General features: G+C 46.8%; 63 protein-coding genes and 3 pseudogenes. 30 read left to right on the top strand and 36 right to left on the bottom strand.

The features are described 5' to 3' along the window. Nucleotides 1–188: 188 nt before the first annotated feature. The 3 genes from cobO to QT979_RS03970 form a co-directional block, all read right to left on the bottom strand. Entirely contained in the window at nt 189–824 is a 636-nt protein-coding gene (gene cobO / locus QT979_RS03980) for a cob(I)yrinic acid a,c-diamide adenosyltransferase (protein ID WP_333215718.1), read from the bottom strand. Nucleotides 825–882: 58 nt separating this feature from the next. Further along, entirely contained in the window at nt 883–1,461 is a 579-nt protein-coding gene (locus tag QT979_RS03975) for a Uma2 family endonuclease (protein WP_333308284.1), read from the bottom strand. Between the two features lie 165 nt (nt 1,462–1,626). After that, entirely contained in the window at nt 1,627–2,244 is a 618-nt protein-coding gene (locus QT979_RS03970; RefSeq protein WP_333308282.1) for a hypothetical protein, read from the bottom strand. Nucleotides 2,245–2,361: 117 nt separating this feature from the next. Between QT979_RS03970 and QT979_RS03965 the strand changes: the two genes are divergently transcribed. The 3 genes from QT979_RS03965 to rimM all read left to right on the top strand — a co-directional run bounded on the left by QT979_RS03965 (nt 2,362) and on the right by rimM (nt 5,241). Further along, nucleotides 2,362–3,636 (top strand): molybdopterin-binding protein, encoded by a 1,275-nt coding sequence (locus tag QT979_RS03965; protein ID WP_333308280.1) that lies wholly within the window; start codon nt 2,362–2,364, stop codon nt 3,634–3,636. Between the two features lie 130 nt (nt 3,637–3,766). Continuing rightward, a complete protein-coding gene (locus QT979_RS03960) occupies nt 3,767–4,399 on the top strand; it encodes a response regulator transcription factor (RefSeq protein ID WP_333308278.1) in 633 nt (210 codons plus the stop codon). Between the two features lie 200 nt (nt 4,400–4,599). Beyond that, nucleotides 4,600–5,241 (top strand): ribosome maturation factor RimM, encoded by a 642-nt coding sequence (gene rimM, locus QT979_RS03955; RefSeq protein ID WP_333056199.1) that lies wholly within the window; start codon nt 4,600–4,602, stop codon nt 5,239–5,241. A gap of 69 nt (nt 5,242–5,310) precedes the next feature. Here the strand turns inward: rimM and QT979_RS03950 are convergent, their stop codons facing one another. From QT979_RS03950 to QT979_RS03910, 9 genes and pseudogenes are all read right to left on the bottom strand, one after another. After that, a complete protein-coding gene (locus QT979_RS03950) occupies nt 5,311–5,769 on the bottom strand; it encodes a phosphate-starvation-inducible PsiE family protein (RefSeq protein ID WP_333308276.1) in 459 nt (152 codons plus the stop codon). A 365-nt stretch (nt 5,770–6,134) separates the two neighbouring features. Further along, nucleotides 6,135–6,449 carry an RNA-binding protein gene (locus QT979_RS03945; RefSeq protein WP_333143949.1) on the bottom strand — a complete coding sequence of 105 codons (315 nt, stop codon included), beginning with the start codon at nt 6,447–6,449 and terminating at the stop codon, nt 6,135–6,137. Nucleotides 6,450–7,052: 603 nt separating this feature from the next. Beyond that, nucleotides 7,053–9,224: a nitrate reductase gene (locus QT979_RS03940; protein WP_333308275.1), complete on the bottom strand. Its 2,172-nt coding sequence runs from the start codon at nt 9,222–9,224 to the stop codon at nt 7,053–7,055. A 375-nt stretch (nt 9,225–9,599) separates the two neighbouring features. Then, on the bottom strand, nt 9,600–11,252 hold the full coding sequence (locus QT979_RS03935) for a nitrate ABC transporter ATP-binding protein (protein ID WP_333308273.1): 1,653 nt from the start codon (nt 11,250–11,252) through the stop codon (nt 9,600–9,602). Nucleotides 11,253–11,356: 104 nt separating this feature from the next. Continuing rightward, nucleotides 11,357–13,381 carry a nitrate ABC transporter ATP-binding protein gene (locus tag QT979_RS03930; RefSeq protein WP_333215735.1) on the bottom strand — a complete coding sequence of 675 codons (2,025 nt, stop codon included), beginning with the start codon at nt 13,379–13,381 and terminating at the stop codon, nt 11,357–11,359. Between the two features lie 174 nt (nt 13,382–13,555). Next, complete coding sequence (gene ntrB, locus QT979_RS03925) at nt 13,556–14,425, bottom strand: nitrate ABC transporter permease (protein ID WP_333308271.1); 870 nt, start codon at nt 14,423–14,425, stop codon at nt 13,556–13,558. 149 nt (nt 14,426–14,574) lie between these two features. Beyond that, nucleotides 14,575–15,897: a CmpA/NrtA family ABC transporter substrate-binding protein gene (locus QT979_RS03920; protein ID WP_333308269.1), complete on the bottom strand. Its 1,323-nt coding sequence runs from the start codon at nt 15,895–15,897 to the stop codon at nt 14,575–14,577. Between the two features lie 91 nt (nt 15,898–15,988). Beyond that, nucleotides 15,989–16,294: a 2Fe-2S iron-sulfur cluster-binding protein gene (locus tag QT979_RS03915; protein WP_333308287.1), complete on the bottom strand. Its 306-nt coding sequence runs from the start codon at nt 16,292–16,294 to the stop codon at nt 15,989–15,991. A gap of 42 nt (nt 16,295–16,336) precedes the next feature. Continuing rightward, a pseudogene (locus tag QT979_RS03910) lies at nt 16,337–17,872 on the bottom strand (ferredoxin--nitrite reductase); the annotation flags it as partial. Between the two features lie 612 nt (nt 17,873–18,484). On the opposite strand from QT979_RS03910, the gene QT979_RS03905 reads away from it, so the two are divergent. Both QT979_RS03905 and QT979_RS03900 read left to right on the top strand, forming a co-directional pair. Continuing rightward, nucleotides 18,485–18,700, top strand: a complete 216-nt coding sequence (locus QT979_RS03905) for a hypothetical protein (protein WP_333215740.1) — start codon at nt 18,485–18,487, stop codon at nt 18,698–18,700. A 934-nt stretch (nt 18,701–19,634) separates the two neighbouring features. After that, nucleotides 19,635–20,537 carry a PEP-CTERM sorting domain-containing protein gene (locus tag QT979_RS03900; RefSeq protein WP_333308267.1) on the top strand — a complete coding sequence of 301 codons (903 nt, stop codon included), beginning with the start codon at nt 19,635–19,637 and terminating at the stop codon, nt 20,535–20,537. Nucleotides 20,538–20,624: 87 nt separating this feature from the next. Here the strand turns inward: QT979_RS03900 and QT979_RS03895 are convergent, their stop codons facing one another. From QT979_RS03895 to QT979_RS03880, 4 genes are all read right to left on the bottom strand, one after another. Continuing rightward, entirely contained in the window at nt 20,625–24,752 is a 4,128-nt protein-coding gene (locus QT979_RS03895) for a DUF4347 domain-containing protein (protein WP_333308266.1), read from the bottom strand. Nucleotides 24,753–25,326: 574 nt separating this feature from the next. Further along, nucleotides 25,327–27,981 carry a C39 family peptidase gene (locus QT979_RS03890; protein ID WP_333308264.1) on the bottom strand — a complete coding sequence of 885 codons (2,655 nt, stop codon included), beginning with the start codon at nt 27,979–27,981 and terminating at the stop codon, nt 25,327–25,329. A 544-nt stretch (nt 27,982–28,525) separates the two neighbouring features. Then, the gene (locus tag QT979_RS03885; protein ID WP_333213443.1) at nt 28,526–28,966 is read right to left on the bottom strand and encodes a peroxiredoxin; all 441 of its coding nucleotides are present in this window, start codon (nt 28,964–28,966) and stop codon (nt 28,526–28,528) included. Nucleotides 28,967–29,219: 253 nt separating this feature from the next. Further along, complete coding sequence (locus QT979_RS03880; protein WP_333308262.1) at nt 29,220–30,710, bottom strand: catalase; 1,491 nt, start codon at nt 30,708–30,710, stop codon at nt 29,220–29,222. Nucleotides 30,711–30,867: 157 nt separating this feature from the next. On the opposite strand from QT979_RS03880, the gene QT979_RS03875 reads away from it, so the two are divergent. Further along, a complete protein-coding gene (locus QT979_RS03875) occupies nt 30,868–31,134 on the top strand; it encodes a type II toxin-antitoxin system HicB family antitoxin (protein WP_333308260.1) in 267 nt (88 codons plus the stop codon). Beyond that, the gene (locus tag QT979_RS03870; RefSeq protein WP_333308258.1) at nt 31,127–31,366 is read left to right on the top strand and encodes a type II toxin-antitoxin system HicA family toxin; all 240 of its coding nucleotides are present in this window, start codon (nt 31,127–31,129) and stop codon (nt 31,364–31,366) included. The genes QT979_RS03875 and QT979_RS03870 overlap by 8 nt, the downstream gene beginning before the upstream one ends. Nucleotides 31,367–31,420: 54 nt before the next feature. On the opposite strand, the gene QT979_RS03865 is transcribed toward QT979_RS03870, so the two are convergent. Then, nucleotides 31,421–33,046 (bottom strand): tetratricopeptide repeat protein, encoded by a 1,626-nt coding sequence (locus QT979_RS03865; RefSeq protein WP_333308256.1) that lies wholly within the window; start codon nt 33,044–33,046, stop codon nt 31,421–31,423. A 242-nt stretch (nt 33,047–33,288) separates the two neighbouring features. On the opposite strand from QT979_RS03865, the gene QT979_RS03860 reads away from it, so the two are divergent. The 3 genes from QT979_RS03860 to ileS all read left to right on the top strand — a co-directional run bounded on the left by QT979_RS03860 (nt 33,289) and on the right by ileS (nt 38,326). Then, nucleotides 33,289–33,699 carry an Npun_F0494 family protein gene (locus QT979_RS03860; RefSeq protein WP_333213439.1) on the top strand — a complete coding sequence of 137 codons (411 nt, stop codon included), beginning with the start codon at nt 33,289–33,291 and terminating at the stop codon, nt 33,697–33,699. Between the two features lie 213 nt (nt 33,700–33,912). Continuing rightward, nucleotides 33,913–34,476 (top strand): Uma2 family endonuclease, encoded by a 564-nt coding sequence (locus QT979_RS03855; protein ID WP_333308254.1) that lies wholly within the window; start codon nt 33,913–33,915, stop codon nt 34,474–34,476. 262 nt (nt 34,477–34,738) lie between these two features. Further along, the gene (gene ileS, locus QT979_RS03850; RefSeq protein WP_333308252.1) at nt 34,739–38,326 is read left to right on the top strand and encodes an isoleucine--tRNA ligase; all 3,588 of its coding nucleotides are present in this window, start codon (nt 34,739–34,741) and stop codon (nt 38,324–38,326) included. Between the two features lie 83 nt (nt 38,327–38,409). Here ileS and QT979_RS03845 read toward each other — a convergent pair whose 3' ends face one another. The 5 genes from QT979_RS03845 to QT979_RS03825 form a co-directional block, all read right to left on the bottom strand. Next, nucleotides 38,410–38,706, bottom strand: coding sequence for a hypothetical protein (locus QT979_RS03845; RefSeq protein WP_333308250.1), 297 nt, complete (start codon nt 38,704–38,706; stop codon nt 38,410–38,412). A gap of 84 nt (nt 38,707–38,790) precedes the next feature. After that, nucleotides 38,791–39,303, bottom strand: a complete 513-nt coding sequence (locus tag QT979_RS03840; protein WP_333308248.1) for a dihydrofolate reductase family protein — start codon at nt 39,301–39,303, stop codon at nt 38,791–38,793. A gap of 66 nt (nt 39,304–39,369) precedes the next feature. Then, complete coding sequence (locus QT979_RS03835) at nt 39,370–42,099, bottom strand: leucine-rich repeat domain-containing protein (protein ID WP_333308246.1); 2,730 nt, start codon at nt 42,097–42,099, stop codon at nt 39,370–39,372. A gap of 335 nt (nt 42,100–42,434) precedes the next feature. Beyond that, nucleotides 42,435–42,797 carry a DUF5615 family PIN-like protein gene (locus tag QT979_RS03830; RefSeq protein WP_333308244.1) on the bottom strand — a complete coding sequence of 121 codons (363 nt, stop codon included), beginning with the start codon at nt 42,795–42,797 and terminating at the stop codon, nt 42,435–42,437. A gap of 3 nt (nt 42,798–42,800) precedes the next feature. Continuing rightward, the gene (locus QT979_RS03825) at nt 42,801–43,139 is read right to left on the bottom strand and encodes a DUF433 domain-containing protein (protein ID WP_333308242.1); all 339 of its coding nucleotides are present in this window, start codon (nt 43,137–43,139) and stop codon (nt 42,801–42,803) included. 269 nt (nt 43,140–43,408) lie between these two features. Between QT979_RS03825 and QT979_RS03820 the strand changes: the two genes are divergently transcribed. After that, a complete protein-coding gene (locus QT979_RS03820; protein WP_333213431.1) occupies nt 43,409–44,293 on the top strand; it encodes an aspartoacylase in 885 nt (294 codons plus the stop codon). Between the two features lie 11 nt (nt 44,294–44,304). Here the strand turns inward: QT979_RS03820 and QT979_RS03815 are convergent, their stop codons facing one another. Continuing rightward, on the bottom strand, nt 44,305–45,006 hold the full coding sequence (locus QT979_RS03815; protein WP_333213430.1) for a phosphatase PAP2 family protein: 702 nt from the start codon (nt 45,004–45,006) through the stop codon (nt 44,305–44,307). A 160-nt stretch (nt 45,007–45,166) separates the two neighbouring features. Between QT979_RS03815 and QT979_RS03810 the strand changes: the two genes are divergently transcribed. Then, a complete protein-coding gene (locus QT979_RS03810) occupies nt 45,167–46,246 on the top strand; it encodes a M23 family metallopeptidase (protein ID WP_333308240.1) in 1,080 nt (359 codons plus the stop codon). Here QT979_RS03810 and QT979_RS03805 read toward each other — a convergent pair. From QT979_RS03805 to QT979_RS03795, 3 genes and pseudogenes are all read right to left on the bottom strand, one after another. Further along, nucleotides 46,243–46,383 (bottom strand): hypothetical protein, encoded by a 141-nt coding sequence (locus QT979_RS03805; protein ID WP_333308238.1) that lies wholly within the window; start codon nt 46,381–46,383, stop codon nt 46,243–46,245. The two genes, QT979_RS03810 and QT979_RS03805, sit on opposite strands and share 4 nt — an antisense overlap. 167 nt (nt 46,384–46,550) lie before the next feature. Continuing rightward, nucleotides 46,551–47,113 (bottom strand): annotated as a pseudogene (locus QT979_RS03800) (Uma2 family endonuclease). 46 nt (nt 47,114–47,159) lie between these two features. Next, complete coding sequence (locus QT979_RS03795) at nt 47,160–47,393, bottom strand: hypothetical protein (RefSeq protein ID WP_333308236.1); 234 nt, start codon at nt 47,391–47,393, stop codon at nt 47,160–47,162. 193 nt (nt 47,394–47,586) lie between these two features. Here QT979_RS03795 and QT979_RS03790 point away from each other — a divergent pair, with 193 nt between their 5' ends. Next, entirely contained in the window at nt 47,587–49,764 is a 2,178-nt protein-coding gene (locus tag QT979_RS03790) for a flavin-dependent dehydrogenase (protein WP_333308234.1), read from the top strand. Nucleotides 49,765–49,958: 194 nt separating this feature from the next. Here the strand turns inward: QT979_RS03790 and QT979_RS03785 are convergent, their stop codons facing one another. From QT979_RS03785 to QT979_RS03775, 3 genes are all read right to left on the bottom strand, one after another. Further along, nucleotides 49,959–51,293 (bottom strand): hypothetical protein, encoded by a 1,335-nt coding sequence (locus QT979_RS03785; protein ID WP_333308232.1) that lies wholly within the window; start codon nt 51,291–51,293, stop codon nt 49,959–49,961. A gap of 256 nt (nt 51,294–51,549) precedes the next feature. Continuing rightward, nucleotides 51,550–52,212 carry a (2Fe-2S) ferredoxin domain-containing protein gene (locus QT979_RS03780; protein WP_333308230.1) on the bottom strand — a complete coding sequence of 221 codons (663 nt, stop codon included), beginning with the start codon at nt 52,210–52,212 and terminating at the stop codon, nt 51,550–51,552. Between the two features lie 73 nt (nt 52,213–52,285). Next, the gene (locus QT979_RS03775; protein ID WP_333156175.1) at nt 52,286–52,531 is read right to left on the bottom strand and encodes an Asr1405/Asl0597 family protein; all 246 of its coding nucleotides are present in this window, start codon (nt 52,529–52,531) and stop codon (nt 52,286–52,288) included. A gap of 355 nt (nt 52,532–52,886) precedes the next feature. Here QT979_RS03775 and QT979_RS03770 point away from each other — a divergent pair, with 355 nt between their 5' ends. Continuing rightward, a complete protein-coding gene (locus QT979_RS03770; protein WP_333268352.1) occupies nt 52,887–53,429 on the top strand; it encodes a Dps family protein in 543 nt (180 codons plus the stop codon). 129 nt (nt 53,430–53,558) lie between these two features. On the opposite strand, the gene chlP is transcribed toward QT979_RS03770, so the two are convergent. Then, a complete protein-coding gene (gene chlP, locus QT979_RS03765) occupies nt 53,559–54,779 on the bottom strand; it encodes a geranylgeranyl reductase (RefSeq protein WP_172186475.1) in 1,221 nt (406 codons plus the stop codon). A gap of 222 nt (nt 54,780–55,001) precedes the next feature. Between chlP and yidD the strand changes: the two are divergent. The 7 genes and pseudogenes from yidD to QT979_RS03730 all read left to right on the top strand — a co-directional run. Continuing rightward, nucleotides 55,002–55,223 (top strand): annotated as a pseudogene (gene yidD, locus QT979_RS03760) (membrane protein insertion efficiency factor YidD); the annotation flags it as partial. A gap of 157 nt (nt 55,224–55,380) precedes the next feature. After that, on the top strand, nt 55,381–55,593 hold the full coding sequence (locus tag QT979_RS03755) for a hypothetical protein (protein WP_333308292.1): 213 nt from the start codon (nt 55,381–55,383) through the stop codon (nt 55,591–55,593). A 124-nt stretch (nt 55,594–55,717) separates the two neighbouring features. Next, nucleotides 55,718–56,110: a hypothetical protein gene (locus QT979_RS03750; protein ID WP_333165791.1), complete on the top strand. Its 393-nt coding sequence runs from the start codon at nt 55,718–55,720 to the stop codon at nt 56,108–56,110. Between the two features lie 1,232 nt (nt 56,111–57,342). Then, nucleotides 57,343–62,721 carry an AAA family ATPase gene (locus tag QT979_RS03745; RefSeq protein ID WP_333308227.1) on the top strand — a complete coding sequence of 1,793 codons (5,379 nt, stop codon included), beginning with the start codon at nt 57,343–57,345 and terminating at the stop codon, nt 62,719–62,721. Nucleotides 62,722–62,940: 219 nt separating this feature from the next. After that, nucleotides 62,941–68,691 carry an AAA family ATPase gene (locus QT979_RS03740; protein ID WP_333308225.1) on the top strand — a complete coding sequence of 1,917 codons (5,751 nt, stop codon included), beginning with the start codon at nt 62,941–62,943 and terminating at the stop codon, nt 68,689–68,691. Between the two features lie 397 nt (nt 68,692–69,088). Further along, nucleotides 69,089–69,982, top strand: a complete 894-nt coding sequence (locus QT979_RS03735) for an isoaspartyl peptidase/L-asparaginase family protein (protein ID WP_333217071.1) — start codon at nt 69,089–69,091, stop codon at nt 69,980–69,982. A gap of 203 nt (nt 69,983–70,185) precedes the next feature. After that, on the top strand, nt 70,186–71,454 hold the full coding sequence (locus QT979_RS03730) for a carbamoylphosphate synthase large subunit (protein ID WP_333308223.1): 1,269 nt from the start codon (nt 70,186–70,188) through the stop codon (nt 71,452–71,454). A gap of 44 nt (nt 71,455–71,498) precedes the next feature. On the opposite strand, the gene QT979_RS03725 is transcribed toward QT979_RS03730, so the two are convergent. Together QT979_RS03725 and hisD are read right to left on the bottom strand one after the other, a co-directional pair. Further along, entirely contained in the window at nt 71,499–71,927 is a 429-nt protein-coding gene (locus QT979_RS03725; RefSeq protein ID WP_333308222.1) for a universal stress protein, read from the bottom strand. Nucleotides 71,928–72,251: 324 nt separating this feature from the next. Continuing rightward, nucleotides 72,252–73,565, bottom strand: a complete 1,314-nt coding sequence (gene hisD / locus QT979_RS03720) for a histidinol dehydrogenase (protein ID WP_333308220.1) — start codon at nt 73,563–73,565, stop codon at nt 72,252–72,254. Between the two features lie 894 nt (nt 73,566–74,459). On the opposite strand from hisD, the gene rpsT reads away from it, so the two are divergent. Next, nucleotides 74,460–74,759, top strand: a complete 300-nt coding sequence (gene rpsT, locus QT979_RS03715; protein WP_006632886.1) for a 30S ribosomal protein S20 — start codon at nt 74,460–74,462, stop codon at nt 74,757–74,759. A gap of 369 nt (nt 74,760–75,128) precedes the next feature. Continuing rightward, a complete protein-coding gene (locus tag QT979_RS03710; protein WP_333212961.1) occupies nt 75,129–75,908 on the top strand; it encodes a TatD family hydrolase in 780 nt (259 codons plus the stop codon). Between the two features lie 277 nt (nt 75,909–76,185). Here the strand turns inward: QT979_RS03710 and QT979_RS03705 are convergent, their stop codons facing one another. Further along, a complete protein-coding gene (locus tag QT979_RS03705) occupies nt 76,186–76,362 on the bottom strand; it encodes a hypothetical protein (RefSeq protein ID WP_333212960.1) in 177 nt (58 codons plus the stop codon). A gap of 134 nt (nt 76,363–76,496) precedes the next feature. On the opposite strand from QT979_RS03705, the gene rpoB reads away from it, so the two are divergent. From rpoB to QT979_RS03685, 4 genes are all read left to right on the top strand, one after another. Further along, nucleotides 76,497–79,883: a DNA-directed RNA polymerase subunit beta gene (gene rpoB / locus QT979_RS03700; protein WP_333054817.1), complete on the top strand. Its 3,387-nt coding sequence runs from the start codon at nt 76,497–76,499 to the stop codon at nt 79,881–79,883. Nucleotides 79,884–80,032: 149 nt separating this feature from the next. Continuing rightward, the gene (locus QT979_RS03695) at nt 80,033–81,121 is read left to right on the top strand and encodes an HNH endonuclease (RefSeq protein WP_333308218.1); all 1,089 of its coding nucleotides are present in this window, start codon (nt 80,033–80,035) and stop codon (nt 81,119–81,121) included. An 84-nt stretch (nt 81,122–81,205) separates the two neighbouring features. Continuing rightward, nucleotides 81,206–83,080, top strand: coding sequence for a DNA-directed RNA polymerase subunit gamma (locus QT979_RS03690; protein WP_333212958.1), 1,875 nt, complete (start codon nt 81,206–81,208; stop codon nt 83,078–83,080). A gap of 457 nt (nt 83,081–83,537) precedes the next feature. Continuing rightward, nucleotides 83,538–87,668 (top strand): DNA-directed RNA polymerase subunit beta'', encoded by a 4,131-nt coding sequence (locus QT979_RS03685; protein ID WP_333308216.1) that lies wholly within the window; start codon nt 83,538–83,540, stop codon nt 87,666–87,668. 299 nt (nt 87,669–87,967) lie between these two features. On the opposite strand, the gene QT979_RS03680 is transcribed toward QT979_RS03685, so the two are convergent. Next, nucleotides 87,968–88,363, bottom strand: a complete 396-nt coding sequence (locus QT979_RS03680; RefSeq protein ID WP_006632892.1) for a response regulator — start codon at nt 88,361–88,363, stop codon at nt 87,968–87,970. 1,505 nt (nt 88,364–89,868) lie between these two features. Between QT979_RS03680 and QT979_RS03675 the strand changes: the two genes are divergently transcribed. The 3 genes from QT979_RS03675 (at nt 89,869) to QT979_RS03665 (ending at nt 94,396) form a co-directional block, all read left to right on the top strand. Further along, nucleotides 89,869–92,421, top strand: a complete 2,553-nt coding sequence (locus QT979_RS03675; RefSeq protein WP_333308214.1) for a DNA topoisomerase (ATP-hydrolyzing) — start codon at nt 89,869–89,871, stop codon at nt 92,419–92,421. A gap of 239 nt (nt 92,422–92,660) precedes the next feature. Continuing rightward, nucleotides 92,661–94,118, top strand: coding sequence for an ATP-binding cassette domain-containing protein (locus tag QT979_RS03670; RefSeq protein WP_333308212.1), 1,458 nt, complete (start codon nt 92,661–92,663; stop codon nt 94,116–94,118). Nucleotides 94,119–94,243: 125 nt separating this feature from the next. Beyond that, complete coding sequence (locus tag QT979_RS03665) at nt 94,244–94,396, top strand: chlorophyll A-B binding protein (protein WP_333308210.1); 153 nt, start codon at nt 94,244–94,246, stop codon at nt 94,394–94,396. A gap of 214 nt (nt 94,397–94,610) precedes the next feature. On the opposite strand, the gene rpoD is transcribed toward QT979_RS03665, so the two are convergent. Together rpoD and QT979_RS03655 are read right to left on the bottom strand one after the other, a co-directional pair. Then, the gene (gene rpoD / locus QT979_RS03660; RefSeq protein ID WP_333212954.1) at nt 94,611–95,777 is read right to left on the bottom strand and encodes an RNA polymerase sigma factor RpoD; all 1,167 of its coding nucleotides are present in this window, start codon (nt 95,775–95,777) and stop codon (nt 94,611–94,613) included. Between the two features lie 1,850 nt (nt 95,778–97,627). Then, entirely contained in the window at nt 97,628–98,512 is an 885-nt protein-coding gene (locus QT979_RS03655) for an ABC transporter permease (RefSeq protein ID WP_333167603.1), read from the bottom strand. Nucleotides 98,513–98,636: the final 124 nt, after the last annotated feature.

Genomic DNA, 98,636 nt, shown 5'->3' with positions numbered 1-98,636 from the left:
TAGATTTTAGATTTTAGATTTTAGATTTTAGATTTTAGATTTTAGATTTTAGATTTTAGATTTTAGATTTTAGATTGGGTAAAAAGTCCTGACTATAAATAACATAAATACGGTTTGTAGTCAGGGCTTCAGTCCACTCCCATTCAGCTTTTAGGTAATTAGGACTAAACTATTGAATACCAACAACATTAATACTCAATACCTGGTTGAGCTTTAATGCCTTGTTCTCGGAATGGATGCTTAACTAAAGTCATTTCTGTCACCAAGTCTGCCCGTTCGATTAGCGCTGGCGGGGCGCCTCTGCCTGTTAAAATAATGTGGGTTTCTTCTGGCTTTTGGTCTAACCCGGAAAGCACTTGCTCAACTTGCAAATAACCTAGTTTTAATGCTATATTGACTTCATCTAGAAGAACTAATTGAAATTCGGGATTGCGGATAAAAGTTAGGGATTTTTCCCAGGCTTTTTGAGCTGTTTCGATATCTCGATCGCGGTCTTGCGTGTCCCAGGTAAAACCTTCTCCCATTGCATGAAATTCTAGCTGTTTTTCCCACAGTTGAAAAACGGCTTTCTCTGCCGGTTCCCAGGCGCCTTTGATAAATTGTACTATGGCGACGCAGTAGCCGTGACCGAGCGATCGCACAACCATTCCCAAAGCGGCTGTAGTTTTGCCTTTGCCGTTACCGGTATTGACTATAATTAAACCTTTTTCTTTTGAGGAGTTAGCGATTCGCTGCGCCTGTACTTCTTGGCGGCGCTGCATTTTCTGTTTGTGTTGTTCCGCTGTTAAGCCAGTGGTTGCAGTAGTTTCTGTATTGGTTTCCATTAGATTTTTTTAACCGCAGATGAACGCAAATAAACGCTGATAGATGCTAGATGTCTAGTTATTGCCACAGTGTTTTCAAGTTTAGCACGAAACCGGGCAAAACATCTTCTCCTGAAAGTTCTGTTGGACATTCCAAAACTTCTATTTCTTGTCCTTGGCGATAGATTTCGACTCGGCGGGTTTTGCGGTTGATTAACCAACCTAGTTTTACTTGGTTGTTCATGTATTCTTGCATTTTGTCTTGAGTATCTTTTAAACTGTCTGTCGGCGACATTAACTCTAAGACAAAATCCGGGGCAATGGGAGGAAATTTTTGTTTTTGTTCGGGAGTGAGTGCATCCCATCTTGATTTTTCAATCCAAGAGACATCGGGAGAACGGTTGGCACCGCTTGGCAGTTTGAAGCAAGTTGAAGAATCGAAACAAATTCCCAGTTTAGTTTGTCGGTTCCAAATTCCAAAATCAGTAGCTATTTCAAAATTGTAATTTCCGGTTTCTCCTCCTGTGGGTGGCATGACGATTATTTCTCCTTTGGCGTTTCGTTCAAATTTGACATCGGGGTTTTCGCGGCACAGTTGATAAAATTGGTCGTCGGTTATTTGGGCGATCGAGTTGAAGTTGATGGTAACTGCTATCATGGTATTTTATCAGGATGCGTTGGAACTTTTAAGCCAGATAATGTATATGAAGGCGGATAAATGCCGAGCGATGCAGATGCTGTAAATATTATTGATGGAGGACTGAGGATTTGAGTTGTAGGTTTGGGGAGGCACTTGTGATATGATTATATCATCTACTTATAACTAGCTCTCAATATTTTTATAAAAAACTTTGTTCAGGAAACACTTACAGACATACCAATAATAAAATGCAATGTTAATTTCGCTAAACAGTTTAGGTACTCCCTCTAGTAAACTGGATAATATTTTGTTTTTTAAATGCAGGGCATCTACGCCGATCGCAAAAAACAACAAGCCCAAACCCGCTAATAATATTTGGTAGGGAGTTAACTGTAGTTCTCGCCTAAAAAACCATCCGTAGGATAACAAAATAACGGCGTATAAAAGACTTACTCCTAGCTTAGGAATTCCTATAGCTATCATATATATATGAATTCGGTAAGTTTGATTCAGTAGAAATCCACCTGTTAAAAGAGCGGAAAATAAAATAAATCTATTTTCATTAGGACACGGTTGAATAGTTTTAGCTAATCCATAGGTGAAAGTACAAACAACGACTGGTACAGAACATAAAATTTGGAAAGTACGAGTTAACAAGGCGACATTAGGATGGGGAGAAAAATAAGGCTGAAAGAATAAGTCGCTGACTTTTAAGCCTGAAAATTGAGTAAAAAATATCAGTAGCGCGACCAATAATAAAGATAAACAATTTAGTTGGACAACAAAGCGCGAAAGAGTCATAAGCAATTAATACCAAAAATTAGGTCTACTGCCCAAATTAAAAAAAATTATATCACCAATATCTCTGGATATTTTGCTAAACTTAATCATGAGTGTTATCAAAACAAGGAGACAGTCATGCTGTCAGTGAAAGAAGCAGAATCGATCGTTGTAAATTTGGCGCAACCCCTCGACAGTCAGGGGGATGTAGAAACTGTAGACTTACTGGCAGCATCGGGGCGCATTTTGGCTGCAGCCGTCACTGGTTCTCTGGATTTTCCTTATTGGGACAATTCAGCAATGGATGGGTACGCGGTGCGGTTTGCGGATGTGGAAAACTGTAGCGCCGAAAAACCAGTGGTACTCGAAGTAGTAGAAGAGATTCCAGCCGGATATCAGCCTCAAAATACCATCCAATCGGGGCAAGCAGCGCGAATTTTTACGGGTGGCGTGATGCCTGCGGGTGCTGATACGGTGGTAATGCAGGAAGAAACGAGGCGTGAGGGCGATCGTATTTTTATCTTAGTTTCTCCTGAAAAACCGCAAGCATTTGTCAGGCACAAAGGCGCTTTTTATCAAGCAGGAACAACTTTGCTAACTCCCGGTACAGTTATCAATGCCCCAGAAATGGCAGTGTTAGCAACTGCCCAGTGCATTCAAGTTCCCGTTTATCGGCGGCTGCGGGTGGCAATTTTTTCTACTGGTGACGAATTGGTCTCGCCAGACGAACCCTTGGCACCGGGGAAACTGGTAGACTCGAATCAGTATGCTTTGACAGTTTTGTTGGCCCAAATGGGATTTGAACCGATTCGATTGGGCATTGTTCCTGATAATGAAGATGCGTTAAATAAGGCGATATCCCGGGCTGTTGCGACGGCGGATGTGGTGCTTTCTACGGGGGGCGTCTCGGTAGGAGACTACGATTATGTCGAGAAAATTTTGGCAGATTTGGGAGGAAAAGTTCACATTAGTTCTGTGGCGATTAAGCCGGGGAAACCTTTAACGGTTGCTGAGTTTAAACGAGGTAAAAAAAATCAGGATTCGCCGAGTTTGAGTTCGGATTGTCTCTATTTTGGTTTGCCGGGAAATCCGGTTTCGGCTTTAGTCTGCTGTTGGCGCTTTGTTGTGCCTGCTTTGAAAAAGATGTCTGGGCTTGCCCCGGATGCTTGGGGGCCAGAGTTTCTCAAAGCTAGGTGTCATGCTGAATTGCGATCGCCTGGGCAGCGCGAAACTTATGTTTGGGGTAAACTACATTTAGTTGCCGGAGTCTGGGAATTTGAACCTGCTAGCGGCAGCCAAAATTCAGCGAATTTAATTAACCTCGCCAATACGAGTGGTTTAGCAGTTTTGCCACCAGGGGATACCTGGATTGTACCGGGTGAATTCGTGGAGGTTTTAAAAGTTAGTCAGTAGTTAGTTGTTATTTGTTAGTTGTTATTGGTTCGGTGTAAGTTTATGTAAAATATTAATAACTAAGTAATCTTCCTTCTTCCTTCTTCCTTCTTCCTTCTTCCTTCTTCCTTCTTCCTTCTTCCTTCGTATTATGAGAATTTTAATTGTTGAAGATGACCCGATGATGCAACTGGGATTAGAGCAAGTTTTAGCCGATTCCCCAGAAATAGAAATAGTAGGACAAGCAGAAGACGGCTATTTAGGCGTAGCAGCCACACTGAAACTCAAACCTGATATTATTGTAATGGATATCGGTTTGCCACGGCTCGACGGCATAGCAGCGACGCAGCAAATTAAAGCACAACTGCCCGAAGTTCGAGTTGTAATGTTAACTTCTCACACGGCAGAAACTGAAATTATTGCTGCCCTTTCTAGTGGTGCTGATGCTTATTGTATTAAAGGTGCTTCTATAGACAGGCTGTTAGCAGCGATCGCAGCCGCAGCAGAGGGCGCTACCTATCTTGATCCTCAAATTGCCCGGACTGTCATCGAACACCTCAAACCCCCGACACCTGCCTCTACAACTACTTTTGGTCAGTTGTCGCAGCGGGAATTGGAGGTGTTAAGATTAATGGTGGAAGGTAACAGCAATCCCGAAATTGCAGCGGCGCTTTACTTGAGTCCAAATACTATTAAAACTCATGTTCGCGGTATTATGAATAAGTTGGCAGTGGATGACCGCGTGCAAGCAGCAGTTGTAGCGCTGAGAACTGGATTGGTGTAAAGAAGGAAGAAGGAAGAAGGAAGAAGGAAGAGGGAAGAAGGAAGAAAAATAATTCAATGTTTTTCAGTTACTAATTCGCAATTTCCAATCCGCAATGCCCGATGCCCGATGCCCGATGCCCCATGCCCAATGCCCAATGCCCAATGCCCCATGCCCCATGCGCCATGCCCAATTCCCAATTCCCAATTCCCAAAAAGTTTATGTCTGAATGGATAGAAATCGGTAAAATTGTAGCAGCTCAAGGTTTGGACGGGGAAGTGCGAGTCTATCCCGATTCGGATTTCCCGGAAAGGTTTATCGAACCGGGGAAGCGGTGGATTTTGCGCCCTAACAAAAGTGAACCGGAACCGATCGAGTTTTTGGGCGGTCGCTACATTCCGGGCAAAGGGCTGTATGCTGTAGAGGTAGAGGGTGTGGAAGACCGCGATAGTGCTGAGGCGCTGCGGGGCTGTAAGTTGTTTGTTGAAAAGACCGATCGACCTTACCTCGAATCTGATGAGTTTTACGTCCAAGATTTGATCGGTATGGAAGTTTTTAACCAGTTAACCGGGGAAATCCTAGGCAAGGTAAGTGATATTATTCCCGCAGGTAACGACCTTTTAGAAGTAGAAACGAATCTAACTGCGCCGGAAACTGTCGCTGCAGAATTGGAAAAGCCAAAACAGCCTGAAACTCCCCAAGCAAATGCTGACCCCAGAAATACCCGCAAACCACGGAAAATTCGCGTTAAAGAGCCTAAATCCACAAAAATATTGATTCCTTTTGTGGAAGAGATTGTGCCAGTTGTTGACTTAGAACAAGGCAGAATTGAAATTGTGCCTCCTCCTGGTTTATTGGAATAATATCATGTCCGGTCGAGCGATCGGATATGATATTAGTTATTAACAATTCGCAATCCCCAATTCCCAATATTAATCTTTTCCTTTATTTGTAGACCGCACTATCAAGTAACTGATGGAAAGCGCGAAAATTGCAGTCGCCAAACCAATCAAGTCGGCTGCGGTTTTTTTTTCCAGGTCAAGAATGATGATTTTTCGAGATACTGCTATCAAAGAAGTTACAATAACTAGCTCTACTTGAATTACGTGCTTTTTCAGATAAGCTGTAATATTTTCCAAGATTTCCAGAGCAATTAAAACATTTAAAAATAACCCAAATATGACAAACAACGTGTCTTTTAACAAATTATCAGTGTGGTTTACCAATTCTTTTGCTAAAAAAATCAGCAAATCGCAAACGCTGAGGAGAATTACCCAAATCATCGCCAGTGATAAAATTTTCGATATTATTACTTCTACGCTTTCTGTAAAATGCAGAAAATTTTCATCACTACTTGACTTGGAAATTTGCCTAAATATTTTTTTCAGCATACCAGTGATTTAGTCTTCATTCTTAATTAATGATTTTGTCATTGTTCGGTACACTTTGCAAGCGCAAAACTCTGTGATTGCCCGGTTTTACGGCATCACCCGGGTACTTGGGAAAAGGCGGCTCTCTTTGCCTGTTATATCTTATAGTTTTTCGTCTCAGCTAGGAATCGATCGCACGCGATGAACTCCTCATTAATAATTTTTGCCATAAAAAAGCCTCAAACTATTGTCTAGCAATAGTTTGAGGCTTTTAATGCGCGGTACGACCACTGAACTAACTATCTATTCTCAACAGAGAATGATTGTTGACTTCCAGCTTGCTCCGACGCAATATACAAGATAGCTAAAAATTTAGCTCGGGTGGTTTAGTAGCGACGAGAATTGCCACCGCGATCGTTGTTGCCCCAGTTACCACCACCAGAATTGGAACCACGTTCTTCACGGGGTTTTGCTTTGTTGACTTTGAGGTCGCGACCCATCCACTCAGCACCGTCAAGAGCCTCAATGGCTGCGGCTTCTTCGGCTTCTGTAGACATTTCTACAAAAGCGAAACCCCGCATCCGACCTGTTTCCCGGTCAGCAGGCAACTGAACGCGCTTTACTGTTCCGTACTCTCCAAAAGTTTGGTTGAGGTGCTCCTGCGTTACTTCGTAGGATAAATTGCCGACATAGATTGACATTGAACATTCTCCAGAATCAGAGTGTGTAGAGATTTAAATCCGGAGGAACGCCGATCGAACGAACTGCACTGCCGAAAATAAAGCCTTGTAAAACAATTATAGCACCTTGAGGTGCAAACTGCAATTGTCTGACTCTATCAATTAAAAAGAAGGCAGAAGGCATTCGCCATAAGGCATTCAGCCGAAGCAAAAACTCCCAATCAAGAAGGAAAAACTCAGAATAAATAAATTTAATTTTCCTTATTCCCGGGCTCTGCCGGGGAAACGCAGTTTTTAGGCTGCGTAATGGCATAAGGATTTTAGGTTTTAGATCGGGGATTTGAGATTTAAGATTTATGTGTAGGGTATGTCCGAGTTCAAAATTGCTCGATCGAGAGAGGTTGTCACCCCAAAAAACGGATACAAGCCCCGGACTCCTGTCGGGAAGAGTGCAAAATTTTCGACTCTTGTTCAAGATCCCAGATTCATCTGTGGAGTAAATCTCCAATAGTTCCACGCTCGCGCTCGCCGAACGTCAACCAAGTTCCTCTCGTTTCCCTGTCTATCCCCCCGGCTTCGCGCTCGTTCTTCGGTCATTTGTAACATCCTTAATTGGACGGCAGCTCAAGAAGTGACGGCGAGGGTGGATTTTGCCCAATTAAATTCCTCAACTTCTGCGGCAGTATCTGCCCCAACCAGCACCAACTGCACCGCACAAGCTTTTAACTCAGGCTGTTTGGAATCTGGACAGCTTGCAGCATGAGTCATGGCATTGGCTTCAGCACCTTCGGCCCACAGAGAACCCCAGTGCATGGGTACAAATAGCGTACCTGGGGCGATCGCCTTTGTGACTTTTGCCGGAAACTGCGCCTTGCCACGGCGCGATCGAACTTCCAGCAAATCTCCCTCCTTAATCTGCAATTGGGCAGCATCGCGGGGGTGAATTTCCAAAAACGGATCGGGGTGCAATTGATTAATTTTCTCTGTTCTACCCGTCCGCGTCATCGTGTGCCAGTGTCCGTAAACTCTCCCTGTCGTCAACACAAACGGATAATTGGGATCGGGAGGTTCTGCCAGTCCCCGCGAGTGATAGGCCGAAAATCTTGCCCGCGCGTCAGGAGTGTGAAAACGCCTGTCAGTATACAGCCGTTTCGCTTCGTTCGCTGGATGCACAGGCTCGTTTTCCCGGCAAGGCCACTGCTGTGGCCCTTCTTGGCGGATGTATTCGTGGCTCAGACCGGTCATGTCGCAAGGCTGACCCCGCGTCAACTGCGCGTACTCTTTAAAAACCTCCGCACTGTTCTCGAAAGCAAAGTGTTGGGCAAAACCCAACCGCCGTCCCACTTCAGCGAAAATGCTCCAGTCGTCGCGGGCTTCCCCGGAGGGAGTGTCGAAACCGGGACAAAAGGTAACGCGGCGTTCGGAATTCGTCATTACTCCGGTTTTTTCGCTCCACTGCGTTGCCGGCAGCAGGATGTGAGCGTAGGCAGAGGTTTCAGTGGGATAGTAAGCTTCTTGATAAATAGTAAAGGGCGATCGCAGCAAAGCGGCTTTAGTGCGTTCCAAATCCGGCATACTCACCACCGGATTAGTAGCTGCAATCCACAGCAACTCGACTTCGCCAGTTTCCAAACCGGTAATCATCTCCCAAGCTGTGCGGCCTGGATTCGGGGAAATGCTTCCCGGTGCGATTCCCCAAAACTCCTCGACTTGGGTTCTGTGTTCAGCATTTTTCACAAATCGGTAGCCTGGAAGCAAGTGAGACAGTCCTCCGGCTTCCCGCCCTCCCATCGCGTTTGGCTGGCCGGTGAGGGAAAACGGGCCGCATCCCGGTTTGCCGATTTGACCTGTCATTAAGTGCAAATTAATCAGCGATCGCACCTTTGCCGTGCCTTCCGACGACTGATTCATTCCCATCGACCACAGCGACAAAACCCGCTGCGACTGTTCCCAGTAGTTTGCGGCCGTTTCTAACTCGCTGACAGTAATGCCGCAGCGCGAGGCTACAAACTCCGGCGTGTAGCTGCTAATAACCTCAGCAAAAGCTGAAAAATTCGCCGTGCATTCTTCAATAAACTCAGCATCTATTGCTTGCCTGCGTAACAGCAAATATGCAATTCCATTAAGCAAATCTATATCCGTACCCGGTTTAATTGCTAAGTGCAAATCCGCCGCTTCCGCAGTCGGAGTCCGCCTTGGATCTACCACAATCATTTTGACATGGGGATGCTTTTTGTGGTATTTTGCTAATCGATTAAATACGATGGGATGGCATTCCGCTGTATTGCTACCAATAATAAAAGCGCAATCTGTTAATTCTAAATCGTCGTAACAGCAAGGCGGCCCGTCCGAACCAAAGCTTTGAACGTATCCAGAGACTGCTGAAGACATACACAAGCGAGAATTAGCATCAAAATTATTAGTACCCAGACAACCTTTCATTAGTTTCTGGGCAATATAATAATCTTCTGTTGCGAATTGACCCGAACCGTAAACGCACAAAGCATCGGGGCCGCTGGTGCTGCGAATTGTTTGGATGCGATTAACAATTGCATCGAGAGCTTCGTCCCAGCTAGCGCGACGGAACGGTTGGTCGAGAGTATCTCGCATCATCGGATACAGTAGCCGATCGCTCCGAATGGACTCTGCTACGGTTGCTCCCTTAATACAAACCATGCCCTGACTCGATGGGTGATTGCGATCGCCCCGCACTTTCCAACTTTGTTTTTTGTCGGGAACAACTTCTAGACCGCAACCTACACCGCAGTATGGGCAAAGAGTTTTTATAGTTTCCATCTGGTGATTTTAGATGCTAATTTTTGAAAGCTAATGGGTAATTCGTAATTCATCATTATAGTCGGAACTGAGGGCTCCTGCAAATAACGTTTTAATAATTACTAAATTACCGCAAAAATGCTTCACAGCAACGGACAATACCCTGAATTAAAATTAACCGCTCTCTTACTAAAACTCTCGAGCCATCTGGTTTGTAGTCAGTGGATAGCTGCTTCTAAATCCCTCTCAAACCGAGATACTCCAGCCCTAAATCTTGTCACCCCCACCTATGGGGAGCGAGGAAGATTTTTTGCATGACTCAAATAGCGCGCAGGTACTACTTTTGACCTGGTTGTTGATAGCAATCTGAGATTTAGTGCGGGAGTATTATGTCGCCTACTTCCCTGATTTTACTTCAAATACGCCACCGTTGGTGGGGCTAAAAGTTACTTGGAACTCAGCAGTTTTTTCAGCGCCTGCTGTGGCACCGGCAGAAGTTTGCAAAACAGGCAGAGGAGTTTCTTTGACGAAATCTTTAGCTGCTTTATTTGTGGGATCGAACTGTAGGATATCGCCGTTTTGTTTGACTTTGACCCGATAAGTCAAGCTTTCGGTAAATGTCGGAGTTGTTCTCCATTTTTGGTCGATTTGTGCATACAACTGCTTTCCGATCGCATCGAGTTCGGCTTGGTCAGAAATCACTGATGTGGCAGTGGTGGCAGCAATGGGCGTGGCGCTGTTAGGAGCAGCAATGGGTGCAGGACTTGCAGCAGCGATGGGCGCGGCGCTGTTAGCAGCAGCAATGGGTGCAGGACTTGCAGCAGCAGCAATGGGTGCAGGGCTAGCAGTCGGTGCGATCGAACTTGCTGCGATTTGCGGGCTGGGGGGAGAACTCACAATCGCCCCGGCAGTCGGCGCCGGAGGTGCAGTTTCTGCTAGTTTCGCTTGCTTTAGCTGGCTGGAAACAACAGACATATTGACCGCAGCTAAAGTAAACATTGCTACGAACCACGAGGCTGCCAGGATGCCGCGTTTGATCGACGAGGCTTCTGAGGGTTCGGCAGCGTGAGACACAAAAGGTGCAGGTGCAAGAGGCCTGTCAGCAACCGCAGGCTTTTTGCTAGCAGGTAATGGCATCGGTAGCGCGACGGCTTCTGTCTCCGAGTCAGTTTCTTCACCTTCTTCGTGGTGGGCGTAGCGAGAAAACAGGAACTCCAAAGCAAAGTTGCGAAGTTCGTAATATTTCGGGTCTTCCATAATCCGCGCCCGGTTGCGGGGACGGCTGAACGGAACGTGCATATCTTCGCCGATGGAAGCAGCAGGCCCGTTGGTCATCATCACGATGCGATCGGCCAAAAACAAAGCTTCATCAATATCGTGAGTAATCATAATGACGGTAATTTTTTCCTTCCGCCAAATTTTCAGCAATTCTTCCTGCAACTCTTCGCGGGTAATCGGGTCTAGAGCTCCGAAAGGTTCGTCCAAAATCAACAGTTTGGGACGAGTTGCCAGAGCTCTGGCGATCGCCACCCGCTGTTTCATCCCCCCGGACAATTGGCCCGGTCTTTTGTTACAAGCTTCGGTCAGCCCCACTAATTCCAAGTGTTCCTGGACGATCGTATTGTGTTCGTCTGCGGACTTTTCCGGGTAAACATTTTCAACGCCTAAGTGAATGTTTTCCGTAGCAGTCAGCCACGGTAGCAGCGAGTAATTTTGAAACACCACCATGCGATCGGGCCCTGGTTCAGTAATCTGCGAACCTTCCAGGGCTACTTCTCCGTTTGTCGGCCCGTTGAATCCCGCAATCATATTCAGCAAAGTTGATTTGCCGCAGCCAGAGTGACCGATCAAACAAATAAATTCGCCTTCATTAATAGTCAGGTTTACACCGTCGAGAACCACGTAAGGGCCTTTAGGAGTTTCGTAGACTTTCGATACGTCTTTAATCGTAAGAAAGTCTTGCTTGGGCGTTTGAAGTTTGGTTTTTTGGGGAGTTTTTAGAGTTTGCATATTTTCAGGATTGGGATTTTGGGTTGAGGAATTAGACATGACAACTTTGGATTGAGAATTTGAAATTAGGGACTTAGGAAGCGGGAAATGTGGAGTCTTGTTTCCTGATTTCTTGCTCCTCATTCCCTCTTCCTATTTGCTGGTTATGCTGGCAGTTTGATGGAACACTGACTGCCTATTTGTTCAATTAAGATTTCTTCAATGCGGACGGCACGTTTGATTTTGACATTGTGAAGATAGTCGATCGGGTCGTCGAGATTAAACACAGTGCCGTCAAATAGCTCGATCGTCCGGCGATCTCTAGCGATATCCGGCAAGCCCAATTCGCGCACTGCTTGACCGAAAACATCGGGTCGCAAAACTCGATCAACCACTTCCACCCAGTTTTTTGGGAACGGGATCAGTCCCCACCGAGCCATCTGCGCCATCACCCACACCATTTCTAGGCGGTCTGGAAAATTGGTTTTGTCAACAGAGAACTGGTTGAAATTGTAGAGCATTTCTGGTTCTGCCTCCGTACCGGAGTTGTACGGATCGATGAACCCTGGACGGATGTCTTTGGGATCGGCGCCGATGTATTGTTCTTGGCTAATCAATCCTAGGACTTCTTCGCGGTTGCGGCGATCGTCGCAGTATTCGCAGGCTTCCAAAAGCGCTTTGACGAGGGCGAGGTGGGTTTGAGGATATTTCTGAGCCCAATCTTCGCTAACACCGAGAACTTTTTCGATGTGTCCGGGCAGAATATCGAGGGAACGGGCCATAACAAAACCCGTACCACTGTTGACTGCGTGGGAGTTCCAGGGGTCGCCTGAGCAGTAGCCGTCAATGTTTCCTGCTTTTAAATTCGATACCATCTGCGGGGGCGGAATCACGGTCAAGCCCACGTCGAGATCCGGGTCGATGCCGCCGGCGGCCAGCCAGTAGCGGAACAGCAGATTGTGCATGGAGGCAGAGTGTACCGTGCCCAAGGTGTGAACTTTATCGGGAGTCTTGGCGATCGCAGCTTTGAAATCCTCTAATGTCCGAATGCCTTGTTTGTAGAGGTCTTTGTTGAAAACAATCGAATTGCCGTTGCGAGAAAGCGTCATGGCGCTACAGATGGGTACAGGGGCTTCACCGTCGAGCCCCAACAACATCCCGATCGGCATTCCGGCGACCATTTGCGCTGCGTCCAGCCGTCCTTCGGCGACTCCTTTGGCGATCGCTTTCCAGCTTGGTTCACGGCTGAGAGTAACTTCTTCCAAGCCGTGGGCTTTGAAAAATCCTTTTTCTTTAGCTACTACTAAGGGGGCGCAGTCGGTGAGGGGAATAAAGCCGATGTCCAGGTTGATTTTTTCCAGGCCGTTGCGGGCGATCACAGGCGGTTGTTGTTTGGCCCGGCGCTGTTTAACCCGCTTTTGCTGGTTGAGAAAGTAAACCATTTCGTTACGCAGTGCGTAGTAACTCGGATGGTTGACAACTTCCATCCGCTTGCGTGGGCGGGGAATGTTCACTTCGAGGATTTGCCCGATTTGCGCTTCCGGGCCGTTGGTGAGCATCACAATGCGATCGCTCAGTAATAAAGCCTCATCCACGTCGTGAGTTACCATCACGCTGGTGACTTTGCTTTCCTCGCAAATTTTCATCAACTGGTCTTGCAAACCGCCGCGAGTTAAAGCATCGAGGGCGCCGAAGGGTTCGTCTAGCAACAGCAATTTCGGGCGAATCGCCAGGGCGCGGGCGATCGCAACTCTTTGTTTCATCCCCCCAGAAATTTCGCCCGGACGTTTGTCGGCGGCGTGTCCGAGTCCGACCAATTTAATGTGGTGTTCGATCACCAACTCGCGATCTTCTTGAGAGTTACCGCTGTAAATTTCATTTACTGCTAGGGCGATATTTTCGCGCACCGTCAGCCAAGGTAGCAGCGAGTAATTTTGAAACACCACCATTCTGTCCGGGCCTGGATCGCGGACTTCGCGTCCTTCTAAAGTAATCCCCCCCTGACTTGCTTTGTCGAGACCGGCGATGATATTTAGCAGCGTAGATTTGCCGCAGCCAGAGTGCCCAATTAAGGTGATGAATTCTCCTTTTTTAATTTTCAGTTCGATATTTTTAAGAGCAATGTATTGCTCTCCATTGGGCAAGTTAAATACGCGGTCAACGTGGTCTACTTCAACAAATACTGACATGGTAATTTTAGGTTAGTTTGTAATTTGTATGATGCTGATTATTAATTGGGCATTGGGCATTGGGCATTGGGCATTAATTTACAACTCATTTCTACCAGTTTGTAGTTGGCAACCATTCCCCATTCGCTATGCCCGATGCCCGATGCCCGATGCCCGATGCCCGATGCCCAAATCCTATTTCTGTTCTTCTGGAACCACTTTGGACGCGATGAAACCAACGATTCTGTCTAAAATTAAACCGACAATTCCTACATAAAGCACTGCTAGAATCACTGCGCTGAGTCTAGAACTGTTGTAAGCGTCCCAGATGAAGAACCCGATGCCGACGCCGCCGACTAACATTTCCGCAGCTACGATCGCCAGCCAAGACAAACCGATGCCAATTCTCAAGCCAGTGAAGATGTAAGGAACAGAAGAGGGAAGCAGGATTTTCCAGAAGTATTTTTGGTTAGGGAGGCGCAAGACGCGGGCGACGTTTCTGTAGTCTTGGGGTATTTGTTGAACGCCTACTGTGGTGTTAATTAGAATCGGCCAAATTGCTGTAATTAAGATTACGAAAAGTGCTGATACTTCGTTAGCTTTTACCCCCATGCCTTCAAAGGGATTGAACTGTTGAAATACTGCCAGGGCGATCGGCAGCCAAGCCAGGGGCGGGATAGTTCTGAATACTTGAAACAGCGGGTCTAAAGCATCGAACATTAGGGAGTTTGTACCGATCAGGATGCCTAAACTGATGCCGAGAACTGCTGCCAAAGTAAAGCCGATAGCCACCCGCTGCAAGCTAGCCAAAATTTGCCAGAACAAGCCTTTGTCTGTACCGCCATTGTCGAAGAAAGGATTAATAATCAGATTCCAGCTTTCTTGGACAGCTTTGATGGGTCCCGGCAAGCTGGAGTCGGGACTATTGCAGAGGATTTGCCAGATTATCAGCAGAACTGTAATTGCTACCAGCGGGCGGATGATTTTTCGGCGGTTTTTTTGAAGCTGATCCAGAACGAAATTTACTGGATTTTTGCTTTTAGTAACAGCGAGGTTTGTTGCCATTTTTCTTTTTGCAGTATTGTGAATAATCGATTATTTGTAGATACTTTGAAGGGAGCACCATGTCTGGGGTGGGTTGAGTTACGAAACCCAACTCCACTCAATTTTAAAATTGGTCAACTGTCAACTGTCAACTGTCAACTGCTCACTAATTATGCTTTCTTGATTGCCAGACTCTTCAGATATTCTTCTGGTTTTTCTGGGTCAAACTTCACGCCGTCAAAGAAGGTTTCGACACCGCGAGAAGTGGTAGTAGGAATTTGGGCTGCGGGAACGCCAAGTGCTGTCGCTGCTGCTTTCCAAATATCTTCGCGGTTAACTTTATCAACGGTTGCTTTGATGTCGGTAGTTGCCGGGATATAACCCCAGCGAATATTTTCAGCTAAGAACCAAGCATCGTGACTCTTGTAGGGATAAGAAGCATTATCAGCCCAGAATTTCATCGCCACTGGACTAGCGGCTTCAATGCGGCCGGTACCGTAGTCAATTTGAGCTTTAGAGCGACCGATAATATCTGCTACTGGAACTTTTAACCACTTATCTTGAGAGATGATTTGGCACATCTCATCATGATTTTCTGCTTTATCGCACCATTGCTGCGCTTCCAGCACGGCCATTGTAATTGCTTTTGCAGCTTTGGGGTTTTTGTCAACCCAATCTCCTCTTAAACCTAAAGCTTTTTCAGGATGATCTTTCCACATTTCTCCAGTTATCAAGGCGGTGTATCCTACCTTTTGAGTAACTAGCTGAGCATTCCAAGGTTCTCCTACACAAAAGGCTTCCATACTGCCAGATTTCATGTTCGCTACCATTTGGGGCGGCGGTATGGGAATCACGGAAACATCTGTATCTGGATTAATACCGCCGGCTGCTAGCCAGTAGCGTATCCACAAGTCGTGGGTGCCGCCGGGAAAGGTCATAGCAATAGGAACGTTTTGATTGGCAAAAGCTGCTTTCAGCGGTGCGCTGTCTGTACCTACTTTTAAATCTAGGTATTTTTTGCTGAGCGAAATTGCCTGACCGTTAGTATTTAACCGGGCGACAATGTACATCGGCACTGGCTGATTGCCTTTGGTAATTGTGCCTAATGTCATGTGGTAAGGCATCGGGGATAAGATGTGGGCCCCGTCAATGCCGCCTTTGTCGGAACCGAGTTCTAAGTTGTCGCGAGTAACTGGCCAAGATGCTTGTTTGGTAACTTGTACGTCTTTCATGCCGTACTTGGCAAATAACCCTTTTTCTTGAGCAATGATTAAGGGTGCTGCGTCGGTGAGGGCGATGAATCCGAGTTTGGCTGCGGTAACTTCTGGGGCGTCGGCGGGGTTGATGTTGACTGCTGGGGTGGCGCTGGGCGATGCGCCGCTGGGAGTTGCGTTAGATGTGGTGGGACTGGAACTGCAACCGTGGGCTAGGAGGGTGCCGGCTGCTGTTGCTCCAGCGGTGATGATGAATTTTCTTCTAGAAAGGTTGCTCATTTGTCTTGAATTGTTGTTGTACTTGGAGATGGTGGAAATATGAGATGTGAGATTGATTCGGGACCTTCGCATCGCATCTCACATTATTAGATTAGGCGTCGATCGACACTTTGCCGATCGCCCGCGCGCTGCAAGTTAAAATGAACCCTGGTTCTAAGTCTGCCGCCGCGTCTGGTTTGCTATCGTAGACTGTTTGGCCTTCTAGGAGTTTCTGCTGGCAAGTGCCACAGCTTCCCGACCGGCAATTGCTGTCAAGTTCGACTCCGGCCCGTTCGGCAACATCGAGAATGAACTCATCTTCGCTGCAAGCAACTTCTTTGCCCGATCGAGCGAAAATAACAGTAGATGTCTGAGGTTTGGCTGCCGAGACTGCTGTTTCGCCCTCCTCAACCGTCAATTGCAGTTGCCGGTTCAGCAAAGCTACATCCCCTGTAGTCTGTTTGGGAACTGCCCCAAACTGCTCGACTAACAATTGATACAGCAGTGGTTTGAGGTCTTCGCAAGGGATGCCTTTTTGGACGCAAGCACCCAAATGAGCGTCTTTGCCAACAGTGCCTCCCATGTAAATGTCTACACCTTCGAGGGTTTTGCCGTTCTTGCGAACTTTTGTTCCCATCAAACCAATGTCTGCTACCTGGGGTTGACCGCAGGAATTGGGGCAGCCCGTCCAGTGAATTCTCACAGGTTTGGGAACTGAAAGTTCGGCTTCGAGTTCCTCAATCATTGCCACGGATCGGCTTTTGGTTTCGATGAGGGCGAAGTTGCAAAACTTGGCGCCGGTGCAGGAAACCAAGGCTCGTGTCAGCGGTGCGGGGTTGATGGAAAAACGCTGCAACAGCGGTTCTTTGACCAGCGATTCTATCCGCGAGTCGGGAACGTTGGGAATAATCACGTTTTCTTCGACAGTGAGCCTGAGCTCGCCGCTACCGTAAACCTCGGCGATTCTGGCCAAATCGAACAAATCCGATGCCTGCAGGCGTCCGACGGGAACGTGCAGCCCTACATAGTTGAGCCCTGATTGTTTTTGGGGGTAGATGCCGATGTGGTCGCGTTTGTCCCAGACGATTTCATCTTTGGGCGCGGCGGCGGGCAAAGTGCGCCCTAATTCTTGTTCGACTTCGGCTCGGAATTTTTCGATTCCGAGTTCGTCAATCAGCCACATCAGCCGCGATTTTTGGCGGTTTGCTCTTGGGCCTTGATCGCGAAACACAGTTAAAATTGCTTTGCACAAATCTACAACGTCGCTGGGACTTGCCCATGCGTTGAGAGGAATTGCAGCTTCGCAGCGTTTGGCGGAGAAGAAACCGCCGACTAAAACGTTAAAGCCGATGTTGCCGTCTTTGTAAGCCGGTACGAAGGCGATGTCGTTGATTTCGGCGTGGACTGAGTTGTCGCGGCAGCCTGCGATCGCAATATTAAACTTTCTCGGCAAATTTGAAAACGCGGGGTTGCCTTCGCCGCTGTTGGTAATCATGTCTTGGACTTGGTTCGCCAGTTCCCGCGTATCAATCAGTTCGTCGGCGTCGAGTCCGGCGACTGGGGAACCCGTGATGTTACGCACGTTGTCCATGCCAGACTGGATGCTGGTCATGCCCGCTTCTTTGAGGCGGCGGAAGATGTCGGGTACGTCTTCGATGCGAATTCCGCGCAATTGCAGGTTTTGTCTGGTGGTGATGTCGGCGCTGCCGTCGTCGCCGTAGCGTTGGACGATTTCTGCTAGGGTTCTGGTTTGATTGCTAGTAATGATGCCGTTGGGCAAGCGCAGCCGCATCATGAATTTGCCGGGAGTTACTGGCCGAAAGAAGATGCCGAGCCATTTGAGGCGGTGCTCGCGATCGATTTCGTCCATTGCTTCCCAGCCGATTGCGGCGAAGTGGTCGAGTTCGGCTGTTAATGTTAAGCCATCTTTTTCGGCTTTGAGTTTTTCAAACTTGTTCAGGCTCGCTTGGGCTTTGGGTTCTACTGTTTGGGTCATCGGTTTACCCTCGCTGCTGACTTGTGTGGGGAGGTATTGACTTGGAGCATAAAGTGTGTGTTTCCTGCTAACCTTAGTGACTGTATGGATTTAAAACTGTATATTTAGTTACTAGATGGAATTTCTTTTAAGCATGGTTGGTCTTCTGTAAACTTGAGCTTGACTGGGCGCTGGCTCGAAGGTCGCCAAACTATTTATGGTTATAGTTGCTACCGATGATTCGGTCGATCGCTGCGTTTCGATGCACCTTTGTTATGAGCTAATGTAAGGCCCACGATTGTAAATATTCGTAGCTATTTTTACAAAATATTGAGTTTTATGAATATTTCGCATAGGGCCGATGCGTTTTATACATGGGAAATGGGTAAAGACACCCCCAAAACGGAAAAATCTCTCTAAATCTTTAGATTTAGGAGGGGAGAGGGAGAAATTGGAATATCTAAGATTAATGTTGTGAGTGCGATCGCAGACTTAAAACGAGATTGTCACAACATTAGAGCGGTCGCTGTCACACAGTTTGCCTCAAAACATCACATTGTGTGCTATGCCAGCGTCACTCTTGATTTTCCAAGAAAGAGAGATGATATAAGCATCGAATTCAAGGAATGTCTCATGTTTTTAGTTCAACTTCTCCCCGGCGCTATTTCCGAAATGCTTGCTTCTGTTACGGATACGGGTTGTTTGACTTTAGCCGATCGCTACGGCTTGATGGCTGCTGTTTTGGATGACTCTCTCGACGATGAATACAGACATTCAATTAACCGCCTGCTGCGTTCTGTGATCAAGGGAAGAGTCAAGATAGTCAACGAACTGTCGGCGATATATTAACAGCATTTAAAAATTTGATTGATTTATGCAGCGCATAAGAGTGCAGAAACCACCGACGGAGTTAGAAGGAACCCACCATGCCTGCAGATGTATGGCAGAAAGTTAATTGGGTGTTCTAAAAACGTGCGATCGTTCTTGCCGTATGATTTTTTTTGATTATCCAATTCTCGCTTTGGGCGGCACTTACAGAAAAAGTGCTGATTCATGAGAGCCTGTTGGGTTGAACGCTGATGGTAAAATTAGTAAAACTGCTGTGCGCGATCGGGATTTTAGAAGTTTGAGGAATGAAGTCCTCCCAACCAACGTAATTATAATTATTGAACAGCGCTGGGGATGAAAGACTATTTATGAAAATTATTAATTAAACAATCGAATTATTAAGAGAATCCGGCATCTGCATCTACAACATCACGCCCCTATTGTCAAAATTAATTGGTAATTGATAAAAAATTAATTAAGTCGATCGGCCAGAAAAACAATAATATTTTGGAGAGGCGAGTACCGCCTATATGTGGACTAGCCGGCAGTTTATTGCTGTTCTCAACCGCCCAAAACCGGTAGTCGGTTTTGCACCTACAGCACTTATGCAGCCCCACTATAATACTGTGCCTGCGTCAGTCCTATATAGCAATCCTAAATGATTTGTGTAATTCTTGTAGGAGCTCTCCCCACGCCCGGTTGCCCCGATGCAGGCTGAGGTAGGCACTTGTAGCACTACCCCTACATATTTTTACAACTGATGCGAGGATTGCTGTATTTAGCTACTCGCATGAGTTCGTTGTTTTAACCAATCTAGTTGATAGGATTTAACCTGACCAAATATGTAGCAAAACTTTAAGGAATTCGGCCCGAATGTATGATTTACTAAATAAAAATTAAAAACTGTCGATCGATCAGACTGGACAATTTAACAATGATTCCCAGGGAGCATTTTATGAAATCCATTGCTAAAAACAGCATCCACTGGACTTACTCAGTGGCTATTTTCTGTGCCATTTTCGCACTACAGCAACAAAAAGCTACAGCAGCAACGCTATCTAACGGGTGGAATTATGCGATCGATTCCTTCAACGACGGCGTGACAGGGCCCCAAATCGGTGGCGGGGAATTTGAATTTTACGGCATCGCCATCAAAGAAACATCAGATACAGCTTTGATCGCCATCAATTCTAATCTAAGTTTAGCAGGATATGCCGACCCACTAGCTCAAAGAGGCAACATCAACTACGGCGATTTATTCTTCAATTTTTCCGGTCAAAACTTTAATACAGCTAATGCAAGCGGCAGCTTGTTTGGTATCCGCTTTGCCGAAGGAAATGACTCCGGCGTAGCGAGAACAGGCGTTTACAGTAACGTTACAGCGAAAAACGTCACCCAAACTAACTCTGGCTTTAGCAATTTAAACCAATTCAATACGGTAGTGGCATCTCAAGGCGGAACCCCATCAATGGGCGATTTAGCTGCCACAGACCCCTATTTTCTACAAACAGGAAACTCGACGATTCTCAACTCAATAGCTACGGGTACAAAAGTAGGAGAAATCATTTTTTTAACGCCAGCAACTTTGAGCGCCCTCGGTCTTGATTTCGCTCAGTTTAATGCAGTAGGTTCTCAAACAATTGGATTCAGTTTCAATAAATCCTCAATGCCTTCGGGGAACTATATTGCTAACTTTTTTGCCGAGTGCGCTAACGATGCGATCGCTATTAAAGGCTCTTTTGAACAAGGCTCTGCTGAACCAGTACCAGAACCTGCTACTATCTTCGGTACTTTAGCAGGATTGAGCTTTTTAGGTATTGGCGCAGCGAAACGCAAAATTCAGCGCAAAATTAGCTGAAATGGATTTTAGATCGATCCCCGTAGGGACACGGCATTGCCGTGTCCTGCACTTCATAAACTTCAATCTGCTGTATCTACTATTCCTCTAAGCTAGATTAAAATTGGCAGCATTAATCACGCTAGCAGACACCCCATTCAGAGAAGCTAAAATCTGACCACTTGCTGACAAACGGATGAAAGTTGCACTGTTTTCTTGAGTAATTGACAGTTGGGAGAAAGTGAGATTGTTGGCCAGTATTAGCAAATCTTTGCCCTCCTCAAAATCCAAGATAGTATCGATGCCAGAATTGGTGGAAAGCAAGAATCGATCGTTGCCAGCACCTCCTGACAAAATATCACTTCCCAAACCGCCAGTCAGCAAATCATCACCGTTACCACCCAGTAGAAGATCGGTGCCATCACCGCCATTCAAACTGTCATCACCGCGGCCCGCAAACAAAACATCATCACCGCTACCTCCCAGCAATGTATCGTTACCATTGCCACCATAAAGAGTGTCATTCCCAAGGCATCCGTCTAGCAGATCGTTATTTTGATTTCCGCTTAAGAAATCATTGCCATCACCTCCGCAGATACTATCATCTCCGAAGTTACCGTAAAGACTATCCTCACCTTCGTTGCCAAAGATAATATCATTTCCCTTACCCCCAAATCCGATATCATTTCCTTTATCGCCGTCGATAAAATCAGCACCTAAATTGCCAAAAAGTAAGTCGTTGTCTTCCTGACCATTTATCGAATCGTTGCCGCGATCGCCGAAAATGAGATCTTCACCTTCACCGCCCAAAATGATATCATTGTGTTTGCCACCAAACACGAGATCGTCTCCCCGATCGCCGCCAACAAAATCATTTTGTTTGTTGGCGTAAAAAGTATCGTTGTTTTCGCCCCCGTATAAGTTGTCATTGCCGAAACCCGCATCGAATATGTTCGGGTTTGAACTGCCGTAAAAAGCATCATTGTCTGGAGTACCAAACTGGATTTCACCGCTGCCATTGCTGGTGATAGTATTTTCAAATTCATTGGGTACATCCAAATTTGGATACTCAATAGTATTGCAAATGCAATCAGTTTCAGTTGAAGTTGGTGTCGGCGTTTCCAATGGCGTTGGCGTCGAAGTTGCCGATGGTGTGGGAGTTGGTGAAGTCGGAGTTGCCGATGGTGTGGGAGTTGGCGTCGGTGTCGGCGTCGGCGTCGGAGTTTCCGATGGCGTCGGTGTCGGCGTCGGCGCCGGAGTTTCCGATGGCGTCGGAGTTTCCGATGGCGTTGGCGCTGGCGTCGGGGGTGTTGGCGCTGGCGTCGGTGTTGGCGTTGGTGTTGGCGTTGGTGTTGGCGCTGGTGTCGGTGTCGGTGTCGGTGGTTCTGGTGTCGGCGTTGGTGGTTCTGGTGTCGGCGTTGGTGTCGGTGTTGGTGGTTCTGGTGTCGGCGTTGGTGTCGGTGTTGGTGGTTCTGGTGTCGGCGTTGGTGGTTCTGGTGTTGGTGTCGGTGTCGGTGTTGGTGGTTCTGGTGTCGGCGTTGGTGTCGGTGTTGGTGGTTCTGGTGTCGGCGTCGGCGTCGGTGTCGGTGTCGGTGCAGTGTAGTTAATAATAGTTGTGGTAGCGGTATCAGCGGTAATTATTGGTGTTACCGCTGCGATGCCTGTGGGTTCGGACAGGGTGACGGTAATAGTTTCATCGGGTTCAACCGTGGTGTCGCCCAACACATCCAGAGTGATGGTTTTTGATGTTTCACCCGTCACAAAATTAATCGTGCCAGTAGCAGTTTTTGCCCCTGAAGTGCCGCCGATATTGTTATAATCGCTGCTGTTGGTAGCTGTTCCTGCGATCGCATATTTGACGCTACTTGCCCCGTTAGTGACATTGCTGCGAGTCACAGTGAAAGTTAGAGGTTTTTTTCCGCTATTACCTTCGTCAATGCTGGCAGTATCGGTGGCAATGGTATAAGCAACAGAAACCTGGTCTGAAATAGTTAGTGTGGTTTTTTTTGTGAAGCCCGCAATGCCACCGGTAATTGTGCCAAGGTTGAAAATTACAGTTTCGGGGTTTTCCGAGAGATTGTCTTGTTTGATAGTAACTGCAATATTCTTGGTGAGTGCGTCACCTGTTGAACCTGCGGGGAATGTAATCGAAGTAGGGGAAAAGGTGTAGTCTGAATTTTCGGTGGCTGTGCTGCTAGAGTCCAGGAGAATTGGCACAACTACATCGTTTAAGGGAGTGCCGCCGGTGATCTTGACGGGAATATTAACTACTGTGTCTGTTGTTCCTTCCACGCCGCTGTAAGTGGCCGCACCGAAATTAACTGTATTCGATGTATTCAGCAAAACCGAGACATTTTGACCGGAAGCCGTAGCTATATCCAACTTGCCGTCAGCATTAAAATCTCTCGCAACCGCAAAAGCAATATAACCATCAGTGTTCGGGGCATACGGGAGCGTAAAGATGCTGAGAGTACCAAATTTACCCGTACCATCTCCTGGCAAGACTAAAAGTTCCCTAGTGGTGTGGCTAGGCGTGGCTAAATCGAGTTTGCCATCACCACTAAAATCCCCTGCAACCACAGATTCGGGGCCTCCAAATAGATAACGTCTGACACTAAAGTTGTTAGCAGTATCAAAATTACCCGTACCATCTCCCAAGAAGACTGAGACAGATTTATTGGAGTCGTTATTGGCCGCGATATCGAGTTTGCCGTCGCCATTAAAGTCGCCTGTGACGACAGTGCGAAACTCTGTCCCGGGGGAGGTAAGGTTAACGGGGGAGTTAAAGTTGCCCTTACCATCTCCTAAGAAAACGGAAATGTTATCAGTCTCTGAATAGTTCGACGTGACTAAATCAAGTTTGCCGTCGCCGTTAAAGTCGGCTGTATCAATAGTAAACTTGCGTGTTTGTGTATTAATCTTAACGGCAGTGCCAAAGCTACCAGTACCGTCTCCCAAAAGTATTGAAATGAAGTTATCGAGGTCAGGATTTGTGGCTAAATCTAACTTGCCATCTCCATTAAAGTCACCGACTGCGATCGACTTATGATCTATATTTTCACCAAAGTTGGTAGGATCGCCAAAAGTGCCAGTACCTGTCCCCAACCGGATGGAAACGAAATTGCCGTTACCTTGTGAATCCTGACGATTCGCTACAGCTAAATCGAGTTTGCTGTCTCCATTAAAGTCGCCCACTGCAACGCCAGTGGGATTCTCCTTACCTGCTGGCTTAAGTAAACTGATAGGAGTACCAAAGCTGCCTGTAGTGCCCGTCCCCAACAATATGGAAATATCTCTTGGGAAGAAGCGATCCTGCTTACCTGTCACTACTAAGTCGAGGAAACCGTCACCATTAAGGTCGCCCGTATCAATGTCTCCAGCATTTGGTAAAATATAGTTCCTAGCTTCACTGAAGGTTGCAAGGACGTGGCTGTATGCTGCTAGAACTTCGGGCCGAAATGCTAAAGGTGCTGCTATTTTTCCGGTTGTGACTTCTAGTTCCCAGTCGCCACCTTTTGCTGCACTGCCGGTGAGGTTTTTGGAGGCGGCAACGTTGGTATTTGTGAGTTGGGCGATGCGCTGGATGAAAGCGAAACCGTCTATTTTGTGTTTACGATTGATCGCATATTGATTATCGATCGCGCGTCGATCGTCTATGGCGTATTCTCGATCTATTATGGCGTTTTCACGATTGATCGCGTATTCATCATTGATCGCCCGTCGATCGTTTATCGCGTACTCATCGGTTCCGCCGGGGGTTGAAACCCCCGTCTCATAGCGAAAGTCCTCTGAAGAGGACTGTTTATTGAGGTTGTTTTCAGTCGGTTGAAACCGACTTTCGCTTTGAGACAGGGGTTTCAACCCCTGGCGGACTTTCGGACTAGCGTGAGAATCTGATGCGACATTACAACCGTAAATCAGAATATCCGCACCCAGAGTTAAGGCACTCCGCCATTGCTGCAATTTCTCGGAATAAGTTTCCAGATTGTCAGAACACAGTCTGGTTGTGCCCAGTTGCAAGCTGCCCGGAGCCCCGTGAGAAACTATGTGAATGCTGTCAATATTGGTACGAAGAGCTAAAATTTGAGTAATTTGGTCGATCGCATCCCTGTCCCCATCCAAAACCACTACTTCCGTACCCGGTGTTACCCCGGCAATCAAACTTTGATAATCTTCAACTTGAGAATCGATAAAGGCGATCGCACTTCCTGAAACTTGACAATTAAAATTTGGCATCACACCACCTATTCCTGGTTTAAAAAAGACTGAAAATTTGTATGCAATCATAACTGTTGATTGCATACAAATCTGTAAATTTTTGATAAAGATGTATTGATAAATAGTCCCTCGATCAACCTTGGGAGTGCCAAGAGTGCCTCCCCCCCGCCCACGAGGGCAACCACGGGGGGATTGCCCCTACAAAGAATGAGGGATATGCAAATCGGGTCGATCGCACTTTCTACCGTATTTTTATTAAATCAGGTGGCTATTTGAGAACTTGAGTGAGTTCTCATCGACTTCTCATCGACTTTTCATTAGATCGTGTAAAAGTTGTACCAACCCTAATATTTTTTCAGAAATCTATGTAAATTTTTACCCATGAAAATAGCTCAAATTATTAAGTAATATTGCGGGCGATCGAGACTGCGATACAAACGATATATCTAATAGAGGTAGGGACACGGCATTGCCGTGTCCCTACGGGGATATTGATAGTACCTATAAATCTGCAATCTGCTGTAAATTGACACAAATGCACTGCCAGCCCTAGCCGGATCGACTGTCGCAATCTCGATCGCACCTAAAAAGCTTATGGATAGATAAAATGCGCCCACACATTCCCATCTGGCCCAGCAACTTGATTGACGTAACTGTAGGAATACATCAACTTCCTCCCCTCAGTATCGCTGTAACCAGTGAGTGCATTTCCCCAAGGATCTTGCACGATATAACCCTGAGAATTGTAGCCAATTACAGTAAGAATGTGACCAGCCGCAGTAAAATCTCCGGCTAAAACTACTGGCCGCCGATTTAGCAATTCCGATCGCACCTCGGCCCATTTGCGAGTCGTACTAAAACTCGTCTTAAACCCGTAGGCCTGAATCAGCGCCGAAAGCACACTGTGATCCGTTTGAGAGCCCTGGCCGGCATAGTCGAAACACCACTGCAACAACTCATCCTCCAACTGTCCGCCCCACTGAGAACGAAGGCCATAATAATAAAGCACCATGGCGATCGAAGTTACGTTGCAAGTAGACCAGTCAAAACGCGGATTGTCCCGCTGCGAAAAATACGGCACGTTCAATTCCACATTGTTCGGAACCGGATCGAAAATTTTATCTCCCCGCTTGAACTGAACAAAACTAGGAAAAACATAACCTGTATTGCCAAAATTCGGCAGTTCTTCAGTCAGGGAAACTTTCAGGTGAGATCCTTCCGCACCGTAGCTGTTAACGCCGTAAACTCGACCTAAAGGCAGCGTAGTTTTCTCGGTACTGCTCAGGCTAGAAGAATCTACCGGCCGTTTTTTAAAGACAGTTGCTTGCAGGATTGTCATCGTCAAAGCATCGGGGTCAAAGGGAACTTCTTTGCCGTCTTTTTTAATTTTAACGTCCTGCCAATAAATAAATCCGATATTGCCAAAACCGGGAATAGATTCGGCTAGAGTTACTCGGAAATGCCCCAAAATGCAGGCATAACCAGTAATGGCATAGGTAGTGCCTAAAAGTAGGTCAGCAACTTGATCAGCAGGCAGTTTCGATGAATCTTCGGGCTTAGCTTTAATCTGAGTTGTTTGAGTTACCAAAAGTTGAGCGCTGACGTTGCTATTCGGTACGTCAGCCAGGTTAAATTTTAGGATTTGAGTACCTTTGGCCAACTGAACGTCGGGTTCATAAAAATAGCCAAAAGTGCCGACAGGCCAAATTGCTGAATCCAGAACCACCTTGAGATGCCCGTCAATAAATCCGTATTTGCTAACGGCCAAAGTCTGGCCTGCTTTGACAAAAACTTTTTGCTGATTGTTGAGCCGGGAAGAATCAAGGGGAGCTACCTTAAACAAAGTGTCAGAAACTATTTTTAAGGTCAAACCTTTTCCGACAGTTAGCGGATCGGAAGTTACGGTAATGTAAATTATTTGGCTGCCAGTAACGTTACCTTTGCTGTCAGTTGCCCGCAACCTGAGCCACCGAGCTCCCGCTACGCTAAATCCTTTAGACAAATTAACTTCCCAAGTGCTGGCAGTTTGGTTTAGCGTGACGCTTAGGGGCAATGTATCCTCAGCTATCACCTCAATTTTTGCTGCTTGTTGCCGGTCAAAAGTACCCCGAAGGACGATCGGCTGATTGACTAAAACTTCTGACGGCCCTTGATAAGTTAAATTCACAGCGGGATTAAAAGATTTGCCACCGCGGCTGAATTGCACAAAATCGGGATAAATGAAACCTGTATTGCCAAATTGTGGCAAATTCTCGGTCAGCGAGACTTTAATGTGGCTTTGTTCGATCAAGAATCCGGCAATTCCGTAAATCATTCCCGCCGGCAAGGTAATTTTTTCTTGGGGTGGCAGGCTAGCGGCATTTATTGGCTGCTTTTTAAACACAGTCGTTTTGATTACAGTCATCGTAACCGCATTTCTATCATACTCAATTCCCCTGCCGTCTCGCAAAATTTGGACGTGCAGCCAGTACAGAAATCCCGAAGTTCCTAAGTTAGGAACTGCTGCTGCAAAAGCGACTCGGAAATGGTTCTCCACGCAAGCGTAGCCAAGAAGATTGAAAGTTTCTCCCGCGTTAAATTGTAATTTCTGAGTTGGTCCTAAAGTTCCAGAATCTGCAGGGGTGAACTTTAACCAGGTCTTTTTGATCACCCACAGTAACTGCATTCCAGGCGGCGGAACCGGCAACTCGGCGCGATCGAATATGAGAATTTTTGCGCCTTTGGTGATGAGTACGTGTTTTTCGTAGAAAAAGCCGGACTTTCCCACCGGATAAATTGGATTATTTAGTTGAACATTCAGATGTCCGTCTTCTAACTCGTAGTCGCTAACTTGATAAATTTTCCCTGCTGGTATGTCCGCTTTTTGCAGCTCGTTGAGATTGCTCGCGGGTAGTGTTCCGGCTTTGAATTTGGTATCTGTGAGAGTAATTAAAGTGAAAAATTGAGCAGGTGACCCAGTAGCAGGATTAACTTTGATGTTAATTGTTTGTTGGCCGATAACTTTGCCGGTCTTATCAGTTGCCCTCACCTGCACTGTGCGAGTTCCTGTGCTATCGAATCCTTTTTCTAAACTGATGTTCCAAATGCCTCTAGAGAGATTTATCCCTACATTCAGGGCATTTGAGCCTTCTGTTGCTGAAATCGCTGCCACTAGATTTTTGTCAAAAGTGCCAACTAAGACAGCGGCTCTATTGACCTCAATTTCTCGCGGGCCTAAGTAACTTAAAATAATGTTGCTGTTTGTCATTATCTATCCCCCTACCTACTTAATTATTCAGCTAAAGCAAGGATAACTTCTGATTTTATTAAACACAATGACCTGAACCTGGACAAAATCCCCCCTAGATTTAGCCTACAGGCGGTTAATGCCTTTTCCAGCATAAGTTTTTAATTATTGGCGGGAGTTGCCCCACAAATCTCACTTTAGGCGTAGAATAAGCACCTTAACCGAATATATGCCTGGTTAAGCGGATTTGTGGTGTAAGTTTTGAGGGAAAGAATTTAGTTCGAGTAAGTTGCTTCCCCCTGTACCTTTGACCCCTCACTGGCTGAGTCAATCGATTTTAGATTTTAGATTTTAGATTTTAGATTTTAGAATTGAAGCATTGACCCCACGGATGAATGCGTGGGGCTTGTATCCTGGATGCTTTCGGTCAGGACTTACGAAAAAAACCCGGTTCCTAGGAGAATATTGCCTATAGCAACTAGGATCTAGGAAGGAACCGGGTTTTTAGCCGTTTGGTGCGTGCAGGAGTGTTAGTGCGATCGGCTAAATTTCGACTAAACTGCGACTAAACTATAGTGACCAGAATATCTTGAGCGTGAGAGTCAACTTTCAGATTTTCTCCTTCATAAACTTGAATGATTTTGCCGTTACCGTCGATGACGAAGGTGACGCGCTTGGCATAATCACCTTTCTCGACATCGTAAGCTTTGGTAATAGTGCCATCAACATCTGCTAATAGCTGAAAAGGCAAACCGTATTTCTCTGTAAACTTTTGATGCGATTCTTCGTTGTCTCGGCTGACACCGAGAACTACAATATCTTTTCCCTTGTATTCTTCATGGGCTGCTTTGAAGCTTTGGGCTTGTCTGGTGCAGCCGGGGGTGTCATCTTTGGGGTAGAAATACAGGATTACGGTTTTACCGGCGAATTCGGAGAGGGAGACGGTTTTGCCGTTGGTGTCTTTGGCGGTAAATTGAGGAGCGGCACAGCCAATTGGTAAAGTCATAGTTTGGTTTTCCTTGTTTGGTTTTTCTTGCAGTTCCTCAAGTTATTTTACTTGGTTCTGTGCCTTTCCAAGAGACATTTGTTAAAAATCGCGTGAAGCGAAGCTATCCCGCTCTTAATCGCCCCCAACTCCATGACGTTAAGCTTTACTGCATTTAATTTACACCTAAGACGGGGCTAAGAGTCCCTGTTACACGCATAGTTTCAATAGACATCTGCTAAAAAGTAGATGTCTAATTGAATGTTCGGGGGTTCTACATACCAACCGGTTGACCAGCAGCGGCCATCATAGACGGATCGATCGCAATTCCTAAACCTTCTGCGACTTGGCGGCCATAATTCGGATCTGCGCGGAAAAAATGGCACAGTTGGCGCATCTGAATCTCCGGTTTTGCTGCACTCAAACTTTCCACAATGTTAGCTATAAGCCGCTGCTGTGCGTCGGGTTTCATCAAGCGATAAAGGTCTCCTGCTTGGGTGTAATCGTCATTGCCCTTACGGTGATCGTAGCGATCGACTTTGACATTTCCTAAGTCCCAAGCTGGGTCAGCATAAACACAGTTTTGCTTCGGAGCATCCTCGTGGCTGTTGGGTTCGTAGTTCGGCCCGCTACCACCGTTGTTACCCGGTGCCATTGCGCCATCCCGTTGATAGTGCATCACGGGACACTTTGGTTGATTGACAGGCAATTGTTGATAGTTTGCACCCAGACGGTAGCGTTGAGCATCTGGATAAGACATGATGCGAGATTGCAACACTTTGTCTGGAGAGAAGCTAATACCTGGAACGACATTAGAAGGAGAAAATGCCGCCTGTTCTACCTCAGCAAAAAAGTTTTGTGGATTGCGATTGAGTTCAAGAAATCCCACGTCAATTAACGGAAACTCTGAGTGCTTCCACACTTTTGTCAAGTCAAAGGGGTTTTCGCGATACTCTGCAGCTTGGGCTTCGGTCATTACTTGAATGCAAAACCGCCACTTGGGATAATTACCTTGGTCGATCGCCTCAAACAAGTCGCGAGTCGCATGATCGGGGTCTTCGCCTTTGATCTGCGTCGCTTCTTCGGCGGTGAAATTATCAATACCTTGCATGGTTTTGAAGTGGAATTTGCACCAAACCCGTTCTCCTTGAGCATTGATTAGGCTGAACGTATGGCTGCCAAAACCGTCCATGTGGCGGTGGTTTTTCGGCGTACCGCGATCGGAAAACAGAATAGTTATCTGATGCAAAGCTTCTGGACTCAACGACCAGAAATCCCACTTGGCGTCAGCATCTTTGAGATGCGTTTGGGGATGGCGCTTTTGGGTATGGATCAAATCAGGGAATTTGAGCGGATCGCGGATGAAGAAAACAGGCGTGTTATTGCCTACTAAATCCCAGTTTCCTTCTTCGGTGTAGAACTTGATTGAAAAACCTCTGGGGTCACGTTCGGCATCCGCTGAACCTTGTTCGCCGCCTACGGTAGAGAAACGGAGGAGAACCTGAGTTTCTTTGCCAATTTCTGAGAATAGCTGAGCTTTGGTGTAGCGAGTAATGTCATGGGTGACGGTAAACGTGCCAAATGCAGCGGCTCCTTTTGCATGGACAACGCGCTCAGGAATGCGTTCCCGGTTGAAGTGAGCCAGTTTTTCCATCAGGTGAAAATCCTGCATGAGGATAGGCCCGCGTTCACCTGCTGTCAAGGAATTCTGGTTATCTGCAACCGGAATTCCGCTAGCGGTTGTCAATGTTTTGTCTTCTGTCATAGTAGGTAATATTGATGGCTGCATCCTAGGTATTCTATACCTTTCTGGGATCCAGGTGTTTCTGCGGTGGTAATTCTCCGATCGGCGACTGTGTGTTAAATTATTAGTGTGTTTTCAAAATTGGCTGAGTCCATTAAAACTAATTTCTCAATAAAATATGATTGATTTCTACACTGTAATTCTCAAAAAAAGTGCTAATTATTGGGTTTCTTTGTGTTTAGAAAATGGCTTAGTGGGACAAGGAAATACTCCCGAAGAATCAATTGATAAACTAAAACAAGCTATTGAGTCATTTTCCGAAGTTTATGAATCAGAGTCTGATGTTCATCTCAGTCCTCTTTCTATTAATGAATTACACGAGTTTCTGACTTTAGAAGATACCGAAAACTCAGATAGTTATGAGTTAAGGAAAGTTTATGCCTAAAAACATTCCATCTTTAAAACCTAAAGCATTAATTAAGATTTTAGAACAAAACGGATGTCAGTTTTACCGAGAGGGGAAAGGGGATCATAGTTTGTATATGCGTGAAATTGAAGGCAGAAAAAGGATTGTTCCGATTGATATCGGTGCTGGGGAAATGTCACCAGCTTATGTGTTGCGGATTTTCAGACAATTTGGGTTTACCGATCCAGAAATTGAGGGGATGATTAGTTAAGTCTGCCTTTATTAGTCAGGGATTGAATTAGCAATTTTACTGGACAGCAGTTTCCTAATCAATACCCCAATCTTTCAGTTGTTTTGTAACTAATTGTATCGGAAAAGCAAGAGCAGTATTGGTAGCAGGTCGTCGAATCGGCTCTTGATTCTGGGATCGAGTAATGCTAATGGTATAACGACTTCCCTGCCCAATGGCAACAACGCGATTTTGCCGATCTAATACGGGACTGCCAGCATTAACTATAACTGAAATTGCAGATATTTGTAACTCTCGATCGCTCTTGTTGAGGACTTTTCCTGTTGCAACTGTCCAATCATCATTGGTGTCGTCAGAATATCCAATAATCTGGGTAAGTGAGTTGAGGGGAACAGAGGCTGAGGATCTGGCTAAAGGCTTAATATCCTTGGGAATGTTCGTGACTTCAAGTAAAGCTAAATCTAGCTTGTCAGAGGCAGCAGTATTTTTAGCAATCTTAGCGGGTTTCCGCTTACGGAATTCGCCAGAGGTCGGTTTACTATAAAATTCAACTTCGATTTCAGGAGCACTCTGGAGCTTAGTTGGGTCACTCGTTTTCACAAAGCGCTTGGTCACAATCCAAGCTTTGTTTCCTTTCCGTTTTACTACCCAGCCAGTAACCGACTGTAACTCGGGAGAATTTTTAATAATAACTCGGACAACAGAGCGCTTTAATGAAACTAAAGGTTCATCTTTTAAACTGGGCAATCGCTCAGGAATTTCGGAAAATTGCGGATTTTTCCGCATAGCTAAGAGCCGCTTGGTTTCTTTTATTAATAAATTAACCCTAATATTTTGGAGGGATGCGCTTATCCTGTCGGTGAAATTGTTGTCCGCTTGGTTATTCTTGAGGTTGAGTTGAATAGCTTGGCGGTAAGCTGCGATCGCCTCGTCTAATCTTCCCTGTTTATGTAAAATCCAACCTAAATTTTTGTAAGCTTCGGCATCGTTTGGATCTATTTGGATGGCTTGGCGGTAAGCTGCGATCGCTTCCTGTGGTTGGCCTTGGTTGAAAAGCGCATTACCAAGATTGTTATAAGCTTCGGCATAGTTTGAATCTATTTGGATGGCTTGGCGGTAAGCTACGATCGCTTCATCGAGTTTGCCTTGGTAGGACAGCGCATTACCAAGTTTGTTGTAAGCCCAAACCCACTGAGGGTTAACTTTGATGGCTTGGTGGTAAGTTGCGATCTCTTCATCTAATTTGCCTTGCAAAAACAGCCCACCACCCAGATTTTTATAAGCTTCGGCAAAGTTTGGATCGATTTGAATTGCTTGGCGGTAAGCTGCGATTGCTTCATCTGGTTTGCCTTGCAAAAACAGTGCACCACCCAGATTTTCATAAGCTGCGGCAAAGTTTGGATCTATTTGGATGGCTTGGCGGTAAGCTGCGATCGCTTCCTCTGATTTTCCCCGATCGCTGAAGTGAAAGCCGAGAGTTTGGTAAATAGTCGCATCCCAAAAATTAGGTTGAATCGCCTGCCTCAAACTCTCTGTTGCTTCATTTTCTGCATTTTGCTTTTTCTGCACAGCCGCTTGAACAATATAAGCAAAAGAAGTGAGGCGATTGGCAAGCAACGGCAGTGTTGCCGCCACGTATAACAATAAAAAAACTGAGGTTAACTTGGGCAAGAATTTTTGAGGCACTTTCGGTAAAGGCATAATCTTTCTTCCTTTCCAACGCAGTTAAGTTCATTCTACTTCTTCTCTCAAGCTACCAGCCAGGGTTTCTCTAAACCAGTTGATGGGAAATGCACAAGCCTCAGACAGTTATGAACTCAGAAAAGTTTATGCCTAAAAACATTTTTGTTCAACCCCATAACTTTAGTAGATTTTTCACAACTGCACTTTGACTATAAATCTGTAACAATAAAAAATATAGTACCTATTTCCAGTTTCTCGCAATGACTTTTATCCCATCCGAAGCGTTTAAATCTATTAGTTATCCCGATCGCACTGTCAAAAGAGCCGATCGCGCCGTCCGGTGCAGCCCTTTTCAATTACACTTCTTCCAGACCATCCGCGATAACAGTGTTTTCCTAACTGCGATCGCCTCAAATTCCGGTGTCGAAAGCGGCTACACTCGATCGCCCGTATCCGAACTCGTAGCCGAAAACTCGCTACTGTGGCTGATCCAAGTCGGCGTGTTGCGACGGGAAGTAGACGGACAAGGGATTACCGACAGTTTTCGCCTCACGCCCCTAGGCCGCCAACTCGTGGAAAAATGGGAACAGGAAGGACAGGGAGTGCCGGCCGCGTCATTGTGCGATCGCATGGGAAATGCCGTTAGCCGCGGGTTGGGACTATTTGTATAACCGGAATGGCGGCTAATAAGTGGTTGAACCTTAAAATTTGAGCTTTTGGGCGGGCTAGGATGGCCAACCCCACAAGAGTTTAAAGAAATCCACCCCACAAGCAAATTTACTCTTTGTGGAACAGGCATCTTGCCTGTTCTTGAGAGATGTAAGTATAAATTAAATGCGCGATCGCTTAACTAATACAAATTAAACTTAAATCAAATAAAAATAATGGTTCAAACCGCTTCTAAACCTTTGAGTCTCGATGAATTTCTCCAACTGTCGGAAACCAAACCCGCCAGCGAATTCATTGATGGTCAAATTATCCAGAAACCTATGCCCCAAGGAAAACACAGCACAATTCAAAGCGATTTGGGTGCTGACATTAACCGGGTACTCAAACCGCAACGCATCGCCCGCGCCTATCCAGAATTGCGCTGTACCTTTGGAGGCCGATCGACAGTACCCGATCTTGCAGTCTTTACCTGGGAACGCATTCCCCGCGACGAAAACAGCGAAGTAGCCAACACTTTCGCCATCGCCCCCGACTGGACAATCGAAATTCTTTCCCTCGACCAAAGTCAAACTAAAGTCGTCCGCAACATTCTCCACAGTCTCGGCCACGGAACCCAGATGGGCTGGTTGATTGACCCGGAAGAAGAACTGGTATTTGTCTATTTTGCCGATCGCACCTTAGCAGTTTTTGAAGAACCGGGCGATCGCATCCCCGTTCCCACCTTTGCCGAATCCTTTAATCTCACCGTCGCTGAAATGTTCAGTTGGCTGACTGAGTAGCGCCACCTAGATTTATGAATGATTAACCGCAGAGGGCGCAGAGGGCGCAGAGGAAGAGAAGAGAGAGATCTCTATGGATTTGGTTCGATCTAATGTGCGGTCGATCGCTTATACTAAAATATCTAGTTGTCAGCTCTTCAATGACGAGAGATGACTAAAGTTGTCACTACAAACTTAATTATGATTATTTAACCGGACTTGATATCATCACTCAAATAACCGCTAACTACTAACAACTAACTACATAAAACGTTTGTCAAAAATGGAAGCTAAATCTTACAAAGACACGGTAAACCTGCCCAAAACCAAGTTTGATATGCGCGCCAACGCCGTCAAGCGCGAACCAGAATTGCAACAATTTTGGGCAGATCAAGAAATCTACGATCGCCTCTCGGAAAATAACCCAGGCGATTTGTTCATCCTCCACGACGGGCCCCCCTACGCCAACGGACAACTTCACATCGGCCACGCCCTCAACAAAATCCTCAAAGACTTTATAAACCGCTACCAAATGCTGCGCGGCAAAAAAGTCCGCTACGTGCCAGGTTGGGATTGTCACGGATTGCCGATCGAACTTAAAGTATTGCAGAACATGAAATCGGAGGAGCGGCTAAGTCTTACGCCGATCGAACTCCGCCGCAAAGCCTCCGCCTTCGCGCAGCAAACAATGGAACAGCAGCGCGAATCCTTCCAGCGCTACGGCGTTTGGGGCGACTGGGAACACCCGTATTTAACCCTGAAACCCGAATACGAAGCCGCCCAAATCGGCGTTTTCGGTCAAATGGTGCTCAAAGGCTACATCTACCGCGGCTTCAAACCTGTTCACTGGAGTCCGAGCTCGAAAACAGCCCTCGCCGAAGCGGAATTGGAATATCCCGAAGGCCACACGTCGCGCAGCATCTACGTGGGCTTTCATGTGAAAAAACTGTCAAAATCTTTGCAGTCGAAGCTCAAGCGCTATATGCCGAGCCTCTGGGCGGCGATTTGGACGACTACCCCCTGGACGATTCCGGCAAACTTGGCGATCGCAGTCAATCCCGAACTGACTTATGCCGTGGTGGAACCGCCGGCAAATTCCCACATCGCCCAACAATTTATGTTAGTAGCTGTCGATGCGGTCGATCGGCTGTCGGCAACTTTTAACACTGAATTAAAAATACTTGCCACCTTCAAAGGCAAAGAATTAGAAGGTTGCAGCTACAAACACCCGCTGTTCGATCGCGAAAGTCCGATCGTTGCCGGTGGCGACTACATTACCGCTGATTCCGGGACGGGATTAGTACACACCGCACCGGGACATGGACAAGAAGACTTTATAGTAGGAAAACGCTGCGGGTTGCCAGTTTTAACACCCGTAGACGAGAACGGAAATTTCACCGCAGAAGCCGGACAGTTCGCAGGTTTAAATGTCCTCGGAAACGGCAATGCCGCAGTGATTGATGCCCTTGCGGAAGCAAATTGTTTGATTAAAGAGGAAAGTTACGCTCACTCTTATCCTTACGATTGGCGGACGAAAAAGCCGACTATTTTTCGGGCGACGGAACAGTGGTTTGCCTCCGTTGAAGGGTTCCGCGATGAAGCCCTAAAAGCGATTGCCGAGGTGAATTGGATTCCCGCCCAAGGGGAAAATCGGATTACTGCAATGGTTAGCGATCGATCGGATTGGTGCATCTCCCGCCAGCGGACTTGGGGCGTTCCGATTCCCGTATTCTACGACGAAGAAACCAACGAACCGCTGTTAAATGAAGAAACGATCGCCCACGTGCAAGCCATCTTTGCGGAGAAAGGTTCCGATGCTTGGTGGGAATTGTCGATCGCCGAATTACTCCCCGAATCTTACCGCAATAACGGTCGCACTTACCGCAAGGGAACCGACACGATGGATGTATGGTTTGACTCCGGTTCTTCTTGGGCCGCAGTTGCAAAAGGTCGATCGGAATTAAACTATCCTGCTGATATTTATTTGGAAGGTTCAGACCAACATCGCGGCTGGTTTCAATCCAGCTTGCTGACCAGTGTAGCAACTAACGGCGTTGCTCCTTACAAAACAGTTTTAACTCACGGTTTTGTGCTCGATGAAAAAGGCCGGAAGCAGAGCAAATCTGAAGGCAATGTCGTCGATCCGGCAGTCGTAATTAAGGAATATGGAGCCGATGTTTTGCGGTTGTGGGTATCTTCGGTAGACTACTCGGCAGACGTGCCTTTGGGCAAAAACATTCTCAAACAGCAGTCGGATGTTTACCGCAAAATTCGCAATACAGCTAAGTTTTTGCTGGGTAATTTGCACGACTTCGATCCGGCAAAGGATGCCGTTGCTTACGAGGAATTGCCGGAACTCGATCGCTATATGTTGCACAGAATGGGCGAGGTTTTTGCGGAAGTCCAAGATGCTTTTGAAAGCTTCCAATTCTCCCGATTTTTCCAAACTGTGCAGAATTTTTGCACGGTGGATTTGTCAAATTTTTACTTGGATATTGCCAAAGACAGACTTTACATCAGCGCGACAGATACCCGTCGCCGCCGCAGTTGTCAGACGGTGATTGCAATTGCTGTGGAGAATTTAGCAAGGGCGATCGCACCTGTTTTGTGTCACATGGCTGAGGATATTTGGCAATACCTTCCCTATCCGACTCCTTACAAGTCAGTATTTGAAGCCGGCTGGGTGCAAATTGATGCTTCATGGCACAATCCAGAATTGGCTACTCGCTGGCAGTATTTGCGGCAAGTGCGCGGCGAAGTTAACAAGGTTTTGGAAAAAGCCAGGATTGAAAAGGCGATCGGTTCTTCTTTGGAAGCTAAGGTTTTATTGTACGTTCCCGATGTTGAGAAAAGACAGCAATTGCAAGCTTTGAATCCCAGCAGCGAAGAATTGGTGGATTATGTGCGATCGCAAAATTCCGTCATCGAGTTAGCCGCAGAGGAGAAAGCAAAAGCAGCACAAGATAAACAGGAAGAACAAGCGGCAAAAGTTGCCAAAGTCTTGACAGAAAACACAGTTTATGTTGAGGCAGAAACGATAGAAAAGGGCGATCGACCTTCTCAGATAGTAGAATATTCTGTCCCTGAACTGTCGGCTTCAGATTCGCAGCCAATCTTAGATCAAGCCGCCGAGTTTGTAGCTAATTTGCCTGAATACGCGGGCAACTTTTTTACAGAATACCAAAAAGTGTTGGTAACACTTGGGCTGTTAGCCTCTGTGTTAGTAACGGGCCGAGTAACGCTGGCGATTTTGGATACGATGAATCAGATTCCGCTTTTGGGAGGCTTATTGGAAGTCATCGGCATCTTATTTACAATCTGGTTTGCTTTCCGTCACTTGCTGTTTGCCGCCAACCGTCAAAAAATTGCAGAACAAATTGATTTCCTGACAGCAGATATGGTGGGCCGGAGTACAGCGCTTGTACTTGCAGAAACAAAGGCGATCGTCCTCGCACCGGCTTTAGATACAGCGCTTGTGCTTGTAGAAACACAGGCGATCGCACAAACAGCCCCAGCCGAAAAAGTGTTTGTAGAAACACCCGAAATCCCGCAAGCAGAATTAGTGGCGATCGAGCCCAAACCAGAAATTCCTACTGAAATAGCTGTAACCCACGATTCTACAATGACCGGCAACGGTGTAGACGAACTGCGCTATTTGTTCATTACTTCGGAAGTGGAATTGGTAGAATCGAATGCAATCCTGCAGGAATTGCCGTACAGTTATCAGTCTCCAGAGTTGGCGATTGGTGTAGTGAAAGCAGACGGGGAAAAGTGCGATCGCTGCTGGAATTACTCGACTCACGTCAGCGAGTCGATCGAACATCCGCTAATTTGCGAACGCTGCGTTTCAGCAGTAGACGACAAATTCTAACGTAGGCTGCGCTTCGGGAAAAATTCTTGAGTTTGTGGTAGCCACATTCACCCCGAAGCGCACCCTACAATAACTTCATTTACTTATTTCTGATTAAAAAAACGGCAGACGATTTCACCAGGGTTGTTTTGTCCAAACGCCAAAACAGTTCCATCTTTCTTAACTGTAGTGCGATCGCGGCAATTGTAGACTTCCAGAGGCTGTTTCACTCCATCAACACTCAGAATTACCCTGTATTCCCAATAATTTTTTGCACTGCGTTTGATATCGACAATGCAAATCTCGCTTCCTTGATAATTGCGGCATACAGAGGCCTCAGCAGGAAGCGCGACCCCGAAAAAAGATATTAATAGCAACAAGCAGCAAACACATTTCATCATCAGCCAATTTACTTATTCCTATCTTACCTTTTTTGATAATCAACTGACAGTATTGTGCAAGCAACTTAGCAATTGGGCGCGCCCTCAAGTCGCGACATCATAAGATAGCTGAACCATACCAGAACTATATGTCTGACATCCAGTTAACTGCAAAGCTGTAGTATTTAGGGGATTAACAAATAAAGGGATTCCCTCGCCTAAAATAATCGGGTGCACCGAGAGAATCACTTCGTTGACAAAGTTTTGATTCAGGAAATCGCGAATCAGCAGAGAACCTCCCACCAGCCAAATATTCTGACCCTCAAGCAAGCGCAAATCATTGACAAAACTCTCTAAATTTGTTACCACTTCTACATCAGAAGTGGCTTGAAAATCTAGATTTTTTGTAAAAACATAACTCTTTTTTTCCTGGTACGGATACTCGCCAAAAGTTAGAACTTGTTCGTAAGTTTTCCGACCCATGAGAACCGTATCGATGCTATCTAAGAAGTTACTGTAACCGTAATTTTGGTCTGTAAAAAGCCAGTCAATATCACCATTCGATCGCGCGATATAACCGTCCAGACTAGATGCAATGAATAGTACAATTTTACGCATGGCCACACCGAGGTTTTGGGAATGATTGGGGCGATGAGCGCCCCAATTAACTTAATTTTAAATGATTTAGCGTCCTGACGGTAGCTTGAGTTCGATACCCAGTTTGTTGCTGACATCGATCGCCGTATTAGCAAAATCAGTCATGCCTGCGATCGGAATTGCGATCGCAGTACCCGCCGCAACAAGAGCTGTTAACCTTTTCTTTAATTTGGTTTTATTCCATTGGTTTTCCGGTTTCTTAATTTCCGCTTCGACATCTTCAATATCAATAATTATCTCATCGCGGATGTCTTCGGGAAACTGATCGGCGGTTTCACGCATCGATGAAATCAGTTTCAGGATTTCTGCCGTATTGGTGTTATTGTTTTGCAGGGATTGATTGCCACCAACTTCGGCACGGTTCGACGAACCGCCGATATTGCCGGAAAAGTTAGCACCTTGAAAAGCACCTTGAAAGTTGTTGGTTTCAGAAGAATTTTGCGTCATTTTTGCTTCTGCTTTATTAATAATTGGTCTACTAACAGCTAGTTTAGCGATATCTACAAGGTCGTCATATTCTCTTCCGTATTTGTCATCGCCCATTTGGTTTCTGCGCCGAAGTTCGATCGACTCATAACCATCCAGCAACTGCCGCAAATCGAGTTTGAGTTTAAGTTTGCCGACACGCACTGTATTCTCGCCCATATCCTCCAGCCCTAGCAATTCATCATAATCCAGCGGATCGGCATCGGGATAACCCGGAACCGGCACCCATTGACTGATTTCGAGATTGGCAAAAGAATTGTGGATTTTGGTAAACGTATCGCGAATCATGCTGAGGAAAGAACGCCGCGTCGATTCCCGCCCGCTAACGGCAATAAAGATTTTCTTATCTTCCGGGTCAGATTTGATCCGGGCGATGTTGTACACCTCAGCGCCTTCCCTGTACTCCAGCATCACCCCCGTGCGCCAGTGGGTGGAGTTGTGGATTTTTTCGTGCATCAGGACGATGAAGCGCGAGAGGATGCTGTCGGGGAGGATGCGGTAGTGATATTGAAATTCCAGGGTTTCGCCTTCGAGTTCGGTGTTTTCCGGTTGTTCTTTGGGCAAGATGCCGGGGATGAGGAAAGTCGGCGCGGGACAATGGCTGACTAGGAAGCAGAGTTCAAATTCGCCCATCAACCCGGTGAGGCAGTGGTAGCGGTGGCTGGGATATTTATTTGAGTCGAGGATGCGACTGAGATCGGCGTGGGTGAGAATGCCTTTAGTTTTGACTTTGAGTGCCTCGTCGCTGAGGAGGGCATAGATGCCTTCAGTCACCCAGTGGGGATTGAGGATGTTGGTGGATTGCAGGATCGGGTGTTCGCGGAAGTTGAGGACAATGCCCAGGTTGTGCAGCAGTCCGATCAGTTGGGTTTGGTCGGTTTCTTCACAGATTTTTTCTGTGGCGCAGATGGTGGCGTATTCGCTGATGCTGATGATGTCTTTGTCGAGGTTTTCCAGGCGCTGCTTGACTTGGAACCAGCTTAGCGGCAAAAGATCGTAGACTTCTTTGAGTTGGGAGATTTCCGTGTGGATGGCGCTGCGGAGTTCCTCGATGCCGGTTCCGCTTTCGCAGGAGGTTTCGAGAATCGCTTTGATGTTGGGATATTTGTCGCGCAAGGCTTTGCGGTTGAGATCCAGGGGTTGTTCGTCGCACTTGTTGCCGACGATGATCACGGGGGAAGCGTCCCCGAAGCTTTCGATCAGTTTCAGCCAGTATTCGAGGCGGTTTTCGTCTTCGCTGGTGCGGCAGTTGCACACCAGGAGGTAGAGGCTGCGTTTGGTAAGGAAAAATTGGTGGGTGGCGTGGTAGATTTCTTGTCCGCCGAAGTCCCAGACGTTGAGTTTGACCTGTTTGGTGTTGACTGTAATTTTCCAGTCTGTGATGTTGAGTCCGTCGGTTTGGGGCTCGTTGGGATTGTATTTGTTGTCGGTGAGGCGGTTGATCAGGGAGGTTTTGCCGACGCTGCCTTGCCCGACGAGAAGGACTTTGGCTTCGTTGAGGGGGCGCACTTCGCCGCTGCGGAGTTGGCGCAGGTAGTTGAAGATGGCGGCGGGAGTGCCGGGGGATTCGTTCAGGTTGGGGGGCCCTAGAACTTCTGGAGAAACGGGCAGGGGATTCCCGCGAAGATCGAGGTATTTAACTTGTGGCAGTGTTTCCCAGCATTCAGGAATAGTTTCAATCTGATTGTTTCTGAGGTTAAGCCCTGTCAGATTCGACAGTTGCCCCAGATCCTCTGGGATGGAGGTAATCTGGTTGTCACTGAGGCCAAGCCATGTCAGATTCCACAGTTGCCCGATATCCTCTGGGATGGAGGTTATCTGATTGTCACGGAGGTTAAGCGCTGCCAGATTCCACAGTTGCCCGATATCCTCTGGGATGGAGGTAATCTGATTGCCACTGAGGTCAAGTTCTGTCAGATTCGACAGTTGGACGATCGCCTCTGGGATGGAGGTAATCTGATTGTGACTGAGGTCAAGTTCTGTCAGATTCGACAGTTGCCCGATCGCATCTGGGATAGATGTAATCTGATTGTTAGCAATCGAAAGTATTTTTAAGTTGGTTAATTGAAGAACAGCATCAGGAAACTCAGTTAACTTATTCCCAACCCGTTTCCCTCCTTCCTCCCACTTCCCCAACACCAAAGTCTCAAGCTGCGTGCACTTGCCAATCTCCGGCGGCAATTCCTCCAACCCCAACCCCGCCAAATCCAGTTCCGTCTGGCCCTCATCAGCCGCTTTGTCGATTAACTGCAACAACTCTTCTCGCGTCATATCTTTTGTCGATCGGTAGTCTTCATTTTATTGTGACAGGATTTTTTGCTTGGTGGGGAGTTGTACGCGCATCGCAATCTAAGAAACCGGGTTTTTTTGAGTTTCTACGCTGTCACCAACAATTCTCGCAAAAACCCGGTTTCTCGCCACCCGCGACAATCTAAGAAACCGGGTTTTTTCGGGTTTCTACGCCTGTCACCAAGAATGCTCGCAAAAACCCGGTTTCTCGCCACCCGCGCGACAATCTAAGAAACCGGGTTTTTTCGGTTTTCTACGCCTGTAACGAAGCATGCTCACAAAAACCCGGTTTCTCGCCACCCGTGTATTAGTCCTGTTTATGTTAATGGGAGATGGACGATCTGATCTTGGTATTCATCATCGAATGAACCATCGGCAATCAAAACTAATTCCTCAATATTTTGCCCAATACTTAAATCCTGATTCAAAACGAAAATCCCTGGAATATGACCACCTTGAGCCAGATGATCTACCAAATGTACGGGCATTGACTTGCGATTGTTTGTCACCAAAATAAAGTTATGCTCCTCACACCACACCAAAATCTCCGGATCGAGAGTGCTTTTTGGGGGTGTACCAATTTCGCCCACTGCCCAAACTACTAAATCAGGGCGTTTTCGCCGAAGCTGTGTAGCATAAATGGGCGTAACATTCTCGTCCATTAAATATTTGAGCGCCATCGATCAAGCACCCTGGATAACAGATTGTTTTTCCCGTTCAGCTTTCAATTTTCGCAATCTTTCTGTCGCAGGATGGGGATTTGCTACTTGGAGCTTTCGCTGCTGATGCGACCATTCCAACCAATCTTGCAAATATCTACTTACTGATTCTTGATTCTGTAAATAATACAAAATAGTCGTATAAACTTCGGCCAAAGTTAGAGATGGATAGAGTTGCTGAATTTCTTCAGGGGTGCGTTCTCGATACAAATACTCATACAGTACCGTCTCAATCCCGATGCGATGTCCTTTAATGCGAATATCATCCGGTGCTAAGAAATCAAAATACTCATTCAGTCCCATATCTAAAATCCCTCTTTTAGCTATCTACTATTCTACTATTCGGTTTGATCGGAAACTATAATGCGATCGATTTCTTCGCGGTGGCGTTCGTATTTTTTATCTAGTGACGAGAAATACCCAGATAAACCGGGTTTCTCAGTTCTGCGTGTGATACCTACTTACTTAAACTTTAGCTAATCTAAATATAAACACATAATCAACCTCAATCTCATGTTTTTTACCAACAGATGACAAAGGGTGATACCCTTAAGATAAGAATTTATTTGTCTATGAACCAAATTAAACGTGTTGTCATAGTGGGAGGAACCCACGGAAACGAACTCACAGGAATTTACCTGGTGAATAAATTCGATCGCGCGCCAGAGTTAATTGGGCGATCGACTTTTGAAACAATGACTCTGCTAGCCAATCCCAAAGCTTGCGAAATCGGGACACGCTACGTCGATATCGACCTCAACCGCTGCTTTCGACAGCCAGATTTAGAAAATCCCCATCTCTCCAGCTATGAAGCGCAGCGGGCGAAAGAAATCTACCGCATTTTTAGCTCAAAAAACACTCATCTGCCCAACGTAATTATCGATTTGCACAGCACCACATCCAACATGGGGCTAACATTTATTCTCGCCAGCCATCATCCATTTAACCTGCAACTAGCAGCTTATTTAACCTCTGTGTATCCCCACCTAAAGCTACTGGCTTCGGCAACCAAGAATCATGATAGTCCTTTGCTGCGATCGCTTTCGGTATTAGGCGGTACGCTGGAAGTTGGCGCAGTCCCGCAAGGCGTATTAGATGCGTCTTTATTTCAGCAAACTGAGCAAGTTGTCGGCACGATATTAGACTGCGTAGAATCCTACAATCAAGGCACAATGCCTGCTGCAAAGAATCCCCTGACTATTTATCAGACTATTGGGGCGATCGACTATCCCAGAAACGAGAACAGAGAAATTCAGGCAATGATTCATCCTCATCTGCAATCCAGAGATTATCAAGCCCTGAATCCCGGCGATCCGATGTTTTTGACTTTGGATGGTGAGTCGGTATTGTATGAAGGTAAATCAACCGTTTATCCGATTTTCATTAACGAGGCTGCTTACTACGAAAAAGGAATTGCCTTGTGTTTTACTCAAAAGCTAATAGTCAATCTTGAGTAGAAGATTAAAAATTATTCTTGAGAATTTTCCGGTGACAAAAACTCCTCTTTAGAAGCCGTAGTCAAAGAACGCAATTCCTTCCATATTTCCAAAGTAATAATACAGGTAATCAGCCACACCAAACCAGCCGTATAACCAGCAATAACATCGGTAGGCCAGTGAACTCCTAGGTAAAGCCGGCTAAAACCAATAGCAGCAATTAATACAACTGTCAAGCCGTAAATCGACCAGCGCTGCTTGGGAAAGCGTAGACCCAAAAAATATCCTAGCAAACCGTAAATAACCATTGAAATCATTGCGTGTCCGCTAGGAAAACTGTAAAATGTTACATTAACAACGCGCTCCCAAAGTTGAGGTCGATCGCGGGCAAAAAGTTTTTTTAACAGTAAATTCAAACCGATCGCTCCCCCAGCCGCGAGCGCAATAGTTGCAGCTTCCGATCGGTGATTGCGCGCTAGCAAAACAATACCCAACGTCAGACAAATCACTAGCAGCAACTTCGGCTCGCCCAAAAAAGTAAAGCCCAGCATTATTTGATCGCGCAACGGAGTGTGCAATTGCCTCAGAGCTAGTAAAATAGAGGTATCGAAAACGTAACTTTCTTTTTCCAACACGTCTTCGGCAAGGGTGGCAAATCCCCACATCCCCAAAGCCGCAACAGCAAGCCCGGCCAGCCGAATTATTGAAATGAGCGATCGAATTTTAGAACGCATTCTTGAATTAATTAAAAATTTTAAATTTCCAACTCAAAATAATACAACAAATATAGGAAACGAAAAAGCCTTACCAATCGTCTAGATGCTTGAGCAACTATATTCTGAATGATTAATTGAGTTTTCACTACCCACCTCAGCTTTTACATCCAACCTGCGAATGACTATACTATCAAAAAAACACATTTATGCAATTTTGTTGGTCGTGGGGTTGACAAATCTTTATAGTTGTGCTAATAACAGCGGAGTAAATGCCCCGATCGCCGAAGCCCACACGATCGCCCAGCGTCTCGTTTCGACCGCAGTCGCCCAAAAGCCGAACAACCCGCAATTCGGCCAGCCGATCGACTGTACCCTAGGTAAAGACTGTTTTGTATTGCTGTATTTCGATCGAGAACCCGGCCCCACCGCCGTCGATTTTGGCTGCGGGCGTCAAACCTACGACGGCCACGACGGTACAGACTTTGCGATTCCCGACGCCAAAGCCATGGCAAAAGGAGTGCCAGTGATTGCCTCCGCTGCCGGTAAAGTTTTGCGAGCACGAGATGGTGTGGTCGATCGGCGTTTACAGAACGATACAGACAAAGCCAGCATCGCAGGCACAGAATGCGGTAACGGCATGGTAATCGACCACGGCGGTGGTTGGGAAGCCCAATACTGCCACCTCCGCCAAGGCAGCGTTGCCGTCAAACCAGGTACGCAGGTACAAAAAGGCACAGTGTTGGGCATGGTGGGAAACTCTGGGATGGCATCTTTCCCCCACGTACACGTAACTTTTCGCTATCAAGGCAAACCCGTAGATCCGTTTGTCGGCCCCGACGCCAAGGTAGGCTGCAACATCGCCCGCAATCCTATTTGGGACAAGCCTCTAGACTATATTTCCACAGGTTTAATTCGGGCCGGTTTTGCCAATAAGCCACCGGATATCAACGCTGTCTGGGAAGGACAATTTTCCGAGACTCAACTCCCTGCAAACAGTCCAGCTTTGTTGTTTTGGGTGCAAAGTTACGGAGTGCTCAAGGGCGATCGCGAACAATACAAATTATTTGCACCCAACGGCACAACGATCGCCGATCAAACCAATGAAATTAAAGCCCCCAGCCGTACTTGGTTGGGTTATGTCGGCAAAAGAAACAGTACAAATTCTCCTCTGACTCCCGGAGTTTGGCGGGCCGAATATCGGTTGACGCGGGGCGATCGAGTTTTGACAGAAGTTAAGCGAGAAGTTGAGTTGCGTTAGTCCGTTGACGGTTGACGGTTGACAGTTGACTGTTCGCAGTATTTAATCCGTGTATCCGTGTCAAAATCACTCTCTTCCTTCTTCCAACTTCGGTCTTCCTGACCGAAAGCATCCAGGATACCGGCCACGTGATTCATCCGTCCAGAAATAAAAAACCTGTATCTGAGAAACTTGCCGAACGTATTTATCTCGCGCAAGTCAATGCTTCAATTCTTTAATCTAAAATCTAAAATCGCACAATCGATTGACATCCGTTAAATCCGTTACAGAATCCGTTGCCGAACTTCCTTCTTCCTTCCGACGATTATTTTCGCAGCCAGCCAAATAATTCTCCAACACTCAACCGCAGTTCGCTAGCGAAGGACGGTACCGGTGGCAGCATTTCTGGTTCATCAAATACTGCTGTCTGTTGCTGGGGAACATAAACAAAAACGCATTGTTCGTCGGGATCGATCAGCCAGCCCATTTGAGTTTGATGATTTAAACAGTACAGAATATTTTTAGTAACTTTAGTTTGACTTTGTTCCGGCGACAAAATCTCAATTGTCCAATCAGGAGCTATGGGAAAGACATTAGCAATTTCGCCGTTATCATCTGCGGGAATTTTGTTCCAGACAAATATTGAAACATCAGGCACTGTTGACCTGCCGCCAAATGTACACCGGAGTTCTGGAAAAGCTCGTGCAACTTTTTTGGGCTTGAATATAGCGTTAATGAAAAAATTAATTCACATTGAGTCGCACTGTGTTTTCCTTGTGGCAGGGGTTTCTGAATAATTTGATTATCAATGTATTCGCTTGCAGGTTTGGTTTCGGGTAGTTGGAGAAACTCTTCTAAATTTAAGGGTTTTAATGTTGTTTGTACCATTTTAATTTCACCTTTAACTAGATAGATCTTTTAGCCGCAGTCTAGTCTAAGGCAAATTGTTCCAAGCTTGAGCCACAATGTCGCTCAGCCAGACCCTCTGAGCAAAATCGAGCAGATTGTCGTCCGCGAGTACCTCAGCCTTTAATTCATCCAAAGACTGAGATCGCGATCGAGCTATTTGAATCACACCCGCGATCGCCGACGCCACCAATTCTTCATTCAGCGGCTGCTGTCGCAAAGCAATCATTTCTTGAGGATTCGTAGGAATGGGATAATTCATAGAAGTGCATACCGAAGGGAGTAGATATTTAGCCACTGCTGGCCAACCGAGAGCAAGAGCGATCGAAAACCTAAAAATCTGAGAACATTGTAAACTTATTTAAAACTCAATAAGTATTCGGGAGTATAGCCTACTTTGCTCCCTTGTCAACTCCCCCATCTTTATTAATTTATTCAGAATTGAGAGCCTAATCATGCAAGAAATTCTTTATCTAGAAGTCCCGACACCGGATACAGCAGCCGTCTGCACTTGGTTGCAGCACGAATTCGATCCCGGAATCGGAGAAAAAATTATTACTGCTGACGGCTTTCGGCTGCTGTCACCCGCAACAGCAGCCGAGGTTGTGTTGTCTGGAACTCAAAATGCCAATCCAAAACCCGCTTTCGCTAACACCAATTCAGAAAACGACAATTCCCGATCGACAGAACTTTCCACCTTTGTCTGGTCACTGCAGCGCACCACTTATTTAAAAGTCTTTCGTATAGAAGAGGCGCCTGTTGGAGAAAGAAAGTTCCTGGAAGCTCTGAATCTTGCTCTGAAAAACAAGTTTCCCGATCGCTACCAGGAACCCCCTGTCATAGACCTCTCCAAACAGTCAATTTTTGACGCTCTTGCCCCCTATTACCCCCTCACCGTCAAATACTTCCAAAAAATGCCCCAAGGCGAATACGACCTCAAACGCGTCTACTGGTGGGAGCAGCGTTGGCGCGAAGGCACTCGCAATCCTCAAACGCCAAAACAAGTAGTGTTTTTGAAGGAAGAGGGAAGTTCGGTAACGGATTCTGTAACCGATGTAACGGAGGTCAGGAAGACCGAAGTTGGAACAGGGAAGAATGCAGAAGGCACAATTCCAGTGTCTGATTCTGGCGATACTTTTTACGACTTAATTTATATCGGCGGGGCCTTGGGAGTGATTCACGCCGCAGTCATGGCGAGATTGGGCTACCGGGTGCTGCTAGTTGAACGAATGCCTTTCGGCCGGATGAATCGCGAGTGGAATATTTCGCGGGACGAACTTCAAAGCTTAATTGATTTGGGTTTATTTACTGCTGCAGAAATAGAAACGTTGATTGCCAGAGAATACAAAGATGGCTACAACAAGTTTTTTGATGCTAACAATCCGCCCGTTGCTCAAGCGCCAGTTCTGCACACACCAAAGGTACTCAATGTAGCTTTGGACGGCGAGAAATTGCTGAATTTAGCGGGAGTTAAGTTAACAGAAGCTGGTGGAGAAATCTGGGACGAAACTGAGTTTCTTAGAGCCGATGTTGAAGCAGAAAAAGTAGTAGTTCAAGGCCGCCACTTGCCTACAAAAGCCGATCGCACTGCATTAGGACGGCTGCTGGTGGATGCAATGGGGTCGGCTTCTCCCATCGCTTGGCAATTGAACGAAGGGCGGACTTTTGACAGCGTTTGTCCGACAGTGGGAGCAGTCATCGACGGAGGATTTGAGCCGGGAATATGGGATTCCGATTACGGGGATGTACTCCACACTCACGGGGACATTTCCCGCGGACGCCAGCTCATTTGGGAGTTGTTTCCCGGCGCCGGCACAGAACTGACAGTTTATCTATTTCACTACCACCAAGTACATCCAGAGAATCCCGGTTCTTTGCTGGAAATGTACGAAGATTTTTTCGCAATTTTGCCGGAATACCGCCGCTGCGATGTCGATAAATTGGTTTGGAAAAAACCGACATTTGGTTATATTCCGGGGCATTTTAGCAGCAACAGCAGCGATCGCTCCGTGGCGATCGATCGCCTAGTCTCGATCGGCGACGCAGCATCCTTGCAATCTCCCCTCGTTTTCACAGGCTTCGGCTCTCTTGTCCGCAATCTTTTCCGCTTAACAGACCTGTTGGATACAGCATTAAAGCACAATTTGTTGACGGCAAATCACTTAAACCAAATTCGCGCCTACCAGAGCAATATTTCAGTAACTTGGCTATTTTCTAAAGGCATGATGGTTCCTACCGGCAGCAGTTTGCCACCCCAAAGAATTAATTCAATGCTCAATACCTTTTTCGGTATTTTGGCAGCACAAAAACTCGCCGTCGCCGAAACTTTTATTAAAGACAGAACCGACTGGCTAACTTTCAATCGACTGGCGATCGAAGCAGCCGGAAAAAATCCTTCTCTCCTGTTGTGGATTTTAGATTTTGTCACATTGGGGGATATTTGGCGCTGGCTGGGAAGTTACTTGAATTTTACTCTGCTGGCTTTGGCCAGTTTGCTCTTCGGATGGCTTCCCAGCTTCGCCCGCAGGGTACAGCCTTGGTTGGAACCCCGGTATCCGGCTGTTTGGCTGTGGCTGTTGGCTACCAGCTATGCTCTCACCTACGGCATGGGAAAGGGGAGAAAAGAGTGTTGAGTTTTGAGTGTGGACTCAAAACTAGCAACTCTCATATCCAATCCGTTAGCATCGGAATAGTAAATTCGAGTTGACTGTTCACTGTTGACTGTTCACTGTTGACTGTTCACTGTTGACTGTTCACTGTCAACCGTCAACCGTCAACCGTCAACCGTCAACATCATTCCGGTGTTACCGGAAATGATATCAGTTCGCTATCGAAAACTCGGCAATTCAATTTCAGCTAGCGATCGACGTTTTTTAGAAGCCCGCAGCGGACTGGCAATCAAACTCAGCCAGTCTGGTTGGGCGACTGCTGTAGGTTTTGCCACACTCGATCGCACTTCTTGAATGCCAAAGGTTTCAACAGAGTTCAAAATTTGAAAAGCCCTGGCCAATTCTTGGGCGTCCACTTTGGTAGCTGTTTCGGGTTCAGACTCAGCCATCGGCAGTTCAGGTTCCGCAACCGGTTCGGCCGAGTCAGTTGCCGGCTCATGAGGCTGGTAGGTTTCGGTCTCCTGTAATTGAATGGCGGATACTTGTGCTAATTTGTTGAGTTCTAGAGGGGCTGGGGATTCAGGCTCGATCGCCTCAACAGCAGCGGCTACCTCTGGAAGCTCTTCTGGTTCCGACCAAGGTTGGACAGGGGAAGCGTTGAAGGCTGGCGGCACCGGCATCTGAGAGCTTTTGACCGCCGCGAGCAAAGATTCTAATTGTGCGCTGGCGGTGTCCAGATTATTGTCAGGCGGCTCAATCCTCGGCGACTTTACCTGCGGCCTGTCCAAACTTCTTTCCAAGGCAGCTTTGAATTGCAGAGTGTGGCGCTGCTGGCGGTGCAAGCGGGCTCGCAATTCCCTGCAAATATTTTCTGTGGCTACTAACTGCTGTAACTGTTCGTTGTAGCGCTGCACAGTAGACGCACATTCTCGCTCAACAGTCGCTAGCCTGACTTGGCTGGTTGCCAACTGACTTCTTAAACTTTCGACTAAAATTTCTTGACTTTGGAGGGTTTGATGGGAAACTTCCACTTTGCCAAACAGCCGCGTCAATTGTTCTTGAGAATTTTCGAGTTCTGCAGTCCGCTGTTCTAGCAAAGTTTCGCGATTCTGCAAGGTTTTTTGGGACTCTTCCAAAGCTGTTTCTAGCTGGGCGATGCGCTGCAAAAGGTCGCGGTTGCATTCGTGCAGCGCTTGCATAAGGGTGACTGGGGTCGATCCTTTGCCCTTGGCCTGTTCGGCATTCCCAAGCATATTTTTTAGATTGTCTGAAATTGGGGGCGAGCCCGCCTCAGTTGGCTGTGTGGGAGATTGCGAATTTTTTGTTTCAGGTGTTGTGGGAATTGCATCTACGCTGATGGCGTTGGGAAAATCTACTGTTTGCCAGTCTTCATCTTCTGGCTGTTGGGGAACCGTTGCGGGAGTTTCTGTCGCATCGGGGGCGATCGGCTCAAAATCCCCAGTAGCAGCAAAATCTGACTGAAATGGTTCGGTATCGGATGGAACAGCAGGGTGCGGTTGGTGCTGATGGGCTCGAAGATCAGCTTCTGACATGGCTTTTTATCCCAATACTCACAGGGTCTCAGATACAGTCTATCCTTAGAGATTCTACAGAAGGAAGCCCCTAAGTGATAGTTTTGGCCTTTTTCCTATTTTTGCGGACAATAACCTCTGAATCGGGTGGCGCGATCGAACTACAACCCGAACTCAAATTAAGGCGTAAGATGGGCCTGTGAGTTTTTCGCCCAGAGTCCTATTAAAATAATTTTTCCCGATCTCTAACGCACTGTTTCGGTATCTCGGCGCTCGCCTAAGCTTTAACAACTGCACAATGTTTGTCAATGATTGCTGGAACTTCTGCCGGTGCAATGCGGCTGTAGCGAGTTTTGTCCGGCATCACAACTATATTTGGGCCCGCTTTACACTGTTTGAGACATCCGGTTCCCTGTACAGTCACTTTGTCTTCTAAACCGCGCGCATTCAAAGCATTTTCTAAAGCTTTACAGACTCCTCCAGCGCCCCGCTTCAGGCAGTCTGATTTTTGACATACTAATATTTTGGTTGGGGTTTTTGCCGGAGCTTTTACAGTTTTAGCTGCTGTGGGAGAGCTGACTTCGGTTTTAGCGATCGCGCGATCGTCGGATGTCAATACCGCAACAGGCCCATTGCTGGAGTCGAGCAGTTCGGGCGATCGGTCATTCTGACCCTGAGCCAGCTTGAGGCTACGAGCTTTAAGTTTTATTTTACCGTTTTTCAAATTGAGTTCTTTCTCACCTACAACTTGAACTCTCAACCCCGGTGTCAAAATAGGCGATAGAAATGCCCGCAATTCCTTGCAAAGTTTAACAAGATATTCTACTCCGCGATCGCTGCTAATTCGCAAATATTTAAGTTTGCAGCCATCTTCAATAATTAGGCCGAGGATTTCTCCCTCTAAACTGAATTCGGAAACTTGCTTGCCAGACTTATACATTGTTATAACTCCTTTAAATCCGTTACATCCGTTACATCTTCTACACTGCTCGTTGCCGAACTTCCTTCTACCTTTACCCGATTTGCCAGCAGCATTCCAGCCACTGCACGAGTTCGCATCGAGGGGCACTGACTTGCCTCAACACACTCATTAACTGAGCCGCTTGTTTAACAGTATTGACTTTTGCCCGCAAAGGTTGGTCAACCGCACACCAGCAGGGAATTTCTAGTTCTTGCAAGCGTTTGTAAACTTGCCACCTATCTAGCCAACTAACTTGCACAATGTCACAAACTTCTAATTCTGGATCTGCTGGATTCATTTTGTAACAACAGTAATAATTTGCATTAATTTTTACCCTGACTGGTAGCGGGTAGAAGTGAAAAGCCAGATTTCAGCAGAACATCAAAGATGATCAAAAGCCCTTCCTGAAAAATTATGCCTCTTGCCTTCTGCCTTCTGCCTTCAGAAGGTTCGCCCCACTTTCAGGAAGCGTTCAGAACGAGGATCTTGTTCAAGCATAACCTAACTGCTAATAATTCTCAATAGGTTTACAAAAAAAATTTCCTACTCTACAAAATCTTCCACTATCGAGGCAGACGCTGCTTGACGGGTAAATCTAGGGTGCTAGACTGACTCTATTGGCAACAAAACTGCCTATTGAGAGGAGAACACACATGGCCCAGACTCAGAGTGCATTGAGACCATTTGGCCACATAGCCGAAAACCCAGTTCTACTGGAACATTCAGTCACAGCACCGATTTGTGAAGGGATGAACGCGCTGCTGGCTAGTTTTCAGGCTCTATACCTGCAATATCAAAAACATCATTTTGTGGTGGAAGGGGCAGAATTTTACTCCTTGCACAAATTCTTTGAAGAAAGCTACGGAGAAGCTCAAGATAGCGTCCACGAGTTGGGCGAACGGTTAAACGGGTTGGGCGGCATACCAGCAGCGGGTTTTAGCAAGTTAGCCGAACTGTGCTGTTTCGAGCCGGAACCAGACGGCGTATATTCCTGCCGCCAAATGCTAGAACACGATTTGACGGCGGAACAAGCTATTATCGGTTTGCTGCGCCGTCAAGCAGGACAAGCAGAAAGTTTGGGCGATCGAGCTACCCGCTACCTCTACGAAAAAATCCTGCTAAAAACAGAAGAGCGGGCTTATCACATTTCCCACTTCCTCGCCCCCGATACCTTAGTGCAATTGAACTTGAACTAACAATTCTTCTTCTTCCTCTTCCTTCGCGCCCTTAGCGCCTTCGCGGTTCGTTATCTTAGATCAAAAAAAAAGCGAGCAGTTTTGTGACTGCTCGCTTTTTTATACAAAGTGCGTTTGAACCGCAGGGAATTAAGGCGCTAAAGCATTCCCACGCAACAAGCTACCAATGGTTTTGGCGGTAATCTTCATCTGGATGAAAGGATTAGCCGGTACCACGGTTTTATACAAGTAGCTATCGAATGTGAGCTTCTGCACATCGCGATCGGCACACATTTCCACAAAAGCTTCGCGAGTAGCGTCGGAACGGTAAAACACGCGCTGCAAAATGTCGAGAACTTTGTAAGTAATGCCGTAGGCTTTATCCCACCGCTTCAGGTAAATCTTAATTTCCTCTTCAGTCGGAATGCGCGCGCCTTTATTGGAAATCTCCACAATAGTTTCGGCGCACATCCGGCCAGACTTGGCGGCAAAATAGATACCTTCGCCGGAAGACTTGGTAACGTAACCTGCAGCATCGCCTACGAGAGCAACTCGGCCGACAACCCGGCGGGGACGCGGATGTTCCGGGATGGGGTGAGCTTCCACTTTAATAATCTCACCGCCCATCAGTTTTTTGGCAGCGCGGGCGCGGATGCCTGCTTGCAGCTTTTTGATACTGGCTTGATTGACTTTCATCGTGCCGGTGCCGACGGCTACGTGGTCGTATTTGGGGAACACCCAAGCGTAGAAGTCGGTAGATACGTCATCGCCGACGTACATTTCGGCTAAGTCGTGGTAGTAAGCCATTTTATCTTCCGGCAGGCGGATGCGTTCTTGGAAGGCGATCGCATAATTGTAATCACCAGCGTCGATCGCCTTTGCTACGCGGGAGTTAGCGCCGTCAGCCCCGATTACCAAATCCACCTTCAGAGTTTTCTGAATTCCCATGGCGCTGCCGTCGGAGTGGTCGGCATAGTGGAGAGTATAGGGGTCTGTATTGTTGCCGGGAATTTCTAATTTGTGAACGGTGCCGTTAATTAGTTTTGCACCCAAGGAAGCGGCGCGATCGCGCATGAAGCCGTCGAGCACTTCGCGGCGGCACATACCGATGTATTCGTGTGCGTTTTCAATATTGATGTCCACCTCGACGTTGGAGGGGGAGATCATTTTCATTTTTCTGACTTGGCGGTCAATAATACTTTGCGGCAAGTCAAATTCGCTGACCATGCACAGGGGAATCGCCCCACCGCAGGGTTTGGCGTTGTCTAATTTACGCTCGAATAGGTATGTTTCGATGCCTGCTTTTACCAATGTTTCGGCGGCGGAAGAACCCGCAGGGCCTGAACCTACTACTGCAACCCTTAGTGTCAAAGCTTTTCTCTCCAGTTTTTTTCTATAGGCATTACTCAGGTGTGATGGTATCACGGACTTGGGATGCGGTGGCGTGAAGCAGGGGAGATTTCAATGAAATGAAACAGAGCTTAACAGTTCGATACGAAAATAGCCATCGCGCGAGGGATGGGGCGCGGCGAATTGTTGAGCTGTTGGTTGTAGTTTTTAGCAGGAAGGAAATACCTAACGTATGAGAAACCAATGCAAACGCCTATCTTTGATGCAGCCCTCCGACAATTAGCTGTAGCTTCTATTAGCGGATACCAGAAACACATCTCGCCGATAAAAGGGTTTTCTTGCGCTCACCGAGTGCTGTACGGGGGGGAGTCTTGCTCGCAGTATATCAAGGGCGCGATCGCCAAATTGGGTTTATTTGGGGCGATCAAAGCATCGCGCCGCCGGTTTGCGGCTTGCAAACGCGCGAATCACATCTTGAAAGCCCGGTTTAGCAGTGAATCTGGCTGTGAAGACTCCAATTTCGAGGGTAACGATGAACCAAAATCCGATCGACCAAAATCTCAGGGGAAAACTCCTCGCAGAAGCTCTCAGGGTGAAAATTACTGTATTGAAGGCCTAGATTGTGGAATCTCGGAATGTATTTCGGGGCTCGATTGTAGTGGCGCGGATTGTTCGGGACTCGATTGTGGCAGCGCGGATTGTTCGGGGCTCGATTGTAGTGGCGCGGATTGTTCGGGGCTCGATTGTAGCGGCGCGGATTGTTGTGGACTCGATTGTGGCAGCGCGGATTGTGGCAGTTGTTTCTAGTTTTACTCCCCAACCGCTCTCCAAATAGGTAAATTTTTTTTACTAAATGTAGGGGAATTTTCAGAGGGTGCGATCGCGATTGTCGATCGAACTCGGTGCAATTACGTTACATTTAAGTTACGTTAAGCTCCTATATAAAATTTCAAATTGCTATGCTAGGTAATTTTCAACAAAGCAACCTGCGGATTGAGCTTGAAGCTTCCGAAACAGCGATTAGAGACAGCTTGTTGCGTCCAACTCAATTGCAGCAGTGGCTGTGGCCGCAGCAGTTGTCTAGCGGTTTGCCGGAAGAATTTGCTCAAGGTTTGACCTTTACAAGTTGGCTGGGCCCCGTGGCAGTTCAGCATCACGTTGATATTGTTGAGCACAATTGTCTGCGGCTGTTATTGAGTCAGGGAATTGACGGATTTCACGAGTGGTATTGGGGCGATGGTTGGGTGCAGTCTCGGTTGGAGGGAGTGTCGCTGCTGCCACTGAATTTGGGGCAAACGGCTAGTTTACTCCGGCTGCGGGAGTTTGTAGCCGGGAAGGGTAAGCGGAAGTAGATAAATCACCGAAAGCATCCAGGATACAAGCCCCCTGATTCATCCGTCCAGAAATAAAAAACCTGTATCCGATGAAACTTGCCCCCCGAATTTATCCGTGGGATCAATGCTTCAATTCTAAAATCTAAAATCTAAAATCTAAAATCGATTGACTCTCCAAAATCATCAGAACAAAGCCTGGTAGTTCTGCATAGCAACGAAAAATTCTTAATCCTTTTAGGGATAAAGAAGCGTTGTAATGATGAATAAAATACCACAAAGCTCCCACACGATTGGAGAGCTTTTTAGATTAGGAAAGACTCTTTCTTAGAACAATAGCGAGATATCTTGTACATCAGGGAGTTCTTGCATCTTTCGATATCAGAAGTTTTGCCCCTATCTTTCCCGACAGATTTGTGTCGCTGGCGAGGCAAAACTTTTTTAGATGCGACCAAAAAATCTGTATAATAGACGGCACATTGTCTGTAAACTCCTGGGAGGGAATCCCAAAAACCTTTAGCACCCATTTCAACTAGACTTCCTATATATAGTCATCCTCGCATCATTTGTGAATTTCTTACTCCCTCCCCTTAGTAAGGGGAGGGTTGGGGTGGGGTGAAAAACTTACGACTCATGTAGGATTGCTATAAACCCCTAGAATTTCTTTGGTTAAGGCATCAATCGCCAGCTATTTCCACTTCTTGTTACCCTTATTGCCTACAAACGACCACATTTCATCACCTTGGATCGTTAGCTTGCCTGGGTTTTTTGACTTTACTTGAACTTTCCGGGAGACTGATACTAATTGTTGAAAAACACATAGTATTGGAACCAGCGGGGGGACACCCTCGTGACTTTGACAATCGCGACTCAAGATATTTTTTCTAATAAAAGCCGATCGCTCATTTTTTTTGTTTCTTCTGAAATCGTTTGATGTCTCGGGTTTTAAACAAACTTCCTGTGACAATATATTCATTTAAAGTTTTGCTTAGCGCTGGGGGTGGGACAATTTTTAACGATGTTTGAATAACAGAAACGGTGACAATTCATGGAGTTGAGAATTAACAAGGCTTAGGTACGTCGCATGATAACTCCTTAACCTTACTATGCCAGACCACCTGAAAGCCACTTCGCTGCCGAAAAACTAAGAGTGTGTTATAAAAACATAATTTGTTCCTTTCTAAAGCGCTATTCTCGACACAACGAACCCGGTGTGTTTTGACTTCGCGTTAATTTTTACCAAAAAAATAAATATGCTGTCCATTCCAGGCATTGCCGTCCAGAAGCTGCTTTACGAAAGTGCTAACTCTCTGGTTTACCGGGCCCTTCGGGAAGCGGATCGCCAACCGCTCATCCTCAAACTGCTCAAAGAGAGCTACCCGACACCTCAAGAATTGCTACGCTACCGTACCGAATACCGCATCACCCGAGAGCTGAAAGAGGCGGGAGTCGTGCAAGTTTATGACTTGCAAAAATACCAAAACAGCCTCGTGATTTTTGTGGAGGACTTTGGCGGGGAATCGTTGAAAATATGGATGCAGCAGCGAAAGTTTAACCTCAAGGAGTTTCTGCAAATTGCGATCGCAGCCACTGAAATTTTAGGACAAATTCACAGCGCCAATATCATCCACAAAGATATTAACCCCTCAAATATTGTTTATAACCCGGAAACGGAACAGCTCAAAATAATCGACTTTGGTATTTCCACTCAGCTAACGCGAGAAATGCCAACCCTGAAAAATCCCAACATTTTAGAAGGAACCCTCGCTTACATCTCGCCGGAACAAACTGGTAGGATGAATCGCTCAATCGATTACCGCACTGACTTTTACTCCCTCGGTGTCACCTTCTACGAATTGCTGACAGGAAAACTCCCTTTTGAGACAGAAGACGCTTTAGAGCTAGTTCACTGCCACATTGCCAGACAACCAGTTCCACCGCACGAAATCAAGCCGGAAATTCCCCTAATTGTCTCTCAAATTGTCAGTAAATTGATGGCAAAAAATGCGGAAAATCGCTATCAAACTGCATTGGGACTCAAGCAGGATTTAGAAATGTGTCTCGTTCAACTACAAGAAACCGATAGCATAGAAGAATTTGACTTGGGAACGCTGGATCTTACAGACCATTTCCTGATACCCGAAAAGTTATACGGCAGAGAAACAGAAGTTGTTAATCTATTAGCTGCCTTTGAAAGAGTTCGTAATTCTAGTGCCGAAATGATGCTGGTGGCTGGCTTTTCTGGGATTGGTAAAACCGCAGTAGTGAACGAAGTCCACAAGCCGATCGCCAGACAGCGTGGCTATTTTATCAAAGGCAAATACGACCAATTTCAACGCAATATTCCCTTTAGTGCATTTGTGCAAGCATTTCGGGAATTAATGGGACAATTATTATCAGAAAGTGACGCTCAGTTACACAGATGGAAAACCATGATTCTCACCGCAGTAGGCGAGAGTGGGCAAGTCTTGATTGACGTAATTCCTGAATTAGAACACATCATTGGCGCTCAACCGGCTGCACTAGAATTGTCCGGGAGTGCGGCCCAAAATCGCTTCAATCTGCTGATGCAGAAATTTGTGCAAGTATTTACCCAAGCAGAACATCCCTTAGTGATATTTTTGGACGATTTGCAGTGGGCGGATTCGGCATCGCTGAAATTGCTACAACTGTTGATGGAGGATACCGGGCATCTGTTGGTATTGGGTGCTTATCGAGATAATGAGGTATCATCGGCTCATCCGTTTATGTTGACTGTAGATGAGATTGTGAAGTCGGGAGCCACTGTGAATACGATTACCCTGCAACCGTTGAGTTTAGCAGATCTCAATCAGTTGGTAGCAGATACGCTGATTTGCGATTTATCTTTAGCCGGGCCCTTGACAGAATTGGTTTATCAAAAAACCCAAGGAAATCCATTTTTCTCAACTCAATTCCTAAAAGCCTTGTATGAAGATGGTCAAATTATTTTTAACCCCCCTCAATCCCCCCTTACCAAGGGGGGATTGAGGGGCGTACAAGGGGGGTGGCAGTGCGATATTAATCAAGTTAAATTTGCCGACGCCTCTGATGTGGTGGAGTTTATGGCGGCGCAATTGCAGAAGTTGCCTGCACAAACTCAGGATGTTCTCAAACTTGCCGCGTGCATTGGGGCGCAGTTTGATTTAGAGACATTGGCAATAGTCAGCGAAGAATTACCAGAAGAAACGGAATCAGCGCTGTGGAAAGCCTTGCAAGAAGGACTCATTTTAGTGATTTCAGAAGGCTATAACTTCATTCAAGCAGATGCTCAATCCCCAAATCAGTCTGTTGCTAATCCCACTTATAAGTTCCTGCACGATCGCGTCCAGCAAGCGGCTTATTCATTGATTCCCGACGACCAAAAACAAGCCACTAATCTCAAAATAGGACAGTTACTGCTACAAAGTTCTTCCGAGATAGAAATAGAAGAAAAACTATTTGATATTGTGGGGCATTTAAATCAAGGAATTGAGTTAATTCATCAATTAAGTGAACGCTCAGCCTTAGCCCAACTCAACTTAGAAGCTGGACGTAAGGCTAGAAATTCTACCGCCTACGCTGCGGCAAATATCTATCTACAAACGGGAATTGAGCTACTGACAGTCAACTGCTGGCAAACTCAATATGAATTGACACTAAATCTATATGTTGCTGCTGCTGAAATTGCCTATTTGAATGGTGACTTTGATGGTATGGAACAGATGGCAGCACTGGTTTTGCAAGAAGCCCAAACAATTTTAGATCGAGTTAAAATTTACGAAATTAAAATTGCCGCTCAGACAGCCCAGAGCAAGGTGTTAGAAACGATCGCAGTAGCAAGAGAAGCACTCTTACAATTGGGGATTGAACTGCCTGCTGAACCTGATGAAGCCAAGATTGGCAAAGCGCTACAAGCCCTTGCGGCCCTCCTCGGCGACAGAAAGATTGAGGAATTGGTTGACCTAACTGTGATGACAAATCCACAGACTCAGGCAGCTATGCAACTGTCTGGTATGTTGTTTCCACCCATTTTCCAGGGAATGCCCGGTTTGCTGCCCCTGCTGAGCTCAACGATGGTGAGTTTATCGCTCTCCTTTGGGAATGCACCCGCATCGACGGTGGGTTATGCGATGCACGGGATGGTTTTCTGTGCCTTTTTCCAAGAGGTGGAAACGGGCTATGGCTTTGGGCAATTGGCACTTTCATTGCTGGATAGGTTGAATGTACCCGAATTCAAGTCCACAGTTCTACTTTTGTTTGGTGGCTGGATTCAGCATCGCCAAGAATCTCTTTTGGCAACGATACCGACGCTGAAAGAGGGCTATAGGTTTGGTATGGAAACCGGCGACTTTGTAGACGCTGGCTACAACATATATATTTGCTTTTATACTCATTTATTCGCTGGTGTAGAACTAGACACTTGGGAACCAGAAATAGCAAGTTATAGGGCGGTAATGGCGCAGTTGAAACAATATTCTGCGCGGGTTTATTTGGATATGATTCAGCAGACGGTGCAAAACTTGAGGGAAACCCATACTCGGCCGGATTTGTTAATAGGCTCTGCCTACGATGAAACGGTGATGATTCCTAAGCACTATCAGGATAATGAATTTACGGCGATCGCCTGTGCCTGCATCTTCAAACTGCTGCTTGCTTACTGCTATGGCAATTATACGGCTGCCCTAGACCACATTACCCAAGTCAAACAGTATTTGATGGGAGTATCTGGATCGGCTTTTGTTCCAATTTTTCATTTTTATGCAGCCCTAACGCATCTGGCACTTTTTCCCGCACAGCCAGCAATTGAGCAAACTGAAAATATTGCCTTAGTAGAAACCCATCAAAGCACGCTGCAACAGTGGGCGCAAAATGCTCCGATGAATTATCTGCATAAATGGTATTTAGTGGAAGCAGAACGACAAGGAGTTTTAGGCAATAAAGCCGAGGCGATTGAAATGTACGATCGCGCCATTTCTGGAGCCCAAGAAAACAAATATGTTAATGACGAAGCTCTGGCAAATGAACTAGCCGCCAAATTCTACTGGGAATGGGGTAAAATAAAAGTTGCTCAAGCCTACATATTTGAGGCGTATTATTGTTATGTTGAATGGGGAGCCACTGCTAAGGTAACGGATTTAGAAACGCGATATCCCCAATTATTCGCGGTAACTCAACCGGGAAGAAAAAACACTCAAACTACCGTAGCAATGACAACGACTGGTTCGGGGAATCACCTAGATATCACCGCAGTCATGAAGGCTTCTCAGGCAATTTCTGGAGAAATTCTGCTAGATAAGCTACTGTCTAGCTTGATGAAAATTTTGATGGAAAATGCAGGGGCGCAACGAGGCTATCTGATTTTGTTAAGCCAGGGACAACTGTTCATTGAAGCTGAAGGAACCATCAATGACGAACTCGTTACCGTGTTGCAGTCAATCCCCGTTGCAACCTGTCAAGAACTTTCCTCCGCAATTGTCAATTATGTGAGTCGCACTCAAGAAAGCGTGGTACTAGATGATGCTGCGAGATCGGGACAATTTACCAACGACGCCCACATCCGAAAGCATCAGCCAAAATCAATTTTATGTGTACCGTTGATTAACCAATCTCAAATCATTAGTATTGTTTACCTAGAAAATAATCTGACAGCCGGAGCTTTTACCCCAGAAAGAGTGGAACTATTAAAAGTGTTATCTGGACAAGCAGCTATCTCGATTCAAAATTCTAAGCTTTATACAGAAGTTCGCAAAAATGAAAGCAGGCTGGCTCAACTAAACAAAGCTTATGAGCGATTTATTCCCCATCAATTCCTCCAGTTTTTAGAGAAATCAAGCATCATTGATGTGGAACTGGGCGACCAAGTGCAGTTAGAAATGTCGGTATTATTTTCCGACATTCGCGACTTCACCACGCTTTCGGAAACTATGACACCGGAGGATAATTTCAAATTTATCAATTCTTATCTTTCTCGCATGGAACCAGTCATTAATGAAAATCACGGGTTTATCGATAAATATATTGGCGATGCGATTATGGCGCTGTTTAGCGGTGAGGCGGATAATGCGGTGAAAGCGGGAATTGCTATGCTGCACCGTCTCGTTGAATACAATGAATACTGCGCTAACGCTGGCTGTGCGCCGATTCAGATTGGGATTGGGATTAATACGGGTTCTTTGATGCTGGGAACTGTGGGAGGACCAAATCGCATGGACGGGACAGTCATCAGCGATGCGGTGAATTTAGCTTCTCGCGTAGAAAGTTTGACGAAAAATTATGGGGTGGCGCTATTAATTACCCAGCCAACTTATACGCGCCTGAAAAATCCATCCCAGTACGCAATCCGCACTCTCGATACGGTAAAAGTTAAGGGAAAATCCGAAGCTGTGACGATTTATGAAGTGTTTGATGCAGATCCACCAGAAATTAAACAGGCCAAGTTAGCTACGCTGGAATTGTTTGCAGAAGCTAGGGCACTTTATTCGGGAGGGAAGTTATTTGAAGCGGCGCGGCTTTTTGAAGAGTGTTGGCGTCAGAATCCGGGCGATCGCGTTGCTAAAATGTACTGGGAACGCTGTGAGTCTGCATTGTTGACTCGCACAAAAATCAAAGACAGGCTACACAATTTACATTAAGCAATTGCTATACCTGAAAATCACAGCAAAAGTGCGATCGACTGTTGGTGCACCATACAAATTAGGCGATCGCGATCGGGGCTAGCACAAAGTATTTGCAGGCTGTCACCCCAAAAACTCAACATTTGTTACAAAAAAAAATTACCTTTATAACGTGCTATTCTATAAATCAAGCTGGTGCGTTTTGACTTCGCGTTAATTTTTAGCAAAAAAATCAATATGCTCTCGATTCCAGGCGTTACCGTTGTGAAACTTCTCTATGAAAGCGCCAACTCTCTAGTTTACCGGGCGATTCGGGAAGCGGATCGCCAGCCGATGATCCTCAAACTGCTCAAAGAAAGCTACCCCACACCTCAAGAATTGCTGCGCTACCGCACCGAATACCGCATCACCCGAGAGCTGAAAGAGGTGGGAGTCGTGCGAGTCTATGACTTGCAAAAATACCAAAACAGTCTCGTGATGTTTGTAGAGGACTTTGGCGGCGAATCCTTGAAAATATGGATGCAGCAGCGCTCGTTTACTCTGGAGGAATTTTTGCTCTTGGCGATCGCCACTACTGAAACTTTAGGGCAAATTCACCGCGCCAACATCATCCACAAAGATATTAACCCTTCTAATATTGTTTACAACCCGGAAACGGAACAATTAAAAATTATTGATTTTGGTATTTCCACGCAGCTAACGCGCGAAAATCCGGTACTGAAAACGCCTGGAGTTCTGGAAGGTACGCTGGCCTATATTTCGCCTGAACAAACGGGTAGGATGAATCGCGCTCTCGACTATCGCACTGATTTTTATTCGCTCGGCGTCACTTTTTACGAACTGCTGACGGCAAAACTGCCATTCGAGACATCGGACGCTTTAGAGTTACTTCACTGCCATATTGCAAAGGTGCCAGTGCCCCCCTGCGAAGTCAATTCAGAAATCCCTAAAGCCGTCTCAGATATTGTGATGAAACTCTTAGCAAAAACGGCGGAGGAGCGATACCAAAGCGGCAGGGGAATTCAAGCGGACTTAGAAGCTTGCTTGAAGCAATTGCAACACATCGGCAGCATCGAGCCTTTCCCATTAGCCAATCAGGATATTTCCGATAAATTTCAACTGCCGCAGAAACTTTACGGCAGAGAGCGAGAAATTGAAACTTTACTCAGAGCCTTCGAGCGTGCGAGTGCGGATAAAAGCGAATTAATGCTGGTGGCAGGTTATTCGGGAATCGGGAAGTCAGCATTAGTGCAAGAACTCTACAAACCCATCACCCAAAAGCGCGGCTATTTTATTTCGGGTAAATTTGACCAGTACCAGCGCAACATTCCCTACAGCGCCATCATTACGGCTTTTCGAGAATTAGTGAAGCAACTTTTAAGCGAACCTGAAGCGCAACTGAACCAGTGGCGGAAGAAACTTCAATCTGCTTTGGGAAGTAATGGTCAAGTGATTTTCGAGGTAATTCCTGAAGTAGAGTTGATAATTGGCAAACAGCCTGCCGTGCCTGAACTCGGTTCCAATGAGTCCCAGAATCGCTTTTATTTAGTATTTCAGAACTTCATCAAAGTCTTTACTAAACCAGAACATCCTTTAGCAATATTTATTGATGATTTACAGTGGGCAGATGGCGCCTCTCTGAAACTAATTAAATTACTGATGAGTTTTTCATCACCCGGCCTGTTTTTAATTGGTGCGTATCGGGATAACGAGGTAAACTCCGGGCATTTGTCAATGTTAACACTAGATGAGATTGCCAAAACCGGAGCAATTATTAATCGCATTTTCCTCTCGCCTTTGGCATTATCTACAGTCACTCAAATTATTTCAGAAACTCTCAAATCTTCTCAAGAAAAAGCCAACTCTATTGCCGAGTTAGTGCATTTAAAAACCGGAGGAAATCCCTTTTTTATGAATGAGTTTTTGAAATCACTTTATACAGAAGGGCTCTTAGAGTTTAACTTTCAGACCTTAGAGTGGCAGTGGGTAGTAGCTCAAATTCAAGCAAGGGATTTTACTGATAACGTAGTCGAACTGATGGCAACCAAAATTCAAAAGCTGCCAAAAAATACGCAACTGAGGTTACAGGTAGCAGCCTGTATCGGCAATCACTTTGACCTATCTACCTTATCTATTACCAGTGAAAAAAGCCTTACAGATACAATTAATGATTTGCAACCTGCGGTTGCTGAAAACTTTGTTGTTCATTTTGGTAGTATGGGCGATTTGGTATTAGCTGTGAATGGGAAATTATCCAATTCCCAGTCCCTAGAGTACAAATTTGTTCACGACAGAATACACCAAGCTGCTTATTCTCTAATTTCCGAAGCCGACAAAGCAAATATTCACCAGCAAATTGGAAAATTATTGCTGCAAAATACTTCTGCCGACAAGCGAGAAGAGAAAATATTTGACATTGTCAATCAACTGAATTTAGGGGTAGGGGCAACCACAGAAGGATTGCCCCTACTGACTTCTCAAGAAGAAAGAGATGAACTAGCTCAGTTAAATCTTATGGCTGCTCAGAAAGCAAAAGCATCCATTGCATATCAATCTGCGTTGAATTATTTGCAAGTAGGGATAGATCTGTTAGCAGCCAATAGCTGGAAACAGCAGTATTCTCTCATCCTCTCACTGTATGAAGAAGCAGCCGAAGTTGCCTATTTGCTTGCCGATTTTGTTTTGATGAATAAATTTGCTCAAACATTACTCTCACAAGCCAAAACAGTGCTAGATCAAGTGAAAGTGTATGAGATAAAAATTCTGGCATCTAATGTTCAGGGCAATTTGCATGAGGCGATCCTGCTTTCGAGGGAAGTGCTGAAAATGTTGGGGGTGGAGTTGCCAAAACAACCTAACTCATTCCATATTGTATGGCAGCTAATGCGAACCCAGATGAGAATAGGTAACAAAGAGATTGCTAGCTTAGTTAAGCTGCCAGTTATGACAGATCCTTACCATATTGCTGCAATGCGTATCTTGGCTAAAATTGCACCTGCCGCTTACTCCGCTAAACCTATGTTGTTTCTCCTGATTGTTTTCCAAATGGTTAACCTATCTTTGAAAGGGGGGAATTCTACTGAATCGGCTTTTGCTTATAGTAATTATGGGATAGTGCTTTGTGGCGTCATTGGAAATATTGAAAAGGGCTTTCAATTTGGTCAACTGGCGCTTGATTTACTGTACAAATTGAATATTATAGAAGCAAAAGCAAAGACGGAGTTTGTAGTTAATAATTTTATAAAGCATTGGAGAGAACCGGTCAAGAAAATTTTAAAATTACAGCTTGAAAATTATCAAGTTGGGATGGAAACGGGAGACTTGGAATTTGCTGCCTATTCAGTTCAAATGCACTGCCACTATGCTTTTCTGAGTGGCGTAGAATTAAGGGAACTGGATTCAAAGATAGCAAATTATACTGATCTCATCCGTCGAATGGGGCAAGAAAGAATCATTGAGGGGCAGAATCTATATCATCAAGCAGTTCTGAACTTGCGCGATCTAGCAGAAAATACTACTTCTCTAAAGGGAAAATTTTATGATGAACAGGTAATGCTGCCGCTCTTAATAAAGCGAAGCGATCGGTATGCTATTTGCAATCACTATTTAAACAAATTGATACTTTGTTACTTATTTGGCGAAGAAAAAAAAGCCGTAATTGCTGCCAAAGCAGCAGAACAATATATCGAGAGTGTTACAGGGTCTCTGGTAATTAGTTATTTCTATTTTTATGATTCTTTAGTACGTCTTGCTATAGCAAAAAATACTGCTTATTTCCAGCAAAAACGCCACCTCCGCAAAGTGCAAGCCAACCAGAGAAAGATGCGGAAATGGGCGCGTCATGCACCAGCAAATAATTTGCATAAGTTTTATCTGGTCGAGGCAGAACTTTATCGGGTTTGTGGCAAAGATCCACGAGCAATGGATTATTATGACAAAGCAATTGCCCTTGCCAAAGACAACGAATACATCCATGAATCTGCCCTCGCCTACGAACTAGCAGCCAAGTTTTATTTATCCAAAGGCCAAGAACTGACAGCCAGAGCCTATATGCAAGAATCACGTTACTGCTATCAACTCTGGGGTGCGGCGGCAAAGGTCAAAGATTTAGAAAAGCGCTATCCCCACCTATTCACGCCCAGTCAATCAATTATTAAAGATACCCAAACTACAACAACTGGCTCAGGCTCAAATTTAGATATTGCCACAGTAATGAAGGCGTCTCAGGCAATTTCTGGCGAAATTCAGCTAGATAAGCTACTGTCTAGCTTGATGAAAATTTTGATGGAAAATGCGGGGGCACAAAAAGGTTATCTGATTTTGTCAAGCTGCGAAAAGCTATTAATTGAAGCTGAAGGGAAAATTGATGACGCTCGCGTTACCCTGTTGCAGTCAATCCCCGTTGAAAGCTGTCAAGAACTTTCCAAAGCGATTGTCAATTATGTGGCCCGCACTCAAGAAAGCGTAGTACTGGATGACGCTGTTCGAGAGGGAAAATTTACCAAGGACTCGTACATCCAAAAAAATCAGCCCAAATCAATTCTCTGCGTGCCGCTAATTAACCAAGCTCAAATCGTCAGTATTGTTTACCTAGAAAACAATCTGACAGCCGGAGCTTTTACCCCAGAAAGAGTGGAACTATTAAAAGTGTTATCGGGACAAGCGGCGATCTCGATTCAAAATTCTAAACTTTATACAGAAGTCCGCGAAAGTGAGAGCAGGCTCACTCAATTTTTAGAAGCAATTCCAGTAGGGCTGACAGTGCTGGATGCTTCGGGCAAACCTTACTATAGTAATCGCGCTGCTATCCAATTATTAGGTAAAGGAGTTATTCCTGAAGTCACCAGCGAGCAAATACCCGAGGTTTATCAAATCTATCAAGCGGGAACAGAGCAGGAATATCCCTCTGTACAATTGCCCACTACGCGGGCGTTGAGTGGCGAAAGTGCCACTGTAGATGATATGGAAATCCACCAAGGCGACAAGATTATTCCGATCGAGGCTTGGGGTACTCCCATCTATGATGAAAAGGACAACATTTCTTATGCAATTGTAGCCTTTCAAGATATCACGGAGCGTAAAAAAGCAGACACTGAGCGAATCAGATTTACCGCTGAACTGTTTCTACTCAACAAAGCTTACGAGCGCTTTGTTCCCAATCAATTCCTCCAGTTTTTAGATAAATCAAGCATTATTGATGTGGAATTGGGCGATCAAGTGCAGTTAGAAATGTCGGTGTTGTTTTCCGACATTCGCGACTTCACCACGCTTTCGGAAACTATGACGCCGAAGGATAATTTCCGATTTATTAATTCCTATCTTTCTCGCATGGAACCCGTTATTAATGAAAATAACGGGTTTATTGATAAATATATTGGCGATGCGATTATGGCGCTGTTTAGCGGCGAGGCGAATAATGCGGTGAAAGCCGGAATTGCTATGCTGCACTGTCTGGTTGAATACAATCAAAATCGCGCTAATTTTGGCTGTGCGCCGATTCAGATTGGGATTGGCATCAATACTGGAACTTTGATGCTGGGAACGGTGGGCGGTCAAAATCGCATGGACGGGACGGTAATCAGCGATGCGGTGAATTTAGCTTCTCGCGTGGAAAGTTTGACGAAAAATTATGGGGTGTCGCTATTAATCACCCAGGAAACTTACTCGCGTTTACAAAATCCCTCCCAGTACGCAATCCGCACCCTCGATACGGTAAAAGTCAAGGGAAAATCTGAAGCGGTGACGGTTTATGAGGTGTTTGATGCCGATCCGCCAGAAATCAAAGCGGGCAAGTTAGCTACGCTGGAATTGTTTGCAGAAGCTAGGGCAAATTACTTGCAAGGGAAGTTAGCTGAGGCGGTCCGGCTGTTTGCCGAGTGTTGGCGTCAGAATCAGGGCGATGCCGTCGCTAAAATTTATTGGGAACGCTGTCAGTCTACTTTAAGAAATCGCACAAAAATCAAAGATCTGCCACCCAATTTAGATTAATGATAATAGTCCAAAGCTCGATCGCTACATTGTTGGAGGGGGATCTCATTTTCATTGTCTCATTCTTCACGTTTACCAATTTTGCCTATTAAGGTGTAGTGCATCGCCTTAAATTTTACCCCCTCTTTACTCCCTAAATATTTTAATTTACTTAACTAACTCGAAGCCAAATTGCCTCACACTATTGACATAACTTTGGTCAGATATCTATTAATAATTCGTAAATACCTAGCTCTGAAGGAACACCAAACTCGACAAAAATAATTATCTCTGAAGATAGAAGAACCCCAAATTAAACACCGCTAATCTATAAAACTATGAGGGAGAAAAAACTACTTAAAAATTGATTAATCTAATGAATTTTTAAGTATAGCTTAAGATTAAAAAAAGGAAATTTATGGTACTAAGCATTATTGTTCACGGTGGAGCAAAAACCATCTCAGAAGAGAAGGTTGCAGCCAACAATGCAGGCTGTACCGCAGCAGCAGAAGCGGGTTGGGCAGTGCTCGCAAGCGGGGGTTCCGCAGCAGAAGCAGTTGAGGCAGCTATCCGGGTTCTGGAAGCTGACCAGACATTTAACGCAGGCTTTGGATCGGTTCTCAACAACCAGGGAGAAGTAGAGCTAGACGCAGCGATCATGGAAGGCGGTTCATTAGCTTGGGGAGCCCTCGCAAATGTTCAAGGGGTGCGCCATCCCATCTCCGTGGCGCGAAAGATTATGGATAAAAAACCCATGTTCTTAGTAGCGGATCACGCAGAAGATTTTGCGGCAGAAATTGGAGCCGAGATGTGTACAAAAGAAGACTTAATCGCGGATGAGCAACAGGAAGAGTGGGAGGAGGAAAAAGAAGTTATTGACCGCCCTAATACCGTTGGTTGTGTAGCTTTGGATAGTAGTGGCACCTTAGTTGCCGGTACCTCAACAGGCGGCACTATGAATAAGCCCGCCGGTCGCGTCGGCGACAGCGCCATTATCGGCTCAGGCTTGTTTGCTGAAAATGAACAGGGCGGTTGCTCGACCACAGGCGATGGTGAGTCGATTATGCCAGTAGTTTTGGCTAAGGTTGCGATCGACATTCTCGCATCCGGCAAGCACCCAGACGATGCAGCGCAGATGGCTATTGAGACTCTGGCATCTAAGGTGGCAGGAGAAGCTGGGTGTATCCTCATAGACCCTCAAGGGCGGGTTGGCTGGGCGCATAACTCAACCGACATGGCTTGTGCTTATAGAACCGAAGAAATGGACAAGGTGGCTGTGTTCACTAAGAAAAAACAACTCGTCCATCATTGAAATTATTGAGGCTGCATTCTCTCTAGTTGGAGAGACTTAAAATTCCGCAACTAATATCTTGTTTCCTAGGTATTAAGTAGCTGGACATCAATAAACATTTTTTCAATTTGTAGGGCGGGCCTTGCCCACCCTACTTTTAATTATGTCGAGCTACTTAGTGGCCGAGAAAACAGTTCAATTCAAACTCGACTTGAAGGTTTCTTATGAACTCCACATACGATTTTCCTTACTTTCAGGGTAATTCTCTTTCCGATTTGTTTGCTTCCGATATCACAGATGCACGTTATGCCTTCATCCTAAATTACCCTGCAACTGCCAGTTGGGCTGCTTACCCCAACAGGGAAAAATACTTTATTCAAGACGGCAGCAGTGAAGCCACCAAAACTTCTTTCGACAAGATTGGCCAGAAGGAACCTTGGAAAAATCTCGCTGTGTTAGGCGAGGCCATCCCAGGGATTGTGATTAATGAGCCGCCAAACTCGCTGATGGACTATTGGCGGGAGCATTTTGGCTTCAGCTACCGCAGTATGGAGATGATAGACTGCTCAACTTATCTTGATGATCTCAGCAGCAGCGATCGCTTTGACAAACTCCTGACTCTATTTCCCTTCGACAATCTCAAACCCGAAAAACACGCCGTCCATCCCGACATCCACTACCACTTGCTCAGCAAAGCAACGCTAGCAGAATTAGGGGTGCAATGTCCGAAATACCAAAGCTACAATCTGCACGAAGTCAATCTCGAAAGCATTCAGTTACCAGAGCAATTCCCCTACTTGATTAAAACATCCCACGGACTTTCTGGAGAAGGCACTTATATTATCAAAAGCGCCAGCGATCTGAACTACTGCTTGCAGGAAGTGAGGAAATATCTCGATATTAAGTTGGTGGATACGATTATTGTCTCGGAATTCGTCAAGAATGAAGTGCAAAACTATTGCGTGCAGTTCTATGTAAGCAAAACGGGAGATATCACGCTTATCGGCACTACCAGTCAACTTGTCACCCCAGAGGGCAGCTATTTAGGGGGACTGATTCACTACCGCGAAACCGACATGAGTAGGTTTTTTGAGATGATTGCCGCTATTGGTAAATATGCTCACCAACAGGGTTATTTCGGAGTTATTGGCTTCGACGTGCTGGAAGACTCTGAGGGACAACTGTATGCCATTGATGCCAATTTCCGAGTTAATGGCTCGACTCCGCTTTGCGTGCAGCGCCATACCTTACTGGGGCTGGGAAAGGAGGTGGCTAAATATTCCAGTAACTGCCGAATGGATGGGACTTTGGAATCCATTCTTGTCACGCTGAAACCAGAACTCGATCGCAAGGACTTGATAATCTTGTCAGCTTTAGAGAAGGTTAAATACGGAAAAATCTACACGGAAATTTACGGGATAGTTGCGGGTGAGGATATGAAGGATATGCAGCATATCGAGCAGAATTTGCACAGTAAGGGATTGCAGCAATAGGGTTAATATTTACAGCTATTGCAGCGGTTATGCGGTTTTCCCGCTCATCTGGCGCGCACCACCAACACCGAACAAGGAGCCTCAGCCACAACCTCCGCACTCACCGAACCCTCCAAAATCCGCTTTAAACCAGTCAAACCCCGACAGCCGATCGCAATTAAATCCGCCTTATAAATATGAGCCAAACGCAAAATTTCCGGCGCTGGCTCCCCCGAAACAATCTCCAATTCGCTCTGGCAACGCAACTTTTCCTGATAAGATTGCAGCAACTTCTCCACCTCTCGGTAAGCAATCTCATCTCCCTGAGCGTGAGGTCGATCGACAACCGCGTCAAAATCCGACGTACCAGAACTCACAACATGAACTAGAATCACCTTTGCCGTCGGTTCTAGCTGAAATTGTCCTACAACTTGCAGTACCTGAGTCGCTAACTCTGAATTGTCGATCGCTACCAAAACAGTATTCAATACCATGCACCTTTAAATCTCAGATATTTAGACTTTAAATTTTTCGTTGATTGTCGCCTACTTTCGACAATTTCGCGCTCCCCACCAACATCATTATTACCTACCCCGAAACCCGGCTTCTTAACATAATTGCGTCATTTAAGCAAGATACTGGAAGAAACCGGGTTTCTTAAGCCCGCAGTGCGTAAGTAGGTAGGTGCAAATAAACTGGGCCACTTGTCACAGAATGTAAAGCTACCATAATCGCAAGAGAATTGCTTCCTTTCACTGCATTTCACTCGCTTTTTACTACCTATGTATTTTGCCGATCGCCAATCTCCTATCTACCATCTAAAACTCACCCTCTCCCTCCTTTTCAGTCCGCAGCCGCACCGAATCAGCGTGAGAAGGAAGCCCCTCTGCTTGGGCCAAAACATTAATCGCTTTACCCACCTTCTTAAGTGCAGCAGGCGAATATTGAATCAAACTCGAATGCTTCATAAAAGTTTCGACACCCAGCGGCGACGCATAGCGCGGAGCACCAGAAGTCGGCAAAGTGTGATTCGGGCCAGCCAAATAATCACCTACAGCTTCCGGCGTCGAGCAGCCCAAGAAAATCGCCCCAGCGTGGCGAATTTGGTCGAGCAAAGCCCAGGGATCTGCCACTTGCAATTCCAAGTGTTCGGGCGCAAACTCGTTAGATAGTTCCGCCGCTGCTTTGAGCGAGTCAACTACCACGACTAAACCATAGTTGGCGATCGCCTTTTCTGTTAAAGTTCGGCGCGGATGATTTGCCAACTGTCTGTCTACCTCAGCCACCACCTTCCTAGCCAGCACCGAATCCGCCGTCAGCAAAATTGCCGACGCCATCGAATCGTGCTCAGCTTGAGCCAACATATCCGCAGCCACGTGCACAGGATTCGCCGAACCATCAGCAATAATCAGCACTTCCGACGGGCCAGCCAGAGAATCGATCCCCACAGTCCCGTAAACCAGTTTTTTAGCCAGGGTGACGTAAATATTCCCCGGCCCAGTAATTAAATCCACCTTCGGAATAGTTTCCGTACCGTAGGCTAAAGCCGCGATCGCCTGCGCCCCGCCTACTCGATAAATCTCATCAACTCCCGCTTCCTGAGCCGCTACCAGCACCGCAGGATTCATTTTCTTCTCCTGTCCGGGGGGAGTACACATCACCAGTCTCGGCACCTTGGCGACCTTCGCAGGAACCGCATTCATGATCACCGAGCTTGGATAGGAAGCCTGACCCCCAGGAATGTAGATTCCCGCTCGATCGACCGGCGTGTAGCGCTTGCCCAAAACAATCTCGTCATCACCAAACTGCACCCAAGACTTGGGTACGCGCTGTCGGTGAAACGCCTCTACCTGTTTGCAAGCCAGCCGGATGGCATTTAATAATTCTTTCGACACCTGCTGGTAAGCAGCGTCCAATTCGGCGCCTGTCACCCGTAAATCTTCCACATTTAGGGTCATGCGGTCAAATTCAGCAGTGTAGTGCAGCACAGCCTGATCGCCTCTGCGCCTTACAGCTTGCAGCACCTCCCGCACGGTGGCTTCTTTGTGAACGACAAGTTCGTCATGGGTGCGATCGCAGATCCGTCGCAGTTCAGCTTGTGCCTCAACCCACTGAGTAATGATTCGCAGCATGGAGATTAGGAATGCCGTCTATAACTTCACTAACATTTGCTTGACAATTGGGGATTTTTGTGGGGGTTCTCCTAGAGAAGTAGGCCACCACCAGTCCACAAGCTTAAACCGCGATAGTCGCGGCATTTTCAAAGGCTTCAGTGCAGCGTTTAAATCTCTGTCGAGGATTTTGCAACACTGAGGACAAGTCACAACCTTCTCTCTTGAATTGCCCGCCAGAGAACCGATTGCGGAGGGAGAGGGTGGGAACGCAGAGGGGGAGTGTGTCCGACCCCGATATGATCCGAGAGGGAGAGTGTTCGAGCGGGAGAATTTTGATTCTGCCTTCTACCTTCTACCTTCAGATCCGGCTGTCTTCTACCTTCTACCTTCTACCTTCAGCTTTTTACCTTCTACCTTCGGTAAGTGCTTCTTGCCGAAGCCCAAATAACCCGTATTCTTTGTTATAGCTTAACTTGGATTTTTCAGAGAATTGGATTTTAAGCAAAATAGGTGCTATATTAGTTTTTCCAACACCTGATAATTTTTTTATAAAAAAACGCCAAATTATTGTATACTTGAAAATTGCGCGCAAGAAACCGTGACTTTAACTCGTGACGGTGGAAACACCGCAAAACGCCTCCGTAACACCCGTGTCATACCTGTGGGTATTGTCAGGGGTAAAAAACAGGCAGTTAAATGAGTCAATAAAAAATTATTGCGCGGGCGTCGCCAAAAAGTAGCCACAGACTCAGCTCAATCTGAGCGAATCGAGAGTGGCTGTCTCACTCCGCTCTTAAAAATCAAGCTTTTTGCGGATCGATCCCGAAAAGGTTGTCCTTCAAAATCCCCGTGTCTTGAGACTGTCTTGAGACTAGGGTGTATCAATGAATACCTACTTCCAGCAACTGAACTATGGCAAATATTAAGTCCGCCGTCAAACGAGTCAAAATCGCCGAACGTAACCGCTTGTACAACAAATCTTACAAGTCAGCGGTCAAAACTTTGATGAAGAAATATTTCGCTGCCGTAGACAAGTACGCCGCAGCTCCGAGCCCGGAATTAATGCAAGAAGTTCAGCAGCGCATGTCTGAGGCCTACAGCAAAATTGACAAAGCTGTCAAAAAAGGTGTACTCCACCGCAACAACGGCGCTCGCAAAAAGTCCCGCTTGGCAAGAACCCTCAAGCCGCACGAAGTATCGGTAGCATCTTAAGGAAGCAGAAAGTTCGGCAACGAAGCAGTGTACAAGATTGAAGGGATGGATGTTGAGGGAAGAAGTCAATCGATTTTCGATTTTCGATTTTCGATTTTCGATTGAAGCATTGACCCCACGGATAAATTCGGGGGGCAAGTTTCATCGGATACAGGTTTTTTATTTCTGGACGGATGAATCACGTGGCGGGTATCCTGGATGCTTGATTGTCAAGCGTGAAGAAGTCCAGCGTGAAGCAGGAAGAAGGAAGAAAGAAAACGGAAGATTTTTCCCATACACTCTCTCCCACTCCCACTCCCAGACTCTCTCACTCCCCCCTCGCACTATCCCACCAGGACTCTCCCGTATCACCTCTAATCTGCTTCCCCCATGCAGCTCATCGACACTCACGTTCATATCAACTTTGAGACCTACAAATCTGAGTTAGAAGCCATTCGAGAACGCTGGCGCGAAGCTGGTGTAGTTCGGCTGGTTCATTCTTGTGTAGAGCCAGAAGAGTTTGCCGGCATTCAAGCCATCGCCAACCAGTTTCCAGAAGTGTCCTTTGCGGTTGGACTCCACCCCCTAGATGCCGACAAGTGGAAAGACGAGACTGCGAGCCAGATTAGGGAATTAGCAAGTTCGGACTCTAGGGTCGTGGCGATCGGCGAAACCGGACTGGACTTTTATAAAGCTGACGATCGAGAACACCAGTTTAAAGTGTTTGAGGCACAGCTTTCAATCGCCCAGGAACTTGACAAACCAGTCATTATCCACTGTCGCGACGCCGCCGCCCCAATGGCCGAAATGCTGAGGAACTTTTGGCAAACACGCGGGCCAGTGCGCGGAGTTATGCACTGCTGGGGAGGCACACCCGAAGAAACCCAGTGGTTTTTAGACCTAGGTTTCTACATTAGTTTTAGCGGAACAGTCACCTTTAAAAAAGCCTTGCAAATACAAGAATCAGCTTGTATGGTAAATAGCGATCGCATCCTAGTCGAGACAGATTGCCCTTTTCTCGCCCCCGTACCCCAGCGGGGAAAACGCAACGAACCAGCCTATGTCTACTACGTAGCCGAGCAAGTTGCTAAATTGAGAGGAGTTTCTCTCTTAACTTTGTCCCAGCAGACAACCAAAAATGCCTGTCAGCTATTCGGCTTTTCAGTTTAGTTATAGCAGAACAGAGAAACGAGGAAAACAGGTTGATTTAGGAACCCGCGATCAGGAAAATCCCATTTCTATCCTGCCAGAAAAACCGGATTCATCCTTTATTGGAGATTCTTTTGGCGTTGCCTGTTGCGATCGGATTTGCGTCCTATAATAAAAAGAACCAACCGATCGGGCGTTAGCTTAGTATCCGCGACTGCGATGTCGCCCAGTTCCGGCCAACACAACGCGAGTACGCTAACCTTCGGAATCGGTCAAAACTTCACGCAATACCTCAAACTTACACATCAGAAGAAACTTGGAACCTCAGCAATTTGGCAATAGCTGTCAAGTCAATTTTAGGAGTCAAAAGTGTAGGGAATTCACCCTGGGATACCACGAGATCGGAGCTAAAAGCATCTCGATCGAAACTCAAATCCGCACAAAAATACTGCGAGCCACAAGCAAAAATAACCATTGCAGCAGTTGGCAGGCGATCGAAAACATCATATAAATTCTCTCACACAATCAATCAAAAAAACGCAACAAGGTAAAAAAGCCCAGCCTTGGCGCCATGTAAAAAGCTAGAGCCACTGCGGAAAAAGGACCCCCATGACCACTAAAGATTACACAGAATTCGCCTTCACCTTGCCCGACCTGATCGAAATCCAGCGGGCAAGTTTTCGCTGGTTTCTAGAAGCCGGGCTGATCGAAGAACTCGACAGCTTCTCCCCGATTACAGACTACACGGGGAAGCTGGAACTCCACTTCATGGGCAAAGACTTCAAACTCAAGCGCCCGAAATACGACGTGGACGAAGCCAAGCGCAGGGACAGCACCTACTCGGTGCAGATGTACGTACCCACCCGCCTGATTAACAAAGAAACAGGGGAAATCAAAGAACAAGAAGTCTTCATCGGCGACTTACCCTTGATGACCGAGCGCGGCACATTCATCATCAACGGCGCAGAACGGGTAATTGTCAACCAAATCGTGCGTTCCCCAGGCGTCTACTACAAATCCGAAACCGACAAAAACGGTCGCCGTTCCTATAACGCCAGCCTGATCCCCAACCGCGGCGCTTGGCTGAAATTTGAAACAGACAAAAACGATTTAGTCTGGGTCAGAATCGACAAAACCCGCAAACTCTCAGCCCAGGTGCTGCTCAAAGCATTAGGACTCACAGACGGCGAAATCTACGACTCCCTGCGCCACCCGGAATACTTCCAAAAAACGATCGAGAAAGAAGGACAATTCGGCGAAGAAGAAGCTTTGATGGAGCTCTACCGCAAACTCCGTCCAGGCGAACCCCCCACCGTGGCGGGCGGCGAACAGCTCCTCAACTCGCGCTTTTTCGACCCCAAACGCTACGATTTGGGCAGAGTCGGCCGGTACAAACTCAACAAAAAATTGCGCTTGACAGTCCCCGATACAACGCGGGTGCTGACATCCCAAGATATTTTGACAGCGATCGACTACTTAATTAACCTCGAATTCGACATCGGCTCCACCGACGACATCGACCACTTAGGCAACCGTCGCGTCCGCAGTGTCGGAGAACTGCTGCAAAACCAAGTGCGCGTCGGCCTCAACCGCTTAGAACGGATCATCCGCGAAAGAATGACCGTCTCGGATGCCGACTCCCTCAGCCCCGCGTCTCTGGTCAACCCCAAACCGCTGGTAGCAGCAATCAAGGAATTCTTCGGTTCCTCCCAGCTATCGCAGTTCATGGATCAAACCAACCCTCTGGCAGAACTGACTCACAAACGTCGGCTTTCGGCCTTGGGCCCTGGAGGTCTGACTCGCGAACGCGCCGGATTTGCAGTACGGGACATTCACCCGTCCCACTACGGCCGGATTTGCCCGATCGAAACACCAGAAGGCCCCAACGCAGGTCTGATTGGTTCATTGGCAACTCACGCCCGCGTCAACCCCTACGGCTTCATCGAAACTCCTTTTTATCCAGTAGAAAAAGGACGGGTGCTGCGCGACAAAGCCCCTGTTTACATGACAGCCGACGAAGAAGACGATTTGCGCGTGGCCCCCGGAGACATCAGCCTCGACGAAAACAACAACCTCTTGGGCGAAACTGTAGCCGTCCGCTACCGCCAAGAATTCACTACCACCACTCCGATGCAGGTGGACTACATGGCGATTTCGCCGGTGCAAATTGTCTCCGTCGCGACATCGCTGATTCCGTTCCTGGAACACGACGACGCCAACCGAGCTCTGATGGGATCGAATATGCAGCGGCAAGCTGTGCCGCTACTGAAACCAGAACGGCCCCTCGTCGGTACGGGCTTGGAAGCTCAGGCGGCGCGAGATTCGGGGATGGTTGTGGTTTCCCGGATCGACGGCGAGGTGATTTACATCGACGCTACCCGGATTATTGTCAAACCCCTGGCTGTAGATGCCGAATCGAATTCCAGCGAAGAACATTTCCTGATTAAGGAATACGACGATCTCAAAGTCAAACAGCCCTCGGTTTGGAAGCAAAAATATGCTGGCTGCATCGAACACGAACTGCAAAAATATCAGCGTTCTAACCAGGATACTTGTTTAAACCAGCGTCCGCTGATTTATGAGGGCGATCGCGTCGTAGCAGGTCAAGTGCTCGCCGACGGTTCCTCCACCGAAGGGGCAGAACTCGCTCTGGGCCACAACATCCTCGTAGCTTATATGCCTTGGGAAGGATACAACTACGAAGACGCCATGCTAATTAGCGAGCGTTTGGTGTACGAAGATGTCTACACTTCGATCCACATTGAAAAATACGAAATCGAAGCCCGCCAAACCAAACTCGGCCCCGAAGAAATCACCCGTGAAATTCCTAACGTCGGCGAAGACGCGCTGCGCCAGCTAGACGAACAGGGGATTATCCGCAAAGGTGCTTGGGTAGAAGCCAGCGACATCCTAGTCGGCAAAGTCACCCCCAAAGGCGAATCCGACCAACCGCCGGAAGAAAAACTGCTGAGGGCAATCTTCGGCGAAAAAGCCCGCGACGTGCGCGACAATTCCCTCCGCGTCCCTAACGGCGAAAAAGGCCGCGTGGTAGACGTGCGGGTGTTTACCCGCGAACAGGGCGACGAACTGCCCCCCGGCGCCAACATGGTCGTCCGCGTCTACGTAGCTCAAAAGCGGAAGATTCAAGTCGGCGACAAAATGGCCGGCCGCCACGGGAATAAGGGTATTGTGTCCCGGATTTTGCCGATGGAGGATATGCCCTACTTACCCGACGGGACTCCGGTTGACATAGTGCTCAATCCCTTGGGCGTACCGTCGCGGATGAACGTGGGTCAGATTTTTGAGTGCTTGCTGGGATGGGCCGGCGAAAATCTCTCGATGCGGTTCAAGATGGTGCCTTTTGATGAAATGCACGGCGCTGAAAAGTCGCGGGAAACCGTACACGGTAAGCTACAGGAGGCACGGGAAAAAACCGGTAAGCCTTGGGTGTTTAATGAAAAGCACCCCGGCAAGACTATTGTCTACGATGGCAGAACTGGGGAACCGTTCGATCGCCCAATCACAGTGGGCATCGCCTATATGCTGAAGCTGGTGCACTTGGTAGACGATAAGATCCACGCCCGTAGCACAGGCCCTTACTCGCTAGTAACGCAGCAGCCTTTGGGTGGCAAAGCGCAGCAAGGGGGTCAGCGGTTCGGAGAAATGGAAGTCTGGGCTCTGGAAGCGTTCGGCGCAGCTTATACTTTGCAAGAGTTGCTGACTGTCAAGTCGGACGATATGCAGGGGCGGAATGAAGCGCTGAATGCGATCGTCAAAGGCAAAGCTATTCCGCGCCCCGGTACGCCGGAATCTTTCAAGGTACTGATGCGGGAGTTGCAGTCTTTGTGCTTGGATATTGCCGTGCACAAGGTGAATACGTCCGACGAGGGCAGCGAGCACGTTGAGGTGGATTTGATGGCGGATGCTGGAGGCAAGCGATCGCCCTCCCGGCCTACTTACGAGTCGCTTTCTCGTGACGAACTTGACGAAGATTAGGCATTAAAGATTAAAGATTAAAGATTAAAGATTTTTTGACAGCATTCAATTCTTTAATCTTTAATCGGCAATCTCCAATAAAAATGCCTCAGCAGTGTTCGTACCACTGCTGAGGCGAATCAACGCTCTAAACAGGAGAGACGCTGAACATGAATATTGTAACAGTTGTCCCAGGAATTCAAGGAGAAGTTGACCGCTCGACCGGCTGTATTAATTGGCAAGGGAGCAAGTTTGGCAACGGTTACGCGCGCAAGTGGATCGATGGCAAAACAGTATTAGTCCACCGTTTAGTCCTCGAATCAAAAATAGCAGGATTCCTCGGTTCCGGTTATTTTGGTTGCCATACCTGCGACAATCGAAGCTGCATCAACCCGGCACATCTGGTAGTAGGTACTGCTGCTGAGAATACTGGGCAGATGATTGGGCGCGATCGCAAAACTCCCAGACGCAAAAGTATTCCCGGTATTGGCATATTGTCGATCGCACAACTACGGGAAATTCAGACTAAATATTTATCTGGAACAGTCAAAAACCACCTAGCAAAAGAGTATGGGGTACAACATGAAACTATTACTAAGATACTTCAGACAAATATTCCCGATAACTTCACTACAGTTTCGCCAGGTTTTTTAGGAGAAATTCAAGACAACGGCTGCATCATTTTTCAAGGCTCAAAGGACGGTCAAGGCTATGGCAGGTACTTTAAAAATGGGAAATCGAAATCAGTCACTCGTGCTGTTTTAGCAGAGAAATTAGGATGTGAAATTCCCACTTCAATAGATGCTTGTCATAGCTGCGATCGTCCCAGTTGCATCAATCCAGAACACCTGTGGGGTGGTACCCGTTCCCAAAATTCATTAGATGCTTCTAAGAAAGGACGCACTCAAGGCAAAAGTCATCCCCTTTCCAATGCCAAATTAGATTGGGAAAAGGTGCGAGAAATTCGACAAAAGCTAGCAGCAGGAGAGAGGATGAAGGATGTAGCACAGGAATACAGTGTCGGCCGCAAAACCATACACGATATTAAATATCACGTCACTTGGAAGGAAGCAGGTCAACAGGTTCCACTTCCTCGCATGGGTGGACATCTTGATCGCAAATTTACTTTTGCTCAAGCTCTTGAAATCAGAGAACGAATTCAAGCCGGAGAATCCATTGCTAAAATTGCTCAGGAATTTGGGGTATCCAGAAATGTCATTTCTGATATCAAAAGGAATGTCACATATAGAGGAGAATAAAATTGATTTAAGCCGCAAAAAAATCCAACAAAAAAGATAAATTACCACAAATTATCGACTGTAAATCATCAATTGGAGTCAAGAATGGCTAAAATAGAACAACGCTTTGATTACGTCAAGATCGGGTTAGCTTCACCAGAAAGAATTCGACAGTGGGGAGAGAGAACTTTACCCAACGGTCAGATAACCGGCGAGGTGACAAAACCCGAAACAATAAATTATAGGACATTAAAACCTGAAATGGATGGCTTGTTTTGCGAGCGCATTTTTGGGCCTGCAAAAGATTGGGAATGTCATTGTGGGAAGTACAAACGAGTTCGCCATAGAGGCATTGTTTGCGAAAGATGCGGTGTAGAAGTCACTGAATCTCGCGTCCGCCGTCACCGGATGGGATTTATCAAATTAGCGGCTCCAGTAGCTCACGTTTGGTATCTCAAAGGCATTCCGAGTTACATGGCTATTCTGCTAGATATGCCGCTCCGAGATGTCGAACAAATCGTTTATTTCAATGCCTACGTTGTCCTCAATGCAGGTAATGCAGAAAAGCTGCAATACAAGCAATTGCTCACAGAAGATGCTTGGCTGGAAATAGAAGACGAACTTTACAGCGAAGATTCCACACTCACAGGTGTAGAAGTAGGGATTGGTGCTGAAGCTTTGCAAGTTTTGCTGCAAAATATTCCGCTAGAAAGTGAAGCGGAAAAGCTGCGGGAAGATATTGCTAATGCTAAAGGTCAAAAACGGGCGAAGTTAATTAAACGCTTGCGAGTGATTGACAACTTCATCGCTACGGGTTCTCAACCCGATTGGATGGTGCTCAATGTGATTCCGGTGATTCCCCCCGACTTGCGGCCGATGGTGCAGCTAGACGGCGGGCGTTTTGCAACGAGTGACCTCAACGACCTTTACCGGAGAGTAATCAACCGGAATAATCGGTTAGCGAGACTGCAAGAAATTCTGGCACCGGAGATTATCATCCGCAACGAAAAGCGGATGCTACAAGAAGCTGTGGATGCGCTGATTGACAACGGTCGCCGGGGCCGGACAGTGGTGGGGGCAAACAACCGCCCGCTGAAGTCGCTGTCGGACATCATTGAAGGGAAACAAGGTCGCTTCCGGCAAAACTTGCTGGGGAAACGGGTTGATTACTCCGGGCGTTCGGTGATTGTGGTGGGGCCGAAACTGAAGATTCATCAGTGCGGTTTGCCGAGGGAAATGGCGATCGAACTTTTCCAGCCTTTCGTCATCCACCGCCTGATCCGCCAAGGATTGGTCAACAACATCAAAGCTGCCAAAAAACTGATCCAGCGCAACGATCCCAGCGTTTGGGACGTGCTTCAGGAGGTGATTGAAGGACACCCGGTAATGCTGAACCGGGCGCCGACGCTTCACCGTTTGGGGATTCAAGCCTTTGAGCCGATTTTGGTGGACGGGAGGGCAATTCAGCTTCACCCGCTAGTCTGTCCGGCTTTTAACGCTGACTTTGACGGCGACCAAATGGCCGTGCACGTGCCTTTGTCTCTGGAATCTCAGGCGGAAGCGCGCCTGCTGATGCTGGCTTCTAACAACATTATGTCGCCGGCAACCGGAAGACCGATCGTTACTCCTTCTCAAGATATGGTGCTCGGTTGCTATTACTTGACAGCCGAGAATCCTGACGCTCAAAAAGGAGCCGGTCACTATTTCTCCAACCTTACCGACGCGGTTGTAGCTTACGAACAAGGAATCGTTGACTTGCACTCTTATGTGTGGGTGAGGTTTCAAGGCGCCATAGAAAACACAGAACCCGAGGGAGAACCGCTGAAGGTGGAACGCTCTACCGACGGTATAGTGACAAAAGAATACAAGTTCCGCCGGGTTCGGGAAGACGGAGAGGGCAAGGTACTCAATCAGTTCATTCGCACTACTCCGGGCCGGATTATCTATCACCAAACGATCGAATCGGTAATTAACAATTAGAAATGGGTAATGGGTAAGAGGTAATGGGTAAGAGGTAATGGGTAAGAGGTAATGGGTAATAAGTGACCAAAGATCGCTAACAAATAATAGTGATTGAATCCGGAAAAATTACCCATTACTACTCAGCAATACTTCGGCTCTGCGGTTCCTGAGCGAAGTCGAAGGACAGTAAAAGTTACCAATTACCAATTAAGTAGGTAGGTGAAAATAAACTTTCTTATGGGAAGAGCAGGTGAGTGCATTCATCTTCTAGCTTAGCTCTCTTCCTTATACGCTAAACCCACTCCTACAAAATGCTTGGTGTTTTTCCCCACCGCTCTACTTCTCAATTACCAATTACCAGTTACCAATTACCAATACTTCGGCTACATGGTTCCTGAACCCTTCGGCTTCGCTCAGAAACAGAAGTCTAACGGCAGTTAAAGTTACCAATTACCAATTACCACTACTCAGAAAAATGACAGAAAATAAGGAAATTGTTTTTCGCAATCGAGTTGTTGACAAAGGTCAGCTCAAAAAATTAATCTCTTGGTCTTTCATGCACTACGGAACGGCCCGTACAGCGCAAATGGCCGATAAACTCAAAGACTTAGGTTTCCGCTTTGCGACACGAGCGGGAGTTTCGATTAGCGTAGACGACCTGCAAGTGCCCCCGTCAAAACGATCGCTCCTAGATGCAGCCGAAGAAGAAATCCGCATCACCGAACAAAAATACACCAGAGGCGAAATCACCGAAGTCGAACGCTTCCAAAAAGTAATCGATACCTGGAACAGCACATCAGAAGACCTCAAAGACGAAGTAGTCAAAAACTTCCGAGCCACAGACCCCCTAAACTCGGTCTACATGATGGCATTCTCCGGGGCGCGGGGAAACATTTCTCAAGTGCGGCAGCTAGTCGGAATGCGCGGATTGATGGCTGACCCCCAAGGCGAAATCATCGACTTGCCAATTAAAACCAACTTCCGCGAAGGACTCACTGTCACCGAATACATCATCTCTTCCTACGGCGCGCGCAAAGGCTTGGTAGATACAGCGTTGCGGACGGCAGACTCTGGCTATCTGACTCGCCGTTTGGTGGACGTATCCCAAGACGTAATTGTGCGGGAAGTGGACTGCGGCACTCAGCGGGGAATTCGAGTCCGGCCCATGACAGACGGAGCAACAGTGCTCATACCCCTCAAGGACAGGCTGCTAGGGCGGGTGTTGGCCAGAGATGCGGTACACCCCAAAACAGGGGAAATCGTGTCTTACGGCAGCGAAAAAGCCGTCCGAAATCAGCCAATTACCGATGAGTTGGCGACGGAAATTGGTAAAGCTGGGGTGGCAGAGGTGTATTTACGATCGCCCCTGACTTGCGAATCGACCCGATCCGTTTGCCAGCACTGCTACGGCTGGAGTCTTGCCCACTTGAAAATGGTGGACATGGGAGAAGCGATCGGGATTATTGCAGCTCAGTCGATCGGGGAACCGGGAACCCAGCTCACCATGCGTACCTTCCACACCGGGGGCGTATTCACCGGAGAAGTCGCCAAACAAGAACGCGCCCCCTTCCCTGGCGTAGTGAAATTCAAGAACCTGCGTACTCGCTCCTTCCGCACAAGACACGGCGAAGAAGCACTGGTGGCAGAAAACAACGGCAAACTCGTATTTGAGGGCGACGGATTTGAAGAAGGAAAATCCGGTGCCAAAAATCAAAAACTGAAAATCGAATTGGCGATCGTCCAGGGTTCGACTCTGATGGTCAAAGACGGACAGCGCGCCATTCCCGGTCAAGTTTTGGCAGAAGTGCCGATCGTCGGTCGCGCCGCCCGCAAAACTACGGAAAAAGTGACTACAGACGTGGCTTCCGACTTAGCCGGAGAAGCCAAATTTGCCGACTTAGTACCAGAAGAAAAAACCGACCGCCAAGGGAACACCACCCGCACAGCCAGCAAAGGCGGGCTGATTTGGATTCTCTCAGGAGAAGTCTACAACTTGCCCCCTGGTGCCGAACCGGCAGTGAAAAATGGCGATCGCATTCCAGCAGAAAGCGTGATTGCCGAAACTAAACTCGTCTCCGAACACGGTGGCGTAGTCCGCATCGCTGACCCCAGAGAAATCGAAATTATCACCGCCCAAGTCCTGCTCGACCAAGCAGTCGTGCGGGCTGAAAGTGCAGGCGGCCGCGACCACTACACGATCGAAACATCTTCTAAGCAGCGGTTTTCCCTGAAGACTGCTCCTGGGAGCAAAGTCATCAACGGGGAAGTCGTCGCCGAACTGCTCGACGACAGCTACCGCACAGCTACAGGGGGCATTGTCAAGTACGGCGGGGTGGAAGTCCACAAACGCGGCAAAGCTAAACTTGGCTACGAAGTCGTTAAAGGTGGCACTCTGCTCTGGATACCGGAAGAGTGCCACGAGGTGAATAAGGATATTTCTCTGCTGCTGGTCGAAGATGGTCAGTACGTAGAGGCCGGTACAGAAGTCGTTAAGGATATTTTCTGCCAAACCAGCGGGGCAGTGGAAATCACTCAGAAAAATGACATCCTCCGGGAAATTGTGATCAAACCGGGCACACTCCATGTGGTTGACCGCCCGCCGCTAACTTTCGGAGAAGGTCAAATCGTCAACGCGGGTCAAGAAATTTCCCCGGGCTTGATTGCCGAAGAGTTGGGCTATGCCGAGTATATCGAAACTCCCGAAGGCCCGGCTTTGCTGCTGCGGCCTGTGGTGGAGTTTCCGGTGCCGGATAAGCCACCAGTGCCTTCTCAGACGGCGCTGAATGAGTCAATCTCTTTGAAAGCGGTGCAGCGACTTCCTTATAAGGATGGGGAGCGCGTCAAATCTGTCGAGGGATTGGAACTGCTGCGGACTCAGCTTATTTTGGAAATTGGTTCTGGAGCTCCGCAACTGGCGGCGGATATTGAGCTCCTGCCCGATGAAGATGATGCTATGGCTTTTGGAGCCGACGGTTCGGGCCCGGCTTGGGGATCGGCTGAAGACGGTACGGAGTCGCAAGAAGTGGCGATGACAGTAGCCGATGGGGGCGATCGAGTTTCCAAGACTTTCCGCTTGCAGCTAGTCATTTTGGAATCGCTAGTGATTCGGCGGGATGTGTCTGCTGATCCGACTCAGGGCAGCACTCACACGCGACTGTTGGTCGAAGATGGGCAGTCGATCGCGCCCGGGGCCGTAGTCGCCCGCACCGAGATTCTCTGCAAAGAAGCCGGTATCGTTCGGGGCATCCGTGAGGGACATGGCGAACCAGTGCGCCGACTGTTGGTGATGCGAGATGCCGATTCTATTTCGATAAGCGTGGCGGGTACGCCGGATGTGAGTCCGGGTCAACTGCTGGTAGCCGGTACCGAAATAGCTCCGGGGGTTGTTCTCGAAGAGTCCGGCCAAGTTGTGAAAGTTGTACCTGCGTCGGAGACAGAACCGGCGAAACTCTTGCTCAGGGTGGCTCGTCCTTACAGGGTTTCGGCTGGTGCTGTGCTGCACGTAGACGACGGCGACTTGGTGCAGAGGGGTGACAATTTGGTGATTCTGGTGTTTGAGCGGGCAAAGACTGGGGATATCATTCAAGGTTTGCCACGGATTGAGGAACTTCTTGAAGGGCGGAAGCCGAAGGAAGCTTGTATTTTAGCCAAGCGGCCGGGGACGGCTCGTGTGGTTACGGATGACGATGTTGTGGAACTTGCGGTGATTGAGGATGATGGCCGGATTGAGGAGTATCCTTTGTTGCCTGGTCAAAACCCGATCGTTTCCGACGGACAGCGCGTCGGCGTCGCCGAAGCTTTGACCGACGGGCCTGCTAACCCTCACGAAATTCTGGAGGTGTTCTTCCACGTACTCAAGGAGCGACAGTCTACTTTTGAGGCTGCCTTGGAGAGTTTCCAACAGGTGCAGACGTTTTTGGTGAATGAGGTGCAGTCGGTTTATCAGTCTCAGGGCGTGGATATTTCTGATAAGCACATCGAGGTGATTGTCCGCCAGATGACCAACAAAGTCAGGATGGAAGATGGCGGCGATACTACTATGCTCCCCGGCGAGTTGGTAGAATTGCGGCAGGTTGAGCAGGTGAATGAGGCGATGTCAATTACTGGTGGAGCGCCGGCGGATTATACTCCGGTGTTGCTGGGGATTACTAAGGCTTCGCTGAATACTGATAGCTTTATTTCTGCTGCTTCGTTCCAGGAGACTACGCGGGTGTTGACTGAGGCTGCGATCGAAGGTAAGTCTGACTGGCTGCGGGGGCTGAAGGAAAATGTGATTATCGGCCGCCTGATTCCTGCCGGTACTGGGTTCAATGCCTATGAGGATGCTGGGGTCCAGGATGCGGGTTTTGATGGTGCTGTGTTTGATGACGACATCCACGATTTACAGGAGGATGTGGTACTTGATGACCGTACTGCGCGCCGTGCTTATACGATCGAGAGCGGTTTTGAGATCGGGCGCCCGTCTGATCTTGAGCCTGATGAGGATTTTGAGGAAGTTGAGGTGGATGAGGACGATTTTGTCGCTGAGACTGAGGATGATGCCTTGGGAGCTGATGTTGACGATGATGATGATATCGGTTTTGACTTCGATGAGGACGAAGACTAATCATAGTTTTGAGATTGCATGAATGAGTGAACAGCGTTGCGATCGCTGAGGATAATTTGGTTCCTCGCAGCAACGCACACTTCTATTTCATGACTTGAAAAATCTCAAATTATCCTCACTAATTAACAGTCCGAACTCATAGCCTTGTGCGATGAGACATCCAAAGGAAGAAGGAAGAAGGAAGATTCAGAGTTTAAGCAAACTTTGTAATTCTAGAGTTTTAATTGTTTGTTGGTTTAAACAAACAATTCTTTCTTCCTTCTTCCTTTTTCCTTCTTCCTTCTGCATATATGGTTCACTCAATCAGGCAGCAAAGCCTTGATTTGATTAACAAACTCTTGATGGTCTACCACAGGTTTAGAGATGTAACCGTCGGCACCGCTTTGATCCAGAAATGTTTCTTTATCACCAGCCATCGCGTGAGCAGTCACCAAAATAATCGGCAGCGATGCCGTTTGTGGGTCAGCTTTGAGGAGTTGAGTAATCTTAATCCCGTCAACAGATTTGCCCTGGTACACGCTGCGCGAAAGAGACACATCCATTAAAATCAAATCAGCTTCGCCGTTGGCAGCAATCTGCATCACCTCTTCAACATTTTCCGTGTGCTTCACGGCTAAGCCCCCCCGCTTAGTCAGAATTTTGGAAAAAACCCGAGCATTAACCAAATCGTCCTCTACAATCAGAACGGTTTTCATAAATAAATATGGGAAGTATAGAAACTTTGTGACTTTAGTCCAAAGAGGAACACGACACGGGGACTACATTCCCCGTCAAAAATGCAGAGTTTTTAGCGCCATCAGCCGGGAACCCTGCAAAACCCGTATGTATATCCTTGAGCCACTAGCTGTGAGAGGGTTTACAGATGCCTAGAAGCATCCAGTACCATCATTTAGACTACTATACACAGACAGTTTAGTTGTTTTTTATAACTAGACCTGGCATTGGTGAGAGTCTCAAGATTCTCAGGTACCAGGTTTCTAGTATAATCCAGGAGGCATGGACGACCCTCGAAACCGGGTTTTGCTCGTTTCGGGGGGCTATAAGGAACTATTGCTATGAAAAAACCCGGTTTCTGACTACCCGTGCGTCCTGGACTTATAATATCCTTTCTTTCGGTCAAGCCTCCGGCTTCTACCATTTTAGATTTTAGATTTTAGATTTTAGATTTTAGATTTTAGATTTTAGATGGGAACTGATTGAGTGGATATCAGTTTGGATCACGGGTCTAAAGTTGCATTATTTTTTAAACTGGTATTATAATCGGGAATGTGTGATAATTATTTTCCTTCTTCCTCATTAGAATCAAGCCATGTTTATTCACGTACTCCCGTCGCCACAGCATTCGGAGTAGCGAATCTAGCGGGGATTGGTGGGGATTGTTGGAGATTCCTAATTCTCTGTTTTAACCCCTCAAAACGGCTTAAAATATCGACGCTTCCGTTCATCCATGGGATGTCAGACTAGGAAATATCGCCAGGAGAGCTTTTGACTGATGAATTCATAAATATCGGCATTTTTGACACTCTCAGCGAGTCACGGCCACGCTCTATGGTTCAATAAGCCCAAAACTTGGACTTCACTCATAGTCCAGTCGCCTCTACACGATCAGAACAAGTACCAGTACCAGACGTATTCCAATTCCGCTTACTTTTCTTTTTTAATACTTTCGGAGTCCATCACGCTTGCCAAAACACGGTAAGCTCGATCGTCTACCATTGCTGCTTGATCCACGCTACGGCTGTACTGAGACGAGATCAATCTGGGGTTTCTCCTGAATAAAATATTTCTTCGTGTAGATGGTTATTCCTAATTGCAATTAAATTCTATCATGGATTGACGGGGACTCAAGTCCCTCGTGACGCTTTCCTAGGAAAAGCTAAAGCCTCACTAGGTTCTGAGTTTTGGGCATTCCGTGTTCTCCTGTGAATCAATCTTCTCACGGCAGAAGGTAAATAGACAGGTAGGCACAAATGAAGGCAACATAGAGGTTAGGGTAAGAGTGGAGAGTAAGAGGCAAGTGTTGCCCGTCTTCGGGACTCTGATTCTGCTTTCACAAGTTAAGTTTATTTTTATTCTTCAACTGGGCGGTTGGGTCGAACTTTCGGTTCGCCTGCGGCAAAGGCTTTTCAATCGAGACAGGGAACCTCGGCATTATTGACAGAGGCTGTTTTCACTCAGGAATTAACGGACACAAAGACTCATGGCTAAACAACTCAACCTACTTTCCGGGCAAGTAATTTCTACGCCTCTGCACGCCGAGATGCAGCAATCGTACCTCGAATATGCCATGAGTGTGATCGTCGGGCGAGCTTTGCCTGATGTCCGCGACGGTTTAAAACCTGTTCACCGTCGAATTTTATATGCGATGCACGAACTCGGTCTGACGCCAGACCGACCTTACCGTAAGTGCGCCCGGGTAGTTGGAGATGTTTTGGGAAAATATCACCCCCACGGCGACCAATCGGTTTACGACGCTCTGGTACGCATGGTTCAGGAGTTTTCGAGCCGGTATCCTTTACTGGCGGGTCACGGCAATTTCGGTTCGGTGGACAATGATCCGGCGGCTGCTATGCGCTATACGGAAACGAGGCTGGCACCGATCGCCCACGAAGCTATGCTAACCCAAGTCGGCGATGCAACTGTTGATTTTACTGCTAACTTTGACAGTTCCCAGCAGGAACCGACGGCGCTGCCTGCTCAGTTGCCGTTTCTGTTACTCAATGGCTGTACGGGCATTGCTGTGGGGATGGCAACTAATATTCCGCCGCACAATTTGGGGGAGGTGGTAGACGGTTTAATTGCTTTGATTGAAAACCCGGAACTATCGGATGAGAAGTTGATAGAACTGATTCCGGGCCCTGATTTTCCAACCGGAGGGGAAATCGTCGCTACAGAGGGCATTGTTGACGCCTACACTAAGGGTCGAGGCAGCATTGCGGTCAGGGGTGTGGCAGGGGTGGAAGAGGTGCCAGGTAATCGCAAGGTGCGTACTAAAACGGCGATCGTGGTGACGGAGTTTCCGTTTCAGGTAAATAAGGCGGCTTGGATTGAAAAGGTGGCGGAGTTGGTTAATGCTGGCCGCCTCGACGGTATTTCTGATTTGCGTGACGAGAGCGATCGCGAAGGCATTCGAGTGGTGATTGAACTCAAGCGGGAATTTACCCCTGAAGCGGTTCTCGCTCGTCTTTACCAGCAAACTGACCTGCAAACAAATTTTGGGGCGATTTTGCTGGCAATTGTCAACGGTCAACCGCGACAGTTGACACTCCGACAATTGTTGCAGGAATTTCTGGATTTCCGGGAAGTGACTCTGACCCGCCGCTACAATTACGAGTTGCAAGCTGCAGAACGCCGCTGTCATATTGTCCAAGGCTTAATGTTGGCTTTGACAAATCTCGATACCGCGATCGACATTCTCAGAAATTCTCCTGACGGCTCTACTGCTAAGCAAACTTTCCAAGTTCGCCTCAATTTGAGCGAAAGTCAAGCTGATGCGATTTTGGCGATGCCTATGCGGAGGCTGACTGGTTTGGAAAGGCAAAATTTGCAGTCTGAGTTGGATGAGTTGATGGCTAATATTCAAGAATTGCAGCGGTTGTTGAGCGACAGGCGCGAACTTTTGAAGGCTTTAAAGAAGGAATTTCGATCGCTAAAACGCAAGTACGCTGACCCCCGCCGCACTAAATTCGCCAATGGAACTGCACGCGCAGCAAACGCCGAATCACAGTTTGCTGGTAAGAAAAATTCTGGGGTGAAGCAGTTGTCACCGGCAACGATTCAGCCTAACTTATTGCCCGTTCTTGAGCCAGAGGAAACTATTGTTGAATTTTCGCACAAGCAGTACGTGCGACGCTTGCCGACAGGGGAAAAGCCACGCTCGAAAAGTCGCGAAAAATCGGTTTCAGCTTTAGAAAAAAATGAAGATTTTATTGTGACGGCAAATCTGACGAAAACCGATCGCACTTTGGTCGTCTTAACTCCTAACGGCAAAGCTTACCCGCTGAAAGTGGCCGATATTCCTAGTAGTAGCGCCAAAGACCGGGGAACGCCGATCGTTAGTTTGTTGTCGCCGAGTGCTACTAAAGACAGTGCCGATCGCGCTTTGTCGGAAATCACAGTTGCACACTTTATTTTGCCGGAAAATTCGGAAGCCGCGGATTTAGTAACTCTGACTCAGCAAGGAAAAATTAAGCGCTTGGCGATGCAGGAATTTGCTGATTTGACTAATCGTGGCGTTACTGTTGTTAAACTCAAGGAGGACGATCGGCTGCGCTGTGCGAGTCTGGCTAAAGTCGGGGAGCAAGTGGCGATCGCAACTTCAGGAGGCCGAGTCCTCCGGTTTGAGATTGATGATGAACAACTGCCGCCAATGGGCCGCGCGGCCCAGGGCTCTCAAGTAACCAGGTTGCGGAAGCAGGAACAGTTGGTGGGTTGCATCACTCTCTACCCGGACGACAGTCTGGTGCTATTTTCCGAGTTGGGTTGGGCAAAACGAATGCCTGCAGGTTCTGTCAGACTTACTAACCGGGGCGAAATTGGCACTCAAGCTTTTCGTTTCTCAGAGCCTAAAGATGCTTTAGTTGGCTTGCTGCAGGCTGTTCCGGGTACGGATGTCAAACTTTTTACTAATTCTGGCCGCGTGCTGCGATCGACTATTGATGCTATAGCTTTTTGGGGGAAAGATGCTGCGGGCGATCGAGTTTTTGACCTAAATCCAGGTGAAAGAATCATCAAAGTTATCAGCAGTCAATAGTCAATAGTCAATAGTCATGGGGCATGGGGCATGGGGCATGGGGCATTAATCTGATTTGTGACCTCTGACTTCTGACTTCAACATCCATCCGTTAAATCATTTAAATCCTGTACACTGCTCGTTCCCCAACTTCCTCCTTCTTTGAATATCTCAATTACCAAGACCCAATGCCCTATGCCCAATTCCCAATTCCCAATTCCCCAATCTAAAATCTAAAATCTAAAATCTAAAATTGTTTAATGGCGCAAGTTGTATTAGAAAATATCTACAAAAGTTTTCCTCTCCGCCAAGGAGAACAGGAAAAAGAAGCAAACACTGTCGCAGAAAATGTCTCGCCTATAGCCGATCGCCCTGCGTCTAACAGCGTTTTGCGGCGCATTAACCTAACGGTCGAAGACGGGGAGTTCATGGTGCTGGTGGGCCCTTCTGGCTGCGGAAAAAGCACTTTGCTGCGATCGATCGCCGGTTTGGAAGTTTTGACTGCCGGCAATATTTGGGTGGGCGATCGGCTGGTTAACGATTTGCCTCCTAAAGACCGAGATATCGCTATGGTATTTCAAAATTATGCTCTCTATCCTCACTTAACAGTTTACGATAATCTCGCCTTTGGATTGCGCCGCTCGGAAAGGGAGAAAGACCAAAGAAGGAAGAAGGAAGACGGAAGACGGAAGACGGAAGATGAAAGACGGAAGACGGAAGATGGAAGACGAAAGATGGAAGAAGAGCTAAGGCAGAAGGCAGAAGGAGGAAGAGAAGGAACAAGCCAGAATGCAGAAGGAATCAGCAAGAAAGTAGAAGAGGTTATTAATTATTTAGCTTCTAATTCTTTTAAAAATCCTCTTATTTATCTTTTGTTTGAGGACTTTTTAGGAGGAGCGACTCGCAAGCTGCCTCCGGGTTTGCGCTATTTATCGGAACGGGAAAAAGCCGTAGGAGAACGAGTCCTGAAGGTAGCTGAATTATTGCAAATAGAATCTCTTTTAAGTCGCTTGCCGAAACAACTTTCGGGAGGGCAAAAGCAGCGGGTAGCTTTGGGTAGGGCGATGGCTCGAAATCCTGAAGTTTTTTTGATGGACGAACCGTTATCGAATCTTGATGCGAAATTGAGGGCGGAAACTCGATCGCAAATTGTGCAGTTGCAGCGACAGTTGCGAACTACAACTATTTATGTGACTCACGACCAAACTGAGGCGATGACTATGGGCGATCGGATTGCTATTATGAATAGAGGCCAGCTTCAGCAAGTAGCTCGACCTCTAGAGCTTTACAATAAGCCGGCTAATTTGTTTGTTGCTGAGTTTATCGGTTCTCCGCCGATGAATTTTTTGTCGGTGGAATTTAGTGCTCCGCTGTTGATTTCTCACCCGCACTTTCGCTTTACTTTACCCGATATTTGGGCAAAAAGTCTACAACAGTATGACGGGCGAAAGCTAATTTTGGGCATTCGGCCGGAACATCTGAGCATTAACCCTCCGGCTACCAAAAATCTTTCGGTACAAGTGGAAATTGTAGAGGCTTTGGGACACGAAACTTATTTGGGGGTTTGTTTGACGGATGCTCCGGCGGTGAGGATGCAAGTGCGGGTTCCTCCTGAGCGATCGATCCGAGTTGGCGAGGAGCTTTGGTTGGCCATCGCCCATGACAAAATTCACTTGTTCGATCCTGATACAGAGTTGGCTATTTTTCCTGTTAGGTAAAATCCTCAAGGTCGATCGACCCTTGTTACCGATATCAATTTCACAGGTTCGTACTTTTTTCAAGTTAATGTTATATTTATTTACATAAGCCTTACTTACAAAAGTTAACGAAAGGAGTTCGCACTATGCAAGAACAAAAACGCAACGCTTGGAACTGGGGCTTTAGCGAGGGAGCCGAAAATTGGAACGGTCGTTTGGCGATGATTGGTTTCTCTGCCGCTGTCATCGTCGAATTGGTTTCCGGTCAAGGCCTGCTGCACTTTTGGGGTCTGATGTAATTTTCTAGTTAAGAATTTGGTCACACTGCAAAGTTTGGGAGTTCCGTAATGGACTCCCTAATTTTTGGCAGCGGGATTTGGGCAGCAAATAGCCACTTGCTCCGGGCAGTTAGCAGCACAAAATTTAACCGCTATAACTCCAACCGGGGCGGGGGGTCTCCCCCCCAAAAAAAAGAGTGCGAATCACTCTTTTGGGTGATGCTAGCAAATTACTCTAGCGGATATATTCTTTTAAGATGCTGTTGCGGTTAGGATGGCGCAACTTCCGCAGGGCTTTAGCCTCGATTTGGCGAATTCGCTCACGAGTGACGTTAAAGATTTGACCAATTTCCTCCAAGGTCTTCATCCGTCCGTCATCTAACCCATAACGCAGCCGCAGTACATCTCGTTCTCGGGGGCTGAGAGTATCCAAAACGCTTTCCAAGTCTTCCCTAAGCAAGTTTTTCGAGACTTGATCTTCTGGTGTTTCCCCGTCAGATTCAATAAAATCTCCCAGACGTGAGTCTTCCTCTTTGCCGATCGGAGTTTCTAGAGAGATGGGCAACTGTGCGGACTTAGCAATGAACCGCAACTTCTCGATCGTCATCTCCATGCGGGTAGCAATTTCTTCTTCCGTAGGCTTGCGACCCATTTCCTGAGACAGGAGTTTGGTAGTTTTTTTGATCCGCGAAATGGTTTCGTAAAGGTGAACCGGCAGGCGGATAGTGCGCGATTGATCGGCGATTGCCCTGGTAATGGCTTGACGTATCCACCAAGTTGCGTAGGTAGAAAACTTGTAGCCTTTTTCGTGATCGAATTTTTCCGCGGCCCGGATCAGACCCAAAGAGCCTTCCTGAATCAAATCTTGGAAAGACAAACCGCGATTCATGTATTTTTTGGCGATCGACACCACCAAACGCAGGTTTGATTGCACCATTTTTTCCTTGGCCCGACGACCGACGTGGAGTCGGTGACGGAATGCAGGAAGTGCCATATCTACAGCATTCGCCCATTCGCTGTCTTTAGGTTCGCGGTTATACTCTTCGAGCAGTTGTTCTCGAACTCGCTCTAATTCCAGCAAATCTGCAATCTTGCGTGCTAGTTCAATCTCTTCGTCAGCTCGCAGCAGTCGAATCCGACCGATTTCTTGCAGGTAAAGACGAATAGAGTCTTCAGTATAATGCTTTTTCTTTGCCTGTGCTCGACGGCGGGCTTTGGCGCCTTTGCCAGATTTAGGATCTTCCTCAGATTGAGAGTCTAAGAATTCTTCTCGATCGTCTTCTTCGTCGATAAAGAGTTCTAACTCGCTCTCAGGTAGAACGCTTTCGGCGCTGCGAAGCAACTCGATTGTTTCCATTTCCGGTGTAATTGTGGTTGCGAGTACGGTGTTAGCTGGGATCATGCCGTCTTCCTCATGCTCCTGAATTAAAGAATAAATAACAGTGGAATAGTGTCTGTTTGTAGTTTAGACAAGTTAGCCAGTATTGACATTCCCGCAGGAAGAAATAGTGGGATTTTTGGTCTGCTAGCTGAATTTGTTACCGAAACTGCACCTGTTTTATGAGTCACGGTTCGAGTTCTGGTTTGAAGCAGTCAGCGCATTCAATTGATCGCAGATTTTAACATCGCGACCTTAAATTGAGCTAGCGGCTTTTTCTTTCGGAGCGAGTTACCACATCATCTGCAATACCTTGCCCAGAGAAGCAAACCATGAAGTGCGATCGATCACACTTCCAAAAATACTGGCTTTTTTACTCGGTACTTCGAGCTTTTACCCGTACAAGTTTTCCCGCACGGAACCCTCTAACTTTTGTATTGGAGGTGTCGAACTTTTGATTCGCCTTGCTTTCACTCTGGTTGTCAGACATGACAGTTGCACGGCAAGTTTTCGCCACCTTGGATGCCGGTCTGCTGCCTCAAATGCAACAGCAGAGGGTTGAAGCACCAAACGGGGAGAATCGGATCTTGCAAAGACCTTCCCGATTGTAGCCTTTCTCACAAAAAATGGAAGTTGTTTTCCATTGTTGGTCAAGAACTAGGAAAACTCTGTCAGCTTAGCTTGACAATACTAACTCATGTCCGGCTCTGCTAAATCCTGAGAACGGCCCGCAAAAACTTTGGCACGATCAAACGGCCCTGTTTTCTGCGTATATCTGGGTGAACGGCTGCGGCGTAGTTGGCCAGACAGTTAGCAGACAATTTTTGAGTTGCCCAAATGGGAACCAATACAATCCGTGTAGATACACCCATCATTACCCTGTTTCCCTGAATTGAATCATACGCAATCTGCGATTGAATAAAGCTCGTAGCTTTAGTTTTAAGTCGGTAACTCTGGATTAAAGACCGACTCTGACCCCCAATGAAGCGTTGCGGGTTGAGTAGTGCAACAGGGGCTTTCATTGTTAAGTTAGCTCAAATCTCAGAAATTGGGTTTAATTTTCACGTTAAATCACATTAAGTTCTTAACGTCACATTCTTATTTAAGCAGTTCGACACGAGTTTGTCGCGTCCATGGCAAAAACCACCAGGATAAATTCTACTGAGAGTTAACCCGCCGCGCAACTCTAGGCTGCGGACTTCTCTAAAATTTTTGGCTTTCGGTTCGCACTTGCGCGATCGCACGGTCTCACAAACAATACAATTCGACATCTCCCGGAAGTATAACTTCACGATTCCTTTAAATACATTGTGACAGTGTGAAGATTCAATAAACTCATTCCATCAATTTTAGGTACTATTCCCGAATTGTCTTGATAATTTCAAGCAGACGGAAAAAAGCCACAGCCGACGTTGCTGCAACTGCCAACAGATGATAACTCCGCCAGGGAAGAAAAATGTATCCAGTTAGCGATGTGCTTGCTATGGTTAGAGAAGGCCTCAACTTCAGGATACTTAAAGCAATGGAACGGTAGGACGTTAGTGCGATGCTCAAAATTTTGTTATTATTTACAGCGTGTCCTCAGAAAGCACAGAGTCTCGCTTTATCCTCTACTCTGGTTTAAATTATGTGGCTTGACCGTTAGGGGATGAAGCTATCAAGAAAAATTTCGGCTCCCTGTCTATATTGACAACCCAACGAAGGTTTACTAGAAAGAATTAACCTTATTGAGAGAAAGATTTAGTAATTAATTAATCGGGCTGATATTACCATCTCTTTATAGCGTGTGTTTGTAGTCAGGACTTCAGTTTTTGTTATATTGCTGAATAACCACTAAAGTCCTAACTGCCAACTTAATTTAACCCCAAGACAGATTACTGCTGATTCCGCAGGCGAGGATTCACAAACTCGTTTAATCCTTCTCCCACCAAAGACAGTCCCACCACCATTAAAGTCATTGCCAAACCGGGAAACAAAGCCGTCCACCAAATGCCGGTAGGTAGCGCATCTAAAGCTAAACGCAAGTCGTGTCCCCATTCGGGAGTTGCTTCGGGAAGTCCTAATCCGAGAAATCCCAAACCTCCTAATGTTAAAATTGCATCGGCAGCGTTGAGCGCAAACAGCACCGGTACGCTCTGAATCACATTTAGAAACAGGTAGCGCGAAAGCACTGTCCAAGTGTCAGCACCCATTGCTCGCGCGGCTTCGACAAACAATTCGGTTTTGACGCTGACGGTGTGATTCCTGACGACGCGGTAGTATTGAGGGATGTAGGAAATGCTCAGGGCGATCGCAGCATTCAAAACTCCTTTTCCCACTACAAACGCTAGCGTCAAAGAAAGCAGCAGCCCCGGCAAAGTATAAATTGTATCCATTAAAAATAACAACACTCGATCGAGCTTACCGCCCAAATAACCGCTAACCAAACCTAGCGGGACACCGATAAACAAACTCAAAGCAGTGGCTAAAATTACCACTTGCCAAGCCGCGCGAGAAGCAAACAGCGTGCGCGAAAACACATCGTAGCCGCTGCGGCTAGTACCAAACCAATAATTCGCCGACGGCGGTTCGTGGATGGGGTTACTCAAAGCCTCGGTAGGATTTTGCAGCCATCCCCAAGCTTGCATAGCTGGAGACAAGGTGGCTACCAATATAAACACGACAGTTATTGTCAAACCTGCCCACATCATTTTCATTGACAGGCTTGACGGTGAGGCACTGTTGAGAAATCGCGGCAGTCGGAGGCGGCTTTGAGCCATAATTGATAATTGGTGCGTCAGATTTGTTTTCATCAGCATATCAATATTTACCGAAAACCATAGGAAGACTTTTTAACCGCAGATGAACGCAGATACACGCAGATCAGATTACATCAGCGTTCAT

The organism is Microcoleus sp. w2-18bC1, assembly GCF_036700365.1.
GTDB lineage: Bacteria > Cyanobacteriota > Cyanobacteriia > Cyanobacteriales > Microcoleaceae > Microcoleus.
This window is presented reverse-complemented; position numbering and strand designations above follow the sequence as displayed.

Bases quoted from the DNA above. Each gene is read 5' to 3' on its own strand.
- QT979_RS03665 (WP_333308210.1), top strand. From the start codon at position 94,244: ATGCAAGAACAAAAACGCAACGCTTGGAACTGGGGCTTTAGCGAGGGA.
- QT979_RS03750 (WP_333165791.1), top strand. From the start codon at position 55,718: ATGCTAGGTAATTTTCAACAAAGCAACCTGCGGATTGAGCTTGAAGCT.
- QT979_RS03785 (WP_333308232.1), bottom strand. From the start codon at position 51,293: ATGTCAGAAGCTGATCTTCGAGCCCATCAGCACCAACCGCACCCTGCT.
- QT979_RS03745 (WP_333308227.1), top strand. From the start codon at position 57,343: ATGCTGTCCATTCCAGGCATTGCCGTCCAGAAGCTGCTTTACGAAAGT.
- QT979_RS03880 (WP_333308262.1), bottom strand. From the start codon at position 30,710: ATGACAGAAGACAAAACATTGACAACCGCTAGCGGAATTCCGGTTGCA.
- QT979_RS03685 (WP_333308216.1), top strand. From the start codon at position 83,538: ATGACAGAAAATAAGGAAATTGTTTTTCGCAATCGAGTTGTTGACAAA.
- QT979_RS03945 (WP_333143949.1), bottom strand. From the start codon at position 6,449: ATGTCAATCTATGTCGGCAATTTATCCTACGAAGTAACGCAGGAGCAC.
- QT979_RS03885 (WP_333213443.1), bottom strand. From the start codon at position 28,966: ATGACTTTACCAATTGGCTGTGCCGCTCCTCAATTTACCGCCAAAGAC.
- rimM (WP_333056199.1), top strand. From the start codon at position 4,600: ATGTCTGAATGGATAGAAATCGGTAAAATTGTAGCAGCTCAAGGTTTG.
- QT979_RS03855 (WP_333308254.1), top strand. From the start codon at position 33,913: ATGGTTCAAACCGCTTCTAAACCTTTGAGTCTCGATGAATTTCTCCAA.
- QT979_RS03900 (WP_333308267.1), top strand. From the start codon at position 19,635: ATGAAATCCATTGCTAAAAACAGCATCCACTGGACTTACTCAGTGGCT.
- QT979_RS03970 (WP_333308282.1), bottom strand. From the start codon at position 2,244: ATGACTCTTTCGCGCTTTGTTGTCCAACTAAATTGTTTATCTTTATTA.
- QT979_RS03695 (WP_333308218.1), top strand. From the start codon at position 80,033: ATGAATATTGTAACAGTTGTCCCAGGAATTCAAGGAGAAGTTGACCGC.
- QT979_RS03835 (WP_333308246.1), bottom strand. From the start codon at position 42,099: ATGACGCGAGAAGAGTTGTTGCAGTTAATCGACAAAGCGGCTGATGAG.
- QT979_RS03780 (WP_333308230.1), bottom strand. From the start codon at position 52,212: ATGTATAAGTCTGGCAAGCAAGTTTCCGAATTCAGTTTAGAGGGAGAA.
- QT979_RS03705 (WP_333212960.1), bottom strand. From the start codon at position 76,362: ATGGTTATTTTTGCTTGTGGCTCGCAGTATTTTTGTGCGGATTTGAGT.
- QT979_RS03810 (WP_333308240.1), top strand. From the start codon at position 45,167: ATGACTATACTATCAAAAAAACACATTTATGCAATTTTGTTGGTCGTG.
- QT979_RS03725 (WP_333308222.1), bottom strand. From the start codon at position 71,927: ATGGTATTGAATACTGTTTTGGTAGCGATCGACAATTCAGAGTTAGCG.
- ntrB (WP_333308271.1), bottom strand. From the start codon at position 14,425: ATGGCAACAAACCTCGCTGTTACTAAAAGCAAAAATCCAGTAAATTTC.
- rpoD (WP_333212954.1), bottom strand. From the start codon at position 95,777: ATGATCCCAGCTAACACCGTACTCGCAACCACAATTACACCGGAAATG.
- QT979_RS03825 (WP_333308242.1), bottom strand. From the start codon at position 43,139: ATGGGACTGAATGAGTATTTTGATTTCTTAGCACCGGATGATATTCGC.
- QT979_RS03820 (WP_333213431.1), top strand. From the start codon at position 43,409: ATGAACCAAATTAAACGTGTTGTCATAGTGGGAGGAACCCACGGAAAC.
- QT979_RS03840 (WP_333308248.1), bottom strand. From the start codon at position 39,303: ATGCGTAAAATTGTACTATTCATTGCATCTAGTCTGGACGGTTATATC.
- QT979_RS03735 (WP_333217071.1), top strand. From the start codon at position 69,089: ATGGTACTAAGCATTATTGTTCACGGTGGAGCAAAAACCATCTCAGAA.
- QT979_RS03770 (WP_333268352.1), top strand. From the start codon at position 52,887: ATGGCCCAGACTCAGAGTGCATTGAGACCATTTGGCCACATAGCCGAA.
- QT979_RS03655 (WP_333167603.1), bottom strand. From the start codon at position 98,512: ATGGCTCAAAGCCGCCTCCGACTGCCGCGATTTCTCAACAGTGCCTCA.
- QT979_RS03710 (WP_333212961.1), top strand. From the start codon at position 75,129: ATGCAGCTCATCGACACTCACGTTCATATCAACTTTGAGACCTACAAA.
- rpsT (WP_006632886.1), top strand. From the start codon at position 74,460: ATGGCAAATATTAAGTCCGCCGTCAAACGAGTCAAAATCGCCGAACGT.
- QT979_RS03790 (WP_333308234.1), top strand. From the start codon at position 47,587: ATGCAAGAAATTCTTTATCTAGAAGTCCCGACACCGGATACAGCAGCC.
- QT979_RS03795 (WP_333308236.1), bottom strand. From the start codon at position 47,393: ATGAATTATCCCATTCCTACGAATCCTCAAGAAATGATTGCTTTGCGA.
- QT979_RS03730 (WP_333308223.1), top strand. From the start codon at position 70,186: ATGAACTCCACATACGATTTTCCTTACTTTCAGGGTAATTCTCTTTCC.
- QT979_RS03870 (WP_333308258.1), top strand. From the start codon at position 31,127: ATGCCTAAAAACATTCCATCTTTAAAACCTAAAGCATTAATTAAGATT.
- QT979_RS03670 (WP_333308212.1), top strand. From the start codon at position 92,661: ATGGCGCAAGTTGTATTAGAAAATATCTACAAAAGTTTTCCTCTCCGC.
- QT979_RS03960 (WP_333308278.1), top strand. From the start codon at position 3,767: ATGAGAATTTTAATTGTTGAAGATGACCCGATGATGCAACTGGGATTA.
- QT979_RS03860 (WP_333213439.1), top strand. From the start codon at position 33,289: ATGACTTTTATCCCATCCGAAGCGTTTAAATCTATTAGTTATCCCGAT.
- QT979_RS03905 (WP_333215740.1), top strand. From the start codon at position 18,485: ATGTTTTTAGTTCAACTTCTCCCCGGCGCTATTTCCGAAATGCTTGCT.
- QT979_RS03875 (WP_333308260.1), top strand. From the start codon at position 30,868: ATGATTGATTTCTACACTGTAATTCTCAAAAAAAGTGCTAATTATTGG.
- QT979_RS03740 (WP_333308225.1), top strand. From the start codon at position 62,941: ATGCTCTCGATTCCAGGCGTTACCGTTGTGAAACTTCTCTATGAAAGC.
- QT979_RS03805 (WP_333308238.1), bottom strand. From the start codon at position 46,383: ATGAATCACGTGGCCGGTATCCTGGATGCTTTCGGTCAGGAAGACCGA.
- rpoB (WP_333054817.1), top strand. From the start codon at position 76,497: ATGACCACTAAAGATTACACAGAATTCGCCTTCACCTTGCCCGACCTG.
- QT979_RS03920 (WP_333308269.1), bottom strand. From the start codon at position 15,897: ATGAGCAACCTTTCTAGAAGAAAATTCATCATCACCGCTGGAGCAACA.
- QT979_RS03775 (WP_333156175.1), bottom strand. From the start codon at position 52,531: ATGAATCCAGCAGATCCAGAATTAGAAGTTTGTGACATTGTGCAAGTT.
- hisD (WP_333308220.1), bottom strand. From the start codon at position 73,565: ATGCTGCGAATCATTACTCAGTGGGTTGAGGCACAAGCTGAACTGCGA.
- QT979_RS03675 (WP_333308214.1), top strand. From the start codon at position 89,869: ATGGCTAAACAACTCAACCTACTTTCCGGGCAAGTAATTTCTACGCCT.
- QT979_RS03950 (WP_333308276.1), bottom strand. From the start codon at position 5,769: ATGCTGAAAAAAATATTTAGGCAAATTTCCAAGTCAAGTAGTGATGAA.
- QT979_RS03680 (WP_006632892.1), bottom strand. From the start codon at position 88,363: ATGAAAACCGTTCTGATTGTAGAGGACGATTTGGTTAATGCTCGGGTT.
- QT979_RS03975 (WP_333308284.1), bottom strand. From the start codon at position 1,461: ATGATAGCAGTTACCATCAACTTCAACTCGATCGCCCAAATAACCGAC.
- QT979_RS03815 (WP_333213430.1), bottom strand. From the start codon at position 45,006: ATGCGTTCTAAAATTCGATCGCTCATTTCAATAATTCGGCTGGCCGGG.
- QT979_RS03935 (WP_333308273.1), bottom strand. From the start codon at position 11,252: ATGTCTAATTCCTCAACCCAAAATCCCAATCCTGAAAATATGCAAACT.
- QT979_RS03830 (WP_333308244.1), bottom strand. From the start codon at position 42,797: ATGGCGCTCAAATATTTAATGGACGAGAATGTTACGCCCATTTATGCT.
- QT979_RS03930 (WP_333215735.1), bottom strand. From the start codon at position 13,381: ATGTCAGTATTTGTTGAAGTAGACCACGTTGACCGCGTATTTAACTTG.
- QT979_RS03690 (WP_333212958.1), top strand. From the start codon at position 81,206: ATGGCTAAAATAGAACAACGCTTTGATTACGTCAAGATCGGGTTAGCT.
- QT979_RS03895 (WP_333308266.1), bottom strand. From the start codon at position 24,752: ATGCCAAATTTTAATTGTCAAGTTTCAGGAAGTGCGATCGCCTTTATC.
- QT979_RS03865 (WP_333308256.1), bottom strand. From the start codon at position 33,046: ATGCCTTTACCGAAAGTGCCTCAAAAATTCTTGCCCAAGTTAACCTCA.
- QT979_RS03890 (WP_333308264.1), bottom strand. From the start codon at position 27,981: ATGACAAACAGCAACATTATTTTAAGTTACTTAGGCCCGCGAGAAATT.
- ileS (WP_333308252.1), top strand. From the start codon at position 34,739: ATGGAAGCTAAATCTTACAAAGACACGGTAAACCTGCCCAAAACCAAG.
- QT979_RS03965 (WP_333308280.1), top strand. From the start codon at position 2,362: ATGCTGTCAGTGAAAGAAGCAGAATCGATCGTTGTAAATTTGGCGCAA.
- QT979_RS03940 (WP_333308275.1), bottom strand. From the start codon at position 9,224: ATGGAAACTATAAAAACTCTTTGCCCATACTGCGGTGTAGGTTGCGGT.
- cobO (WP_333215718.1), bottom strand. From the start codon at position 824: ATGGAAACCAATACAGAAACTACTGCAACCACTGGCTTAACAGCGGAA.
- QT979_RS03845 (WP_333308250.1), bottom strand. From the start codon at position 38,706: ATGATGAAATGTGTTTGCTGCTTGTTGCTATTAATATCTTTTTTCGGG.